Annotated in this window: 111 protein-coding genes, 5 tRNA genes and 1 riboswitch (2 of these 117 running past the window's edge); of the genes, 9 read left to right on the forward strand and 107 right to left on the reverse strand. The window is 44.5% G+C overall.

All coding sequences use genetic code 11. The features are described 5' to 3' along the window. The 23 genes from nusA to B3N34_RS05080 all read right to left on the reverse strand — a co-directional run. Positions 1 to 48 carry the beginning of a transcription termination factor NusA gene (nusA, locus tag B3N34_RS04970; RefSeq protein ID WP_213697907.1) on the reverse strand. 1071 nt of this gene lie to the left of the window's left edge, so only the first 48 of its 1119 coding nucleotides appear in the window; the start codon lies at positions 46 to 48; its stop codon lies off the left edge, out of view. A gap of 26 nt (positions 49 to 74) precedes the next feature. After that, positions 75 to 560, reverse strand: coding sequence for a ribosome maturation factor RimP (gene rimP / locus B3N34_RS04975; RefSeq protein WP_286975456.1), 486 nt, complete (start codon positions 558 to 560; stop codon positions 75 to 77). 187 nt (positions 561 to 747) lie between these two features. Further along, on the reverse strand, positions 748 to 1026 hold the full coding sequence (locus B3N34_RS04980) for an HU family DNA-binding protein (protein WP_009201063.1): 279 nt from the start codon (positions 1024 to 1026) through the stop codon (positions 748 to 750). Between the two features lie 69 nt (positions 1027 to 1095). Continuing rightward, a complete protein-coding gene (der, locus tag B3N34_RS04985) occupies positions 1096 to 2427 on the reverse strand; it encodes a ribosome biogenesis GTPase Der (RefSeq protein ID WP_286975460.1) in 1332 nt (443 codons plus the stop codon). A 24-nt stretch (positions 2428 to 2451) separates the two neighbouring features. Further along, positions 2452 to 4251 (reverse strand): prephenate dehydrogenase, encoded by a 1800-nt coding sequence (locus B3N34_RS04990; RefSeq protein WP_286975463.1) that lies wholly within the window; start codon positions 4249 to 4251, stop codon positions 2452 to 2454. Positions 4252 to 4253: 2 nt separating this feature from the next. After that, a complete protein-coding gene (coaBC, locus tag B3N34_RS04995; protein ID WP_009201066.1) occupies positions 4254 to 5468 on the reverse strand; it encodes a bifunctional phosphopantothenoylcysteine decarboxylase/phosphopantothenate--cysteine ligase CoaBC in 1215 nt (404 codons plus the stop codon). Positions 5469 to 5480: 12 nt separating this feature from the next. Beyond that, entirely contained in the window at positions 5481 to 5702 is a 222-nt protein-coding gene (gene rpoZ, locus B3N34_RS05000) for a DNA-directed RNA polymerase subunit omega (RefSeq protein WP_009201067.1), read from the reverse strand. After that, complete coding sequence (gene gmk / locus B3N34_RS05005) at positions 5699 to 6304, reverse strand: guanylate kinase (RefSeq protein WP_286975467.1); 606 nt, start codon at positions 6302 to 6304, stop codon at positions 5699 to 5701. The genes rpoZ and gmk overlap by 4 nt, the downstream gene beginning before the upstream one ends. Next, entirely contained in the window at positions 6291 to 6548 is a 258-nt protein-coding gene (locus tag B3N34_RS05010) for a DUF370 domain-containing protein (RefSeq protein ID WP_009201069.1), read from the reverse strand. Before B3N34_RS05010 ends, gmk begins: the two co-directional genes overlap by 14 nt. Before the next feature lie 13 nt (positions 6549 to 6561). Then, positions 6562 to 7446, reverse strand: a complete 885-nt coding sequence (locus B3N34_RS05015) for a YicC/YloC family endoribonuclease (protein ID WP_286975468.1) — start codon at positions 7444 to 7446, stop codon at positions 6562 to 6564. A gap of 47 nt (positions 7447 to 7493) precedes the next feature. Next, positions 7494 to 8639, reverse strand: a complete 1146-nt coding sequence (gene hflX, locus B3N34_RS05020; protein ID WP_286975470.1) for a GTPase HflX — start codon at positions 8637 to 8639, stop codon at positions 7494 to 7496. Continuing rightward, positions 8629 to 9273, reverse strand: coding sequence for a lysophospholipid acyltransferase family protein (locus B3N34_RS05025; RefSeq protein ID WP_040347989.1), 645 nt, complete (start codon positions 9271 to 9273; stop codon positions 8629 to 8631). The genes hflX and B3N34_RS05025 overlap by 11 nt, the downstream gene beginning before the upstream one ends. Then, positions 9263 to 9955 (reverse strand): (d)CMP kinase, encoded by a 693-nt coding sequence (gene cmk / locus B3N34_RS05030; RefSeq protein WP_213697901.1) that lies wholly within the window; start codon positions 9953 to 9955, stop codon positions 9263 to 9265. The genes B3N34_RS05025 and cmk overlap by 11 nt, the downstream gene beginning before the upstream one ends. Further along, a complete protein-coding gene (locus tag B3N34_RS05035; RefSeq protein WP_273002889.1) occupies positions 9952 to 10842 on the reverse strand; it encodes an HDOD domain-containing protein in 891 nt (296 codons plus the stop codon). The genes cmk and B3N34_RS05035 overlap by 4 nt, the downstream gene beginning before the upstream one ends. A gap of 31 nt (positions 10843 to 10873) precedes the next feature. After that, positions 10874 to 11623 carry a pseudouridine synthase gene (locus B3N34_RS05040; RefSeq protein WP_009201075.1) on the reverse strand — a complete coding sequence of 250 codons (750 nt, stop codon included), beginning with the start codon at positions 11621 to 11623 and terminating at the stop codon, positions 10874 to 10876. After that, entirely contained in the window at positions 11604 to 12152 is a 549-nt protein-coding gene (scpB, locus tag B3N34_RS05045; RefSeq protein ID WP_273002888.1) for an SMC-Scp complex subunit ScpB, read from the reverse strand. The genes B3N34_RS05040 and scpB overlap by 20 nt, the downstream gene beginning before the upstream one ends. Next, the gene (locus B3N34_RS05050; protein WP_009201077.1) at positions 12124 to 12852 is read right to left on the reverse strand and encodes a segregation and condensation protein A; all 729 of its coding nucleotides are present in this window, start codon (positions 12850 to 12852) and stop codon (positions 12124 to 12126) included. Before B3N34_RS05050 ends, scpB begins: the two co-directional genes overlap by 29 nt. Positions 12853 to 12885: 33 nt before the next feature. Then, entirely contained in the window at positions 12886 to 13875 is a 990-nt protein-coding gene (trpS, locus tag B3N34_RS05055) for a tryptophan--tRNA ligase (protein ID WP_286975478.1), read from the reverse strand. A gap of 75 nt (positions 13876 to 13950) precedes the next feature. After that, positions 13951 to 14745, reverse strand: coding sequence for a Nif3-like dinuclear metal center hexameric protein (locus B3N34_RS05060; RefSeq protein WP_286975480.1), 795 nt, complete (start codon positions 14743 to 14745; stop codon positions 13951 to 13953). Between the two features lie 72 nt (positions 14746 to 14817). Further along, positions 14818 to 14894 (reverse strand) — tRNA-Ile (locus B3N34_RS05065). Between the two features lie 79 nt (positions 14895 to 14973). After that, a complete protein-coding gene (locus B3N34_RS05070; protein WP_040347994.1) occupies positions 14974 to 15156 on the reverse strand; it encodes a ferredoxin in 183 nt (60 codons plus the stop codon). Between the two features lie 62 nt (positions 15157 to 15218). Next, a complete protein-coding gene (locus B3N34_RS05075; protein WP_009201081.1) occupies positions 15219 to 16010 on the reverse strand; it encodes a phosphoribosyltransferase family protein in 792 nt (263 codons plus the stop codon). 6 nt (positions 16011 to 16016) lie between these two features. Next, the gene (locus B3N34_RS05080; RefSeq protein WP_111089606.1) at positions 16017 to 16886 is read right to left on the reverse strand and encodes a 4-(cytidine 5'-diphospho)-2-C-methyl-D-erythritol kinase; all 870 of its coding nucleotides are present in this window, start codon (positions 16884 to 16886) and stop codon (positions 16017 to 16019) included. Positions 16887 to 17232: 346 nt separating this feature from the next. On the opposite strand from B3N34_RS05080, the gene glcT reads away from it, so the two are divergent. Further along, on the forward strand, positions 17233 to 18090 hold the full coding sequence (gene glcT / locus B3N34_RS05085) for a glucose PTS transporter transcription antiterminator GlcT (RefSeq protein WP_273002887.1): 858 nt from the start codon (positions 17233 to 17235) through the stop codon (positions 18088 to 18090). 215 nt (positions 18091 to 18305) lie between these two features. Continuing rightward, positions 18306 to 20396 carry a glucose-specific PTS transporter subunit IIBC gene (gene ptsG, locus B3N34_RS05090; RefSeq protein WP_213697896.1) on the forward strand — a complete coding sequence of 697 codons (2091 nt, stop codon included), beginning with the start codon at positions 18306 to 18308 and terminating at the stop codon, positions 20394 to 20396. Between the two features lie 58 nt (positions 20397 to 20454). On the opposite strand, the gene B3N34_RS05095 is transcribed toward ptsG, so the two are convergent. The 19 genes from B3N34_RS05095 to B3N34_RS05185 form a co-directional block, all read right to left on the reverse strand. Further along, positions 20455 to 20712 (reverse strand): Veg family protein, encoded by a 258-nt coding sequence (locus tag B3N34_RS05095; protein WP_273002886.1) that lies wholly within the window; start codon positions 20710 to 20712, stop codon positions 20455 to 20457. Positions 20713 to 20878: 166 nt separating this feature from the next. Then, positions 20879 to 21328: a YbhB/YbcL family Raf kinase inhibitor-like protein gene (locus B3N34_RS05100; protein WP_273702071.1), complete on the reverse strand. Its 450-nt coding sequence runs from the start codon at positions 21326 to 21328 to the stop codon at positions 20879 to 20881. A gap of 136 nt (positions 21329 to 21464) precedes the next feature. After that, positions 21465 to 22211: an ABC transporter ATP-binding protein gene (locus tag B3N34_RS05105; RefSeq protein ID WP_213697893.1), complete on the reverse strand. Its 747-nt coding sequence runs from the start codon at positions 22209 to 22211 to the stop codon at positions 21465 to 21467. A 3-nt stretch (positions 22212 to 22214) separates the two neighbouring features. Then, positions 22215 to 24023 carry an ABC transporter permease subunit gene (locus B3N34_RS05110; protein WP_273702070.1) on the reverse strand — a complete coding sequence of 603 codons (1809 nt, stop codon included), beginning with the start codon at positions 24021 to 24023 and terminating at the stop codon, positions 22215 to 22217. A 3-nt stretch (positions 24024 to 24026) separates the two neighbouring features. After that, positions 24027 to 24938 (reverse strand): branched-chain amino acid ABC transporter permease, encoded by a 912-nt coding sequence (locus tag B3N34_RS05115; protein WP_213697892.1) that lies wholly within the window; start codon positions 24936 to 24938, stop codon positions 24027 to 24029. Between the two features lie 27 nt (positions 24939 to 24965). Next, positions 24966 to 26120: a branched-chain amino acid ABC transporter substrate-binding protein gene (locus B3N34_RS05120; RefSeq protein WP_286975491.1), complete on the reverse strand. Its 1155-nt coding sequence runs from the start codon at positions 26118 to 26120 to the stop codon at positions 24966 to 24968. A gap of 155 nt (positions 26121 to 26275) precedes the next feature. Further along, positions 26276 to 27484, reverse strand: a complete 1209-nt coding sequence (locus tag B3N34_RS05125; protein WP_286975494.1) for an aspartate kinase — start codon at positions 27482 to 27484, stop codon at positions 26276 to 26278. Positions 27485 to 27507: 23 nt separating this feature from the next. Next, positions 27508 to 28206 (reverse strand): 2,3,4,5-tetrahydropyridine-2,6-dicarboxylate N-acetyltransferase, encoded by a 699-nt coding sequence (dapD, locus tag B3N34_RS05130; protein WP_286975497.1) that lies wholly within the window; start codon positions 28204 to 28206, stop codon positions 27508 to 27510. Next, on the reverse strand, positions 28185 to 28841 hold the full coding sequence (locus tag B3N34_RS05135) for a 4-hydroxy-tetrahydrodipicolinate reductase (protein WP_213697888.1): 657 nt from the start codon (positions 28839 to 28841) through the stop codon (positions 28185 to 28187). Before B3N34_RS05135 ends, dapD begins: the two co-directional genes overlap by 22 nt. Further along, on the reverse strand, positions 28826 to 29725 hold the full coding sequence (gene dapA, locus B3N34_RS05140; RefSeq protein WP_213697887.1) for a 4-hydroxy-tetrahydrodipicolinate synthase: 900 nt from the start codon (positions 29723 to 29725) through the stop codon (positions 28826 to 28828). Before dapA ends, B3N34_RS05135 begins: the two co-directional genes overlap by 16 nt. Before the next feature lie 352 nt (positions 29726 to 30077). Next, on the reverse strand, positions 30078 to 30491 hold the full coding sequence (locus B3N34_RS05145) for a cupin domain-containing protein (protein WP_213697886.1): 414 nt from the start codon (positions 30489 to 30491) through the stop codon (positions 30078 to 30080). After that, positions 30488 to 33283 carry a molybdopterin-dependent aldehyde oxidoreductase gene (locus tag B3N34_RS05150; RefSeq protein WP_273002880.1) on the reverse strand — a complete coding sequence of 932 codons (2796 nt, stop codon included), beginning with the start codon at positions 33281 to 33283 and terminating at the stop codon, positions 30488 to 30490. Before B3N34_RS05150 ends, B3N34_RS05145 begins: the two co-directional genes overlap by 4 nt. A gap of 196 nt (positions 33284 to 33479) precedes the next feature. After that, positions 33480 to 33605, reverse strand: a riboswitch (molybdenum cofactor riboswitch). 286 nt (positions 33606 to 33891) lie between these two features. Next, positions 33892 to 35502: a transposase gene (locus B3N34_RS05155; RefSeq protein ID WP_286975501.1), complete on the reverse strand. Its 1611-nt coding sequence runs from the start codon at positions 35500 to 35502 to the stop codon at positions 33892 to 33894. A 336-nt stretch (positions 35503 to 35838) separates the two neighbouring features. Then, positions 35839 to 37488 (reverse strand): DNA repair protein RecN, encoded by a 1650-nt coding sequence (locus B3N34_RS05160; protein WP_286975502.1) that lies wholly within the window; start codon positions 37486 to 37488, stop codon positions 35839 to 35841. Then, the gene (locus B3N34_RS05165; protein ID WP_286975505.1) at positions 37488 to 38369 is read right to left on the reverse strand and encodes an NAD(+)/NADH kinase; all 882 of its coding nucleotides are present in this window, start codon (positions 38367 to 38369) and stop codon (positions 37488 to 37490) included. The genes B3N34_RS05160 and B3N34_RS05165 overlap by 1 nt, the downstream gene beginning before the upstream one ends. Positions 38370 to 38390: 21 nt before the next feature. Continuing rightward, positions 38391 to 39194, reverse strand: coding sequence for a TlyA family RNA methyltransferase (locus B3N34_RS05170; RefSeq protein ID WP_286975508.1), 804 nt, complete (start codon positions 39192 to 39194; stop codon positions 38391 to 38393). After that, positions 39166 to 41043, reverse strand: a complete 1878-nt coding sequence (gene dxs, locus B3N34_RS05175) for a 1-deoxy-D-xylulose-5-phosphate synthase (RefSeq protein WP_286975510.1) — start codon at positions 41041 to 41043, stop codon at positions 39166 to 39168. Before dxs ends, B3N34_RS05170 begins: the two co-directional genes overlap by 29 nt. Before the next feature lie 3 nt (positions 41044 to 41046). After that, positions 41047 to 41943 carry a polyprenyl synthetase family protein gene (locus tag B3N34_RS05180; RefSeq protein WP_273002875.1) on the reverse strand — a complete coding sequence of 299 codons (897 nt, stop codon included), beginning with the start codon at positions 41941 to 41943 and terminating at the stop codon, positions 41047 to 41049. After that, positions 41940 to 42158 (reverse strand): exodeoxyribonuclease VII small subunit, encoded by a 219-nt coding sequence (locus B3N34_RS05185; RefSeq protein WP_009201106.1) that lies wholly within the window; start codon positions 42156 to 42158, stop codon positions 41940 to 41942. The genes B3N34_RS05180 and B3N34_RS05185 overlap by 4 nt, the downstream gene beginning before the upstream one ends. Before the next feature lie 96 nt (positions 42159 to 42254). Here B3N34_RS05185 and rpmB point away from each other — a divergent pair, with 96 nt between their 5' ends. Continuing rightward, positions 42255 to 42449: a 50S ribosomal protein L28 gene (rpmB, locus tag B3N34_RS05190; RefSeq protein WP_071804931.1), complete on the forward strand. Its 195-nt coding sequence runs from the start codon at positions 42255 to 42257 to the stop codon at positions 42447 to 42449. 20 nt (positions 42450 to 42469) lie between these two features. Here the strand turns inward: rpmB and B3N34_RS05195 are convergent, their stop codons facing one another. The 14 genes from B3N34_RS05195 to B3N34_RS05260 all read right to left on the reverse strand — a co-directional run bounded on the left by B3N34_RS05195 (position 42470) and on the right by B3N34_RS05260 (position 57858). After that, on the reverse strand, positions 42470 to 43189 hold the full coding sequence (locus B3N34_RS05195) for a thiamine diphosphokinase (protein WP_273002874.1): 720 nt from the start codon (positions 43187 to 43189) through the stop codon (positions 42470 to 42472). Continuing rightward, positions 43176 to 45524: a DNA translocase FtsK gene (locus B3N34_RS05200; RefSeq protein WP_286975515.1), complete on the reverse strand. Its 2349-nt coding sequence runs from the start codon at positions 45522 to 45524 to the stop codon at positions 43176 to 43178. Before B3N34_RS05200 ends, B3N34_RS05195 begins: the two co-directional genes overlap by 14 nt. Then, positions 45525 to 46895, reverse strand: a complete 1371-nt coding sequence (locus B3N34_RS05205) for a TldD/PmbA family protein (protein ID WP_286975518.1) — start codon at positions 46893 to 46895, stop codon at positions 45525 to 45527. It lies immediately after the preceding gene. A 2-nt stretch (positions 46896 to 46897) separates the two neighbouring features. Next, the gene (locus tag B3N34_RS05210; protein ID WP_286975521.1) at positions 46898 to 47170 is read right to left on the reverse strand and encodes a DUF4911 domain-containing protein; all 273 of its coding nucleotides are present in this window, start codon (positions 47168 to 47170) and stop codon (positions 46898 to 46900) included. Beyond that, a complete protein-coding gene (rlmB, locus tag B3N34_RS05215; protein WP_286975524.1) occupies positions 47139 to 47915 on the reverse strand; it encodes a 23S rRNA (guanosine(2251)-2'-O)-methyltransferase RlmB in 777 nt (258 codons plus the stop codon). The genes B3N34_RS05210 and rlmB overlap by 32 nt, the downstream gene beginning before the upstream one ends. Beyond that, on the reverse strand, positions 47912 to 50752 hold the full coding sequence (gene uvrA, locus B3N34_RS05220) for an excinuclease ABC subunit UvrA (protein ID WP_286975527.1): 2841 nt from the start codon (positions 50750 to 50752) through the stop codon (positions 47912 to 47914). The genes rlmB and uvrA overlap by 4 nt, the downstream gene beginning before the upstream one ends. After that, positions 50712 to 52736, reverse strand: coding sequence for an excinuclease ABC subunit UvrB (gene uvrB, locus B3N34_RS05225; protein WP_286975531.1), 2025 nt, complete (start codon positions 52734 to 52736; stop codon positions 50712 to 50714). The genes uvrA and uvrB overlap by 41 nt, the downstream gene beginning before the upstream one ends. A gap of 120 nt (positions 52737 to 52856) precedes the next feature. Then, a complete protein-coding gene (gene ftsH / locus B3N34_RS05230) occupies positions 52857 to 54770 on the reverse strand; it encodes an ATP-dependent zinc metalloprotease FtsH (protein WP_273003217.1) in 1914 nt (637 codons plus the stop codon). A gap of 39 nt (positions 54771 to 54809) precedes the next feature. Continuing rightward, positions 54810 to 55346 (reverse strand): hypoxanthine phosphoribosyltransferase, encoded by a 537-nt coding sequence (gene hpt, locus B3N34_RS05235; RefSeq protein WP_273003218.1) that lies wholly within the window; start codon positions 55344 to 55346, stop codon positions 54810 to 54812. A 5-nt stretch (positions 55347 to 55351) separates the two neighbouring features. Next, positions 55352 to 56749 (reverse strand): tRNA lysidine(34) synthetase TilS, encoded by a 1398-nt coding sequence (gene tilS / locus B3N34_RS05240; RefSeq protein ID WP_286975534.1) that lies wholly within the window; start codon positions 56747 to 56749, stop codon positions 55352 to 55354. A gap of 76 nt (positions 56750 to 56825) precedes the next feature. Next, positions 56826 to 56902 (reverse strand) — tRNA-Met (locus tag B3N34_RS05245). Between the two features lie 4 nt (positions 56903 to 56906). Next, positions 56907 to 56983: transfer RNA gene (locus B3N34_RS05250), tRNA-Met, on the reverse strand. Positions 56984 to 57013: 30 nt separating this feature from the next. Next, positions 57014 to 57100, reverse strand: a tRNA-Leu gene (locus tag B3N34_RS05255). Between the two features lie 62 nt (positions 57101 to 57162). Further along, the gene (locus tag B3N34_RS05260) at positions 57163 to 57858 is read right to left on the reverse strand and encodes a lipid-binding SYLF domain-containing protein (RefSeq protein ID WP_273003220.1); all 696 of its coding nucleotides are present in this window, start codon (positions 57856 to 57858) and stop codon (positions 57163 to 57165) included. 307 nt (positions 57859 to 58165) lie between these two features. Between B3N34_RS05260 and B3N34_RS05265 the strand changes: the two genes are divergently transcribed. Together B3N34_RS05265 and B3N34_RS05270 are read left to right on the forward strand one after the other, a co-directional pair. Next, entirely contained in the window at positions 58166 to 59233 is a 1068-nt protein-coding gene (locus B3N34_RS05265; protein ID WP_286975536.1) for a pyridoxal phosphate-dependent aminotransferase, read from the forward strand. A gap of 115 nt (positions 59234 to 59348) precedes the next feature. Continuing rightward, complete coding sequence (locus tag B3N34_RS05270; RefSeq protein ID WP_009201120.1) at positions 59349 to 59660, forward strand: YerC/YecD family TrpR-related protein; 312 nt, start codon at positions 59349 to 59351, stop codon at positions 59658 to 59660. 89 nt (positions 59661 to 59749) lie between these two features. Here B3N34_RS05270 and B3N34_RS05275 read toward each other — a convergent pair whose 3' ends face one another. Genes B3N34_RS05275 through cobO form a run of 6 tightly spaced genes read right to left on the reverse strand, consistent with a single transcriptional unit; the run spans position 59750 to position 68252 of the window. Next, positions 59750 to 60898, reverse strand: a complete 1149-nt coding sequence (locus B3N34_RS05275) for a DUF362 domain-containing protein (protein ID WP_273003222.1) — start codon at positions 60896 to 60898, stop codon at positions 59750 to 59752. Beyond that, positions 60882 to 61649, reverse strand: coding sequence for an endonuclease III domain-containing protein (locus tag B3N34_RS05280; RefSeq protein ID WP_273003223.1), 768 nt, complete (start codon positions 61647 to 61649; stop codon positions 60882 to 60884). Before B3N34_RS05280 ends, B3N34_RS05275 begins: the two co-directional genes overlap by 17 nt. Positions 61650 to 61651: 2 nt before the next feature. Continuing rightward, positions 61652 to 64090, reverse strand: a complete 2439-nt coding sequence (locus tag B3N34_RS05285; RefSeq protein WP_273003224.1) for a Lon protease family protein — start codon at positions 64088 to 64090, stop codon at positions 61652 to 61654. Between the two features lie 4 nt (positions 64091 to 64094). Beyond that, positions 64095 to 65138, reverse strand: a complete 1044-nt coding sequence (mnmA, locus tag B3N34_RS05290; protein WP_286975539.1) for a tRNA 2-thiouridine(34) synthase MnmA — start codon at positions 65136 to 65138, stop codon at positions 64095 to 64097. An 8-nt stretch (positions 65139 to 65146) separates the two neighbouring features. Then, positions 65147 to 67702 carry a calcium-translocating P-type ATPase, PMCA-type gene (locus B3N34_RS05295; protein WP_286975541.1) on the reverse strand — a complete coding sequence of 852 codons (2556 nt, stop codon included), beginning with the start codon at positions 67700 to 67702 and terminating at the stop codon, positions 65147 to 65149. A gap of 19 nt (positions 67703 to 67721) precedes the next feature. Then, positions 67722 to 68252 carry a cob(I)yrinic acid a,c-diamide adenosyltransferase gene (gene cobO, locus B3N34_RS05300; protein ID WP_273003227.1) on the reverse strand — a complete coding sequence of 177 codons (531 nt, stop codon included), beginning with the start codon at positions 68250 to 68252 and terminating at the stop codon, positions 67722 to 67724. A gap of 72 nt (positions 68253 to 68324) precedes the next feature. Here cobO and hypF point away from each other — a divergent pair, with 72 nt between their 5' ends. Next, positions 68325 to 70583: a carbamoyltransferase HypF gene (hypF, locus tag B3N34_RS05305; RefSeq protein WP_286975542.1), complete on the forward strand. Its 2259-nt coding sequence runs from the start codon at positions 68325 to 68327 to the stop codon at positions 70581 to 70583. A gap of 58 nt (positions 70584 to 70641) precedes the next feature. On the opposite strand, the gene B3N34_RS05310 is transcribed toward hypF, so the two are convergent. The 19 genes from B3N34_RS05310 to B3N34_RS05400 form a co-directional block, all read right to left on the reverse strand. Further along, positions 70642 to 70839: a cold-shock protein gene (locus B3N34_RS05310; protein ID WP_213697860.1), complete on the reverse strand. Its 198-nt coding sequence runs from the start codon at positions 70837 to 70839 to the stop codon at positions 70642 to 70644. 161 nt (positions 70840 to 71000) lie between these two features. After that, the gene (guaB, locus tag B3N34_RS05315) at positions 71001 to 72476 is read right to left on the reverse strand and encodes an IMP dehydrogenase (RefSeq protein ID WP_286975545.1); all 1476 of its coding nucleotides are present in this window, start codon (positions 72474 to 72476) and stop codon (positions 71001 to 71003) included. A gap of 21 nt (positions 72477 to 72497) precedes the next feature. Continuing rightward, positions 72498 to 73895: a glutamate--tRNA ligase gene (gene gltX / locus B3N34_RS05320; protein ID WP_286975548.1), complete on the reverse strand. Its 1398-nt coding sequence runs from the start codon at positions 73893 to 73895 to the stop codon at positions 72498 to 72500. A 31-nt stretch (positions 73896 to 73926) separates the two neighbouring features. After that, entirely contained in the window at positions 73927 to 74643 is a 717-nt protein-coding gene (locus tag B3N34_RS05325) for a septal ring lytic transglycosylase RlpA family protein (RefSeq protein ID WP_213697857.1), read from the reverse strand. Then, complete coding sequence (gene ispF, locus B3N34_RS05330; RefSeq protein WP_273003231.1) at positions 74637 to 75815, reverse strand: 2-C-methyl-D-erythritol 2,4-cyclodiphosphate synthase; 1179 nt, start codon at positions 75813 to 75815, stop codon at positions 74637 to 74639. The genes B3N34_RS05325 and ispF overlap by 7 nt, the downstream gene beginning before the upstream one ends. Continuing rightward, positions 75815 to 76939, reverse strand: a complete 1125-nt coding sequence (locus B3N34_RS05335) for a PIN/TRAM domain-containing protein (protein ID WP_213697855.1) — start codon at positions 76937 to 76939, stop codon at positions 75815 to 75817. Before B3N34_RS05335 ends, ispF begins: the two co-directional genes overlap by 1 nt. A gap of 16 nt (positions 76940 to 76955) precedes the next feature. Then, a complete protein-coding gene (gene recR, locus B3N34_RS05340) occupies positions 76956 to 77573 on the reverse strand; it encodes a recombination mediator RecR (RefSeq protein ID WP_057940952.1) in 618 nt (205 codons plus the stop codon). A 23-nt stretch (positions 77574 to 77596) separates the two neighbouring features. After that, positions 77597 to 77899: a YbaB/EbfC family nucleoid-associated protein gene (locus B3N34_RS05345; protein ID WP_273003235.1), complete on the reverse strand. Its 303-nt coding sequence runs from the start codon at positions 77897 to 77899 to the stop codon at positions 77597 to 77599. 8 nt (positions 77900 to 77907) lie between these two features. Continuing rightward, complete coding sequence (locus B3N34_RS05350) at positions 77908 to 78537, reverse strand: V-type ATP synthase subunit D (protein WP_213697852.1); 630 nt, start codon at positions 78535 to 78537, stop codon at positions 77908 to 77910. Further along, a complete protein-coding gene (locus B3N34_RS05355; RefSeq protein ID WP_286975554.1) occupies positions 78534 to 79934 on the reverse strand; it encodes a V-type ATP synthase subunit B in 1401 nt (466 codons plus the stop codon). Before B3N34_RS05355 ends, B3N34_RS05350 begins: the two co-directional genes overlap by 4 nt. Positions 79935 to 79952: 18 nt before the next feature. Continuing rightward, positions 79953 to 81707 carry a V-type ATP synthase subunit A gene (locus B3N34_RS05360; RefSeq protein WP_286975557.1) on the reverse strand — a complete coding sequence of 585 codons (1755 nt, stop codon included), beginning with the start codon at positions 81705 to 81707 and terminating at the stop codon, positions 79953 to 79955. Further along, positions 81694 to 81984, reverse strand: coding sequence for a V-type ATP synthase subunit F (locus B3N34_RS05365; RefSeq protein ID WP_009201140.1), 291 nt, complete (start codon positions 81982 to 81984; stop codon positions 81694 to 81696). The genes B3N34_RS05360 and B3N34_RS05365 overlap by 14 nt, the downstream gene beginning before the upstream one ends. 25 nt (positions 81985 to 82009) lie before the next feature. Then, complete coding sequence (locus B3N34_RS05370; protein WP_213697849.1) at positions 82010 to 83047, reverse strand: V-type ATPase subunit; 1038 nt, start codon at positions 83045 to 83047, stop codon at positions 82010 to 82012. After that, complete coding sequence (locus B3N34_RS05375) at positions 83034 to 83645, reverse strand: V-type ATP synthase subunit E family protein (protein WP_286975561.1); 612 nt, start codon at positions 83643 to 83645, stop codon at positions 83034 to 83036. The genes B3N34_RS05370 and B3N34_RS05375 overlap by 14 nt, the downstream gene beginning before the upstream one ends. Before the next feature lie 18 nt (positions 83646 to 83663). Beyond that, complete coding sequence (locus B3N34_RS05380; RefSeq protein ID WP_009201143.1) at positions 83664 to 83882, reverse strand: ATPase; 219 nt, start codon at positions 83880 to 83882, stop codon at positions 83664 to 83666. Further along, on the reverse strand, positions 83867 to 85792 hold the full coding sequence (locus tag B3N34_RS05385) for a V-type ATP synthase subunit I (protein WP_273002333.1): 1926 nt from the start codon (positions 85790 to 85792) through the stop codon (positions 83867 to 83869). Before B3N34_RS05385 ends, B3N34_RS05380 begins: the two co-directional genes overlap by 16 nt. Beyond that, on the reverse strand, positions 85789 to 86190 hold the full coding sequence (locus tag B3N34_RS05390) for a hypothetical protein (protein WP_213697847.1): 402 nt from the start codon (positions 86188 to 86190) through the stop codon (positions 85789 to 85791). Before B3N34_RS05390 ends, B3N34_RS05385 begins: the two co-directional genes overlap by 4 nt. Next, the gene (locus tag B3N34_RS05395; protein WP_213697846.1) at positions 86180 to 86647 is read right to left on the reverse strand and encodes a CBS domain-containing protein; all 468 of its coding nucleotides are present in this window, start codon (positions 86645 to 86647) and stop codon (positions 86180 to 86182) included. Before B3N34_RS05395 ends, B3N34_RS05390 begins: the two co-directional genes overlap by 11 nt. Then, positions 86647 to 88362, reverse strand: coding sequence for a WecB/TagA/CpsF family glycosyltransferase (locus B3N34_RS05400; protein ID WP_286975566.1), 1716 nt, complete (start codon positions 88360 to 88362; stop codon positions 86647 to 86649). The genes B3N34_RS05395 and B3N34_RS05400 overlap by 1 nt, the downstream gene beginning before the upstream one ends. 66 nt (positions 88363 to 88428) lie before the next feature. On the opposite strand from B3N34_RS05400, the gene B3N34_RS05405 reads away from it, so the two are divergent. Further along, positions 88429 to 89229: a DUF2993 domain-containing protein gene (locus B3N34_RS05405; protein ID WP_273002337.1), complete on the forward strand. Its 801-nt coding sequence runs from the start codon at positions 88429 to 88431 to the stop codon at positions 89227 to 89229. Here B3N34_RS05405 and serS read toward each other — a convergent pair. The 6 genes from serS to B3N34_RS05435 are packed head-to-tail and all read right to left on the reverse strand — an operon-like array spanning position 89204 to position 95497. Beyond that, entirely contained in the window at positions 89204 to 90484 is a 1281-nt protein-coding gene (gene serS / locus B3N34_RS05410) for a serine--tRNA ligase (protein ID WP_273002338.1), read from the reverse strand. The two genes, B3N34_RS05405 and serS, sit on opposite strands and share 26 nt — an antisense overlap. Further along, complete coding sequence (gene ribE / locus B3N34_RS05415) at positions 90477 to 90968, reverse strand: 6,7-dimethyl-8-ribityllumazine synthase (protein ID WP_273002339.1); 492 nt, start codon at positions 90966 to 90968, stop codon at positions 90477 to 90479. Before ribE ends, serS begins: the two co-directional genes overlap by 8 nt. 44 nt (positions 90969 to 91012) lie before the next feature. Then, positions 91013 to 92233, reverse strand: a complete 1221-nt coding sequence (locus B3N34_RS05420; protein ID WP_286975569.1) for a bifunctional 3,4-dihydroxy-2-butanone-4-phosphate synthase/GTP cyclohydrolase II — start codon at positions 92231 to 92233, stop codon at positions 91013 to 91015. A gap of 27 nt (positions 92234 to 92260) precedes the next feature. Then, positions 92261 to 92920 (reverse strand): riboflavin synthase, encoded by a 660-nt coding sequence (locus B3N34_RS05425; protein ID WP_286975571.1) that lies wholly within the window; start codon positions 92918 to 92920, stop codon positions 92261 to 92263. Next, entirely contained in the window at positions 92920 to 94011 is a 1092-nt protein-coding gene (gene ribD / locus B3N34_RS05430; protein WP_286975573.1) for a bifunctional diaminohydroxyphosphoribosylaminopyrimidine deaminase/5-amino-6-(5-phosphoribosylamino)uracil reductase RibD, read from the reverse strand. Before ribD ends, B3N34_RS05425 begins: the two co-directional genes overlap by 1 nt. Next, a complete protein-coding gene (locus B3N34_RS05435) occupies positions 93983 to 95497 on the reverse strand; it encodes an excinuclease ABC subunit UvrC (RefSeq protein WP_286975691.1) in 1515 nt (504 codons plus the stop codon). The genes ribD and B3N34_RS05435 overlap by 29 nt, the downstream gene beginning before the upstream one ends. 96 nt (positions 95498 to 95593) lie before the next feature. Here B3N34_RS05435 and cysS point away from each other — a divergent pair, with 96 nt between their 5' ends. Then, positions 95594 to 97021 (forward strand): cysteine--tRNA ligase, encoded by a 1428-nt coding sequence (cysS, locus tag B3N34_RS05440; protein WP_286975575.1) that lies wholly within the window; start codon positions 95594 to 95596, stop codon positions 97019 to 97021. A gap of 30 nt (positions 97022 to 97051) precedes the next feature. On the opposite strand, the gene B3N34_RS05445 is transcribed toward cysS, so the two are convergent. The 3 genes from B3N34_RS05445 to B3N34_RS05455 form a co-directional block, all read right to left on the reverse strand. Beyond that, entirely contained in the window at positions 97052 to 97738 is a 687-nt protein-coding gene (locus B3N34_RS05445) for a response regulator transcription factor (protein ID WP_286975576.1), read from the reverse strand. Between the two features lie 15 nt (positions 97739 to 97753). Beyond that, positions 97754 to 97851: transfer RNA gene (locus B3N34_RS05450), tRNA-Sec, on the reverse strand. Between the two features lie 21 nt (positions 97852 to 97872). Beyond that, a complete protein-coding gene (locus B3N34_RS05455) occupies positions 97873 to 98358 on the reverse strand; it encodes a sigma-70 family RNA polymerase sigma factor (protein ID WP_273002348.1) in 486 nt (161 codons plus the stop codon). Positions 98359 to 98404: 46 nt separating this feature from the next. Here B3N34_RS05455 and B3N34_RS05460 point away from each other — a divergent pair, with 46 nt between their 5' ends. After that, complete coding sequence (locus B3N34_RS05460; protein WP_286975578.1) at positions 98405 to 99238, forward strand: HesA/MoeB/ThiF family protein; 834 nt, start codon at positions 98405 to 98407, stop codon at positions 99236 to 99238. Here the strand turns inward: B3N34_RS05460 and B3N34_RS05465 are convergent, their stop codons facing one another. From B3N34_RS05465 to B3N34_RS05545, 17 genes are all read right to left on the reverse strand, one after another. After that, the gene (locus tag B3N34_RS05465; protein WP_213697805.1) at positions 99239 to 100078 is read right to left on the reverse strand and encodes a purine-nucleoside phosphorylase; all 840 of its coding nucleotides are present in this window, start codon (positions 100076 to 100078) and stop codon (positions 99239 to 99241) included. 6 nt (positions 100079 to 100084) lie between these two features. Continuing rightward, entirely contained in the window at positions 100085 to 101275 is a 1191-nt protein-coding gene (locus B3N34_RS05470; RefSeq protein ID WP_286975581.1) for a phosphopentomutase, read from the reverse strand. Between the two features lie 21 nt (positions 101276 to 101296). Further along, positions 101297 to 102196, reverse strand: a complete 900-nt coding sequence (locus B3N34_RS05475; RefSeq protein ID WP_286975582.1) for a tyrosine-type recombinase/integrase — start codon at positions 102194 to 102196, stop codon at positions 101297 to 101299. 108 nt (positions 102197 to 102304) lie between these two features. Beyond that, a complete protein-coding gene (locus B3N34_RS05480) occupies positions 102305 to 102844 on the reverse strand; it encodes an NUDIX hydrolase (RefSeq protein ID WP_286975584.1) in 540 nt (179 codons plus the stop codon). Between the two features lie 2 nt (positions 102845 to 102846). After that, entirely contained in the window at positions 102847 to 103413 is a 567-nt protein-coding gene (locus tag B3N34_RS05485) for a 2-oxoacid:acceptor oxidoreductase family protein (RefSeq protein WP_286975585.1), read from the reverse strand. A 14-nt stretch (positions 103414 to 103427) separates the two neighbouring features. After that, entirely contained in the window at positions 103428 to 104171 is a 744-nt protein-coding gene (locus B3N34_RS05490) for a thiamine pyrophosphate-dependent enzyme (RefSeq protein ID WP_213697800.1), read from the reverse strand. Positions 104172 to 104187: 16 nt separating this feature from the next. Then, positions 104188 to 105249 carry a 3-methyl-2-oxobutanoate dehydrogenase subunit VorB gene (gene vorB / locus B3N34_RS05495; RefSeq protein WP_286975587.1) on the reverse strand — a complete coding sequence of 354 codons (1062 nt, stop codon included), beginning with the start codon at positions 105247 to 105249 and terminating at the stop codon, positions 104188 to 104190. 19 nt (positions 105250 to 105268) lie between these two features. Beyond that, positions 105269 to 105484, reverse strand: a complete 216-nt coding sequence (locus B3N34_RS05500; RefSeq protein ID WP_009201166.1) for a 4Fe-4S dicluster domain-containing protein — start codon at positions 105482 to 105484, stop codon at positions 105269 to 105271. After that, positions 105485 to 106207: a hypothetical protein gene (locus B3N34_RS05505; protein ID WP_286975588.1), complete on the reverse strand. Its 723-nt coding sequence runs from the start codon at positions 106205 to 106207 to the stop codon at positions 105485 to 105487. Next, positions 106201 to 107133: a methionyl-tRNA formyltransferase gene (gene fmt, locus B3N34_RS05510; RefSeq protein WP_286975693.1), complete on the reverse strand. Its 933-nt coding sequence runs from the start codon at positions 107131 to 107133 to the stop codon at positions 106201 to 106203. Before fmt ends, B3N34_RS05505 begins: the two co-directional genes overlap by 7 nt. A 2-nt stretch (positions 107134 to 107135) precedes the next feature. Beyond that, a complete protein-coding gene (gene def / locus B3N34_RS05515) occupies positions 107136 to 107633 on the reverse strand; it encodes a peptide deformylase (RefSeq protein WP_286975590.1) in 498 nt (165 codons plus the stop codon). Positions 107634 to 107763: 130 nt separating this feature from the next. Beyond that, entirely contained in the window at positions 107764 to 109299 is a 1536-nt protein-coding gene (locus tag B3N34_RS05520; protein WP_286975592.1) for a S1 RNA-binding domain-containing protein, read from the reverse strand. 19 nt (positions 109300 to 109318) lie between these two features. Then, entirely contained in the window at positions 109319 to 110152 is an 834-nt protein-coding gene (ispH, locus tag B3N34_RS05525; RefSeq protein ID WP_286975595.1) for a 4-hydroxy-3-methylbut-2-enyl diphosphate reductase, read from the reverse strand. A 6-nt stretch (positions 110153 to 110158) separates the two neighbouring features. Beyond that, entirely contained in the window at positions 110159 to 111118 is a 960-nt protein-coding gene (miaA, locus tag B3N34_RS05530; protein WP_286975597.1) for a tRNA (adenosine(37)-N6)-dimethylallyltransferase MiaA, read from the reverse strand. Positions 111119 to 111135: 17 nt separating this feature from the next. Then, on the reverse strand, positions 111136 to 111570 hold the full coding sequence (gene ruvX, locus B3N34_RS05535) for a Holliday junction resolvase RuvX (protein ID WP_286975600.1): 435 nt from the start codon (positions 111568 to 111570) through the stop codon (positions 111136 to 111138). Positions 111571 to 111575: 5 nt separating this feature from the next. Next, positions 111576 to 114218 carry an alanine--tRNA ligase gene (gene alaS / locus B3N34_RS05540; RefSeq protein ID WP_286975603.1) on the reverse strand — a complete coding sequence of 881 codons (2643 nt, stop codon included), beginning with the start codon at positions 114216 to 114218 and terminating at the stop codon, positions 111576 to 111578. A gap of 65 nt (positions 114219 to 114283) precedes the next feature. Beyond that, positions 114284 to 115343: the 3' portion of an amidohydrolase gene (locus tag B3N34_RS05545; RefSeq protein WP_286975606.1), read on the reverse strand. The gene runs 275 nt beyond the window's last position; the window shows 1060 of its 1335 coding nt (coding positions 276-1335); the start codon falls outside the window, past its right edge; the stop codon is at positions 114284 to 114286.

Raw genomic sequence — 115343 nt, forward strand, 5'->3', positions numbered from 1 at the left:
AGTTTCTATTTGTTTTAAAGCTCTCATGAAATCTCGTCCCAACTCCATCTCAACCATCTCCCTCTTTAATACGATTACTCGCCGTCATCAATTTCTGGCACTAATCTTGCCTTTGATATGTTCTGAAAGGGAATTAATATTTCCGTTCCGTCATCCAGCCCTAATTTGATATCGTTATTACTTAATATTTCGATAATTTTTCCTTTAAAATTTCTGCGCGATCCAACGGGATCATGAGTTTTTATACGCACTGTTTTGCCAACGTAATTTTTGAAGTCTTTTATATAAAATAGAGGGGCGTCCAGTCCGGGAGAACTTACTTCCAGATAGTACCTCCCCCCGAAGATTTCTTCTCTGGAATCCAAAAATTTATCGACTTTTCTCGACACAGTTTCGCAATCTTTAACGTTTATTCCTCCAGGTGTATTGATATAAATCCTTAAAATCATTCTTCCCTGTTCGTGGACCAATTCCATTCCCACAAAGTCATATCCCAATCCTTCTATTATTTCCCTTATTTCGTTTTCTATTGACATCAATTCGTCATTTTTACGTTGCATTGCCCTTATTCCTCCAAAAGTCAATTAACGAGGCGTTTTTGCTTTAAAAAAAGAAGAGTGGGATTTGCCCACTCTCCAAAAGATATGCCCCAAAGCCCGTTGTGTATTGAATTTTATCATCGACAGAATTTATTTTCAAGCACTACACGTAACACACAGGCTTTAAAAGGCTGCCAAATAAGGATAACTACTTGGCGACGGCGTCTTTCAGCATCTTCCCTGCTCTAAAAGCGGGAACTGTTTTCTCGGGGATCTCTATGATCTCCTCCGGATTTTGTGGGTTGCGGCCCTTTCTTGCAGCTCTATTGCGCACCTCGAAGGTACCAAAACCCATGATTTGAACCTCTTCCCCTTTAGACAGGGCATCCACTACAGATTTGATAAAGGCATCGACTGCGACAGCTGCGTCTTTCTTGCTCATTCCCGTAGCTTTCGCCACTTCACTAACGATGTCGCTTTTTGTCATTTCCTACACCCCCTTTGATTTATAAAAAATACATCTCGACAATAATTATCAACGCTTTAATTGCTGTGGTCAAGCGAGTTTTCGCCTGTTTTTCCAAAAAACCCTGATTGGGACTCCTCTAAAATCGCCGACCTTTACAAGTTCGTTTATAACTTTTCGTTCAAATGGTTTATCGACCAGGTTTTTATCGTTTACGAAAAAGAGAAAAGACGGCGGTGCCGTTCCAACTTGTGTCACGTAAAATATGTTTAAAAACCTCCCCTTTCCATCCGAGGGAAGCCTTTGGAAAGATATTATATCTCGAATTATATTATTTAAGTTTGAAGTGGAAATCCTGGTCTGCCAACGAGCGTAAACCTCTCCGCAGACATTAAAAATTTTAAAAAGATTTCTTTTTGATAGAGCTGATATAGTGACTATAGGGGCGTCATTTATAAAATACAGCTGATCTTTAACATCTTTTATGATGTTATCCCCCAGTTTTGGCTGCCCCTCTGGCAACAGATCCCATTTATTGATCGCAACAACAATCCCTTTGCCCTTTTCCAGGGCGATGCCGGCTATGCGCTTATCCTGATCAGTGACTAGTTCCGTTACATCCAAAACGAGCAAAACCACATCGGATCTGTCGATTGCACGTTCCGCCCTAAGGAGAGAATAGAACTCTATATCGTCTTTGAGCCTGCTTTTCTTTCGCAATCCTGCGGTATCGATGAGCAGATATTTTTTCCCTTCAAAAGTAATTTCCGTATCAATAGGGTCTCTTGTAGTTCCCGGTAAATTACTGACAATAGCTCTCTCTTCCCCGATCAGAGAATTGAAGATACTGGATTTTCCAACGTTAGGCCTTCCTACTATTGATATTTTTATTGTTTCGCCGTCCTCTTGAAAAGAGTCTTCGCTATCTATATACACAACAACTTTATCAAGCAAATCCGGTATGTTTCTGTTGTGTTCTGCGCTTACTCCAATCACGTCCTCAAAACCCAAGGTGAAAGCTTCGTACAGGAGAGGTTCATGCATGGGTTCGTCTATCTTGTTGACGGCCACAATCACCCTGCGATTACTTCGCCGAAGGATCTCGGCTATCCTGAAATCAAGGGGCAATATTCCCTCTCTACCATCCACAACAAAGATGATAACGCTGGCTTCTTCTATAGCTCGGTCTATTTGCTTTCCCACCATATCAAAAAGCGGTTCATCTTCGTTCGGAAACCCTCCCGTATCTACAAGATAAAAACTCTTCCCTGCCCATTCTACTTGGGCGTAGAGCCTGTCCCTAGTTACACCGGGAATATCGTCAACTATCGCCATACGCTTCTGTATGAGCCTGTTGAAGAGTGTAGATTTGCCTACGTTAGCTCTTCCGATTATCGCAACTACATTGACATTCCTGTCCATTTTTACTCACCGCTTTTGTCCTTATTAGTCTCTCCAAATTCTTATCTTTGGGAATCCGATTTTAGAACGCGAGATATGGAAGTATGGTTCCAACAGCTCTCTAAGAACTCTTGCATCTTTCGCTTTGACCCATATTATCCCTTCATCAGCTATTGGCTTATACACGGCAAATCCGGATTTGTCAAGTAATAGAAAGATATCTTCGATTACTTTTATCGGAGCAGATATTTCGATCAACAGGGCGAAGGGGGGGAAATTAAGCTCGTACCTCTCTTTGAGTTCATCCTCCCAAAAAAAGTTCCACCCATCTTTCAGTCCCCTTTGCCAACCATGATATGGCCTTCTGGATTGAATTATAATTTCTCTGCTTTTGGGATTAATACCTCTGAAGCGTGATTCCCACATCATGCTGAATGCCATAAATCGAGCGTTATAATTTGGCCGCCACGTTTCGGCATCGGCATCGATCCATCCTATTAAACCTACATTGCAATCATCGCAAAGAGAAAGAGCCAACCTAGAGCCAACAACAAGACCGCCTTTTCCTATTTCTTGCAACATTGCAGTTTTACGTTTTTTTCCGCTTTTCTCCTTGTACCACATGTAAACCGATGTTACGTCCCCAGCCAAAGCTTGAGCTATTCCATGAAGCGCCTCCAGACCCGGGCGTTTACCAGTCAAAAGCCTGGACATGCAGGATGGACATATCGTAGGCATTTCATATGTTTTTCCGCAAAAGGGACATATCACAATATTTTCGCTGACCCTGCAAATACTGCCGCAATGACTACACACAAAGGTCCAGCCGCACTCCTCGCAGGATATCTCTCCGGCATAGCCTTTGCGGTCCAAAATCCACATCGCAACTTCTCCGCGGTTTACGACTTCTAAGGATGATTTTAAAAGAGACGAGCTAATGGGAAGTCCTTGAGAAATCCCCGGAAGAATAATTTTATTCGCAGTCTTTATATTAACGAAACGAATCTGTTCTTTAACGTTTTTGCTTAATTTTGGCTTTTTTAGGAAATACAATCGGGATGATGGCAGCCTGCCTCCCAAGATTAGCTTCGCCTTCCACATTTGAGCTCTTTTGGCTGCTACATGGCGTAAGGATATATTAGGATATCGGGCTAAATTGTAGGAAAAGCTGGCCTCTTCCTCCACTACAACGAACTTAATTGGGGATAATGGAGCGAAGAGCAACCCCACTGACCCTACCAAGAAAGACACTTCTCCCCGCCTAGCCTTCAGCCACGCTTCAAAGGCTTTTTTGCCCCCGCTGGATGGCCATAACAGGCCTTGCTTTTTAATGTCTTCCGGAAGGTCATTCCAAAAAGTTCTGGCCACCGATTCCTCAGGAAAGAAGACGAGACCGCTTTTGCCTTCGCCGATTATTTCCCTGTAGCGTCCATATCTTTCATTATCGTATACCTCGTAAACGCAATGTTCGCTATCGCCGTCTTTCGGCGGGTTAAAAACAAGGGGAGGAATATTGTTCACTTTACTGCCCTCGATGATGGGAGTAGGGCACATTAATTTTAATATCTCACCTTGGCTGCATAGATATTGTCGGGATGTCCACTCGCTTAAGCTCCACAGCTCTTGCCCCAAAAGAGGCACATCGTCCAATATCTCAATTACCTCTTTTACCTCGTAAACAATCTTATTTTCGATATTTTCTTTTATCGCTGAAAGAAATCCCAATCTCTTGCTGTCTCGCGGACCCATAGGGACCAGAACTCTGCTGCCAATTTTCGCGGGTGCCGATATTCTGTAAGTTAATGGATGCCACCAAACTCCAGGCACAAGGACATCGGCATACATTTCTATGATAAAAACTCCGCCTCAACGATATCCCATAGGCCCCATGCAACCTCTTCCTTTGAACCTTCTAGCCTCGAGGTGCGTCCTGTCTTGCATATGACCGTTACGGAATTGGTATCCGATTCGAATCCGCTTCCCCTGGCCGTGATATCATTGGCGACTATCATGTCCATATTTTTTTTGTTGAGCTTTGAAAGGGCGTTTTCTACTACTTCCGTCGATTCGGCTGCAAATCCAACCAGAATTTGCCCTTGTCTCTTTCTTTTTCCCACTTCCGCCGCAATATCGGGGTTTTCTTCTAAGATTACCTCGAGGCGGCCCCTGCCCTCTCGTTTAAGCTTTTGATCTAAAGTATGAGCAAATCTATAGTCACCTACAGCTGCCGCCTTTACTACTATATCCGCGCCATCACTCTCTTTTAATACGGCATCGTACATCTCCTGGGCAGTGGTAACGTCTATTGTTCTTACACCAAAAGGAGGCTCGATATATGTAGGGCCTTTTATCAACGTGACATCGGCACCCCTATACCATGCCGTCCTTGCTACAGCGTAACCCATCTTACCGGAGCTTGGATTGCTGATAAACCTGACGGGGTCCATGAACTCCCTGGTAGGCCCTGAGGTCACAATTATCTTTTTGCCAATTAAATCTCTCTTAGGGGACAATACCCTCCACAAAATCTCGAGTATGACTTCTTTTTTTGGGAGCCTCCCTTTGCCCTCATATCCACAAGCCAAGAACCCTTCTTCAGGCGGTATCACGATGTAGCCAAGTTCACCTGACATCTTAACATGACGCTGAGTTGCGGGATGTTCCCACATATGAATGTTCATGGCAGGAAAAATTACTACCGGTGCTCTCGTTGCAAGCATGGTAGCCCCTAAAAGGGTTTCTGCTTCTCCGAAGGCAGCCCTCCTGATTACATTAGCTGTTGCCGGCGCAATGACGAAGACTTCCGCCCAATCGGCCAAAGAAATGTGGGGTATTTCCCACCCACGTTGGTCGCTTAAGAAGTCCTCCTCCATCCAGGTTTTTTTGCCCGTCAATGTGGAGAGGGACAAGGGCGTCACAAAAGAAGACGCAGATCGAGTCATTATTACCTCGATATCGTTATTATACTTCTTTAACGTACTAACAACATCGGGGATCTTGTATGCAGATATACCCCCCGAAATACCCAAGAGAACCTTTCTGTTGGTCTTCCATTTGAGCATGATTTTCCCCTTTTAAATTATTTGGTTATTTTTTGTTTTTACGACAAACGCGACCTTACCCTCTTTAATTTCTTCTATGGCCGTATTTATTGGCTTATCTCCATCTCCGCCAAAGAGACGCTTCGAAGCGTCCTCGCTAAGAGCTCTGGCCCTTTTTGCAATCAGCATAGTTAAAACATATTTATTCGGTATATTGTATTTTCTCATGATCTGATTTACATCGACATATATCATTTCTTACAGCCTCCTTTCCTGTAGTTCATTATTAACCTGACAAGCTCTTCTGCAGCACGATTTACATCATCGTTTATTATCGCATGGTCGTATACGCCTGCCAACTTCATCTCCCACGCTGCGTTATTTAATCTGGTGCGCAGAGATTCCTCGTTCTCTGTGCCACGGGATATAAGTCTTTCCCTTAAAACCTCCTCTGACGGGGGCAGTATAAATATTAATACTGCTTCGGGGAATACCTTTTTCACATTTAGAGCTCCCTGGACATCTATCTCGAGGATGACATCTTTTCCCTCTTCCAGGTTCTTCAATACCTCTTTTTTAGGAGTTCCATAGTAATTCCCGTGGACAAAGGCCCACTCCAAAAAATCTCCCGACCTTTTTCTCTTTTCAAATTCCTCGCCCTCGACGAAATAATAATCTACGCCGTCTTGCTCCCCCTCCCTTGGTTGACGCGTCGTGCACGATATGGAATAGACCAAATCGGAGAGCCTTTTAAAAAGTTCCCTTCGTATGGTACCTTTTCCTGCCCCGCTGGGCCCGGAAATTACGAAGAGATACCCTTTTTCCCTTTTGTGATTTATATTGCTATAGTTCGTCATTTTGTGCAATTCCCTCGAAGCGATGAGCTATTGTCTCGGGCTGTATGGCCGAGAGTATCACATGATTGCTGTCAGTTAATATGACTGCCCTTGTTTTCCGGCCTTGAGTGGCGTCTATAAGCTGTCCCCGTTCCCTTGCCTCGTCTTTGAGCCTTTTAACGGGCGAGGAATCGGGATGAATTATTGCGATTATCCTGTTAGCTACGACTACGTTTCCAAATCCTATGTGAACTAATTTATACATGTAAGATCGACCCTCATTCAACGTTTTGGATTTGCTCTCTCATTTGCTCTAACAAGCACTTGCTTTCAACGACATGCCAGCGAATTCCGGCGTTTTTCACTTTAGAAGCTATTGTATTGATCTCCCTCAACATCTCCTGCAACAAAAAGCTAAGTTTTTTGCCCTCCGAAACATTCGATTTAAGCGTTTCGCGGAACTTTTCAATGTGAGACTTGCTTCTCGTGATTTCTTCTTTTATGTCCCACTTATCTGCTAAGTGTGCTACGGCTTCAAAATGGGATGGGTCGTCCTCTAAAGCAATGTTTGAAACTAATAAATTTATTTTACTCTTTAGTTCCGTAAGCTCCTCTTCGAATGCAACGTCCCACTCACCAGCTATCTCATTTACCAGCTTTTCATATTTATCAAGAGATTCATTTACAAAAGAGGATATGTGTTCACCCTCGCTCTTTCTCATTTCGTTCCAATCAGACAAAGCTTTATCCAGCAAGGCTATCGCGTCCTTATTTATTTGTTCGTAAAGATCCAACATTCTTCCTTCGGGTTGTTCTAGGACGCCGGGCAAATCGAGGAGGAGTTCGAGCTGTATTTCTTCCAAGAGCTTTAACTTACCGTGGATTGACATTAATTCCTCGAAATAATTCCGGAGAACCTTGCCGTTAATGCTTGCCATTTTTAGTTCTGGGGCAAAGGTTGAATATAGGGTAACGGTAATCTTCCCCCTTACAAAACGATTTTTAAGTTCCTCTCTTAAAGAGTTCTCCAACATGGAAAGCTCCTTTGGGCAACGAACAATTATATCTTTGTACCTGGAGTTGACGCTACAAACATCTATACGCAATGTACCCCAATCGAAGGTATCATAGGCACCGCCCACCCCTGTCATGCTTATCAGCAAAGAGGCTCCCTCCATTCAATGTGCATTGTCATTATATAAGCATTTAATCATGCTAACTTATAGGTATCTGTAAACAACTTTACATCGGAATCAATGCGAGACAAAGAAGATTCTATTCTTTTTAAAAGCGTCGATATGTTTATATTTTTAAGTACACTTACAGGCACTGCCTCAAATCCCGAAGGCAAGGACAGCCGCTCAAGTAATGATTGTAACTGATCTTTTTCTATCATATCAATCTTATTCACTACAATGATCCTCGGTATGGAGGCTGCCCCTATTTGTTTTAAGGTCTCCTCTACGACGGTTAAGGATTCCAATGGATCTTTGTCAAGGGGATCTATGACGACCAATAGTAAGTTTGCTTCATTTACTTCTTCTAGTGTCGCTCGAAAGGCGGCAACCAACTCTACCGGCAGTTTGCGAATGAAGCCGACAGTATCGGCAAAAAGGACATGCTTGCCGCCGGGAAGTTTTACTCTCCTTACCTTGGGATCTAAAGTAGCAAAAAGCTTATCTGCGCAGTATATTTCATCGTCGTGACTCAATGCTCTAAGAAGGGTGGATTTGCCGCTGTTCGTATAACCTACAATGGCAACTGTAGAAATATTGCTCCTTTTTCGCCGCTTTCTGGAGTTGCACCGTCTTTTGCGCACCTGTTCGAGCTTGCGCTGAAGCGATACGACTTTCCGTTCCAGCTTACGACGATGTCTTTCGAACTCTGTTTCACCTGGGCCTCTTGTGCCAATACCTCCCCCTGTTTGAGACATTTGTTTACCCAGACCTTTTAATAGTGGAATTTCATATTTACACATAGCCAGTTCCACTTGAAGTTTGGCCTCAGCGGAATGCGCTCTTGATTCAAATATTTTCATAATGACAAAGGGCCTGTCCCACACTTCAACGCCCAAGAGAGAGCGCAAGTTGTGCAATTGCGTGGACAATAAAGAGTCGTTGCACACAACGATATTAACCCCGAGAAGGTTTATCAACTCCCTTGCTTCTAAAACCTTCCCCTTTCCCAAAAAAGTTGCAGGATCGGGAGATATCCGCTTTTGATCGATCCTACCCACGACTTTTATGTTTAAATTGGCAAGAAGCAGTGCCAGTTCATCGGCAAGTATATCGGGGTCTTCGTCGCTTCTTTGTCTATCTAAGCAAAGAAGCAGGGCCTTATTATATCTATTTTCCAAGTTCGTACATCATCTCCTCCATCTGTTTTTCCAACTGTACGAGCAAATGGAATCGTTTCTGCTTGTCCTTCATATCCGTTGGCAAATCCAAGGGGTCGATTAGCTTTCCAAACAGGACCTCTATCTTCTTTGGTTTTGGGAAGGAGGTACCTCGAGGCATTGCCTCGAATGATCCTTTAACGTATACTGGTAAAATAGGAGCATTTGAGTGTAAGGCCAACATGGCCGCTCCACCCTCAAGGGGTTGAAGCTTTCCGTCGAATGACCTGCTTCCTTCGGGAAATATCAATACATCTTCTCCGCTGAGCAAAATGTCTAGCATGGTCCTCAATACGACCCCGGCTTTAAGCTCATCTTGCCTTGAAACGGGAATTGCTCCCAGATGCCTTATGATAAAGCTTAAGAAAGGCACTTTAAACAGCTCTTCCTTTGCCAGGTAACTCAACTTCCTTGGATAGGCCACACCCACGATTACCGGATCCAAATTGCTATTGTGATTCGAAGCTACGATAACAGCCCTCCCCTCGGGGAGAAGGGGCGCGTTATTGATGCTGAGTCTATTGTATAAAGCCAAAAACACTCTACACAGACATTTAGAGAAGGCATAAAAAAGGGGGCTGCGTTTAACAGTCACACTCTTTCACCTTTAAAACGCACTCTTTTATCAGTTTTTTAACAGCTTCTACGACCTCTTCCAGTGTCAAGTCGCTTGTATCCAATATTATCGCGTCCTCTGCTGGCAACAGAGGGGATAACTTCCTTTTGCTGTCCAACTCGTCCCTTTGAATAATTTGATAATATACATCATCGTAGGATATTTCTACCCCTCGTTCTGCCAGTTCTTTCCATCGCCTTGCCGCTCGCGTCCTTGCATTGGCCTTCAGGAAGATCTTTAGATCAGCATTGGGGAAGACAACCGTTCCCATATCTCTTCCTTCAGCTATCAAATTCTGTCTATCCCCTAGCTCCCTTTGAATAGAAAGAAGCCGGCGCCTGACTACCGGCAAGGAAGAATAAAAAGAGACAATTTCATCCACTTTAGGAGAGCGTATTTCCCCTGTAACGTCTGCACCGTTCACGAAAATACGCTGTTGATCGTCAATTTGAATTGTCAGTTTCTCGAGCTCCACTTCAATTTTTGCAACATCATTCGAAGAGATACACTTTTGAGATAAATAGAGAGACACAGCTCTGTATATTGCCCCGGAATCAAGATAGGCGAACCCCAATTCTTCGGCAACCCTTCGAGCGACGCTGCTTTTTCCTGAACCCGCAGGACCATCTATGGTTATTATTATCGTTTTACCGCTCTTCATATGATCTCCTCTGATCTTATTTCTTCGTCCAATTGGTATAGTATGTTAACTGCCTCAGACATCAGAAGCTCAATTTCGTCCTTTAATTGCAGCCTTTCTAACGATTTTTCCGACATATAATGCTGGAGACCGTCCGCACCCAGTCCAAATCCCAACATAAGACATATAGAATTGGAGGTATGTACGACATCGACAACAGGCCTATAGGAGGCCTTCTCGTCCGGCAAATCATCTGGTGTATGGTGATATCGAGCGGCCAAAGCGTATACTTCCGGCAAAGCCCATTGATCTATTATTATTTCGCCTATTTCGGCGTGATCGAATCCTAAAACTTCCCTCTCTGCTTGAGTAAAGGGGACGGCCTCTTCTTCTACCATCTTGCTTATTATCGAATATCCGTATCTGACATATTCGTTGAGAACTATTTTCCCTATGTCGTGCAACAATCCGGCAAGGTACAATTCCTCCAGATCCAATCCGCCTACCTTCTCACCAATATAGCGGGAAAGGTATGCCACACCCAACGAATGACGCCACAACTCTCCTTTATCGAGGGCATATCCCTTTTGCGATCCCGACATATAGGGATAAATACTTGCTGCCAAAACTATGCTTCTAAGGGTTTTATATCCCAATATGGCAACAGCTTCGGTTACACTGGTAATTGTCCTTGGAATCCCGTAATAGGCAGAATTGGCCAGACGTAAGACACGAACGACCAACCCCTGATCCTTTGAGAGAGTGTTGGCCACGTCGGAAGCACTGCTTCTTTCGTCATCTAACTTCTTGAGTGTTAAAAGCACAAACTGAGGCAGGGATGGAATATCTTTTACCTTTTTGAGTATGCGTTTTTTTACTATTTCCCTCGGACTTCCATCTGTTGGCATATCCTGTCCCCCATATCTTAACTGGATTGATTTAAACTACGCCCCCATTGCAAATCATTTTTAATAATTTATCTTTACTGAACTTCAAAAAACAACCTTCATCTAATGTTTTAAGTTCCAGGCGGCCTATCTTTATCCTGACCAATTCGACGACCTTATATCCGAGACATTCGGCCATTCTCCTAATTTCACGCTTCTTGCCTTCGTAAATCTCTATTACGCACCATTTATCCGAGAGTATTTTAACATCTTTTGGTTTTATTAATCTATCGTCGAGATAAACTCCCTTACGCCATTTTTCCAAATCGCCTGAAGTCATAGGCTTATTAAGCATGACACGATATGTCTTGGTTATGCCGTTCCGAGGATGTATTATATCTTGGGCGAAATCACCGTCGTTCGTTAATATCAATAGTCCACTGCTGTTTTTATCCAACCTTCCAACAGGAAAAAGGCGGTGCCCTATCAAATCTTTGGGAAGAAGGTCAATCACCGTAGTATATCTTGAATCCACAACGGCACAAACGCAATTGCGAGGCTTATTCATAACCAAATAGAGATTCTTTAAAGGAGCTACGATTTTCCCATCTACTTCCACATTATAACTTGTATTGACCATGATCCAGGGACCTGCAGCGATCTCGCCGTCCACTTTAACCCTTCCGCTTACGATTAGAGCCTCTGTCTTTCTCCTGGAACCCAAGCCACACATGGCAAGGTACTTATTTAACCTTATCAGTTTATCATAATGTAAATTCGCATCAGCTGTAATTTCCTTCATTTTTCAATTCCTCTTCAGTGGGCAATTCGCTAAGGGAATTGATCCCAAAGGCCTCCAAAAATTCCTGAGTTGTTCTGTATAGCAAGGGAGATCCTGTCCCCTTTTTGCGGCCTGCCACTTTGATCAATCCCGTTGATAACAGGGTCTCCAGAACTTTATCGCTTCTCACGCCCCTTATTTCTTCTATCTCGGTCCTGGTGATAGGTTGTTTATAAGCAATTATCGCAAGCGTCTCCATTGCGGCTTTGCTCAAACGAAGCTTATAACCATAAGAGTTGTTATACTCCTCTATCACATCTTTCAGATCGCCGGCCGTTGCCATCTGCCATCCCCCGGCCACATTTATAAGGGTAAGACCGTGGTGAGATTTGTAATGTTCTTTGATGTTGTTTAATCTTTCCTCGACAATTTTAACGTCGACTCCAAGTGCATTGGAAATGTCTGCAGATTTCACCGGTTCCGACGATACAAATAAAATAGCTTCCACTTTTCTTGCAAGCTCATCCATTGCATTCCTTGAGTCGGACATGTATATCTCCAAAATGCTGTCTTTGTTTTAAGTAAATAATACCAATACGGGCAAGTTCTAGCAATGCTATGATAGTGCTTACAACAAAGCTTTTATCCCTTTCTCCTTTAAGCAACTCATTCAGCGTCAATTCCTTATATTCGAGCAAAGAGTTTTTGATGTCCTCCATCCTGGCCTCAATTGAATACCCTTGATTTTCTTCTATAGATATAGAGATGATGTCTTCCTCGGGCGAATTTATCCTAAAATTGAAGTTATTAATCAATCCCCACCAAAGAGAGGCCAAAAAATAAAGGTCACCGACTTCATAAAAAGGTCTCGTTTCTCCTAGCTGTCTCGTAAAATATTTGGAGCGCCGGTAATGTAAAACCTCTAAATAAATTGCCGCCAACTGGAAATGATGAAGTTTTTCGTTGGGTTCATCTTGATCATCCGATGTGGCATCCTCTTCCTCCTCGCATTCGAATACAGGGCGAGGAAAGATGGCGCGAACTTTGGACAAAACTAAAGCGGCTGCCTGTGCCAAAAAATCAGCTACATCGCTTAAAGAAAAGTTTTCCGAACGAAGCAAATATGCAGCGTAAATTTTTATGACCTCGCTTACACTGACGTTTGAAGCTTCAACTTCTCTACTTTCAAGTAAACGAATCAAGTTGTTTATAGTATCGCTAAAATTATTATAATCTACTCCGGCAGCCACTTTGTCCTCCTTTTGTGGGGATCGCTTTATCTCCTACAGGATGAAGCCTACGGCACTTTTTACTTCTTCGATGGTCTTATCTGCCACATTCGAAGCTCTCTCGGCTCCCTCCCGCAAAATATCCATCATCTCAAGCCCATGTTCTTCATAATATTTTCTTCTCTTCTGAATTGGTCCGAGTTTGAACCTGATCCATTCCATCAATACCTTTTTGCAATCTATGCAGCCAATCCCTGCAGATCGACATCCATGGGCAAGCTCTCTTTTTTTCTCCTCATCCTGGGTGAATATTTTGTGCAAATGCCATACAGGGCATTTCTCTGGCTCTCCGGGATCCGACCTTCTCATCCGAGCGGGGTCTGTCATCATAGTTCTGACTTTGTCCCACATCTCGTTTAGATCCTCTGAAATGAAAAGGGCATTATTGTAAGACTTGCTCATCTTTCTGCCATCAATGCCTGGGACTCGGGGCGTTGGGGTGAGCAATATCTCCGGCTCTGGGAATACCTCTTCAAAAGTACTATTGAATTTTCGCGCTAACTCTTTGGCAATTTCTAGATGTATTGATTGATCTTCGCCCACAGGGACTTTTGTTGCTTTGTATAACAATATATCGGCCGCCATTAACACCGGATATCCAAGAAATCCATAGGTTTGAAGGTCTTTGTCGGCAATGTTTTCGAGTTGTTCTTTATATATGGGGTTTCTTTCAAGCCTTCCAAGGGGAGCGATCATCGATAGAGCAAGATGAAGCTCGGCATGGCCGCTAACATGGGACTGTTGAAAGATCACCGCCTTTTCTGGATCTAAGCCGATGGCAAGCCAATCCAGGAGAATTTCCCGGCAATAATCTTTAATTTTTGAGCTGTTCATGTATTCCGACATCAAGGCATGCCAATCGACGATACAGTAATAGCACTCAAATTCGTCCTGAAGCTTCAACCAATTGGACAGGGCTCCCGCTAGATGGCCAAGATGCAATTTTCCGGTCGGACGCATGCCGCTAAACACGCATTCTTTCATTGTATGTATCACCCCATTATCAATATATTTCTCATGCCAATTTTATAAATATATTACAAAGGCATCGTCTGTATTTTATTCTATATAGATAATCTTTGGGTCATCGTAAGCTTTAATCTCCGTCAGATCATATACCCTTATTTCCGGAAGTTGCTTTAATTTCTCCATAAACTTTGACAATCCGCCTCGCTCCATCTGTCCGTGATCGACGATTGCCAGGGTTAAATATCTCTGGGCCTCGGCTATTTGATGGTACTTCATATCAGCAGTTATATAAATATCAGCTCCTACATTAAAAGCATTCACCCAAAATTCGCCGCCCGATCCGCCACAGAGGGCGACTTTTTTAAACCTTTCCCCTTGCCCGTAAAAGGCTATCCAGGAAACATTCCAAGCCCTGGACATCAGCTCTGCCAATTCATCTTTTGAAACTTCGGCTTCAAAATGTCCCCATGCCCCCAGTCCAAAGGCGTTTTCTTGGAAATAGATCAATGGCTTATAGTCATGAATTTTAAGGGATTCAGTTAGTGTAACATTTATGCCATTATATGACATATCGAGATTTGTATGAGCTGAAATTACATTCATTCCATAATGTGCAGATTTGTAAAATAGAGAGGCGCTGTAGTTTGAAACATCCCACTTCTTCATTGGAGAAATGATGGGGGGATGGTGGGTAACAATTACATTGACGCCCAAATCGCGAGCTTTATCTATGACCTCCTGCGTCAAATCCAAAGCAAGTGCCAGGCCATCGACCTTGCAAGACAGATCACCTATTACTAATCCCGAGTTATCCCACTCTTCCTGCACATTGAAAGGAGCTATCTCGTCTATGGCTGCCAAAATGTCCTCAACGACATAGGGCATAAAAACATCTCCTTGCATAGGTGGTTGTAATTAACAGAAAAAGCCACCTCTTCGGTGGCTTTTGTTGGCTTTTGGTGGGCCCACCTGGACTCGAACCAGGAACCTTCCGGTTATGAGCCGGTGGCTCTGACCTGTTGAGCTATGGGCCCAAACCCTTAAGCATTTATGATTATAACTACGAGTTTCGTTTAGGGCAAGTAGTAGGTCGTATTTTTTATCGAAATTTACCTACTTTTCAACGGTTATGCAGCTGACAGGACAGCTTTCTGCTGCTTCCATGGCACATTCAGCACCGCTGGGCTTCACCACCTTGGCTTTGCCTAGTTCTTCGTCCAGCTCGAAGACCTCTGGACACACCTGGGAACAAACACCGCATCCAATACAGAGTTCCTGATCCAGTTCCACCTTCATGTAATTCCACCCCCTTTGGCACATACTATAGCAGTATTTTCGTTCTAATCAAATATTTTCGATCACAAAACTCTCACTAACGGTTTCCCCAAATTTTTTTCCAGGACTAATAGCGCCTTATATTCTGTTATTGCTTTATTTTCAGGCAAAGCCGACACAATAAATATCCCTTTTCCCACCACAGCGGCATCAAACTCTCTTGTCATCATAATCATGCCCGCTATCGTGCTGCCTCCACGCATGAAATCGTCGATGACCAAAACTTTGGAACCTTTCTTTAAATTGCGAGTGCCCATGTACATGGTACGAACATCACCTGTGCCTGAAGGAAAGTGAAGCGCCACGGCCGGACCATCGCTTGGTCTGTTTCTGAATCGACAAACAGCCAGGGGAAGACCCAAAGCTTGGGCAACGAATAAAGCTATGGGTATGCCCTTGACCTCAGAAGTCATCACTACATCGGCACCTGAATCGACGAACATGGAAGCCAAGGCCCAACCTAACCACTGTGCATAATAGGGATTAAATATGATATCACTATAGTATATTAATCCTCCAGGCAGAAATCTCTCTTCTCTGGAAAGTTCTAAAGCAATCTCTTCGAGGAATTTTACTTTGTCCCTTTCGTTGAAGGAGGGGATTAAATATGCCCCTCCTCCTCTCCCTCTATCGATGATAATTCTGCTGCATCCTTCATCGTTCATTGCATTTGAGATGATCTCAACATCATCGCTCAACACGGTCTTTGATACCTCAAATTCTTTAGCAATATCGCTTAGAGAAAAGGATTGAGACGGATGTTTTGCCAACCTCCAAACGATCCTTGCAATGCGTTCCGGCCTGGAAATTTTCATGTCAGATCACTCCAGCACAAAGGTTTTACAATCACATTCGAGCTTTGAGCTTACCAATTCCTGCGCTTTGATAGCCTCGTGCTTGTCTGTGAAAAGACAAAAAACGGATGAACCGCTCCCGCTTAAACCCCAAGCCAGGCTATTATTGAAAGTTGAATTGCATAGATCGAAAAATCCGTCGTAAAAGTCGCTTTTTTTTCTCAAAACCGTTACAAAGTCATTTGGCAAAAACCCGATCCTTCTTCTCTTTTCAAGGTCAGCATAGAGGTTTAAAGCTTCGTATATTGCAAATGAGACGGGCACTATCTCGGCTTCGCCCCTTTTCCTGCTTTCATCGAGCTCTCTGTATGCTTCAGCGGTGGAAATTTTTATATTCGGTATGGCAAGCAATGCATATATCCCTGTGAGGGGGTCCAAAAGTTTCAACCTTTCCCCAACGCCAGTAGCCAATGCCGTCTTCGTCTTCGAAAGAAAGAAGGGGATATCGGCACCAAGTGCAGCAAGTTCTGCAGGATCTAGAAATAAATCGTAAATTGTCGAAGCCCATTCTAATATGGCAGCTCCGTTCCCGCTTCCGGCACCTATGCCGCTTCCAACGGGTAAAACTTTCCAGATGTTGCATTCTATTGGAGGCAACCTTACAGATTTAGACCTCAAAAATTCGATTGCCCTTGAAATAATATTCGTCCCGGATATTCCAATATTATAGGAATTTACAATATCATCCCGATTTGTTCCATTTAACCTTCTAATAGCCAACCATTCGATTGGCCCAAGCTTATGGAATAACGTAGAGATTTCATGATAGCCATCATCTCTGGGGACAAACACTCTTAAACTAAGGTTAATTTTTATATAGCTCGGTATATAGATCAATGTACTACCTCCGATCTTTGTGTCGAAAATTGTCCACCCAATTTAAGGCTTATTATAAGCTCTTCGTATGCATTTTAGCCACTCCGATAAAAATAAGTACTTATGTTCGAAATTATATTAGATATGTCCAATGATATCAAAGAGCATACAAAGGTCATTTAGTATATTGACGTTTCACCTACTATACCGCATCATTATTGTTTTTTATCATGCTTGCTCTGTTCCCCCTAGTGGGATAGAATAAATTAAGAAATTGTTTAAAATTATCTGTCAAGTTTTTTATTGCGTTATAGAATATGAATGTCGCTTTAGCTAAATATAATAAATGCAGATGGGTGTGATGGGTATGCTCAAAATTAAAAAAGTGTTAAATAATAATGCCCTTATCGCAGAACACCCCACATATGAAGAGGTTATACTCCTGGGAAAGGGTATAGGTTTCAACAAAAAGGCAGGCGAAAGCATATCTAACGCTGATGCCGAAAAGCTGTTTGTCCTTAAAAACCCTGAGGAACAGGAGCAATACCTTCAAATGCTAAAAGAAATTGATGAAAATTTTATCGGCATCATGAACGATGCTATATCTTTTATTGAAGACAAGCTTGGCACTTCATTAAATGAACACATTCATACCAGCCTTACCGATCATTTACATTTTGCCTTAAAACGCCTAAAAAACGGTGTGGAGATAAAAAATCCTTTCAGATTCGAAATTGAGCTGGCATATCCGCGAGAATACGCAGTTGCTGCGGAATTGACGGAATGGCTTGAGAAAGAACTCAGTGCAAACATTCCCGAAGATGAGGTAGGGTTTATAACGTTGCACATCCATAGCGCCATTTCAAAGGCAAGCATAGCTAATCTAACGAAAAGAACGCAAATCGTCTCCCAATTGATTGCTATTGCGGAGAACTCACTAAAAGTAACTTTAGATAGAAGTGATATAAATTATTCGCGCTTCATCAGACATCTTCATTTTGCTCTCGATCGAATAGAATCGGGAAAATATATGGAAAATGCGGAGTTCTTAAAAGATGTTTTACAGAAAGAATGTGCGCTTTGTTATTCCATTGCCTGGAAAATGATAAAATATATGCAGAAGCAACTAAAGAAAAAAATTCCAGAGGCGGAATCAGTGTATTTGACATTGCATTTACAGAGATTGTACAATATAGCTCAGGCTGGAACCGCTGAAGTGTGTTAAAGCGCATTAGTTTCATTGCAGCCGGAGCTTTCATTGTTTCGTAATAAGTTACAGCGTAAATATGTAAATAAAATAATAGATAACTAATATACTCTTTTTGCGTGTTACTGTGTAAGCACAGGCATGAGCAAAGGAGTGTACGGTAGGTCGGTGCCGTATCTCTTTTGCTCATGCTTTTTTAATGCTCTAATCCATAGGACAGGAGGTTGTGGTAGGTGTTCAAAAAATCATTTGGACAATTGCAAAGAATAGGTCAATCGTTGATGTTGCCAGTGGCTATTTTGCCAGCGGCCGGATTGCTGCTTGCCATAGGTACCAGCATGAAAAGCCCAAACGTCGTAGCTCTCTTGCCTTTTTTGCAGAATAGCGCTTTTGTCGGCTTGGCATCGATGATGCAATCTGCGGGAGGCATAATTTTTGAAAACCTGGCTTTAATCTTTGCTTTGGGAGTCGCCGTAGGATTATCTGGCGGAGCAGGGGCTGCTGCTCTCGCAGCATCAGTAGGCTACCTGGTAATGAACGTCACTATGAGCGTGATGGGTGGAATATCGTTAGATAGCGTCATATCGCAGACAAATCCGGCCTATGCCCTGGTTTTGGGCATTCCCACCCTGCAGACTGGGGTATTCGGAGGTATCGTCGTCGGGGCTTTGGCAGCATGGTGTTATAACAGGTATTACACTATCGAGTTGCCGCCCTTTCTGGGCTTTTTCGCCGGCAAACGTTTTGTTCCTATTGTCACCGCTTTCAGCTCCTTTTTCCTTGGCATCTTAATGTTTTTTCTATGGCCTCACGTACAAGCGGGGATTAACGCCACATCGCAGTATTTAATGGGGTCTGCCTACCCTATTGCAGTGTTCTTCTTCGGGTTTGTAAAACGTTTGTTAATACCCTTCGGCCTTCACCACATCTGGCATGCTCCATTCTGGTTTGAGTTCGGTCAATACACAACCGCGGCAGGAAATATAGTGCGCGGAGACATGAATATTTTCTTTGCCCAGTTGCAAGATGGAGCAAGTTTAACGGCGGGGCATTTCATGGCCGGCGAGTTTCCCGTAATGATGTTCGGCCTTCCGGCAGCGGCCTTAGCCATGTACAGATTGGCAAAACCGGAGAACAAGAAATGGGTCGGCAGCTTAATGGCTTCCGCGGCGCTCACGTCTTTCTTGACGGGAATTACGGAACCCATAGAATTTTCCTTCCTATTTCTGTCTCCTTTGCTCTTTTTATTCCACGCAATTTTAGACGGCATAGCCTTTGTGGCACTCTATTTTTTAGATATCAACATAGGCTATACTTTTTCCGGCGGAGCCATCGACTTTTTCTTATTTGGAGTGGTTCCCGGCCGTGAGCCCTGGTGGCTCGTTATTGCTGTTGGCGCTCTTTACGCGCTCCTCTATTATTCTGTTTTTTCCTTTGCCATCAAAAAATTTGATCTGCCGACTCCCGGACGAGAAAAGTCCGAGGCCAAACTTAACGGGGCTTCTATCTCCCCCACCTCAACTCCAAAAAGGTCAGAAACTTTGCCCTACGACGTCCTGGAGGCCCTAGGCGGTCGAGAAAACTTAACTAAACTCGATGCCTGCATTACCCGATTGCGCGTTTCAGTTAAAGATGTTTCCAAGGTAAACAAAGAAAGCCTACGAGACTTGGGAGCTTCGGGAATTATGCAGGTAGACAAAAACCTTCAAATTATATTTGGGACCAAATCGGAAAAGATAAAAGAACAAATCGCAGACATCCTAAAGGGAGAAAGACCCGATATCTCTACTTCGAAAGACGAACAACTTGGAGAAGGAAGCAGCATTTCGGGCAAAGATATGATAATCGCAATGCCCATGACCGGAAAACTGATACCTATCTCCGAAGTGCCCGATAAGACCTTCTCAGAGAAAATCTTGGGTGACGGCTTCGCCATATTGCCGAAAGACGGCACCGTCGTATCTCCGGCAGACGGAAAAGTGGCTGTCTTCTTTCCCACTAAACATGCCATAGGAATTGTTGCAGACAACGGACTAGAGATGCTTATTCACGTAGGCATCGATACGGTAAAACTCAACGGAGAAGGTTTTGAGGCATTTGTTAAACAGGGAGACGTCGTCAAACGGGGACAGGTCCTCCTTAAAGCAAATCTGGAGTACATCTCTAAAAATGCACCCTCTACGATATCCCCGATAGTATTCACAAATTTAAGCTCCGACGAAAGAATCGAGATAATCGAGGAAAGAGATGTGAAAATCGGGGAAACTGGTTGCGTGCGCATCATAAAGAGACAACCTGTACCTCGGGAAACGGTTAACCTATAAGCAAAGAGGTCCCTTCCAGGGGCCTCTTTTATGTTTGCCTGCAATGCAGATTGTCATGCTATCTAGCCTTGTGGGGCATTCGATCATTGGATGACAGAAATTCCAATTCCACGTCATGCGTTAGGAGATCGGAATAGCGAAAAGAGACAGTGCTGTTTTGGGCCTTTACATACAGAGTAAATATATTAGGATAGGTCTCCATGATAACACCTTCATGTTCCTCTGTCTTTCTCCTGCCCTTGGCCTGTCGATATCTAACGCGATCACCGATGTGGGAAGCCAGTTTTTCGCGTATACCAAGCAACTTCTCAGACACCGGACATCACTCCTTAAATGTCATTTGTACATATTTTACTACATATTTCTATAAAATACAAGCAAAATAAAATCCATACATCAAATTATTAGTACATAAAAAAACCACGGCCCCCAAGTTCGGCATTGGAGGCCGTTGCAAGACCGCCGATCTTCAGAAGTTTCAATTATTTCCTTTCGTACTTTCCAATCAATTCCCCATATGCCAAAATATGTCCTTTGATCGCCTTTTCCACGACAAACTTATGAGCCCCACTTTTAAGGTTGAGGGAAGGTATATCAAGGGCGTATACTTTGAAGTAGTACCGATGTGGTCCATGCCCCTTTGGAGGACAGGGGCCGCCATAGCCCAGCCGACCAAAATCATTTACGCCAGCAACCCCTGGAGATTCGCCCTCTTCTATACCTCTTTTTTGGGGCTCTATATCGAAGAAAATTGCATGAGTAAAAGTTCCGCTAGGCGCATCCGGATCATCTGCTATCAATACTAGGCTTAGCGTGTTTTCCGGCACTCCCTCCCATGCAAGAGGTGGCATAATATCCTTTCCCTCACAGGTATATTTTGAAGGAATAAACTCTTCGTTATTGAAGGCCGGCGACGTCACTCTTATTTGCATTTCACACACCCCCGCCAAATAATCGCCTGTAGAATTTGCCATTAAATTACGCACTGGCCATAAAATTATTATACAACACAAAATATATAGTACTTTTTTCACGTTTTAATAGCCTCTTCCTCGTTATTTTTAATTTTTACTCCTTTTTTGTCACCGCACTCCCGCCTAAATAGGCAGCTTTCACTCTTTCGTCACCGGCAAGTTCACTTGCAGGCCCTTCAATGCTTATCTTTCCCGTCTCGAGAATGTAGGCATAGTCCGATTCGGCTAAGGCCTTTTTCGCGTTTTGTTCCACAAGTAAGATGGAGGTCCCGCTTTCCTCATGGATTTTTCTTATGGCATTAAAAATTTCCTTTACTAGAATCGGGGCTAATCCCAAGGAAGGTTCATCTAACAAAAGTAAAGTCGGCTTCGCTATCAATCCTCTTCCTATGGCAAGCATTTGTTGCTCTCCCCCGGAAAGAGTGCCGGCAAGTTGGTTTTTTCTTTCGGCAAGGACAGGGAAAAGCTCGAAGATCCACTTTTTTGTCTCCTCAACTTCCTCGTCCAACAGCCGCTTTCTCGCTCCATAAGACCCCAGGTTAAGATTTTCTTCAACTGTCAGAGTCGGAAATACCCTTCTGCCCTCGGGAACATGCGAAATTCCTTGGAAGGCAAGATCATGGGCGGAAAGAGAGGCCATTTCTTTCCCTTTATAGAAAATCTTTCCCTCTTTTAAAGGAACTATTTTGGAAATCGATTTGAGCATAGTAGATTTTCCCGCTCCATTGGCCCCTAGGACAGCTATTATCTGGCCTTCATTAAGTTTTATAGATACGCCTTTAAGAGCCGTCACGGCACCGTAGGACACTACCACGTCTTTTAAAACTAGAAGCTCTGACATCACCTACTCCTCCCTGCCAAGATATGCCTCGATGACTCTGGAGTTGTTGTAAATATCCTGTGGTCTTCCCTCTGCTATTTTTATGCCCATGTCCATTGCAACTACCCAATGTGAGATACCCATGACCAAGTTCATGTCATGTTCAATGAGCAAAATAGAGAGATCCATCTCGTCCAAAAGGTTTTCAAGAAATATCATGAGGTCTTCCGTCTCTTTGTCGTTTAGACCCGAGGACGGTTCGTCGAGGATGAGCAACTTTGGCGAAGAGGAAAGAGCTCTGGCCAACTCCAGGAGCTTTTGCTTACCGTAAGGAAGATTTTTGGCAAGTTCGTCGGAAAGGCCGGCAAGCCCTGTCTTATCAAGCCAATACATGGCAGTTTCTATGGCCCACTTTTCTTCCAATATTTGAGATTCCGTTCTCATGATCGAAGAAAATACGTAAGAACTCATTCTATGATGAAGACCGGCCATAATATTTTCAACACATGTAAGACCAGGAAAAAGGCGTATGTTTTGAAATGTTCTCGCAATGCCAAGGCTTGCTACTTTGTGGGGCTTAAATCCCGTAATATCTTTGCCTTCGAAGTATACTTTTCCGGAGACGGGTTTATATATGCCGGTTACGACATTAAACACAGTAGTCTTTCCCGCACCGTTGGGACCTATTATACTAGTTATCTTTCCATGGCCCACAACTAAATCTAAGTCCTTTACAGCAACGAGGCCTCCGAATTTCATGGTAAGTTTGTCGGTTACCAAGATATGTTTTTCAAACGAGCTGGTCTCTCCGTTAAGCGATTGTTTCGCCGTTGTCCGAGTTTGGTCGACGGCAACAGGTCTTATCATTTCTTCGGCTTCTTCTGCCGATCTGACGTTTGGTATCGCAATTTCCCTCTTACGTGGCCAAAGCCCACCGGGTCGAAAAATCATGGCTAAAACCAAAGCGCCTCCAAAAAAGAGCATTCTGTAGTTTGCCACTACCCTGAATATTTCAGGAAACACTGTGATAATACCTGCTCCTAGTATTGAACCGGGAATAGAACCCAACCCCCCCAACATGACTATGCAAAATAGCATGGAGGATTCCATAAAAGTAAAAGTGTCAGGAGAAACAATCATTAATTTGCTAGCGTAGATGTTGCCTGCAACCCCTGCCAGGGCAGCCCCCAAGACAAAGGAGAGCAGTTTGAAGTGCCTGACATCTATACCGCTCATTTCAGCAGCTATTTCATCTTCCCTAAGGTAGTTCCAGGCCCTCCCTATGCGAGAACGTTGCAACCTGACCAAGCCTAAAATTACTATAGCAAGTATGATCCAAACGTAAAAATAAAACCTAATAGATGTATCTATTGCAAACAACCCGAAGGAGGGTCTGCCTATTCCAGTGATCCCATTTGGTCCTCCCGTAAGTCCAAAGGGATTGTTTATCAAAGCCAGCCTGACGATTTCGCCAATTCCTATCGTAACTATACATAAATAGTCTCCCCTCAAGTGTATTATGGGAGAAGTCACAATATAGGCAAAAATACCTGCACATAGGGCACTTAAGGGTATTAACCATACGATTGGTATACCATATAAAGTATTTAAAATAGCAGTAATATAAGCACCAATGGCATAAAAAGCGGCATGACCAAGGTCAAATAATCCCGTTTCCCCCAGTACTATGTTCAAACTCAAACCGAGCAAGGCGTATACCCCAAAGAAAAAGGCGACATCAATCCAATAAAAATTTGAAAAAAAGGGAAATGCCAAAAAAAGGGCGATGACCATCCCTAATATCAATTGAGATCTCTTATGTCTTTTATTCATCTGTTACACCTTTTCCGCAACTTTTTCGCCTATCAATCCGGTAGGCCTGAAGATCAATATCAATATGAGTATTAAAAAGGTAAACACATCTTTCCACGCGCTTGATATGTAGGCTGCTCCAAACATCTCTACCAAACCAAGGAGCAATCCGCCAAGCATTGCCGCCGGTATATTACCTATCCCTCCCAAAATAGTTGCAGTGAAGGCTTTAAGACCGTAGTTCCACCCCATGACGAAAGAGATCTGGCGATAGTACATGCCGTTCATCACTCCTGCCATGCCACCCAAGGCAGGGCCCAGAAAGAATATAAATAGAGTGATCTTCCCCACATCAATGCCCAACATGGTTGCCATCTCCTTGTCCAAAGCTGTAGCCCTAATGGCGGCACCAAAGGTTGTTTTTTGGACGACGTAATATAAAATCAGCATCAATACAAAGGATAGGATTAATATGAACAGTTGCATTGACGTAATATGAAACCACCCCAAAGAGATGGTATAGGTGGGAACGACGGAAGCGGGATAAGCTTGATACCTGGGCCCCCATACAGCCATTATCAAATTTTCAAGGAATATGGAAACACCCAAAGCCGAGACAACTAGCGGCAATCTTCCCGATTTTTGAACAGGCCTGTAGGCCACTCTCTCCATCAATACGCCTACACAACCTACGGCGAAAAAAGCAAAAAGCAGGGCCGCAGCCATGCCTCCCCACAAACCAAACCTCTGGCTTACGGCCCCGGCACTCCAAACCAAAAGAGTATAGCCCAAGTAACTCCCTAAGGCGAATAAATCACCGTGGGCAAAGTTTATTAATTTCATCACTCCATATACCATGGAATATCCAAGCGCGATGAGGGCATAAAATGAACCTATAGTCAGTCCGTTAAGTAACTGTTCCAGGATTATCGACAAGACGAGCCCCTTCTTTCCTGATCAGTTTTATGGTTGATAAACCACCATGTCTCCCTCTCCGGTCACCACATACATCTTATAAATTATCCCCTTTCTATCCCCGCGTTCCGTGAAGGCAATACTTCCGGTTATCCCCTCGCAGCCTTCCATACCGGTTCTCAGTACCTCCAACATTGCCTCGGTATCGGTCGAACCTGCCTTATCAATCGCCCAGGTAAGGGCAATAAGGGCATCAGCAGCGTATACAGGCCACGGACTAGTCGGTACGGTGTTATGCCTTTGTCTGTAAAGTTCCAGGAACCGCTTTGCTTTTGGAGTATCCAAATCTGTAGGCATGGGTTCTTGCGTCATCAGGCAACCTTTTGCGTATTCTATGCCCGCTATTTTAACAAAATCTTCATTAATGGCTGCGTTTCCTCCGACGAAGGGACACTTTATTCCCAATTCTCGTCCCTGACGCACCAGCAGGCCGGCCTCGGGAAAGTATCCGGTAAAATACCATACATCGGGATTAGTCTCGCGGAGTTTCGTTAATATGGGCGTAAAATCTTTTTCGCCTGGTGTTATGGCATCATAGAAAACGAGTTCGGCTACTCCGGCATCCAGGTATTCTTGAAGAGCCTTCCTAGCTTCTTCGGCAACTCCCAAGGCAAAGGTCGTATTGTCATGCATGATGGCTATACGACGCGCCTTCATCGTCCCTACTGCATATTCGCTAAAGAACTGACCCTGAGTGTCATCACGTCCGCAGGTTCTGAAGAAGTATTTACGTTCTTTGGCCATTGTCAGCTTAACGGCAGTGCTTCCATAACCTATATCGATCATCTTGCTTGCCTCGTAAATATCGGCAGCCGGTTCGTTCACGGAAGAACCGTAAGTACCGATAACCGCTGCAACCCGTTGGGAAACTAACCTTTGAGCCGCCAATGCGCTGTCTCTGGGATTAGAAGCATCATCGGCTACCACAATCTCAATCTTCCGCCCTCCGAGGATACCCCCCTGCTCTTGGATCATCTGAAGGGCTACTTCAACTGAATTTTTGGCCATTTCTCCTTCGTATGCCCACTGACCCGTTATAGGCGCTTGTAACCCTATCTTTATGGGCTTCTCCTCGGCTGCAACAGCTCCCGCAGAAAGCACGAACAAAAAAACTATAAACAGACAAAACCACGCCTTTTTCATTTTCCCCTCTCCTCCTTTTGGTTGTGTTCTTTATTATATTACTATGGATTTTGATTTGTTTACAAGCGAGTTGTAGTAATTATACAACATACTCTTCGCCAAACAAAAGACATGAACTCAAAACCAATTAGAGGAAAGGGGTTCAGGTGCAGTTTTTATGCTAAACTAAATTCTCTGGCGACTGCTCTAACAGCTTTCTCTGCATCATATTTGGGAACCAATGTGGATATTTTGATCTCGGATGTGCTGGTGCCAAGCAATTTTACGCCTTCTTTATTAAGGGCCGCAAAGAATCTTGCCGCAACACCGGGTGCTGACTCCATGCCTACGCCTACCGCCGTTATCTTTGCAACTTCGTCATCTTCTATGAGCCTATGTTCGCCGTATTGAGATAAGACCTCTTCAACTACCTCCCTGACCCTTTCGCTTGCCCCCTCAACGACAGTAAACGTCAGATAGGTGTATCCGTTGTCCTTCACTATGGAGATCATGTCCAAGTTGATATTATTTGAAGCTAATGATTCAAATAGATGAACTTGAGCCCTTTGTCCACCCGACATCGGGCTGATCGTGAACTTGCGTTGGTTTTTGTCCATCGTCACTCCCATTACTACAGGTTGTTCCAGCCATTCCGGCAAAGCATTCACCACGTAAGTCCCCCTCTCTTCTGAAAATGTTGAAGCACAGTATAGTGCCACGTTAAACTTCTTGGCTATCTCTACGGCCCTGGAATGAACGACCTTTGCCCCCATGGATGCGAGCTCCATGAGCTCGTCGTACGTTATATATTCGTGCTTTTTAGCAGAAGGAATAATCTTGGGATCGCAGGCAAAGACTCCGGCTACGTCGCTGTAAATCTCGCATTTAGTGTTCAGCTTCGCTGCTATTGCAACGGCAGACGTGTCTGAACCACCCCGTCCCAGCGTCGTGATGTCCTTCAAATTGGTTATTCCCTGAAAACCGGTGACGACGATAACGTCGTTGGTATGAAATTCATCGAGCAACCTTTCGGCGTTTATGTCGATTATGCGAGCGTTGTTGAAATCGGATGTGGTGATCATCTCGAGCTGAAAGGCGTTGAAGGACACAGAGGGCACGCCGATGTCATTGAGCGCGATGGAAAGTAAAGCCGCTGTAACCTGTTCGCCGGTAGAAAGTAACATGTCCAGCTCGCGTGGCTTAGGTGAGTCGCTAACACTTTTTGCCAAGGCGATCAGTTCGTCAGTGGTCTTTCCCATGGCCGAGACCACCACGCATACCTTCTCTTCCGACTCGACTGTCTTTTTTATCTTCTCTGCGATCTTTTTGATCTTTTCAGGCGTCGCAACCGATGAACCTCCGTATTTTTGTACGATCAAGGACATATCCCTCCATTAATTTGTCGTTGCTATAGATTTCTCAATTCTTCGACGATTTTGCTCTTTTGGGCGACGTTTTCGTCCACTATCTTCACAACCCTCGCCGGGGCACCAATAACCACGGCATTTTCCGGTACATCTTTTGTAACAATGGAGCCTGCGCCCACTATGGCACCGCTTCCTATTTTTACTCCCTCCAAGACTACGGCGTTGGCGCCGATTAAAACTTTGTCTCCAATGATGACGGGAGTAGCGCTTGGTGGCTCTATAACGCCAGCTATAACAGCACCTGCTCCTATGTGGCAGTTGGATCCGATGATTGCCCTTCCGCCGATCACTGCATTCATATCTATCATTGTGCCCGCTCCGATGACCGCTCCTATGTTTATCACTGCGCCCATCATGATCACCGCACCTTTGCCTATATCGACCATGTCCCTTATTACCGCCCCAGGTTCTATGCGGGCATCGTATTTCGTGAGATCAGCCAGCGGGACGGCAGAATTTCGTGCCCTCATCTCGATGTGATAACCCCTAATGCGTCCTTTATTGCTTTCAATTACCTCTTCGATCTCTTTATAATCTCCTAACAGGACACCGAAATCGAGACCACCCACGAATTTCACGTTTTTTATTTCAAGGCCCTTCAGATCTCCGGATACGAAAGCAATCGAGGGCGTCGTCTTTTGAGATTGGCTTATCAGCTTTATGATTTCTTCAGGCTGCATTGAAGCACCTCCTCGAAGCTGTAAAGCCCGGGTTTTGCGGTGGCTGCAAACTCCGCTGCCATTAAAGCGCCGTAGGCAAAGACGCTTCGCGATATCGCCCTATGGTTAAAGGAGAGCACCTCGCCCTCGTTTGAAAAGATTACATTATGATCTCCCGGTACACCGCCGATCCTAAGAGAATGCATGAGACAAGGCCTTCCGGTGGCATTTTGAAGCATGATTGCCGTTCCCGAGGGAGCGTCCTTTTTCTTGTTATGATGTATCTCGACGATCTCCAGATCCCAATCCTCGAAGAATTTTGAGTAATTCGCAAGGATTATTTTTAAGGCGTTGATGCCGATGGAGAAGTTATAGCTTTGCACCACAGGTACTTGCCTTGCAAGTTCCCTTAACATTTCAAAGTCACTGTCTTGGAGGCCAGTGGTTCCTATCACCAAAGCTGCCCCATGTTCTCTGCAAAGCCGGACCGTCTCTGGAAGGCAGCTTGGATTTGAGAAATCTATTATGACGTCGGGTTTGCCACCATCGCTCCAGCTTCCTTCGTAGTTAACGGTCAGACACAATGTGTGATCGACAAATGCCTTCTGAATTTCCTGTCCCATCCTGCCGGTCGACCCAACTAGGCCATAACGCATTGCAGTATCCTCCCTTCTGTCATAGCCCTGTCAACTTCCGCCATCGCCTTCTGCGATGCGGGAACTAGAGGAAGGCGCAGCTCGTTTTTGCACAAGCCCAACTTGCTGGCGGCATATTTCACGGGAATTGGATTCGTCTCGCAGAAAAGACCCTTCATTAAGGGGAAAAGCTGCAGATGAAGACGGCGCGCTTCCTCTGCGTTTCCCTGCAGTGCGTAGCGCATCATGTCAGAAGTTTCCTTTGGCGCTACGTTGGAAAGGACTGAGATTACACCGTCTCCTCCAGCGTTTACCAGATGAAAGGCCTGATCGTCGTTACCGGAAAGCACAGCGAAGTCCCCTCTTGCCTTTTTCACCATTCTTATCAGCGAATCGACTTGCGCCTGACTGCCTGATGCCTCCTTTATCCCCACTATGTTTGAAATCTCGGTCAGCCTTAAAACTGTCTCGGGCAGTATGTTGACGCCCGTCCTGCCAGGAACGTTATAGATGATTATTTGACCGCTTCCCAGACGTGAGGCAATTGTTCGGTAATGTTGATAGAGCCCTTCCTGAGGCGGTTTGTTGTAGTAAGGCGTTACGATCAATACTGCATCAGCTCCTAAGGAAAGCGCTGCAAGTGATGTCTCTGCCGTTGTTTGTGTACAATTTGAACCCGTGCCGATCACAACAGGGATCTTACCTCCCACTTTATTGATGCAAAAACGTATGATCTCATTTTTCTCCGAGCTTGAGATCGTAGCTGCCTCTCCAGTGGTTCCAAGCACCACCAGAAAATCTACGCCGTTTCTTACCTGAAAATCAAGTAACTTTTCGAGGCTATCAAAATCTACCTTTCCTTCATTAAAAGGCGTTATCAATGCGGTGCCAGTTCCCCTAAACATGTCTATCCCTCCTATATTTGGATATAAAAAAGCTCGTCCCAAAAAACTGGGACGAGCCATAATACCCGCGGTACCACCCATCTTGAACACCTCTGCTATATGGACAAAGATGTTCCTCTCTTTAGCCCTTTAACGGAGGCAACCCGGGCATGTACTTCGGCCACATAACGCCTTTCCATGCCAGCTACCGCAAGCTTTGGGCCTTACGGTGCATCAAGAGCGCCTCTCAGCTCGTTAAACGCTCCTCTCTGTTGATGCCTGAACCCTCCAGCCTCTTGCGTCATCGCCGTTACCATATTAAAAAATGAGTTGCATGAATCTTACAAGGATATTTTTAATTTGTCAATGGGTCTTACTCGCTTTTTGCACGTTCCAATCTTGTCCTTGCCCGCTTGCCGTCAGGATCTCCAAACCACGGCACTATGCAGAGGAACCTAAAGGGTTTGTCCGAGGCGTTTCCGTAGGAATGAGAAACGTTAGGTGGCACGAAAGCCCAGGACTTTTCGGGCAGGTCCCACGTCACTCCTTCTATGATGACCTGACCGTGTCCTTCCAGGGTGATCAGGTAGTGCGGCCATTCGTGTTGGTGTTCGGAGATCATCCTGTTTGGCGGAAGGGTAAAGAAACGGACGACGTAATCGTCGAAGAAGCGTCCGGGGCCGAAGACTATTCGTTTCACCACCCCTTCCCCGAGTGAAAAGGCCTTAAGCTCAAGGAGGTCTTCCAGCTTTCCCGCCAAAGGCTCTCTTAAATCTTCATCCGTCATTTTCTAGCCTCCTCCAAAGCTTTTAGTATCCTATCCGGAGTTGCAGGAATCGTCTTAAGCCTGATGCCGCAGGCGTTGTGTATCGCATTTATTATAGCTGCATGAGGTGCCGAAAGGGGAACCTCTCCAGTGCCGGAAGCGCCAAAGGGACCGAACTCCCTGGGAGATTCCATGTGTATCAGGCGGATATTGTCGGGTATATCCTTGATGTAAGGAAACCCGCAAGCTAATAGGTTGTTGTGCTTTTTTACGTCCTCGAAGTTTTCCTTCAATGCAAACCCTATGCCCTGAGCGATGCCTCCGTAAAGTTGTCCCTCTACAACGGCGTAGTTATTGATCTTTCCCACGTCACATGCCAGCGTCATGCGATCGACGGTCGTCTCTCCTGTCGTTACGTCCACGGATACCTCTGCTAAAAAGAGGCCGAACATGTGATTGGCAAAGGGATAGCCCTGTCCCGTCTCGTCGTCCATGCCCGTGCAGTGTTGAACCTCACCATTTACGTTTCGCAAGGTAGCTTTATAGTAGCCCTCGTAGTAAGTGGGTATGCCTTCGGCGATCATCTCGTCGTAAGTCCTGTACGTGCCGTCGGGCTTTCGCATGGCGTCAAGCAGTTTTCGGCAGCTGTCCATGATGGCCATCCCGACCATGACTTGAGAACGACTTGCAGCCGCTGCCCCACTGTTGGGCGCTTTGGCAGTATCGTTACAGACAAGCTTTATTTGATCAGGCCTTAAGCCCAATGGCTTTAGCGCCTCGTGTGCCGTGCCGACACAACCCATGTCTGCTCCCTGTCCGTGATCTTCCCATGTGTTGTAAAGTATGACTCCGTCTTTGGTAAGCTCGATGTGGCTGTTTGCCTCATCGGGGCCGTCGTCGTTTGAGTTGTAAATCCCTATGGCAACGCCCACGCCATGCTTTATCTTATCGGTTGACAGGGCGGCAGCTCGCTTTTTAGCCTCTTCGTAAAGTGGCCGTATATGGGTGACCATTGCCTGAAGCGGATAAACTTCCGGCCTTTGACCGCTCGGTAAGGTATCGCCAGGCTGGATTAAGTTCTTCTCGCGGAAATCCAAGGGGTCCATGCCGACCTTTTCAGCCAACATGTCTATGGCAAGCTCTCCTCCAAAGTAGGTTTGAGGTCCGCCGTAACATCTAAAAGCCGTGCACCATTTGTGGTTGGTAAATACGGTGTAACCGCATCCGCGGATATTGTTTACTCTATATGGGGCAAGCATGAACTGTCCGCCCTTGTTGGTTAAGTCTTGGCTGGATTCGGAATATGGTCCATGGTCTACGTACCAGGTATGCTCTAAGCCTATCAGCTTGCCATTTTCGTCAGCTCCAACGCGAATCCTCATCAAGAAGGGCGACCTCTTGGGCGTGCGAACGATGTGTTCTTTCATATCGAGCCTCATGTAAACGGGCCTTCCCGTGGCAATTACACAGGCGCCAATTAAGTGTTCGTTCGTGGGGCCGACCTTGTAGCCGAACGTGGCACCCATGTTATTTTGTATGACGCGTATCTTTGAAGGCGGTAATCCTAAACCGCGGGCAATCATGAGTTGATGGCGGTACACGCAGATGCTTTTAGTCTGAAGCGTAAGACGGCCTTCTTCGTCGAAATAGCCAAATCCGCAATCGGTCTCTATCGTCAAATGAGGTTGCCTCGAACTGTAAAATTCGTCTTCAACTACGTAGGGAGCTTTGTCCAAGTCTTCCTTTGGATCGTTGCCCTTCTTTATGGGCCTCTTGTTGAACACGTTTGGTATTCCGTCTATATCGGGTATATCCTCATGCACCTTTACTGCCCCTGGTACCATGGCGTCTTTGACGTTTAAAAGCGCTGGGAGCTCTTCGATTTCTACCTTCACGGCATCTGCAGCGGCCCTTGCGTGCTCTTCCGTGTCGGCACACACTATGGCGACTGCCTCTCCCCACTGGCGGATCTTGTCTCCTTCCTCTACGAGGATTCGACGTTCCCATCCGTTGGTCGTGGCGGTCTTAGATCCCACCTGACCCCTTATTCTGTTCGTGCCCTTATTTGCGTAGATGTCCGCTGCCGTCACGATCTTATATACACCGGGCATCTTTTCTGCCTCGAGGAAATCTATCTTTTTGACTATGGCATGATGGGTCTCAGGACATACGCAGGCAGCAAAAAGCGTCTCGTCAGGTAACTTTAGCGCTACGTCGTCGCCGAAGTCCCACGTGCCGGTTGCCTTATATACCGCGCTTGGCCTCGGGTAATGGCTTCCCCATATTTTTCCGTCTCGAGTCAGTTCCGAGAAATCCGTCATCTCCTCTTCGCCGCGCAAGACTTTAGCGGCAAGCATGACGGCATCTACGATCTGAACGTAACCGGTGCATCTGCAGGCATTTCGGTTCTTCTGGAACCAATCTCGTACCTCTTCGCGGGTAGGATTTGGGTTTTCGTCGAGCAAGGCCTTGGAGCTCATGATAAATCCTGGCGTGCAAAAACCGCACTGTATAGCTCCCGTCTTTACGTAAGCCCACTGAAGTGCGTGAAGCTTGCCGGGCCTTCCTAAGCCTTCAATGGTGAGAATTTCAGCGTCTTCTGGTACCTTATCCCATCTTACGATGCAGGAACGCACGAGCTTGCCGTTCATTATGACCTCGCATGCTCCGCATTGTCCCGATCCGCATCCGAGTTTTGTTCCCGTTAGCCCGAGTTGTTTTCGAATTATGTTGACCAGCATTGCGTCAGGTGAGGCAACTACGTGGTGAGGACATCCGTTGACCTTGATGCTTTTCCTTAAATACTGTTTCATGGTTTCCCTCCTCGTTTTTTCGAACGCCCTAAAGCTCAAATATGGCAAACTTCGACCCGGGTAACCTCCTTTCTTTAAGTTTTTAATTTGCCATACCAGCCTTAAAGCGTCCATCTAACGCTAAAGGAGGTTAAAAAAAGCTGCCTCGCTTAAAGGAGGCAGCTTTTTGCTAAAGATAACTTACGGCAGGCGTAAGCTTTCTTTAACACATCCTCCTTTCCAAACATGGGAGGCATCCTCGTTTCCAAAGATACCCATTGGCCAGAAACCATGGAGCCCATGAAGGGTCTTTAGGTTAAATGGCTCGGAGTTATTTGTATATTTTATACACGCAATCGTAACATCAATAAACGTTTTATTCAAGATAGTTTATTAACCCAAATCCACAGTCTATGATATCTTGCAGTGATTCCTGTTAATTTCTGGTCGATTTTTTTAAAAGTTGCCCGGCATTTGTGAGCTGCCATGTTATACATCTCATGTTTTGTGTATATTTCAGGATTTTCTGGCCCTGAACTTGCACTTGTCCACATGGCCATCAGTAATGCAACAGATTTTGTGCATTAATTCTATAGGCTTTATTGAATATGAAGGTGCCATCAGGCTGTTCATGTCGGAAAACTGCAAAATCTCAATAACCTCCATTGAGCCTCCATTATTATTCTTGACACGGGGTTATTCCTGTTGAGCCTTACTATCCACTGCCCTGCATGGTGTACTACTCGTCCGGCTATATTGTAGAATCCGAAACGCATTCCCTTGGGCTTTCTTCTGGAAAACTCGGCGGGCAGAATGTGACTCTTGAGTATGTTCTGCAGGTTCAGTGCGAGAACGCTTATCCACCACCAGGCGGCATTTGCTCCGAACATCTCGGAGGGTACGTGCCCTCCTCCCAACTGGTTCTTCAGTACGTCGTGAACCTGTTCACTGCTGCCGCAGCGCTTGCGCTGCCAGAGGACTACCTTGTCAGCTTCCGTGTCCATTATGTTGGTGGCTATGCCGAAGAGCTTGTACCTGAAGCCGTTCATGGTCTCTATATGAAGCTTTTTTATGTTGGGGGTTTCCTCGAATTCAAGCTGTTCCCCATTGCTCTTGATATCTTTCTTATCCTTGCTGTCCTTAAAAGGAAGTTGCTTCTGATTGCTCAGCTTCTCACGGATCGCTATGTATCGAAACTCGCTGCCATCTTTGTTCCTGGCTTCGACGTCAGATGGGACGTAGGAAACAACGGCGCACTCCTGACCGGTGTATTCGAGTTCTACTGCGCCGTTTCTTCTTACTTCCTTCATGATGGGTACCCAGCGATCCTCCGGGGCACGGCAGGATACCTCCATGAATTCTTTTCCCACGTCACAGCTTATTGCGAACTTTATGACATCGAAACGGCGTCCCACTGCGTCGTCAGGGTCGGCGCAGTATTTCATGAGCTCCAGCTGGTACCCTGCGGTATCGCTTCTGAGATATACTTCCTTTACTCCTTCAGGAAGCTGGGATATGGACTCTTTGAAGACCCGCAGCTGTTCATATCCTGCAAGTACGTTGCCATCCCTGAACTCTGTGTGGATGACAAGGTCCCTCTCCGCGTAATAGGTGTTGAGTGCCTGGTAGGAACGCTCCTTCTTGAAGTTAAAAAGGGCCTCCCTGTTCTCTGTCGGGATCAGGGTGGCATCCTGGTCGAGGGTAGCTACTTTCTCTGGCGACCGTTCCTGGAGCCAGGAAAGCATGTATGTCATTACGCCCTTAAATCCTGATAGATGTTCGTTGGATGCGGGTATAAAAGATCTTCCCATGCCACGTTTCACGCTCTCTGCCGGATACTCGAAACAGCCAAGGTAGTCTCGAACGGCTGTGACCGAGGGCAAACAGCGTTTTCGCTCCTTTCTCCACCGGTTAGAGGCGCTCTTGCTGCCTTTCCTGTCGCTTTTGGCATTCGCAGACTGGAGCAACGTCTGCAACTTCCTAAAGCCAGGGTCGCCTTCAAGCATCTTCAGGTCTTCCACGCTCTCGCCTCCGGCTATGTTGAGAAGTATTAATGACAGTATCTGCTCTGCATCGGTGTAGCCCTGGGTGCGTCGGGCTCCTATCTCTTCGTTGATAACCCGGTCCAGTCCCATTCTGTAAAAAAGCTCGGTTACGAGTGGAAGAGAGGCCCATGCCGTTACGAGTCTGTCAGTTTTGTCGATTTCATAGTGGAAAGCCTGTCTGTTCTGGTGTAACATATAAATCACCCCGTTGGTTTAGGTTTTGTTGATTCCACAACTACCTTAACACCTCTCCACGAGAGGAGCCAGCGGGGGTTTTTGTTTTTTAGGCTGTGGAACTAGGATTAACCAAAAAAGAAATTTTTACCTTTTACAATAACGATAAATGCAACTTTGTTGCAAAACATGGCCGATTATGAAAGTTTTGCAAGATGCATGAGCAGCTTGAAAATATAATACGAAAAGGAGTCTTACAGGAGTTAAGTGTCATTGAAAGAATTGGTATCTTTCATATTATTTTAACTTCAATTACTACAATCGTTAAATAGGCAAAAATATACAAATTTTATAATATTATTCATCGCGAAGCCTAAGCAATCTTTCTGCGTGGACTACAGCTTCTTTTATTTCGCTAGTACCCGACAACATTCTCGCAATTTCCTGCACCCTTTCCTCTTCGTTTAACTCTTTGACGTAAGATTCCTCCCCCTCCTTTGTTACCCGAAAATGCTGGTCCGCAAGGGATGCAATGGTAGCCTCATGGGTTATGAGTATAATCTGACATTTAGTCGAAAGCTCCTTAAGCTTAAGGCCGGCCAACAGTGCAGCCTTGCCTCCCAACCCGGCTTCCACTTCATCGACTATCAGCAATTTGGGCAGGGTTTCCTCCGGTAATGCCATTTGCAGTGCCAACAAAATTCGACTCAATTCCCCTCCTGAGGCTATTTTGGAAATAGGTGACGGCACATTGCCATTTGCCTCTATCATAAAACTGATCGATTCCGCTCCGCTGGATCGAACCTTCTTCAATTCCTCAACTTTGATCGTAAGCACAGTAGTCTCCATTCCAAGATCCTTTAAATGAGAATTGACGGCTTCTTCCAATTCCCTCGCTATTTTAATTCGAGAAGCGCGTAGATCAAGCGCGTGCTGGCTCACATCTTTTTTTAATTTGCTTAGCTCGTCTTTTAGTCTTTCCAGTTCTACGAGGCTTTCGGATAACCAGGATATTTCCTTTTGGGCGGTATTGTAATATTCTACAAGCTCTTCAATAGATGAGGCTTTAGCAATACGTTTGCACTTTCTAAGCTTTCCGAGTTTTGTCTCCAATTCTTCTTCTTTGTGCTGCAACTCTTCGATTGTTGGAGTGTTTTCGAGAACTTCTTGTATCTGATGAGTCAATTGTTGCAGGTTTATTAAAAGATTTTGAACAGTGCGATCTATTTCTTCCGAATTCAAGATTGCTTTAAGCCTCCCTGAAATACTTTCCACCTCGCCCTCCAAACCGCCTGAGGCAATACCGCCTTCTATAGCAATTAATATCCTTTCCAGCTCTTGCCTTCGACTTATCTCGTCTCTTATCATCCTCAGTTCATCTTCCCATTCGTATTCGCTGGAAAGCGAGGGATTCAACGACTTCAATAAATTGGTTAGCTCATCTGCACCGTTATATCTTTCCTCGACTGACTTACGCCTCTGGGTGAGCTCCTGAATACGTCTTTCCATTTCTACGGCCCTGTGGAATACCGTCGCCATATCCATCTTCTTTTGTTTCAATTCTAAGCCACCGTAACTATCGAGCAAGTCAAGCTGGCTGTTTTCGTCCAACAGATCCAATTGTGAAAATTGACTTTGAATATGAATAAAATGCACCATTGACCTGGAAAGGATGTTAAGCGGCACGACATGTCCCTGAATGTAGGATTTGCTTCGCCCCTCAGATGTAACCACACGCCTTACTACCCAGATTCCCTCCTGAGGCTGAAGTTCCTCAGGCAATGAGGGAATATGATCAGCCTGAAAGGCTCCCTCCACCTCGCCGTTATCTTCCCCTACTCGTAAATAATTAGCCTGTGCCCTTTTTCCTGCCAATAATTCAAGGGCCCTCACTAAGCTGCTCTTCCCCGACCCGCTTTCGCCAGTGATGGCTATAAAGTTGCCCCTGAGCCTCAAAGATGCTGTAGTTATACCGCCTATGTTCTTGACATGAAGTTCTTCGAGCACTACCAATCCTCCTCGCCCTGACGCACGCTCACGTTGCCCCACTGCAATTTCTCCCTTAAAAGGTCGAAGTAATTATCTTCTTTGAGCTCGATCGTTGAAACGCACTTATCTCGGGCAATTGATATGTCTATCCTATCCTTAACCATTAGCTCGTAACCCAGTTGTCCGTCTTGAGTGAGATATATCTCCTTCTGATCGCTTTTGGGTATAAGAGATATTGTGTCCTCCGAACCCAGCACTAAAGGTCGGGCATATAGCGTATGAGGGCATATGGGAACCATGACCATCGCATTTACATGGGGAGGTAAAATAGGTCCGCCAGCTGAGAGAGCGTAAGCTGTAGATCCTGTGGGAGTCGATACGATAATTCCATCCGCAGGAAGCAGGCTCAAAAAGTAATCGTTTACTCTCGACTCGACTTCGATCAACCTGGCAAGCGGTCCCTTGGTTATGACTAAGTCATTGAGGGCGTACAATACGTGGACAAGGCTTCCCTTTCGCGTCACGCTGCCCTTAAGAGCCTGACGCTTCTGTATCCTGTATGCCCCGGATAAGATCTTTTCGATTTCTTCTTCAGCATTATCTGGATTGCCCGTCACCAAAAAACCCAGACGCCCGACGTTAATACCGTACAATGGAATGTCGTAATCCATCACCATACGAGAAGCCCTGAGAAAAGTCCCATCTCCGCCGATAACAACGCCAAATTTCACCGGGTTGGCTTCAATGTTCCAATCGAATTCGGGCAATCCAAGCATGGCAGACTCGTGGGATGGAGCCACAAAGCCGATCGTCCTTTTTTTACCCCATCCTATCAACCTGTATGCCAGGTTAAGTGCCGTTGACTTTCTAGTATTCACAATTAAAAGAATTTGATCCATAAAATTTACCTCATTTCGACGTCAATTAAGTTCGTCATGGGCAGCAAGGACAGCTTCATTAAAGTTCAAAGGGCTTTGCTGTATTTTTCTGGGAGTCAAATGTAATAGAAATTCAATGTTTCCCTTTGGACCCTTTATTGGAGAATGCGTCAGCCCCGATGCATTAAAAGCGACATTTCGTTCTATCCACAAAATAAGATCGCGTAAAACTTCTTCGTGAACCTTTGGGTCTGTTACAACTCCGCCTTTACCAATCCTATCCCTTCCTGCTTCGAATTGCGGCTTCACCAAGGCTATTATATCTCCACTTTTTGACAGCAGGTCGACCAAGACGGGAAGTATTAACTTCAACGATATGAAGGAAACATCGACGGTAATTAAGTCGGCGTCTTCGTCAAAATCTTCTCTTCGCAAATATCTAGCGTTCGTCTTTTCCCTCACCACAACACGCTCGTCCTGCCTCAAAGACCAAGCCAACTGGCCGTAACCTACATCAACTGCATATACCTTTTTTGCGCCCCTCTCGAGCAATACATGCGTAAAACCTCCTGTGGAAGCGCCAATATCAATACAAACCAAACCTCCAGGATTCACGCCAAAAACGTCTAACGCCTTGAGTAACTTATGAGCTCCCCTGCTTACCCAACTATCCTGTCGTACTATTTCAATATCGCAATCTATGTCGACGAAGGTGCCAGCCTTTGAAACAAGCTCGCCATTCGCCTTAACCCTTCCCGCTAGAATCAATGCCGCTGCTTTATTTCTCGTATCAACAAGCCCTCGATAGACGAGCAGTTTATCCAATCGCTCTTTCGAAGTGCTCACTAACCCTTTTCACCACCTCATCGCTGCTTAATCCAACATAACGAAGCTGTTCATCTCTTGCCCCTTGAGGAACATAAATGTCAGGAATTGCAATATGAATCCAATCCAGGCCTTTATTTACGTCAAAGGCAAACTTGCTCAATTGTTCGCCTACGCCCCCTATACTGTAGGTCTCCTCGGCAATTACGACACAAGAATGGGCAGAAAACAACCTCTCAAGCGTCTCTAAATCCAATGGCTTTATAAATCTCAAGTCAACCACAGTAGGATTGATGTGTAATAAATTATTGATTTTATCGCAAGATTCCAGAAGAATAGGTATAGTACCTCCATAGCCAATCAACAGGATCTCTTCCCCCTGTCTCAAGATTTCAGACTTGAGCCATTCGGAGGGTTGATCCTCATCTCTTCTACCTAGAGAAAATGGGGCCTCTCCCTTTGGATACCTTATTATAGCCGGCAAAGCACTATGCTCAATCAAATTGGCGAATATATATTCCAAATCTATTACATCCCGGGGCGACGCAATGGTCAGTCCCGGGACCGATTTATACCAAGAGATATCGAGCAGCCCATGATGTGTTTCGCCATCCTCACCAACAAGCCCGGACCTATCTAAGGCAACAAGAACAGGCAACCTTTGCATAGCTATATCGTGATATAGTTGATCTGCCGCCCTCTGCAAAAAGGTAGAATAAATGAAGACGACCGGTCGCAATCCTCCCGCTGCCAAGCCGGCAGCGTAGGTAAGCAAATGCTCTTCTGCAATACCTACGTCAAAAAATCTTCCGGGGAATTTCTTTTTAAATCCCGTCAAATTGCAACCTTCCTCCATTGCAGCGGTAAGACAAATAATTCTGTCATCCTTTTCCGCAAGTTTCTCAACACATTGAGCTGAAGCCTTGCTCCAGGATAAAGAGTTGGCCGAGGAATTCGGCTTTTTCGCAGACACTCCATGATATTTGGTTGGGTTTTCTTCGGCCGGAACGTAACCTTTGCCCTTTTGAGTTATAACGTGTATTAAGACTGATTCATCAAAGGCTTTGGCCAGTTTGAATACCTCTTCAAGCTCTTCTATGTTGTGTCCGTTGAAAGGTCCCCAATAGTTAATGCCTAAAGCTTCAAATATGTTGATCGGCTGAAACATTGTCTTTACCTGGTATTTCATCTTTTTTAACGCCTCTGAGACTAGAGCACTACCCAAGGGCAATCCCTCGCAAAGCGACTTTATAGCATCCTTTGCCCTTCTATACGAAGGATTAGTGCTCAAGTGGCTAAGGTGTTTAGCTAAACCGCCAATTGGAACATTAATGGACATTTTATTGTCATTTAAGATTATTATCACTTTTGTCTTAAGTTCATCGATCTGGTTTAACGCCTCAAAGGACATGCCATTCGATATGGAAGAATCTCCTACTACAGCAATTACTTCATGTTTTTGGCGCAAAAGATCACGAGACTTGGCATATCCCATCGCGGCTGAAATGGACGTACCTGCATGGCCGGTGTTAAAGTGATCACAGGAGCTTTCCTCTCTTTTGGGAAATCCGCTAATTCCTTCCCATTGCCTCAGCGTGTTAAATCGATCCTTACGTCCCGTCAATATCTTATAGGTATAACATTGATGGCCAACATCAAAGACAATCTTGTCCTCCAATGGGTCGTAAACTGATAGCAGCGCAACGGTTAATTCGACAGTCCCCAGAGATGAGGCTAGATGTCCTCCGTTTTCCGTAGCCACATCTATAATCATTTGTCTTATTTCGTTGCAAAGCCGGCTCTTTTCTGTATGCTTCAAATGGCGAAGGTCCCTGTAGTCTTTGATTTTACCTAAATAATTCAATGACAAGGCTTATTTAGACCTCCTCGCAATATATTCCGCAATATCTAGAAAAACTTCGAAATCAGGTCCTAATGGAAGAATCGAGTCTATTGCTTTTTTCGTTTCTTCCATGGCCAACTCCTTCGCTCTTTCCAAACCGTGAAGGGCAACAAACGTTAGCTTGCCCTCCTTAGCGTCCTTTCCTGGCGTTTTTCCAAGCTCTGAAATGCTTCCCGTTACATCGAGTATATCATCAATGATCTGAAAGGAAATGCCGAGATGTGTCCCATAATTATATAAACATGACATTGTTTTTTCACCGGCTCCGACGAGTGCAGCCGAAGCGGTGATGGAAGCACGAAGCAAGGTAGCCGTTTTAAGCTCGCACATTTTCCACAAAAACTCCCCTTCTCCTTCGTGGCCTTCCTGTGTTATGTCGAGAGCCTGCCCTCCACATATCCCACAGGGTCCAATGGCATGGGAGAAAATTTTAAGGGCGTTAAGTATGTTCGATTGGGTAAAGCCAAGTCTCGGCAGTTCTTGCAAGCATAGTTCAAAGCCGTAAGCCAACAACGAATCTCCTGCCAAAACGGCCATTGCTTCGCCATATACTTTATGGTTCGTTAGTTTTCCACGTCTATAGTCATCATTATCCATGCAGGGAAGATCATCGTGAATTAAAGACGCAGTATGTGCCATCTCTATGGCGGCCGCTAAAGGCAACACTCCATCGGGGTCAATGCCAAGTTTTTCGGCGGTTATTTGACACAGGACAGGCCTTATCCTCTTCCCTCCATTCAAAAGCGAATAGGCAATACATTGACACAAGACATCCGGAATCTCGTCATTGTTGAGTATATTCTCCAAATAGGCATCTATTTTTTCTTTTTTCGACTCAAAGATTTGTTTTAGTTCAACATTACTCAATTTTCGCCCTCCTCTCGAGGTTCCCAAGGGGTCTCATCACCTTCTTCGCTTACGAGCATTATTTTTTGCTCCGCCTCGGCAAGATAGGCCTGACAACTTCTCACCAAGGCAACTCCCCGCTCAAATATACTCATAGCCTCCTCAAGAGGAAGCGCCTCCTTTTCCAGTCGTTGTATTATCTTTTCTAACTCTTCGATATCTTTTGAAAACGACATTTTCACTCCCCCAAACTGGACTTTTCATTTGATTTTTCGCTCTCATACATGTTAAAATACCCTCGCCGTTTTATATTGCAAAGGAGGTAACTTAACATGTCTCGTGTATGTGATTGTTGTGGACGAGGTCCGATAACCGGGAATAAGGTTAGTCATTCCAATCGCAAAACCAGGCGTCGTTGGCTGGTAAATTTGCAGGTCGTTAACGTTGATCTCGGTGGTGGTATCAAGAAGCGGATGAAAGTCTGTACTCGTTGTTTGCGCTCCGGTTTGGTCAAGCGGGCAATTTAAAAGCCCGCTTTTTATAATATTCATTTTGGGCCCAGACATATATATACTCCAACGCAACCGCTATCGACCTTTAAATCAACTTCTCGTTCATCGCTTACTAACTCGTTACTGACGGCAAATGGTTCATCGAGCCTCAACGTAGCATTATCCAGTTCCCATTTAACTTTTTTTATGCTAACCCCGTGAGAACTCGGGGTTAAAGACAAAAGGGAGATAGCAAGAGGCTTATTGTTAAAATGCAATTTCAATTCCTCACCGCCCCTTAACAGTATAAAGGATTCCTCTTCGTCAAGGAAACCAGCAGCATCCACCCCCCGTTTTTTTGCCCATTGCAAGCTAAAGATATTGCTCAAAGAGTGGTCCAATCTGCCGCCTAGTCCCGCCGTAACAAAGACAGATACCGACCTTCCGTAACTTCTGCTAATTTGCATTAGGGCAAGCTGTAAGTCGGTGTAATCTTTGTCTTTCGGATACCTGTAGACTTTTGCTCCAGCCTCCTTAGCCCATGCCCAATCCTCCAAAGGAGAGCTGTCTCCGTCGCCGACAATCGCTTTAGGTATGACATTAAGTTTTCTGCAATAGGTAACTCCTCTATCGGCTACCCAAACGTCAAAACATCTCGCCGTAGCTTCCAGCCATGCGTCACTTGGAGGCTTTCCGCCTGCTATCAGCAAAACCTTGCAGTCACAAAAGGAGGGAGTTCTTAGCATCGAAAAGGATTCGACTTCAATCAATTCCACTGCTTTCACCACCCAACGCTTCGGCCAAAACCTGCCTTGCCTTACCTTCATCGAGAAGTATTTCCCTAGGTTTAGATCCCTCCTGAGGACCAACTATGCCCAATTGTTCCATGGTATCGATAATACGTGCTGCCCTTGTAAATCCAATTCTAAGTTGACGTTGAAGCCTGCTGGCAGAGGCTATACCAGTCGCCAAGACAACTTCAACGGCCTCTTCGAGCAAGGGATCGTCCAAATAGGCAGCCTCATGGCTCGTTTGCCCCTCCTCCGATATGTTGATATATTCTGGCTCCCCAAAGATGTTAACGGTGTATTGTATAAAGCGATTTATAGTGTCCTCATCCACCCATGGAGCTTGAATTCTGACTGGTTTTGCGTACTTTGGAGACAGAAAAAGCATGTCGCCCTTTCCAAGGAGCTTCTCAGCGCCTCCTACATCGAGGATTGTTCTTGAATCGGCCTGGGATGGCAATGCGAAGGCCACTCGAGCTGGAATATTTGCCTTAATCAAACCGGTCACTACATTGACCGATGGTCGTTGCGTAGCCAAAATAAGGTGAATCCCCGTTGCCCTTGCCATCTGAGCTAACCTGCAAATATAATCTTCTACTTCTTTAGGCGAAGTCATCATTAAGTCTGCCAATTCGTCTACTACAATCACGATATTGTAGAGCCTATCCTTCGGCAAAACCTTCTCGTTATAAGACACGATATTTCTTACTCGTGCTTTTGCAAAGAGATCGTATCTCCGCTCCATTTCGTTAATAGCCCAAGCCAGGGCAGCCACTGCCTCCTTTGTCTCCACTATTGGCGATGCCAAGACATGAGGAAGCTTTTCGTAAAAGGTCATCTCTACTCTTTTGGGATCTATGAGAAGCAGTTTAACTTCATCTGGACGCCTCTCGAAGCACATTCCTATCAAACAAGAGGAAATAAAAACGCTCTTACCCGATCCGGTTGTTCCCGCCACGAGCAAATGAGGAAGGCTCTCAAGCCCAACCACCATGGGAGTGCCGTCTACGTTCAAGCCAAGCGGTAAAGGCAATTCATATTTTGAATGCGTGAAGTTAGGAGACTCTATGACCTCTCTCAAATGTACGGCCCTTCGCTTAGGGTTCGGTATCTCTATGCCAACATAAGGCTGTCCCAGTATCGGAGCTTCCACCCTGAGACTGGGAACTGCTAAAGCCAATGCCAGATCGTTCGACAAAGCCGCTATCCTGCTGACTTTTATTCCAGGTGCTATTTGTATACGAAATTGAATTACCGTAGGCCCCTGTACTATATCCGCTAACTCCGCTTCTATTCCAAATTCGGCCAAAGTATCGACTATCTTAGCCCCGTATCGCTCCAATATGGGCTTGATATCGGCAGTTATGTCGTTGTCAACGGCTGCCCCCAATATATCCAAAGGTGGAGGAAACTTTCCAGGCTCCACATCGGGAGGTAACACAAAACCGTCTTCAGCGTCGTCAAGTTCAAACACACTTAAGCCATCTTCGCTAATTTCGGAAACAATATCATCTACCTTTTCCCCGATTACAGACGATAGAGGAAGCCCAATATCGGCAGCTCCTTCGCTTACCTCTTTGATATGATCGCGAAAATCGATCGCATCATGGGACTGAAACTCATAATCGATGGATTTGGATTTGTCACGTCTGCTCCTCTTTCCGAATAAAGATAGATAAAAATCTTTTAGTTTACAGTAAAGCCTTGAAAAAGGTAATTTCAAGGCTGAAATGAAATCCGTGAAATTTCCCTTTCCATGAAGAAAAAAGAGCGTGATTGCCAACATCAATCCAAAAAGAGAAATACCAAGAGGTCCAACGCTTTGAAGCGATATTGATGCAATAAAATAACCCCAAGTTCCGCAAAAGGTTATATCAAAAGTGTTTGGATTATTTAGGTATATCAAACCGAGGAATAGCTCGAGAATCAAAAAGGACAAAAACACTATACCAGTTTGAGCTAATAGGGCCGAAACCTTTCGTTTAGCCAAGAGCACAATACATATATAACTTAAATAAAACAGCGGAATTAATGAGGCAAGACCACATTTTCCAGTTAGAAACTCCTTTGATCGCTCGCCGATAAAGCCTGTCCATGGAGTAAATATGCTTGTAATTAGGTAAATAGTAACGAAAAGAAGAAGGATCAAAAGAAATTCGAACATCTTGGTTGCTCTTTGCATCCTAACACGGCATCTCTCTTCGTTAAAAAAGTCAACAAAGGCTGCTTTCAGGGTATGAGTCAATCCGCCTACCCGCTCTTTAATTCCTCTTTTATTCGTTTTTGACCTGCCTTTTGTCTTTCTCGAATAGCGGTCTGACATTTAAATATCGCTTCCTCCTACGACTAGCTCCTTTATGAGAACGGTTGGCTGACCATCCGTCACTGGAACGGATTGGCCGTTTTTTCCACAAAAGCCGACATCAAGTTCTAGATCGCTTCCAACGGCCAAAATATCTTTCAACACTTGAGGTCCGTTCCCAACCAGGATAGCACCTTTTACCGGAACGGTTATCTTCCCATCCTCGATGAGGTATGCCTCTTCCACATTAAAGACAAAATCACCGGTTGTGGGATCCGTCTCACCGCCACCCATCTTTTGAGCGTAAAGCCCGAAAGAAACTCGCGAAATGATTTCCCCCTTTTCCATATTTCCCGGCAAGAGAAAGGTATTTGACATCCTGGTTATGGGATAAGAAGTATAGGATTCCCTTCTTCCATTGCCAGTCAGGGAAAGTCCCCACATTTTATTACAAAATATATCTGCCATATACGCCTTTAATATTCCATCTTCGATCAAGATAGTCCTTTGGGCAGGCGTACCCTCATCGTCAAATTTATACGACCCAAAAGCACCTTCGATAGTGGCATCATCTATTAATGTAACGGCTGGATTGGCAACCACTTCACCAATCCTATCCTTAAAAACGGAGCGATTTTTATAGACTATATCGCCTTCCAAAGCATGGCCACAAGCCTCATGAATCATCGTCCCCCCTGCCTCTCCTGATAGTACCACAGGTACCTTCCCTGCTGGACAAGGAGAACATTCTGGACCAAGCAAGGCCCTTTTGGCAGCTTTTAAAGCTGTTGACATTGTATCCGTTCTTTCTAAAAACTGTGCAAAAGGAAGGCTGAATCCTCTTGACTCGTACCCTGAAAAGAGCTTGCCGTCCTTTTCCACGACGATGTGGGTAGAAAAGCGAGATGAATACCTGGTATCTCTAACTAAATCTCCCCGACTGTTAATGATAGTTATTTCTTTTTCAGAGGTGCTCAGCCTTAAGGTTACCTTTTTTATATATTTACTTTCTTTTACGAGATTATGATGTATTTCCCTTAACATAGCGCTATCAATTTGCGCATTCGTAAGCTGTTCCTGTTTTACAAGGGGTTCCGGCGCAGGCATGGGTAAAGGGCAATTGATATTTATCGTTTTAATGACATCATCAACTAGCTTTACTGCCACATCGGACGTAATACCGTGAACGTGACCATAGTGAGTCATTCCATCGCTTAGGAGACGAAATCCGCTTCCTCCGGCGCTTCCTGATGTTATCTCTTCAGTTCTGCCATCTTCAACAGATATGCTATGACCAAAAGAACTCTGGATATAAAGATCGCAAAAAATATCTTTTTTGCGTCCCAAGGAAATTAGTGCTTCGACAAGAGCATTAACAGACAAAGGGATCACCCCTATTCAATTCTTATACTTCCCCCTGCGACCTTGAAATCATCTATTTCGCGTCTAAGCAACGATATCAACTCATAAACCTCTTCTTCCATATCGCCTGCATAATAAAACCAGACATGCCCATCGGGAGCTTCTTCTTTTCTAACATACCCTAAGTTATCATAACCGTCGACAACAGCACTCAAATAGAAAATATCGGATTCGTTTACGCGCAGCAAAAGTTTACATAGAGCCGATTTGTATTTAACCATCCCTACCTTCTTCGCCTTTGACAACGCTTTTCATCCATTCATACATGCCTATGCTTGCCGCTACTGCAGCATTTAAGGACCCCGTCTTCCCAAACATAGGTATAGATCTTATATCATCGCAAGCCCTCGCAACGATCGGAGAAATGCCAGACTCTTCCGAACCAACCACCAGGGTGAGCTTGCCTCTGATCGAAGGCTCATCCCAGAGGTATCTGTCAGCTCTCTGGTCCAACCCCACTACCCACATCCCGTTTTCCTGCAGCCTCTTTATAGCACTTACCAAGTTGCTAACAGAAACCATCATAACACGCATACTCGCGCCGGCACTACTTTTATGCACCGCACTGCTTGGATAAGCACTGTTGCGCTTTGGGAAAATCACGCCCAAAGCCCCAAAGACTTCTGCGCTCCTGATTATAGCTCCAAGGTTGTTAGGATCTTTTATTTTATCTGCAACTACAACAAGGGGGTTATCCTTTTTTTCTGTTATTCTGTCTATCAATTGATTGATATCACCCAAATTTCCTTGGGAAATATAGGCTAATACCCCTTGATGAGAGGCCCCTCCCGATACTCTGTCGAGAGTTTTATTATCTACCTTCAGAACAGGAATGCCATTCTTGCGTGCCCTATCGTAAATGTCATCAACAAGCTTTTTGTTAATTCCTTCTGATATCAATATCTTATGACAACGATGCGGCGATTCCTCCAACAGAGCTATCACAGTATGGCGCCCGTAACATATATCTTCGATGCCGGAGTCTCTCATGATACTAAATACCTTCCCCCTCTAATATCTCCCAAAAAGGAAGATAAATATTTGCCTGTATAGCTACGTTCGTTCTCGGCTAACTCTTCAGGCGTCCCCACAGCAACCACGTAGCCACCGCCATCTCCGCCTTCCGGTCCCAAATCAACTATGTAGTCACAGGAGGCAATAAAATCTAAATTGTGCTCTATCACCACAACCGTGTTACCTTGATCGACCAATCTATGCAAAAGTAAGAGCAACTTTTTTACATCGCTATAATGTAACCCTGTTGTCGGTTCATCCAAAAGATATAGGGTGGAGCCCTTGAATTGCTTGGCAAGCTCTGTGGCGAGCTTAACCCTTTGAGCTTCGCCTCCGCTCAAGGTAGGTGCCGGTTGACCGAGACGTATATAACCCAATCCGGCCTCTTTTATGACGGAAAGTTTCTTTTCGATCTTCGGAATATCCTTAAAGAACTCGCAGGCTTCATCTACCGTCATATCGAGAACGTCAGTTATGTTTTTGCCTTTAAACTTTACTTCTAGGGTTTCCCTGTTGTAACGTTTCCCCTTACATACTTCACATGTCACGTAAGCATCGGGCATAAAGAGCATGGGAACGCGCACTACTCCTTCTCCCTTACAGGCTTCGCATCTGCCGCCTTTGACGTTAAAACTAAATCTCCCCATAGAATAACCTCTCAGCTTGGCTTCCGGAAGCATGGAGTAAAATTCCCTTATATGAGTGAAGGCGCCAGTGTACGTTGCAGGATTAGACCTTGGCGTCCGACCAATAGGGCTTTGGTCAATGAGAACAACATTTTGAACTTGAGAGTACCCTTCGATAGTTCTATGTTTGCCCACTCTTGCTCTAAAATCGCTATCTATAAGTTTTTTGATGCCTTTAAATATTATTTCATAAAGCAAAGTACTTTTGCCTGAGCCAGAAACTCCGCTTATACAGACCAGGCCGCCCAGTGGAATCGAAACATCAATAGATTTTAAGTTATTCTCTTCGGCTCCGTATATCTTTATATATCCTTTTGGCTTCCGTCTGCTGTTGCCGGGAGGGAAGACAACGCCAGAGCTTTCTCCACGCAGGTAGCGGGCAGAGAGACAGCAGGAATTTTTAATCTCATCGCCAGAACCTTCAAATACAATCTCTCCCCCTCTCTCTCCTGCCTCCGGGCCCATCTCTATGATATGATCTGCAGCCATCATTACTTCTCTGTCATGTTCAACGACAATAATGCTATTGCCCAGATCTTTTATCGATTCCAACGTTTTTAGTAACCTGCTTGTATCTCTAGAGTGAAGTCCGATAGTCGGCTCGTCCAATACATAGAGGACTCCGGTCAACTTCGAACCTATCTGAGTAGCAAGGTGAATTCGCTGGCTTTCCCCGCCGCTTAATGTATCGGCCCTTCTATTTAACGTCAAATAGCCAACTCCTACATCAACGAGAAAGGAAAGTCTCTTAAGTAGTTCCTCGACGACAGGACGTACAACTTTTTCCCATTTGCTCTCCTCTGATCTTATTTTGTTGACTACATTGACTAAATTAGCGACCTGCATTTCTACCATGTCACCAATTGTATAACCCGCTATCTTGACCGCCAAAGCTTCCGGTCGCAATCGCTTTCCACCACAGCTTTCGCATATATCTTCCGTCCTGAATTTGGAAAGTTCCTCTTTGACGTTATCCGACTCAGTCTCTCTCCAGCGCCGTTCTAACCAAGGAATTAAACCTTCATATCGCCCCATATAAGTAAATTCTTCGCCATGTTCTCTATATGTCATTGGAGCTCTATCGTTTGAACCGTTTATTACCGTCTCTACGACATATTTAGGCAATGACTTAAAGGGGAGGTCTAAGTTCCATTCCTTCTTTTTTGCTATAGCCTCCAAGCGCCTTAACATGTAATGATTTTTGCCCCAAGGTATAATGGCACCTTCTAATACCTTTCTTTCAGGATCTATTGCAAATTCTTTAGAAAAGTACTCATAACTTCCGATTCCCGAACAAGAGGGGCATGCGCCATAGGGACTATTGAAGGAAAAAAGCCTGGGCTCTATTTCCGGGATAGATATTCCGCAATCGGGGCAAACGAATTTATTAGTTAACAGTTCCTCCTCTATTTCGTCTATTAAAAAAAGAACAAACCCCTCGGCCAATTCGAAGGATTTTTCAACAGCCTCGCTTAAGCGATCTCTTCTGCTTTCATGGGCTCTTATACGATCCAAAACAACTTCTATATTGTGTGGTCTGTTTTTATCCAGAGCTATTTCCTCTTCAAGCCAAAAAACCTGACCATCAACCCTTACTCTTACATAACCTGCTTGTCGTAATTTCAAAAGGAGATTTTTGTGTTCTCCTTTTTTCCCCTTGACCACTGGAGCAAGTATCGTAAGCCTTCTATCCTTCCATTTATTCAAGACCAAGTCTACTATTTCGTCCACAGTATAGCGATGCACTTCGTGACCGCATATGTGACAATATGGCACTCCTGCTCTGCCATACAAAAGTCTCAAATAATCGTAAATCTCGGTAACTGTTCCAACTGTAGAACGTGGATTGTGAGATATTCCCTTTTGTTCTATCGATATAGCCGGCGATAAACCGGATATGTCATCTACGTCAGGTTTATCTTGCATACCTAAAAACTGCCTCGCGAAGGCCGACAGAGATTCGACATACCTGCGTTGGCCCTCTGCATATATGGTATCAAATGCCAGCGACGATTTACCCGATCCCGATGGCCCTGTTATCACGACCATTTTGTTTTTGGGGATCTTTACATTTATATTTTTTAAATTATGCTGTCTTGCTCCTTTTACGATTATGTACTGTTCCACGCGTAATTCTTCCTCCCTTGATATCGCTGATCAAATCTCGCAATCTCGCAGCCTCTTCGAAGTTAAGTTTTGCAACAGCATCCCACATCATGCGCTCCAGCTCTTCGAGAGACACTTCGCTGGGTCTTGGAACTGACCCGTCATCTCCTTCGCCCTCTCTCTTTTCCAAGAGCTCTTCCGGCAAAAGATGTACAATGGGTTTAACGATGCTCTTCGGCTCAATACCATGTTCGATGTTAAAGGCTTCCTGTATTTTTCTTCGACGTTCTGTCTCGCTTACTGCAACCTTAATGCTTTCCGTCATTTCGTCGGCATAGAGAACTACCGTACCTGCCGCATGTCTTGCCGCCCTTCCGATCATCTGAATAATGGAGCGAGAAGAACGCAAGAAACCTTCTCTGTCTGCATCGAGTATGGCCACCAAGCTTACCTCAGGAAGATCAAGGCCCTCTCTCAATAAATTTACTCCCACCAAAATGTCAATGGTGCCAATCCTGAGATCACGAAGAAGCTCGGCCCTTTCAAAGGTATCGAATTCAGAATGGATGTATTTCACTTTATATCCCAATCCAGCAAGATATTCCGCCAAATCCTCAGCTGATCGCTTTGTCAAAGTATTGACCAATACTCTCTTGTTTTCTCTAAGACATCCTTTAAGCCGATAGAGCAAATCGTCAAGTTGATTTTTTGCAGGAACTACCTCTACTTTGGGATCTAAAATCCCTGTGGGCCTAACAAGAAGCTCAACTACCTGTTCCGATGTCGATAATTCATAATCCCCGGGGGTTGCCGACACGAAAATTACTTTTTTCATATATTCTTCGAACTCCTCCCACCGGAGTGGTCTGTTGTCGAGACAGGAAGGCAACCTGAAGCCATGTTCCACCAGCGTCTTCTTTCTTGAAATATCGCCATTGTACATTCCTCTGATTTGAGGAACGGTTATATGAGATTCATCTATTACCATGACAAAATCGTCAGGAAAGAAATCCAGAAGGGTTCCCGGCGGTTCCCCCGGATTTCTGCCATCTAGATGTCTTGAATAGTTCTCTATACCTGAACAATAACCTACTTCGGACAACATTTGCATATCATAACGAGTCCGAGTCGACAAACGCTGCGCCTCCAATAGTTTACCCTCAGATTGAAGCTCCGCTACACGGAGATCCAATTCTTCTTCAATTGCTTTTAACGCCTTTTTAATTGAATCATGGGTTGTAACGTAGTGTTGGGCGGGAAATACGGCAGCGGAATCCTTTCCGACAATTGTCTTACCCCATAAGGGGTCAATCTCCTCTATTCTCTCTATTTCGTCATCGAAAAAGAAAACACGTAACGCTGTATCGCTATAAGCTGGATAAACTTCGACTACATCGCCTCGTCCACGGAATGTCCCAGGCTCTAACGTCGTATCGTTACGCTCGTAATAGTTGTCGAGCAATCTCTTGAAGAAGTCCTTTCGGTTAATATTATCGCCGACAGAAAATCTAAAGATTGCTTCTTCGTAGGACTTTCGCCTACCCAAACCGTATATACAGGACACACTTGCGACTACAATAACATCTCTTCTTTCCAGCAAAGCCTTGGTTGTAGCCAACCTCAATTTTTCGATCCTTTCGTTTATAGAAGCGTCCTTTTCTATATAGATGTCCTGCGATGGTAAATATGCCTCGGGTTGGTAGTAATCATAATAGCTAACGAAATAATGGACTTCGTTATTAGGAAAGAAATCTTTAAATTCACTGTATAGCTGTGCAGCTAGCGTTTTGTTGTGAGCTATTACCAAGACCGGCCTTTGGATCTTCTCGATCACATTCGCTATAGTGAAGGTTTTTCCACTCCCCGTAACTCCAAGGAGAGTTTGATACCTCATGCCCTGCTTCAAGCCTGAGGCCAATTTTTCTATGGCGAGAGGCTGGTCCCCAGCCGGTTTCCAGGGAGCTACTAGCTCAAATTTTTTTTGGCCTTCTCCTTGGTACTTCATTTTTACAAAAACCACCTCATGTATATTATCAAGAAAAAGCATGACGCGCAGGATTATCTACGCGCCATTATCTAGTATATCTAAAGCATCCTATCCACAGTCAGTGATGTCCAATTATACCTATGCCGGATCTATCCTAGGTTCAAGCTGAAGTGACGTTTTTTTCTCAACAGCCTGTGCCGCGGCAACTGACTCGGCATCAGCATCCCCCTCAGAACGATCCGTCACTTCATCAAGTTTTTCGTTGATTAAGCTATCTAATTCTTCGCCCTCCAAAACTTCTTTTTCCAGTAAAACCGCAGCAATTTTTTCAAGTACCGAGTCATGTTTAACCAAAAGATCTCTAACTAACTCATAACAGTCGTCAATGATACGCCTGACTTCTTGGTCTATAGCGTATGCGATCTCTTCGCTGTAATTCCTATCTTCGACTATATCTCTTCCAAGAAATATCTCGTGTTGTTTTCGTCCCAATCTAACCGGACCCAATCGTTCGCTCATTCCGAACTCGGTGACCATTTTCCTGGCTATTTGGGTAGCGCGCTCTAAATCGTTCTGGGATCCCGTAGTGATATCGTCGCTCTTGAGCTCCTCGGTAACTCTTCCGCCTAATAAAACACATATTTGATTCAATAGCTCTTTTTTGGATATGAGAAAGCGATCTTCTTCGGGCAGCTGCATAGTATAGCCCAAGGCCTGATGCCCCCTGGGTATTATGGAGACTTTATGCACGGGATCGCAATCGGGCAAAAGCTTGGCCACAAGAGCATGACCCGACTCGTGTAATGCTATGACTCTTTTTTCCTTCGGGCTTATAACCCTGCTCCTGCGTTCCGGCCCAGCTATTACTCTGTCTATGGCCTCTTCAAACTCCTCCATCGTTATTTGCTTCTTATTGCGCCTTGCAGCCAATAAAGCTGATTCGTTAACCAGGTTAGCTAGATCGGCACCAACAAATCCTGGAGTCCTTTTTGCTATAATTTCCAAATTTACATTGGGATCCACTTTTTTGTCTCGTAAATGAACCTTAAGTATGGCCAGTCTTCCATTGAAATCAGGCCTGTCGACGACGATCTGACGATCAAACCGCCCGGGTCGAAGAAGTGCAGGGTCCAATATATCGGGTCTGTTGGTCGCTGCTATTACGATTATTCCCGTCGACGCATCGAACCCGTCGAGCTCTACGAGCAATTGGTTTAAGGTTTGCTCTCTCTCATCGTGCCCTCCTCCAAGCCCAGCTCCTCTATGCCTTCCGACGGCATCTATTTCGTCTATAAAGATAATGCAGGGCTGATATTTCCTGGCCTGCTCAAAAAGGTCCCGAACCCTGGCAGCTCCGACGCCGACGAACATCTCCACGAAGTCCGAACCGCTGATGCTGAAGAAGGGTACATCTGCCTCCCCTGCTACAGCTCTAGCCAATAAGGTCTTGCCCGTACCGGGATGCCCTAGCAGAAGAACTCCTCTGGGTACCCTAGCACCCAGGGCAGAAAATTTTCTTGGATTTCGCAAGAACTCTATAACCTCATGCAACTCTTCCTTGGCTTCGTCGCAACCCGCAACGTCATCGAAGGTTACCTTAGGACGATTATCCAAGAACATCTTTGCCTTGCTTTTAGCGAAGGACATGACTTTGCTTCCCCCGCCTTGCATGTGATAGAGAATGAAAATCCATGCACCTATCAAAAGAAGGGTTGGGAATAGGGAAGAGACCATCCCAGACCACCAAGGAGCCGCTTGTGGTGGTTTGACTTCCACATTAACACCCCTTGCCGCTATCTCCTTCGCTAAATCTCCCACTCCAACGGCATAGGTATTAAACACTCTACCATCCTTTAATTTACCCGTAATGCTGGATCCATCTATGGCAACCTCCGTAACGTTGCCCTTATCAACTTGTTCAAGGAACTCTGAATAAGATAGTGGCGCAACATCACGAGTTTGCTGCATTGGAGTGATGAACATGTTGACCAGACTAACTACGAGCACTATCAATATCAAATACAACCCTAAGTTTTTCATCATTCTATTCAATCTATTACCACCTCTTTACCCTAAAACAGGCTTTCCGCCTCATATAGAGGGCCTTACAACATATATTGACGGCAAATTTCTCCACAATCCCGCATAATCCAAGCCATATCCTACTACAAATTCATCGGGAATTGTAAATCCGCAATAATCGATATTTACCTCTGACTGATGCCTCTCCGGCTTATCCAAGAGAACGCATACCTTCAGGCCTCTCGGTTCCCTTTCCATCATGAGTCTTGACAAATAAGAGAGCGTCAATCCCGTGTCCATGATATCTTCTACAATCAAAACCTCGCATCCCTTGATATCGGTATCTATATCCTTGATAATTCTCACGATTCCGCTTGTCTTTGTAGAGGCACCATACGACGATACCGCTAAAAAGTCAATTTTCACCTTTACTGAGCTGTCTATATTTCGAACTAGATCTGAGAGAAATATAACTGCTCCTTTGAGAACGCCAATAATTATCAACTCTTTGCCTGCATAATCTTTCGATATTTGCCGACCCAATTCCATTACCCTTTTTTTAATTTCTTCTTCGCTAATTAGAATTTCGCTCAACTCATACGACATAAATGCTACATCCTTTCGTCTTTCTGGTAATGTGCTTTTATCTGAACGGCTCTCGATGAAGGCCATATTACATTTTTGCCCTTGCCTTCGCCGTATATCGGTACCCACCACATTTTACAACTTAAAATGAATATTGGCCATCCTCGTTTGGCCCACCAAGACATAAATTCCAGGTTCCAATCAAAAGTTTTGCGAGCCTTAATAGCAGACATAACCCTAATAACAGCGCTCTCTTGATTGTCAATTATAAGGCGACACTGATGAGTGCCAAATTTGCTTTGAGTGAACTTGCCCTCTAAAAGCTCCCAAGAAATTTCCCAACCATTCCAAGAAAATGTTCCGCTCGGCCTCGATTCCAAATCTATTGGGACATCGATTAATCTATCATTAACATCCCAGTCAAGCCAAGCAATGAAATTTTTATCTCCACAAACCTCAACTTTGCCCTCCCACTGAAACCTCCAATTTATCTTATCTTTAATGAGCTTGAGCAACAATTCAGTTCTGTCGCTTGAAAGAGTGGTTAAATGCATATCTCTTTGTTGTTTGCGAAGACATTCTGCTATTTGTAAAGCAGGAAGATTCAAAGACCGCAGGGCCTTCCTGTCCCAAAGAGCCTTCGTGTAAGGAAGAGGTTTTATCCCAACGAGGCCGTTAATTTTAGCGGCCTCGTTCTCGAGCAAATTGGCCGTTTCGAAAGCTTGCCTGGAAAGAAAGGCGATATGTTTTCTGATCTTTGGGTTATACTCCCTTTCGAGCAGAGGGATCAGCTGTAATCTTATCTTGTTTCTAGCGTAATTGGTATCTACATTGGTAGAATCCTCTCTCCAGTTGACACTAAGTCCCTCGAGGAGATCGATTATTTCCCTTCTGGTAAAATCTATCAAAGGTCTTGCTATATAACCGCGCTTTTCCGGAATACCTTGCAGACCTCTCAATCCGGTACCTCTTATTACGTTAAATAGAACTGTTTCGACAAGATCGTCGTTATGATGGCCCACGGCAATGCATGCAGCTTTATTTTCGCTCCTAATTTTTTCAAGAAATTCATAACGAAGTCTACGCGCGGCTTCTTCGATGCCTTCTCCTTTTTGACGCAACTGAGGTACTGGGACGCTTTCCATAAAAAAGGGGCATTGAAAACTGAAGGCCAAATCGCGCACGAATACAGCATCCTCGATCGATTCCCTACCCCTTATTCCATGTTCAAAGTGAGCTACGATAACCTTACCTCGCCATAGATTAACGAGCATCCAGAGGAGTGCCACCGAGTCCGGCCCTCCCGATATGCCGGCAACTATCGAATCAGCGATGTTCCACCATCCTTGTCGTTCTCCTGCAGCCTTGAATTTAGGATAGTACCAACTCATAATCCATTTAGGAATGTCTTTCGATAAATACACCTTTATAATCACCTGTGGGTCAAAAAGATATAACATGGGCGGGGTAACAGCCCCGCCCATGTAGAACGCAAAATTTTGGTGGCGGTGAGTGGATTTGAACCACTGACCCTACGGGTATGAACCGCATGCTCTCGCCAACTGAGCTACACCGCCAAATTGGTTGCGGGGGCAGGATTTGAACCTGCGACCTTCGGGTTATGAGCCCGACGAGCTACCGGTCTGCTCCACCCCGCGATATCACTCACTCTTACCCCGGACGCCAGATGGTGCCGGGCGCGGGACTTGAACCCGCACGGACCTTGCGTCCCCGGGATTTTAAGTCCCGTGCGTCTACCATTCCGCCAGCCCGGCTGGCAAGAAACATTATAGGAATATGCGGAGCAGTAGTCAAGGGGAGGTTTCGTCAGTTTTTATTATTTCTTTGCCATCGCTATCAATTTGTTTAATTCTTTGACTAGTGGCTGTACATCGCTCTTCGTAGCCCTCTTTTTCAAAATCTCCTCAGGTGTCAACTTTTTGCCCCAGTATGCTATGTTGGCATTCTCGTCCGTATCAACGGATCCTCCGCTCAAGGAAACCCCTGCAAAAGCTCCCTTGGCGATCGAATAACTGTAAATTGAATTCGTTGCGGCGCCAGCTCTGCGACCAGCGGGACCAGCTGCCACGGAAACATCCGCACCCAGGTTAACATGTTCTTTTTTTAAAGCTTCCAGTCCGGCATCGTCCATTATAACTAATATCAAGCCCGTCGATTGAACCCCTATCTGAAGTCCTACGGATATGCCGCCAACACTTAAAAACGAAGGTCCGTACCATTGATTCGTATTCGGATCCCTCCTTAACATCAATCCCTCGCCGAATTCAGCTCCAAATACAAACCCAGCCTTTGTAACGTTAGGGAATATTGCAATACCTTTGCAGTCTTTAAGCAAGTCCGTCAATCCTTCTACATCGCTTTGCCTTCCCATTTCCTGCAGCAGTTCGGTCGATAAAGTTATCATCTGTTCGGGCGTCTTGGCCCAAGCACCAGAGCCCGCAAAAACTATGGAAAGCACTGACAACAAAACAACTGCAACAATTTTGAAGTTTTTATATTTGACTTCTACCATCACCTTACCTCCCTTTTAATTTTATTTATTTTTATTATACTACACGACAGCATCTTTATTTTCATGGTAACTACCTATCCGCATACCCGTCATATATCTGAGTTAAACAATCATATTTGCAAGTATTAATATAATGTTGTTTGATTTAAATGATAGCGATATACTAGAAATATATTATATATTAACCTTCCTAAAAAATACCCGTGAGTTGGTGCCAAAGCACTTGACTAGAATCGCATGATCATGATAAACTTTGTATTGGCTGCGTCATGTGTTTATTATAATAAATCGTTAGGAGGATTACGTAATGTTACGTGATCATGAATACACATTAGATAAAGAATTGAGACTAGATAAGAACGAAAATCCCTTTGAACTTCCTCCCTCTCCCAGGGAAGAGATGCGACAGATAATCTCTAAAATCGACCTAAATCGCTACCCCGATCCCCTTGCAAACAAATTGCGAAGCAAATTAAGCATGAAGCTAAATTTCCCCCAGGAAAGAATCGTCATTGGCAATGGAGGCGACGAAATACTTTCCATGTTGTTTATGGCCTATGTTAAGCCTGGCGATAAAGTACTTACTGCATATCCTTGCTTTTCAGAGTACAATCGCCTTTGTAAAATATTTGGAGCCGAGCAACATGTAGTTCCCATTAATTTTAACGACAAACATATCACCCTGGATGTGGAGCAAATTTTAGATGCTATAGCAAGAATATCTCCAAAACTAATACTGCTCGATAACCCACACAACCCGACAGGGACGTTCATAGATCCCGCACTTCTGATAAACATCGCAAAAATGTCACCCTGTCCCTTCGTGTTGGATGAAGCATACGTAGAATTCGCCTCCAGATCTTCTCTTGATGTTTTGAAGAAAAATTTTCCCTCCAATTTATGCATCTTAAGGACGCTGTCTAAGGCATGGGGACTGGCGGGATTAAGGGTTGGTTACTCCCTTTGTTCGAATGAAATTGCCAAGACATTGAATAAAATAAAAAGTCCTTTTAACGTTAACGTCATTTCACAGGAGATTGCCTGTATAATGCTAGATTACGACGAGTGGATGAAAAGCAGAGTTTACAGCATAAGATTTTTGCGCGACAAATTTATAGAAGAAGTTAATGAAATAGACTCCTTCTATGCATATCCCAGTCAGAGCAACTTTGTTCTTATACGGTCAGAGCTCGACAGGGACTATATAAAGGCTTTCCTGCGGGATAAAGGAATAAGGATAAATCTCCTGGACTTAGATATCGACAGCTTTACTTGGATGCGCGTTTCTATTGGAAAAGAGGAGGAATTGAATTATGTAATTCAAGCATTTCGTTCCATTGTACGACAACCAAATGCTGAATTTGTTATAGCTTAGATAATTCCCCCCTTGACAAATGCACGTTTAAAACTGTAGTATTTAATTCAGCAATGATAAGTCACACAGTAAAGTGTGAATCATCATGATATACGATAAAAAGGGGGGATAAAAGATGGCAGACAAATGGAAAGATCGGTTAACCGATCAACTCTGCAAAGCATTTTTGGCCTTGAAAAACGTCGATGAAATTTACAATTTCCTAGAGGATGCAGCAACAATTGGAGAAATCAGAGCCCTCGCCCAGAGGCTTGAAGTAGCTCGTTTGCTCGAAGAGGGATACACCTATCCTCAAATAGCACAACAGACAGGGGCGAGCACAGCCACCATAAGCCGTGTAAAGAAATTTCTGGAATATGGTGCCGATGGATACAAGTTGGTACTGGAGAGGCTCAAAAACTTCGAGGGCGATACGAGACCAGAATAGTTTGAAACTATATGATCTTGTGCGATAACAAATAAAGGGGACANNTGTCCCCTTTATTTGTTATCGCGTCTTCCACCGAGAAGCGCTACCTACATCCTAAGAAACTTCATCAACATATTTTCATGGACTTCCATGGCTCCGGTAGGACACATCTCGTGACAACACAGACACTTAACACACATTGCTCTGTCTATGCGAGGAAGGGGGTCCATTCTGATAGCTTTCCGAGGACAGACATCGGCGCAAATCCCGCACTTTACGCATTTCTCTTCCTGGAGGCGGGGAGATAATGCAACCCATCTATGCGTCCAACCTCTAAGCCATGTGGGCAAAAGCCTCAGAGACGAACTGCTTTTAATGAACCCCTTTGATTCAATCTCATCAGGTTCCACACCTATAATTTCTATTTCATCGACGGAAGATGGTCCAATTCCCCTTTTTGCCGCGATGTTCAGCAATGGTATGTTTAAGGGATTCTTATATCCCATAACCTTTGCCGCCACGAAATCCAAGGCAAGGGCGTTTTTAGATGCCATAATAAGGCCAACAAATTTGGGATGTCCGTGGGTAGGGCCGTTTCCCTCCATAGCATATATGGCATCTAATACGTTCAATTCAGGTGGCCTTGTTAAATATAGATCCACTATAGCGTTGCATAATTGATTTATAGACATGGAAAAGTGAGCTCTTTTCCTGGTGCTGGTATCAGCTATCCCAAAACAATTCTTCACGCATGCAGTAATCTCCGTTTCGGCATGTGTTTTCAGTTTGGCAACATTGATCACGAAAGGCGCCTCAAAATAGCGTTTCGAAACGGTAAGCTCTTTTAGTACCACGTTTTCGTCCCGTTTGAGAACGACAAATCCGCCATCGGACAATATAGTAGCAATAGCGTTATCGTCGATTTCAACGGCACTTGTCATTCCTGTCAGCCTTAAAAGTTCCTCTTTCCTGTCGGCATAGAGATGTCCCGGCGAGTCTGCAACTGCAATTTCCCCCAAATGCCCCTTTTTTCTGGCCACTTTAATCAGAGCCTGAACGATGGAAGGATGAGTCGTTATGGCTAAATCAGGTTTTTTGGGAGCGAGGAGGTTTACCTTTAAAAGCAGTTTTTCGAACAAAAATCGTGAGGGGATCCATTCCTCAATAGCATCCAATGTGAAATTTAAGGCCTCACACACCTCATCGAGTTCATAGGACGAAGCTCGTCGAAGAGCTACTTTATATTTTTTTGTCACCTTTTTTCTCCTCCAAGACAAAAAGGCATAAATTTCGAGCATTTAACGGACATATCGTGCACTTAGGTCTTCTTGAGACGCAGATATTTCTTCCGTGAGATATGATGTCCAAATGGGCCGACCAGTATAAATCCGCAGGTATAACCGATCCCATTATCTTCTGTGTCTCTTCAGGTGTGCTTTTAGGGCTTACCCAACCTATTCTTTTACAAAGTCGGTTGACATGTGTATCCACAGGAAAAGCCGGTATCCCAAGATCGAAGAGAAGGACACATGCAACGGTCTTCGGCCCCACGCCCGGAAGAGAGCTTAAAAAATTTATTATTTCTTCTTTTTTCATGCCCTTCAATGGCTTTAAAGAACAGCTTCCAAATCGCTCGGTTATAAGGCCTAGCACGCTTTTTATCCTCGACGCTTTTATATTAGATAAACCTGCCGGTTTGATGACCTCAGCAAGCTCGGTTTCTGCTGTCACTAACACATCCTCCCATCGAGGATAGCGTGACCTTAAAAGCTCGTATGCACGATCTCTATTCTTGTCGTTCGTATTCTGGGACAATATGGTTAATATCAATCCATCCAGGGGTTCGTCACTCGTCGTTTTAGCGGGCCGCAAGTGAGACCAAAGGCCCGCTAAAACATCGATCGCGTTAAGAACCCACTCTCTTAAAGACAGCTCTGTAAGATTGCGCTCTATTAACATTCGATCAGTACCGCCAGAACTATTTACGGCTCCTTGTAATTTCGTCATTCTTAATTGTTCTCGTTGTTTTCTTCCCTTTCCGTCTTTTGAAGGGCTTTTTTAAGCTTTGCAGCTTCTTCCATAAAAAATCTAAGTCTTTCTTTGGCCTTGCCGTGAACAGTTTCGTCGGGATATTTGCCCGACTCATCCGGAACGCCCGCAGGAACACCTGTCACAATTTCCAAACCCTCATCAACGGTATCAATTGCCCATATGTGGAATTTTCCCTCTTCTACAGCTTCTAACACTTCGTGATCCAACATCAGGTGTATCAAATTTTGTTTCGGAATCATAACACCCTGTTCGCCCGTCAATCCCCGCAACTTGCAATACCTAAAAAATCCTTCGATCTTTTCGTTAACTCCTCCAATAGGCTGAATGCTGCCAAATTGATCTACCGAACCCGTCACTGCAATGCCTTGTTTTAAGGGATAGCCCGAAAGGGACGACAGAAGACAATATAGCTCCGTAGAGGAAGCGCTATCCCCTTCGATTTCTTCGTAGGTCTGCTCAAAGGCAATCCTGGCAGTCAGGGTAAGCGGCATATCTTGGGCATATTTCTTGCCCAAATAACTGGAGAGAATTAACAGACCCTTATTGTGGATCGGGCCCGTCAATTTTACCTCTCTTTCGATATTGACGACGCCCTCATGCCCCATATAAATGTTTGAGGTTATTCTAACGGGATGACCAAAGGAATGTTCTCTCATATCTATCACGGTAAGACCGTTGATTTGCCCTACTCTCTCGCCATCGACTTCAACGCGAAGGATTCCATCCTCAAAGGCCCTGAACATACGGTCCTCTATTAAGCTGACACGATAGCGCATTTCTTTGATAGCTTTCTTGACATCCGAAGCTTCTACTAACTCTTTACCTTCGGCCCTAGCCCAAGCGGTCGCTTCAACCAAAACTTCCGTTATTTTATTCATCTGTGTGGTCATACGTTGTTTGTGATCCGCCAAACGAGATGCATATTCTATGACTTCACCCACTGCTTCTCTATCATAGGGAAGCAGGTTTTCCTGCTGCGTATATTCCGCTATAAATACGGCCATATCATATTCGGTATTCTCGTTTCTCGGCATATCTACATCGAAATCAGCTTTTATCTTAAAGAGCTCCGAAAACTCTTTGTCATACAAGCTCAATAAATAATATATCAAACGAGTGCCTACAATTACTACCTTTATGTTCAATGGAATAGGTTCCGGCCTTAGGGAGGATACGGGCAAAAAGCCTAATTGTTCTCCCAAGTTTTCGATCGTAAGCTTCTCATCCTTGAGGGCACGTTTTAAAGCATCATATGACAAATATTGCCTTAACAGCTCTTCGGCCTCCAGAACCAGATATCCGCCGTTAGCCCTATGAATCGCACCTGCAACTATCTTTCTGAAATCAGTATAAAGATAACCCTGTCTGCTCTCATATTCCACCTTGCCCATCAGGTTGTAGTAGGTCGGATTGGACTCTCTAATTACAGGAGCGCCATCTTCGGGATCATTGCTGACAAAAACATTAACCATGTATTTACCGAAATCAACTTCAATGTTTTCATCCCTGGCCGCCGCAACAAAAATGTTGAAGTTTTTTATAACGTCCTCTTCCATCGAGGCGATCCATTTCAAAAGTTTCTGGGATTTTCCGTATCTTTCCCTTAATTCGCTGAGAAAAGGACTTATAGCGCTTCGCGAAATATTTCTCTCTAATTCCTTAATCCTGTCCTTAAGGTTTTTTTCTAAGTCCCTTATCTTTCTTAGGGTCTCAAGGGTGTGCTGCGAAATCTTCTCAGATATTTCCTGAAGCCTTTTCTGTTCCTCCTCGGGGAGTGCTTCAAATTCCTCCTGTTGCATTTCCCTTTGAACTACCTTTCCATCCTCTTCGACTTTAACTAAGGGGATATTCACGAAACCCTGAGGAGTACGTTTTATAAGGAATCCGTTTTGTTGCGCTATATTTCGCAAACGATCCATTAATTCATTGACCTGTTCTTGAAATTCTTTTACCAATTGCGCCTTTGCATCCTCGTATTGGCTATCTTCAAAGGCTTTGCTCAAGGTTGACTTAAGCTCCTCTATCACTTCGGTCATGGTCTGAGCAAACCGCTTGCCCTGCCCTGCCGGCATATTGATGGCAATTGGGGAGCTTGGGTTTTCAAAATTGTGCATGTAAAGCCAGTCATCCGGCGCAGGTAACTTTTTTGCTTTGGCTTCTATCTGTCGCATAGCGTAGGTCATTCGTCCACTGCCCGGGTTGCCAACTACAAAAATATTAAACCCTTTTTTATTGAGCGATAGTCCAAAAGAAACCGCCTTTGCAGCACGCTCCTGCCCTATTAACCTTTTATCGCTAACCAATTCAGCGGTGGTTGAAAAAGAAAATTTCTCCATGGAAACCCTGGAGCGCAGCAATTCTTTCGGTACTCTTTTTTCTTCTAAAATTGATGACATTTATCTATACCTCCTTTGCTTCACTACAGCCGGCTATAATACCTCCACCAACTACAACGTCTCCGTCATAAAGGACGAGCGACTGCCCTGGCGCTACTCCCCAAAAAGGACTCTCCAAAGCCTTAACTGTAAACCCTTCTTCCCCACTATCCATCAATGCAACCGGTTTTGGCGTAGTTTTGTATCTGTGCTGAGCACTATATACTTTTCCAATTTCGAGCCCTTCCAGCCAATGGGGAGAGTAACATTTTACAAATCGTCTTTGCAAATCCTCTTTTCTTCCAACTATTAGGGCGTTTTCTGAAGCGTTAATTTCCGACACATACCATGGACCGTTTGGCAAGCCAAGACCCTCTCGCTGTCCGACGGTATAATATCCGACCCCTTTATGGCTGCCTAAAAACCCCCCTTGCAAAGATAAAATTGGCCCCTCTTTAACATCGATTCTCGAAGATAAAAAACCCCTTAAAGTTTCGTCACGCCTCAAAAAACATAAATCTGCGCTTTCTTCGACATCATCGAAGATATTCCCAAAAATCTCTCTGGCTTTCTTTTTCACTTCGGCCTTCGTCAGATCACCCAGCGGAAAGATTACACTGCTCAACCAATTTTTAGGGAGGCGGTAGAGCATGTAGCTTTGCTCTTTTTTGGGATCTCTGCCTCGGACGAGATGATAATTCGAATCATTTTTATAAATTTTAGCATAGTGTCCCGTAGCTATGAAATCGACATTATAGCAGTTGCGCAAATCGAACAATGTTTTAAATTTAACATTTGGATTGCAAAATACACAGGGATTAGGAGTTTTCCCATTGGAGTAAGATGTGATTAAGGGCACTATTACTTCACTGTTAAATTTCTCTCTTATATCAATTACATAAAAGGGCACTTTTAACAGTTCGCAAACTCTACGCGCCCTATCGACATCTTCTTCGTGACCATCGGACATCACTAAAAAACAGCCAACTACTTCATGCCCCTGTTTCACCAGCAAGGATAAAGCAAAGGAGCTGTCTATTCCACCGCTTATGGCAGTAATTATCCTCAATTTCCATGTCACACACCTTTTATCAATTTATATATTTGTAATACAAATGTAGGAATTAAAGCACCTATTAATACAATACCCCATTCACCTGCAGACAAAGGAACTATCTTCAATACTCTTTGAAATATAGGAATATAGGTTATGGCGACTTGAAGTAACATAGACGCCAGCACACCTAAAAAGAGATAAGGGTTTTTCAGCAGATCCGCTGGGTTTCTCAGTATACTTGATTCTCTAACGCTGAAGACGAAGAACAATTGAGTTAAAACTAAACTGTGAAAGCTGATCTCAGTAGCCTTCAAGCTAGAAAAGCCCAAATATTTTAGAGAATACAATGTGATGCCGAGAACGCCAAGAAACATTACAGACCCGAAAAAGCCTATCTTAATTTGGTGCGCCCTCGTGAGGATATCTTCGTCCTTTCTTTTAGGAAGCCTTTTCATCGTGTCTGCCTCGGGCGGATCCAAGGACAAAGCCAATGCCGGAATTACGTCTGTCACAAGATTTATCCATAATATCTGCAAAGGCAACAGTAAAGCAGGAAGCTTTAACAATATCCCGCCGAACACGACAAGCACTTCGCTTAAATTGCAGCAAAGCAGATAAATAACAGCTTTCCTTATATTGTCGAAAATTCTTCGACCCTCAGCTACCGCATTGACGATGGTAGCGAACCGATCGTCCTCGAGAATGATATCGGCGGCCTCTTTGCTTACTTCAGTGCCTTGAATGCCCATAGCTATGCCAACATCGGCTTGTTTTAAGGCTACTGCGTCGTTCACTCCGTCGCCGGTCATCGCTACTACTTCGCCTGCTTTTTGAAGACCCTTTACGATCTTAGATTTATGTTCCGGAAATACTCTAGCTATCACTGCTACCTCTCTCGCTCTCCTTGCGATCTCTTCTTCGTCCATCTCAGATATTTGTCTGCCATCAAGTGCTTCCAGGCCATGATCGTCCATAATGCCCACTTCTTTTGCTATGGCAACAGCTGTGGTAACGTGATCTCCAGTAACCATGATTACATGGATGCCTGCATCCCTACAGGAGGCGACGGCTTCTTTGACCTCTTCTCTGGGCGGATCCATTATCCCCACCACGCCCAAAAAGGCCAATTCATCAAGTGAACGTCCGAAGGCAAAGGCAAGGGTCCGCATCCCCATCTTGGCCAGCCTCTCCACATCATCCTTCCATTTGTCCCTAAGCGTGGAAGAAAGGGGCTTCAATGCATCATTTTCGTATATAAAACTACAATCCTGCAGCAAGCGTTCCGGAGCCCCCTTGACTGCAATACCATTGTCGTGGTATGTCGCCATCCTCATGACGGAAGAATCAAAGGGGTCTTCCTTTAGTCGTGGATATTCTCGCCTTATTTCGTTGGGATCAAACCCATTATCATAAGCCCATTTTAGCAAAGCCACTTCCATGGGGTCGCCAATTTGATTTTCGTGATTTATTGAAGCATTGTTACATAATACGGCCACTCTAAATAGAAGTTCTCTCGCTTTATCGCTTGCGATGAGCGATTCTCGAACCGTCATCTTGTTAAGAGTAATCGTTCCGGTTTTATCTGTACATATAACTGAAGTGCTTCCCAAGGTCTCTACGGAAGCAAGGTTTCGAACGAGGGCATTAAGCTTAGCCATACGATGGACGCCCAGGGCGAGAGTCATCGTCGCCACGAAGGGAAGACCCTCGGGAATAGCAGCAACTGCAAGGGCAATACCTATCTGAAACATAGCCAATAGCTCATTACCCTCGAGCACTCCTATGGCTACTATAAGAAATATGATAGCAAGTACGAGTTTAATGAGAAATTTGGTGAATTTGGCAAGGCGAGCTTCCAGGGGTATCTCTCTCTTTTCGACTTTTTGCAGCATAGTACTTATACGTCCGAGTTCCGTATGAAGACCGGTAGCGCATACCAACATTTTGCCATTACCTCTTACCACGGCCGTTCCCGTGTAAAGACAATTAATCCTATCCGGAAGCAATGTATCTTTGGGCAAAGTGTCAGTAGTTTTATCAACAGGTACGGATTCTCCCGTTAAAGTAGATTCGTCGACGGCCAATGAGAAAGCTTCTATTAATCTTCCATCGGCGGGAACGACATCGCCGGCTTCCAGCAAGACTACATCACCTGGGACCAGCTCTTGTGAAGGTAGCAACCCTATCTCCCCGTCGCGAATAACCTTAACTTGCCTTACAATCATCGATTTTAAAGCCTGAAGGGCCTGCTCGGCTCGATATTCAGTCAAAAAACCTATTACAGCATTGATCAATATGACTACAAGTATAGCCCCTGCATCCAGCCTTTCTCCCATAATGATACTGATACAAGCAGCTAAAGCTAAGACGTAAACCATCGGACTTTTGAACTGCCTCAAAAGAAACTTCCACCAGGGAACCTTCTCCTCCTCAGCCAATTCGTTGGGTCCAAAAATTTGAAGCCGTCTGGCGGCTTCATCTTGTGACAAGCCTCTTGCATCCGATAAGTTAAGTTTTGCGAAAAGTTCCTCCTCCGAAATGCAGTGAAAGTTTTTCAACTGACTGGCGCTATTCAACAAAGGCCCTCCCTCTTTATTAATATTCTATGCCCTTTCTGGCCAACATATTTTTTTGATAGGGATGTTTTATCTCCACCATCTCAGTAACTAAATCGGCTACTTCTATTATTTCCTTTGGTGCATATCTACCCGTCAAGACCACTTCAATTGAGGCAAGTTTCGCGCTGATTAAGTTTAGCACATCCGAAACCTTCAGCAAATCAAAATAGACTGCAACATTTATCTCGTCCAACACTACCAAATCGTATTTTGGATCGGTCAGACATCTCTCAGCTATCCCTAATCCCCGCCTGGCTTCTCTTAAATCGACTTCGGTATGTTCGCCCTTTTTAAAACATCTATCGCTACCGGTTCGAAAGAGCTCCACACCCGGAAGATAGCTCAATCCCTTAATTTCTCCGTAGAATGGCCATCCCTTCATAAACTGAACCATGGCCACCTTTCCTTCATGACCCACGCAACGCACTATTAAACCCATGGCTGAAGTGGTCTTTCCCTTACCGTTTCCTGTATAAACATGAATTAAACCCCTTTCAAACAAAGACAAGAATATCGCCTCCATTGAAACAAATTTACGATAGGATTACAATGCCTTTTGCAAGGAGGTATGTCAATAGATATGAAAAAAATTTTTCTCGTTAAAGGTGTCGTGCAGGGCGTTGGTTTCAGGCCCTTTTGCTCAAAATTAGCCAAGGAGCTAAAGTTGGGAGGAAGCGTTCAAAATAACTCTTCGGGCGTCTTAATAGAACTGCACGGCGACAGAAAAAGTATAGAATTATACGCAGAAAAGCTCGTGGATGAGGCTCCGCCTCTTGCAATGATTCAGTCAGTAGAGTCGATATACGAGGATGAAACCTCGACAGATCCTGAGGATTTCATAATAAGAGAAAGCGAAAAACAGGATATTCAGAAGGTCCTTATACCTCCGGATATAGCCACTTGTGAAGATTGCCTAAAGGAAATGAGAGATCCTAATGACAAAAGATATAGATATCCCTTTATAAATTGCACGAATTGCGGTCCGAGGTACACAATAATAAAAGAGCTTCCCTACGACAGAACAAAAACTACCATGGCATGCTTTCCAATGTGCGACGAATGTCGCAAAGAGTACTCCGATGTCTCGAACAGGCGTTATCACGCACAACCAAATGCATGCCCCAATTGTGGGCCAACTCTGTGGCTTTGCGATGCCAAAGGAGAAAAAATGGCCATAAACAACGATGCCGTTTTATTAGCGAGCAAATACCTGAGGGAAGGCAAGATATTGGCAATAAAAGGAATAGGCGGATATCATTTGGCCTGCGATCCCAGAAACGACAGAGCTGTTAAAGAACTTAGAATTCGCAAAAAAAGGCCTGACAAACCCTTTGCTTTAATGGCAAGAGATCTCGAAGCTGCAAAAAGTATAGTGCTAATAAACGAAAAAGCGATGAAATTACTGCTTTCTCCTCGAAGGCCAATTGTCGTATGTCCAAAAGGCAAAGACGACAATCTATCCAGATATGTAGCTCCAAATATAGATACCTATGGAATAATGTTGCCCTACACTCCAATTCATCATTTGCTCTTGGAGGAACAGGACCTTCTCATAATGACGAGTGCCAACATCTCCGACGAACCCTTAGTTGCAGGAAATAGAGAAGCTTTGGAAAAGCTTGGTCCGATAGCCGATTATTTTCTGATGCACAACAGAGATATTTACGTGAAAATCGACGATTCTGTAATCGCCATGGCTGGAATGACCCCGATTTTTACCAGGAGAGCACGTGGATATGTTCCCCAGCCTTATACTTCAAAAAAAGCGCTTCCACCTATATTTGGTGCCGGCGGCGAGATGAAATCGACCTTCTCTGTGACACATGATCATTACATATTCACAAGCCAATATCTCGGAGATTTAAAGGACATCTCAAGTATTGCTTTATATGAACATGTAATGGACATGTTCTTGTCTCTATACGAAATATCTCCTTCATATTTAGTATACGATAAACACCCACTATACCTGTCGACTCGAATAGCAAGTAATAAGCTGTCAAGCCTAAAATGTAAACTGTCCGTGCAGCATCATCATGCCCACCTGGCAGCCTGTCTTTGGGACAACGATTTCTCGGGAGAGGCAATAGGATTGATGCTTGACGGCACAGGCTTTGGTGATGACGAAAGTATATGGGGTGGCGAGATTTTGATCGGCAGTGCAAAATCTTTCTCCAGGGCAGGACATCTTTTGCAGGCTCCCCTTCCCGGAGGCGACAAGGCAGTTTTAGAGCCCTGGCGTTTTGCCCTTTCTTTGATGCTACAAACTTTTGAAAAAATGGAAGCCCTCCAAATTGCTCTCCAGCTTTGGCCAAAGGAACAGGACAAAATAAAGCTCATTGCTCAAAACGCTGATAAATATGTCAAAACTTCTTCTGCAGGGAGGCTCTTCGACGCTGCAGCCTCTATATTGGGCCTACGAAATAAAGTATCTTATGATGCTCAGGCCGCAATCGAGCTCGAGGCTATAGCAAAGGGAAAGGAATGCGCCCCCTTCGATACAATAGAAAAAGGAGATGCATTGCTTATTGACTGGCGTCCCGCAATTCGCTGGTTGATAGAAGGTATGAATAAAAAAAATAAAGCCCAGCTTGCAGCCGGGTTTCACGACGGACTCTCCAAGGTTTTAGTAAATGTCAGTACGAAACTTGCTGCGCAATCGGGAATACGACATGTAGCACTATCGGGAGGAGTCTGGCAAAACAGGAGGCTTTTAAACGTAACTTGTGCTCTGCTAAAAGAAGCAGGGTTAATACCCTTAATCCACAAGAGAACTTCGCCTAACGATGAATGCATATCGCTTGGCCAGGTCGCCGTTGGGCTTGCTCATTGGCAGTAAAAAACAGAGGGCGACAACCGTCGCCCTCTGTTTTTGCCTCGGATTTGAATGGGAATTCTTAAACGCGTTTTACATGCGCTGCTTGAGGTCCCTTAGCTCCATCAACAACTTCAAACTCTACCTTGTCACCCTCCTCAAGGGTTTTGAAACCCTTCATATCGATAGCTGAATAATGCACAAAGACGTCTTTACCATCCTCCGACGTAATGAAACCATAGCCCTTAGTTGCATTAAACCACTTGACAGTCCCTAACATTCTTTGCTCCTCCCAATTACAAAAATCAACCGCACTCAACGATGCGATGTTGTCATTAACTATAACAACATTTTACAGTTCCGTCAATAAAAAGTTACCCTTCAAAGCTAATAACTGATGTTTCAAATACCAAGATTTTCTTTTTCATTAAAGTAGTCACTCTACTCCATCCAATAATTGGGAGCTTCCTTGGTTACCACTACATCGTGGGGGTGACTTTCCTTAACCGATGCAGCTGTAATTCTGATGAATCTCGCCTTCTCCTGTAAGGACTTTATATCAGGAGCCCCAACATAACCCATTCCTGCTTTTAATCCGCCGACCAGCTGGTATATGAGCGCTGATAACGGACCTTTATAAGGCACTAAGCCTTCTATCCCCTCGGGAACCAGCTTTTCATCAGCCACTCCTTCCTGAAAATATCTGTCCCTGCTTTTTCCTTCTTTCATAGCTGCTAGGGAACCCATACCTCTATAACTTTTGAAAGACCTGCCGCGATAAATTACCTCTTCGCCGGGACTTTCCTCTGTCCCGGCGAATAGCGAGCCTATCATTACCACATCAGCTCCGGCAGCAATGGCTTTAGTGATATCACCAGAATATCTTACACCTCCGTCGGCTATTACTTTAACACCTTTGGGCTTTGCTATTTTCGAGGCATTCATAATTGCGGCTATTTGAGGTACACCTATTCCCGCTACAACACGAGTCGTGCAAATAGAACCAGGTCCCACTCCAACCTTGACTCCATCTGCACCTGCTTCTATCAAGGCCTGCGTTCCCTCAGAAGTGGCGACGTTTCCCCCTATGACGGGCAGGTCGTCATATCTTTCCTTAAGCTTGCGAATCGTTTCGAGAACAAGCTTCGAGTGTCCATGGGCAGTATCTACAACTATTGCATCTACTCCTGCAGCAACCAGCTGCTCGGCCCTGGCTATTGCCTCGGGGCCGACGCCTATGGCAGCTGCTACACGCAATCTGCCCTTCGTGTCTTTAGACGCATTAGGAAATTCCTTTACCTTGATTATATCCTTTATAGTTATGAGTCCCTTCAGATGACCTTCGCCGTCGACAATGGGTAATTTTTCCACCTTATGCTTCATTAAGATAGCCTTGGCATCTTCCAGCGTGGTCCCGATATGTGACACTATTAAATTTTCCTTGGTCATCACGTCCTTGATGGGCTGATCGTAATCTGTAATAAAGCGCAGATCCCTATTGGTGATTATTCCAACGAGCTTCATTTCGGCATCGACGATTGGCACGCCGGAAATATGGTAGTGTTCCATTAAAGCAACGGCGTCACGAAGGGTATCTTCCGGGTGCAAATAAAAAGGGTCAACTATTACGCCCGACTCGGAACGCTTAACCTTGTCGACCTCCTCAGCCTGGGCATCAGGCATCATGTTTCGATGTATTACGCCAATGCCACCCTCTCTCGCTATCGCAATGGCTAAACGGCCATCGGTCACTGTATCCATGGCGGCACTACATATGGGGATGTTAAGCCCAATCCGAGAAGTAAAGAAGCTTTTTACGCAAACTTGGGAAGGTATCACCTCGCTGTAGCTTGGTTCAAGTAAAACATCATCGAAGGTAAAGCCTTCGTATTCGACAAATCTTTCAGAAAGATCCATCGTTATAATCCTCCTTTAATTTTAATCTACTAATCTTGATATGACTTCCTCTTTGCCCAAGACTTCCATGATTAGCGGCAGAGGGGGGCCCGAAATTCTACCTGTAACGAAAATTCGCAACGGATGAAAAAATTCCCTGGCTTTCAAACCAAGCCTTTTCTGAAAAGCCCTGAGCTTATCCTCGATTTTAGCTTTATTCCAGTCATCTAATTTAGAAAGTTCCGCTTTTAAATCCCTCATCCAGGGAGGAACTGCTTCATGAACTTGAGGCCTGTGAAACAACCAATTTAGGCTTTCTAACAGCTCTACAATAGTGGCTTGACCCGATAAAGCTTCAGGGAGCAGCATAGCCAGCTCCTCGGTAGTAATCCTAACGGGCAAGCCGCCCTCACTGGTCATTTTTACGATTACATCTGCCAGCCATTTCAAATCCTTTCTTTTGATGGCTTCACTCCCCCACCATCTCAATCTTTCCTCGTCATGTATTGGAGAAGATCTCGATATTGAGGAAAGTTCAAATCGCTTAGCCATTTCGTTAAGATCAAACAGAAAATCCTCGCCTTCAACCGCCCAACTTAATGTTGCTAAATAAGCCCTCACCGCTTCCGGGAGATAGCCCCTTTGCCTAAGATCGTCGATACTTTCGGCCCCCTCCCTTTTGCTCAATTTCCTGCCTTCTCTGGAGAGTATCATTGGAATGTGAGCAAAGGATGGAGGTTGCCACGAAAGGGCCTTAAACAGGAGCAGTTGTCTTGTTGTATTCGGAAGGTGCTCGTCACCCCTAATTACATGGGTTATCTCCATAAAATGGTCGTCTACCACTGCAGCAAAAAGATAGGTGGGAATTCCATCGGAACGCATCACGATGAAATCTCCAACTTCGCTATAAGACAAAGCATAAGTACCGTGAACTTCGTCATGAAATTCTATCCTTCCATCCCTCTGCGGGACCTTGAAACGCCATGAGGGAACCCTTCCCTCCCTTTCTAGTATCTTTCGATCCTCTTCGGTAAGATTTCTGCATTTTCCGGAATATCTCGGGGGCATGCCCCTGGATAGCTGCTCTTTTCTTTCTGCTTCAAGCTCTTCTGGCGTACAATAACAGGGATATACGTAATCGGTTTCTTTAAGTTTTTTTAAAATTTCCAGGTATAAAGACAACCTTTCGCTCTGCCTGTATGGGAGGTGGGCTCCCCCCACATCCGGACCTTCGTCCCATTCCAATCCCAACCACTTTAAATCTCTTTTTATTGATTCTTCAAATTCAGGCGAAGAGCGGTCTCTGTCTGTATCTTCGATACGAAGCACGAATTTTCCATTCCATTTTTTGGCCCAAAGCCAATTAAATAGAGCTGTCCTTGCACCACCTATATGTAAATTCCCGGTAGGCGATGGGGCAAAACGTGTTCTGACGCTCATTACGCGAATGCTCCTTTCTGTTCTTTGGTTATTACTCCGGCAAGTGAAGAACCTCCATTCTTAATTTAGCAACACCTCTACGGGTTATGCCCAACAGTTCAGCGGCAAGCCTGGACACATCTATTATGCCGCTTTTAGCGCAACGATCGTTAATTCTAACAATTATACTCTTGTTGTTCTTCGGGTTATGAAGTTTCACTATGCTATTGAAGGGAAGATCATTTGAGGCAGCAGTCAGCTTCCAGTTATAAAAAATCTCTCCGCTGGCTGTTTTGTTTCCTTCCCACTTTGGGCCTCCATACCATGTAACCGTAACATAATCTTTATTTATAGCTGTATCGTGCAAACCGTAAAGAGCTTCGTAAACGTTTGACAGCCAGATCCCTACTAACAACTGCGGGGTGCTATTGTGATATTCAGCGATATCGGGAGTTACGGCAAAGATGTCTTTCCCGTTTTTGGAAGATATGACAAAAACATCCTCCTCGAGCTTGTTTATTTTAAAGTACAGACCTTTATTGTTTCTTTCAAAGAGTTTTTGGAGCTTTTCGTTGGACGAATATATCATATCAGCCATTTCTGCGGGCGCAGATGCAACTAACTTTCCATTAACGTATAATTTAACGGAGGTCCCCGCATTACTGACCCATGTATAGGGCTTTAGGGCAATGGCTCTTTTTGGCAACAGGAGGGAGCACAAAATGAGCAAGGCCAATAAAAAAGACCTTTTATTCAACACCTTTACCACTCCATCGCCCCCCTCATCGCAGCTACGGCATGACAACGCATGCAACGAGCTGTTCCTACGGCGCCCACTCCTTCACCGGACTTTATCTTCAAATTTACAATATCGTAGCGCCTATAGGTCAAAACCGACAAAGCCCTTTCGAGATTGGTTTTAAAAGTATCGACATAACATCCGAGTTTAGGCAGCTGTGCTTCCAATGTCACATCCAGAGAAATCAGGATCCAAGCTTTTTCGAACAATAGGTGTGCTATTTCCTCGAGAATTAGAAGGCTATTAGCGTTTTTGTACCGCTCATCGGAAGAAGGGTATAGACTCCCCAAATCCGGCTCTCCGGCAGCTCCCAACAAAGCATCGGCCACTGCATGAGAAATTACATCGCCGTCGGAGTGGCCATCCAACCCCAGAGGAGCACTGGGAATGAATTCCCCTGCAAGAATGAGTTTTCTCCAGGGGCGTAAAGGATGAATATCAAAGCCGTGGCCAACCTTAAGGGGGCTCATGCCCTCAACAATGTTATGACAAAGCTTGAAATCGCTTTCGTAAGTTATCTTCACGTTGCTCGGCTCGCCTTCGACAAAATTAATGTGACGTCCTGTCTTTATCCATGCTTCTGCTTCGTCAAATACGCCATCTCCTACCATCTCCATGACCGAGATCAACTCCCTTCTTGGAAAAGCCTGAGGTGTCTGTGTACACCAGAGGTTCTCCCTAGAGACTGGCACGATTTCTCCTCCTTCGGAAACCCTCTTTAACGAATCCCTCACGGGAATTAAGGGAATAACACCGGCTTCAGGAGATAGGGCCGATATAACTTTTTTGACCAAATTTGACGAAGCTAGGGGACGAGCTGCATCGTGAACGAGAACGTAATCGCCGTCGGAAGCTTTGACGCCTAAAATTGAAGACATGGCCCTTGTATCGCCGCCATTTATGGCCTTAAAAGGCATCTTATGAGCTTGTAAAACCTCTACATGAGAAGAAAAATCGTAGTCCTTTGGAAAAACTACGACCACTTCACAAATGAGGTTCATGTCGTAAAGTTTTCTCGCCAGCTTAACCCCCCATGCCCAGAGAGGAATGCCTCCTAAAAGCCTAAATTGCTTAAAAGGGGTGTTCATCCTGGCGCCTTTTCCGGCAGCCAGAATCACGAAAGAGCAATTTTTCAAATTCATCAGCCCGTCACTCGTCTCACTCTGCCGAATATCATTCTCCCGGCAGAGGTTTGTAATAATGACGTTATAACTACCTCAACCCTTTTTCCAATGTATTTTTCTCCATCTTCTACTACCAACATCGTCCCGTCGGTGAGATAAGCCACTCCCTGATTGGGTTCTTTTCCTTCTTTAATAACATCTACCTCAAGAGTTTCACCTGGTATCAAAACCGGTTTAAGCGCATTGGCCAGATCGTTAACATTTAAAACGTCAAGTCCCTGTATGCTTGCAATTTTGTTCAAATTATAATCCGTAGTAATTATCTTTGCCTTCAATTTTTTGGCCAGCTCGATCAAACCCTCATCAACAGTATCAACTTTCAGCTCTTTTAAAGGCTGTTCTAATATTTCGAGCTTGAAGTTGGGCAATTTTTGGAGTTCCTCAACAACTTCCATTCCCCTTCTCCCCTTTGCCCTCCTTAACGGATCCGTCGAATCTGCAATTGCTTGGAGTTCCAACAAAACAAACCCGGGAATGCACATAACGCCTTCTATAAATCCGACTCTTGCTATATCTAATATTCTGCCATCTATTAACGCGCTCGTATCAAGCAATTTAATGCTGTCATGGTTAAACTCATCGCGCATTTTTTTGCCCTTTAAATGAAGCCTGTCCCTTAGAAGTTCAAAGGACGACCACATGCTGATGATTTCATCTTTTCTTTTTAAAAAGAGGATCAAACCCACATAACCTAATACTACATTCAAGAGAATTGCCAAATAAAATCCCAAATTCGGGATTGAAGATAGGGGCATGGCCAATAGATTTGCTACAATCAAACCTATAATTAAGCCTAAAATTGCAACGAACAAATCCTGCCATGCGAAAGTCTGCAAAGATCTTTCGAATATGATGCCAATTCGGGCAATTCCGCGAACGAACAGGGGGGCAAGCAAATAGCCCAGAAGGGCGGGAATCATTATAACAAAGCCCCACATCGCCATGTCCCATATCAACGCACTTGTTGGCCACCAGGAACTGGATGATAGATATTGTGCCAGTTGATATCCTGCTATGACGCCCAATATGCTGAGAATAGTTCTAGCTATTATGTTGACAAGTCGTCCCATGCCTTCTTGCATATAAACGTACCTCCTCTTACTGTCTGCCTTCGCCTCTTTTGATGTATGTCCTTGCTTCAAGGGCGGCGTGCAGGGTCGTTCTATCAGCGAAACTTACACTACCACCGACAGGTAGGCCATACGATAATCTGCTAACTGTTACGGGCAGGGGCTCCATGATCTTAGATATCAAATTCATGGTTAACTCTCCTTCGACCTTGGGACTAAAGGCTAATATGACCTCCTTAACCTCTTCTTCAGAAACCCTTTTCACCAAGCGCTCTAAAACTTGAGGGGCTATTTCCTCATCGTCTAAAGGAGAATATAGCGATCCCAATACGAAGTAAAGTCCGTTATATATGCCCGCCTGTTCGATTGTAATGAGATCCTCGACCGATTCTACGATACATATGGTCGACTTATCCCTGAAGGGATCACAACATATAGAACATGGATCCTCATCGGTTATATTGCCACACCTGCTGCAGGGATGGAGCAAGGAATTGCATTTTGCAATACACTCAGCCAATGATTCGGAAAAGCTTTTGGGCTGCTGTAATAAAAATAGCACCATCCTCCTCGCGCTTTTCTCGCCAATTCCGGGAAATCTCTCAAATAGACGTATTAAATCCTCCAATGCCTTTGCCAAAGCCAATTAGGTCACCCGCTTCACAAAAACTACATGAGCCCCGGCATGCCAAAACCTGCGCCAAACTTGCTGAGCCTTTCGTTAGCCAACTCCTTGCTCTTTCGTTGAGCGTCATTGATGGCCGCCAATATCAAATCTTCCAGCATCTCTACGTCTTCGGGATCGACGACATCCGGTTCGATGGATATGGAAAGGAAATCGCCCTGTCCGTTGCACTTTACCTTTACCACTCCTCCTCCGCTTTCGCCTTCGACAACTTCCTTCGCGAGTTCCTCTTGAATCTTCATCATCTGCGCTTGCATTTTCTGGGCTTGTTTCATAATTTTGTCCATATTCACAACTAATTACCTCCTTTAAGTTCTCTTTTTTTCATCCAACTTTTCGTGACAAAGCGTTCTTGTCTTTCTCTTTCATTTAAGTAAAAAATTATCTGCCGCCTTTCCGCTTCAAGCTGTGGTATAAGGTTTTGTTCCATAGTGTTTATCTTCAAAAGCGTTTTTTTCAACTCCCTCTCAAGCGATCTCAATTTTACATGTAAATTTATATACTCCCAAAGCAGTTCTTTGGCCTCCGCCAGATCTTGTATCAGTAAATCCACATAAAGGGAAAATAACATGGGATCGTAAAGTTGTGAAGTTGCCGGGAACCCGCCACTGGGAAAAAATGAAGGGTATTTGCATCCCATCGCTTGATTAATGCTCCTATCAACCTTATTTAAGGGTATGCTTATTCCAAGGAGCGATATGGAAGCCTCTCCATCGTGCAATCTGGCCAATGCATAGGAAGAATATATTTTTGCACAACTTTTTAAAAATGTCTCCCTTACCTCTCTGAATTTCTTCCTGTCGCTTTCAATCATTTGCAAAAGGGCATCCCTTTTTTTCTCGAGGATCTCCTTCCCTTTTTTCATTGATGAAATTGTTCGTTTAAGCTCTAACAATTGATCCCTGGTCGGCGGCCTTCGGCTCATGCCTTTGTTCCCCTTTTAAGCATTACTTCATCTATGAGATTTACAGGCAATCGATGAAGTTCGTCTTTGGGCAAAGTCAGGAGACAATTCCATGCATGTTCCAATGTTTCATCCAGGCTTCGACGTCTCTCCCCCTGATTTACGAATTCAGATTCAAATTTCTCTCCGAAACTTAAATACGACATCTCCGTAGGCGTGAGTCCCTCTTCGCCAATAATGGTTTTCAGTCTGACAAGATCCTTAAAACGCCCATATGCTGCATAGAGCTGGTCGGATAGGGCGCGATGTTCCGGAACGGTCGAGCCCTCCCCTATACCCTTGTTCATTAACCTGCTCAAACTAGATAATACATCTATGGGAGGATATATCCCTTTGCCGTGAAGTTCTCTGTCCATGACGATTTGCCCTTCGGTTATATATCCTGTCAAATCCGGTACGGGGTGGGTCAAATCATCATCTGGCATTGTAACGATAGGTATTTGTGTAATGCTGCCTTTGATGCCTGATATACAACCTGCTCGCTCGTAAATGCTTGCTAAATCAGAATACATATAAGAAGGAAATCCCCTACGTCCCGGTATTTCTTCTCGTGCTGAACTTATCTCCCTTAGGGCTTCACAATAATGTAACATATCGGTCAGAACTACAAGGACATCGTATCCCTTCTCAAAAGCAAAATACTCTGCCACTGTCAAGGCCATTCTTGGGGTTAATATCCTCTCTATTGAAGGGTCTCCCGCCAGATTAAAGAAAAAAACGCCTCTATATATTGCACCGCTCTCACGAAAGGCTTCCCTAAAATAAGATGCTTCCCTTTGCGTTATACCCAAAGCAGCAAATACTACCATAAATGGCGACGAATCCGCAGAGGTCGCAGGCGTTCGAGCGTACTTTACTATCTGGGCCGCTAATTTATCGGCCGGTAATCCGCTCCCCGTAAAAATGGGAAGTTTTTGCCCTTTAACTAAGGTGTTCATCAAATCAATTGTCGATATCCCGGTCTCAATAAATTCATGGGGGCTTTTGCGACGCCAAGGATTTATCGCATTGCCCTGGATAGGGGCCCATTTTTCGATACATGATATAGGACCTTCTCCATCTATAGGCATTGCTCTGCCGTTCAATATGCGCCCCTGAAGAGCTATACCTAAAGGAATCTTTACGACATCCCTTTCTAGCCATACTACCGTATTATTTGGTGCTAGCCCCATCGTTTCACCAAAGACCTGGATGACGCATAGGTCATCGACAATTTGCAGTATTTGACCGTAATCTTCTCCAAAGTTGGACTCTATCTTTACTATTTCCCCTATACCGCCTCTCGCAACCTTGCTCACAAAAAGAAGGGGCCCTGCTATCTTTTCAACGGTCTTGTAACCTTCTTTTAAAAGCTTCATCGTCACTACACCCTTCATCTATATAAGATCTGATAATTCCTCTTTCAGCTTTTTAATATATGAAGTCAAGCTGTTTTCGTAATCTTCAGTATTTTGAGATCTTAATTTCATTAAGTCCGCAACAAAAGCAAATTGAGAATCTATCTGTTCGAACAACACCCCGCTATTAAGAGCCCCTCTTATCTGTTCATCTAACAACTTTAAAGTGTTTAACATAACAAGCTGTCTGCCAGAATCACAATAGGCGTCGTTCGGATCAAAGGCGTTCTGCTGCAGATAGAATATGTTTATCAGCTCCGACAATTTAAGTATCCACTTTTCTTCCTCGGTAAGCCCGTCTCTGCCCACGATCTGAACCATCTCCTGCAAAGACTTGCCGTCATGTAATATGTTGAAAACAAATTCTCGCAAGGGAACCCAATCTTCGGATATTTCCCTTGTAAAATAACGATCTAGGTTCTCGTGATATAAAGAGTAACTTTGAGCCCAATTGATGGATGGAAAATGCCTTTTTGTAGCCAGCCCCTTATCCAGAGCCCAGAAACACCCTGAAAGGCGTAACCCCGATTGCGTAACGGGCTCGGAAAAATCGCCTCCCGGGGGTGATATAGCGTTTATGACGGATATTGAACCGTTGCGCTGAGGGCTGCCAAGGGGCACCACATTTCCGGCACGTTCATAGTAACGGGCCAACCTAGAGGCTAAATAGGCGGGATATCCCTCTTCTCCCGGCATTTCTTCAAGTCGGCCTGAAATTTCTCTCAACGCTTCAGCCCACCTGCTGATGGAATCCGCGATAATTGCCACATTGTACCCCATATCGCGATAATATTCGGCGATTGTCATTCCCAGGTATATACTTGCCTCCCTTGCGGCAACAGGCATGTTGGACGTATTTGCAATCAGTATCATTCTGTCCATCAGGGGTATTCCCCTGCGTACATCCGTTAACGAAGGGAACTCCTCGAGAACTTCCGTCATCTCGTTACCGCGTTCCCCACAGCCAATGTAAATCACTATGTCCGCATTGGCCCACCTTGCTATGGATTGTTGTGTAACTGTTTTACCCGTCCCAAATCCACCAGGAATCACAGCTGTTCCCCCCAAAGCGAGAGGAAAAAAAACGTCCAATATGCGAGTCCCCGTCAACAACGGCTTGTCTAAATCGAGTTTTCTGCCGACCTTTCGGGGTGTTCTTATATTCCACCGCTGAAACATCTTAACTGTCGTTTCACCGATTTTACATATTACATCGTCCACAACATACTCGCCCTTCGGTGCCATCCAACTGATCGTGTTGTCTTTGCCCCTAAAATCCAAGGGGGCCATTATAAAATGTTTGATGCCCTTTTCTTCAACTTCTCCCAATATATCCCCTGGTCCAACGTCATCTCCCCTCTGCAGGCGGGGTATAAAATACCACTTTTCGCTGTCGTCTACGGCATCGATATGCGTGCCTCTGGATATATAGGGCGACTTTTTGCCAAGCCTTTCAAGAGGGCGTCCTATGCCGTCTAATACCTGTCCCAATAACCCGGGGGCTAACTTCATAGATAACAACTCTCCGGTAAATATCGTATGGTCGCCAATTTGAAGGCCCGTAGTATCCTCATATACTTGAATATCAGCGACATCCCTTCTGACGCGTACCACTTCGCCAAGCAACCTTTCGCTGCCTACATACACAACTTCATATATGGAGGTATTGGCAAAACACGTAGATGTGACGACTGAACCGGAAATTCCCTTAATATATCCCCTATTGTCCTGCAACTAGGCTCTCCCCTTCTCGTAATAACGTTGGAAATTTTACCCATGCAGGAGCAACTGAGCGTTCTGCTAAGATTCGAAGCCTTAGTGGCATTCTGGCAAACCAATCTTCCTCCACGACGATCACAGCTACATTCTCCGACATGAGTTCTCTCCATATCAAATACACATCATTGGGATTCTCGCATATTACGGATCTGAAACCGAATAATCTCCATAGATCAGTAAAGATCTCCTTGCCTAAGGCGATTACTTCGAATTCATCGGTTATATCTTTCATAATAATAAAATTCCTCCCAAAAAGATCACTTTACAGGGATTAGCCGGCCTATGATTTCATCTGGATGTAAACCAAAGGCAATTCCTATGGCAATCATGTTTAAGTTGCTCCACTCCGCCAAAGCTTTTGCAATATATCCAAAAGGAACTTCGAAACCGAGAGGATCCCTGCGAAAAAGCGATACTTGCCATATCCAAAATTCCTTTTGGAGATGCCATTGAAATTCGTGAAACGTCATAAAAGCCCCTTTGCTTATTGCCCTTCGCCATGGAGTACCCTGTACGGCTTCAGTTATAACTTTAGCCTTTGACAAAACTTTATCGTCAATCCACGATCCTCCTGGCAAATATCCTACGCGAGTTTCTTTCGTCTGCATTCCGGCTCTTTCATGGATCCAAAGATTTAAGTTCCAAAGATCAACTAGCCTTCCCAAAAATTCTTTAGCTATTGCACCGTTCTTATTTTGATATTTAGAAATAACGTCCTGATGGTATTTCAGATAATTTAATAGCAGTACTCTTTCGGCATTAACTAAATTTCCCGTGCTCTGCAAAGTTACCAAAGCCTCATCTAATATCATCCCATAGGGATCACCATACAAATAAATCCATTTTCTGGCTGAACTAATGTCATCTGCCTCCCAAACGTTCTTAAAAAAATCCCTTGAAAGATTCCCATATAAATGCCATAGGTATTCCTCCGACTGACCGCTCCTATCGCTAGCAAATCGTCTTAAAATTATGCGAAAGTTATGAAGATCTCCCCTGCTTAATATTACAGACATCAATTCATGAGGTTCCCCTTCTGCTTTTAAATGAGCTGATCTTAAACGCTTTGTTATCTCGAACATTATTGCAAGCTCGATCTTGCGCAAGGGCGAAAAAAGCGAAGAAAGTATCTGGGAACGGTAACTTTCGCTGTAACGGCCCTCTAAAAATTCCGATTCCAAAGCCTTAAAGTCGCCTCGAGCTAGGGCGCACAGCTCATCCCATTTATAAAATCTGGCCGCCCTCGCTCTGAGGGCGGCACATAAGTAGCTATAATTTTCGCTATGCCCTCTCAATCTCCTCCAGAAGAGGAGACATGATCTCCCCAATCCTTTGTCGGACGAGGGGTGTGAGTTTCCCAAATCGACTTTTGATTGTATTTTCGACAATTCTTTCACCTTTTTCGTCGACCACTATGGGCCCTCCCCAAAAGTCGGAGTTGCCAGCGAATACAATGCTGTAGAATTTCGACAAACCTTTAGCTATCCCCTCTTCCTCTCTAGAGAGTTGAACCGTAATCTTATCGTCTGATATTGCTTCAACCGCTTCGTCGATGAGGGCTTTTAGCATCTTGGCGTAATGTGATTGTTCTTTTCTGGCATCTTCCGTCCTTTGTTTGACCCTCTCTTCGATGGAACAAAAAAGTGCGTTTGCTTCTCTGTTTATTATATCCTTTCCCAACTTAATTGCCTTAAGCCGAAAGAGGGTCAAACGCTCCTGTACTATCTTTGAATGAAGCTTTTCGATCTCACCCATTTCCCTTTCAAGTTTCAACATTTTAGAGGCAGCTATATCGGCCAATTCTTCCTCTATCCGTCGCTTATAGTCCTTTATGCGTTCATCATATTCCCATTTTAGGTTTTCCTTAAATTTATTGAGTTCGTTTAAATCCATGGACGGCCTCTTCGGTTCTTATCCTAATTGCAATATCAGCATTATAGCTACAACAAAACCTAATATTACCATAGTTTCAGGAATGGCCTCAAGTATTATCATTATGGCAGACGTTTCGGGCTTCTCCGCAACTGTCGCAGCGCCGGCACTTCCTATTTTCGCCTGAGCGTAAGCTGTAGCTAAGGCCGGAATCCCTACTGCCAACGCGGCAGCCAGCCCTATTAAGGCTTTCTCCAAGCGGTTCCCCTCCTTCGTTTAATAGGTCTATACTGCTTACCTTTGCCTTCGTAAAATTTACCAAAAAACTCGACATAATGTAAACGGGCCGAGTGCAATACCGATCCAGCTATAGCTATTATTAAATTAAGCAAGTGTATCAGGACGGCCAATAAAATTCCAAAAAAAGTCACTCCCAACACATCCACGAACTTTGTCGCTACCATAGCCAATATGGCAGAAGATAAACCTATAGCCGCAATTCTTATATAACTTAATACGTTACCCACAGAACCAATGGTTTCCACAAATCCCGACAGATTTCCTCCTTTAATCAATAATGCAAGGCCGGTCACCAGAAGTGCAACGACAAAAGGTACCAGGTTGAGCTCAATTAAATTAAAGTAACCGACTACAAACAATACGATCCCCAGCAGCGTAAACAACGTTCCCAATCGCTCATATGTATGATGTCTGTTCTTGTATTTGACTCCTTCATATGCCCCCAAGGCCAAACCTAAGATAACGTGCGCAACACCCAAAGAAACGGTAAAAACCATGACAGGAATGATGCCATGCGTTCTCTCAACCCATAGAGGTTCCATATGAAATAACCTGTGGCCAAGATCACCAAAAAATTCCCCATATAGGAATCCCCATATGATGCTCATTACCGATATGTTTATAAGTATCTGCGAAACGCCTTTAAGGATCGGATTTTTCCACCTGAATGCCTTTAAGCTAAACAAGCCGATAAGGAGAAAAATCAAGCCATAGCCAATATCGCCAATCATACAACCGGCAAAAAGAGGAAAAAATATGGCTATAAAGGCAGTAGGATCCGTACTTTTATAGCCGGGCATGGGCATTAATTTAAGAAACAGTTCAAATGGTTTGGCCCATCTTGGATTGTCCAGTAAAATGGGCACTTTAGGCCATTCACGCGGCTCGGGTGATCTCCATGTAATTAAAACTCTCTCTCCAAACCTATTTTTCAGCGATGATTTTACCTTCTCGAACTCCGACGACGGTATCCATCCCGTCAAGGTAAAAATTTCCCCTTCGCTCGATAGTCTATTTTCTAAAATTAAAGACTCCAACCTGTCATCAATTAATATATATAAAGCCGCTAAACGGGGACCCCACTCTTCTTTCGTCGAATCCAGCGTCTTCTTCGCTCGCTCCAACCTCTCCGGCAACCACTTAAGTTCCATTTGGGCCGCCATAGGGGATTCTATTGCAGACTCACCCACAATTGTCTTGGGCATAGTGTAGGAAATACATCCGAATTCGTCCATAATTTCATGAACAGCAGAGATTTTATCCTGATTCACACTAAGGGCCATTATAGAGATGTTTTCTCCCTGGGAAAGCAACTTGTGGTTAAAATAAGGCCTTTCCACAACAGGAGTCGCGGAACGAATTTTCCTTTCAAGCTTTTTCAGTAACCCGCTTATCTTGCCAGTTTCTACCAGCCAAAAGGATATTGCTTTCCCTCTTTTTTTCTCCTCAGTAAAAAAGTTATAGAAATGGTTAGCTATATAATGAACCTGCTTAAGGGCAAAAATTGATTCCTCAAATGCCCTAATCTCGTGAGCCATTTCAGATAGGCGCCCCTTAAATTCCACTAGACTTTTTTCTATTTCGTCTAAGGCTGCCATATCATCTAGATGAACAGCATTCCCTATAGATTCCACGAGATCCTGGGGCAGGCTACTCCAATCGTTCCAACCAAGATCTTCTAAAAGGCCCAATATGCCAGCCCGCAAAAATTTCATCTTTTCGACCATTGGTTCATCGGCTATTTGCCTGTATTCGACGGCCTCTTCGATTTCCACGTGAAAAACCCCAAGGTCACGAATATGCTCTATCAAATCTTTGCTGTCCCTTTGCAGGCCTATTATCTTGAGATGGATCATTTCTGCTATCAAATTTCATTCATACCCCTTTTCCAATCCTCAATATTGCCTTCCTCTCCGCTTCCCCTGTCAAGGTTTGGCCATAAATCCTGCGATATTTCCGATATAATGGCATCTATTAGGCCGGGCTTATCTATTTTACCCGTCATATCCTTTGCCAAATCCTGATATTTTGTTTCCAGCTCGCGAGCCTGAAGCAAAAGAGCCTCCTCTTCTTTTTTGAGCTTTTGTCTGAAGAGCTCCATCCTCTTATCATACATTTCCTGAATTTTCTTTAAGGTTTCCTCTCTGGTTTTGTTCGCTTCGGCTATCCTCTGCTTATATTCAATTTCCAGTAAATTTTTGAAGGACTCCAACTCTTCAGCTAAATCACCGTGGATTCCGTCCTTTTCCCCATCCTTACTGTTCACCCAAAACCCCTCCCTCCATGAGAAACTCGCAGAAAGCACTTCTGTCTATTATCCCAATATATTTCCCATCCTTTGCCACAGGAAGCCTCTTGATCCTTTTTCGAATCATCAAATCCGCAACGCTCATCAAACTCGCAGAAGGGTCTACACTTATGACTTCTCTTGTCATGAATTCTTCGACTCTTCTCAGGCCGATATCATGTATCTTGTCAAAAAGGGATAATTCCCCATTATTGCTTAAAAATGTCGATGAGGTAATGGATTCAAGATAGGTTGGGAGGGCCGCTTTCAAGATGTCGCTTTCGGAGATAAAGCCAACCAAATACCAATTCCCTTCTATAACTGGCACGCCTGTAACTTTATGAATATAAAACATTTTCACGGCATCTATAACCAAATCGTCTTTCGACAAAACCGTTAGATCTTTTTGCATCACCTCTTGAGCTTTTATGGCCATTAATCCATCCTCCTATTGCATAACCCCAACTTTGTCAAAAATACCAATACCACGAACAGGGGCAATCTCATTATGCGCTTTAGCCTCCACGGTTCCTGTATCGTCCGGTACAACCACTCTAAGCCCAATCTTTGCCAGGCAACAGGAGCTCTCTTTAAACGTCCCGAGATCACGTCAAAACTTCCGCCCACCCCTATTGCAATTACACCCTTTAAATGCTTCAAGTTTCGATAGATCCATATTTCCTGCTTGGGCACCCCAAGGCCGACGAAAAGTATCTTGGCCCCGCTTTCGTTGATCAATTTACAAATATCAGAATCCCTCTCCTCAGAAAAGTAGCCATGATGAAAACCTGCTATTTTTAGGTTTGGGTAGCTTTCATTGAGGCGCGCCGAGGCCTTTTCGACCACATCTTTGCTGCCCCCCAGTAAGAATATGGACATACCCCTGTTTTCTGCCATTTCACACAAATCGTTCATAAAATCGATGCCGGCTATTCGTTGCTGTATTCTCACGCCCAATAACCTAAATGCCCAGACTAACCCCATTCCATCCGGCAAAGACAAATCGGCGGATTTTACAGCTTCTCTAAGCTCATAATCGTGTCTCGATCTTTCGGCAACTAAAGCATTGGGGGTAACGATCATGTAACTTTTATCATCTTCTTGACTTGCCCAGAATATCACTTTATTTAAGACATAATCCAAAGAGACGTTATCGACGAATATACCCCATAAAGATGGTCTGCGCTGATCCTTGGGTGCAGCATTTTTTGCGACATAAATCAGAAATGCCACTATTCCTGCCGCAAGAACGGTCATTGATATTTTCAACCCCCATGGCGATGGGACAAGCTGAAACAAAGCCACCGAGGTTCCTATGGTCATACAAAAAGCCGCGACCAACCTCACAGCCTGAGGGTGATCTATGCCTCGAGACACTAATTTTTCATAAAGAGAGACATTTCTCCAGCGGGCACTATCGGCAAAAGCCTTTCCAACAAAACCGAGAGAGGCTTCCATTAGCGGCAATGCAAATAGCGACAGAGGCAGCAAAATAGTCGCAAAAGTAACGCCCTTGCTAACCCCTATGAGGGATGTACCGGCAATAAGGGTAGACCAAAAATACACCAACGGATAGCCTAACCTCCGATAAGTATGGCCAATCCTACTCCAAAATATAAGACAGAGCGATATCCCGGCAAAGGAAATCCACATAGAATCTTTTAAGCCTTGGTCCAAAAAGAAACTGACACCCCATAAAAGCACCCACGTTATAGCCATCAGGTGCCCTGATAATCCCGATATTTCATCGACCTCTGACAAAAAAGTCTGGCACAATAGCAACCAAGTCGCCGTAGCAATTATTGCCACACCTGAAGACAGATAGAAAAAATTTTCATTGCCCAAAGTTATGAATTGTATTCGCGGCCCCTCAAGGGCAAATGCTATAGCTAAGGCAATCTTCAAAAAAGGCCAAAACGGTGAAGAATACAACCTTTCCGCAGTAGCCACAACTGCGAAAATAATCCCAAAAGCCATTATAATGGAGGAGGTTTTTGTCCCAATTACAAGGGACAATAAAGACATGCTGGCAATCATAAGCATATCTCTTGTATAATCCCATTGGTCAGTCGTCAATCGTCTTTTTGTGATTTTTTCAAAGATCAAGCAAGCCAAAGCCGTAACTGCGATCAAGAGATAATCTGTGTCCATCTGAGATACACTCCTCCTTCGACTGGTTTGTTTATTAATTTTATCATGAAAGGGTCGGTGTATAGAATGAAGTTAAAGAAAAAAACAATTTCTTCAATATTTAGAAGTTTTTTAAAGATTTGTCTAGCCTGCTCGATAATAACCCTTATTTTGCCCTTCAATCGAGCCTACGGTTCATCGGTAGAAAAACTTGCGACGGCCTTCACTAAAGAACTTACTCCAGAGCAAGCTATTATAATCGTCGACAACCCACCGACGGATGACGGATATGTGGGTCATTTGTATGTAAACTTAAAGGGGGCAGTTTTAGAAGGTTTAAGGATCGATGAAATATCACTCGAAGCAAAGGACGTATACTTTAACCCTCCAGCAAAATGGGATGAAAAACTGCGCCCCCAAAAAGTAGCAGAAGTATCATTTGAAGCCCGATTGCTTGAGGACGACATAAATAAAGCTTTAAAAGAATACGAACTAAAGGACAAAAAATGGAGCAACTTCAAGTTCGATTTGAGAGATGGCCAGATTGTCGCCATTGCTGTCTACGAGCAACCCCTGCTTCTTTTTAAACTCAACGTGCTGGTCAAGCTATCGGGTAAACTGGAAGTAGTCGATAAAGATAAGATATATTTGGTAGATTACAAACTTTACGCTGACGGCTTCCGACTTCCCGAACAGGCGACACGCGATCTCGTTGAAAATGTACAACCACTTCTTGACTTCAGTGAGTTTATGTTTCCCGTTAAACTGGACTCTGTCTATAATGACGAAGAAGCCCTATTTATACGCACTAAAGGAAAACCTGAACCATTTGACAATGCCCACCAATGGACTTACTCCTTAGCTAGCGAAAGTGCCGTATCTCGGTAAGTCCTTTCATATAAGGTACCAATGCATCGGGGATTTTGATCGATCCATCGGCCTGCTGATAATTTTCCATTATCGCTATGAGACACCTGCCAACGGCTATGCCTGAGCCATTTAAGGTGTGAACGAAGCGTGTTCCCTTCGCACCCCGAGGTTTATAACGCGTATTCATGCGTCTGGCTTGAAAGTCTTCGCAATTACTGCAAGAACTGATTTCCCTGTATGTATTTTGAGAGGGCAACCATACCTCCAGGTCATAGGTCTTGCTGGCAGCAAATCCCATATCGCCGGTACACAAACATACGACGCGATAGGGAAGTCCTAGTCTTTTCAACACCTCTTCTGCATTTTGAGTGAGCTTCTCCAATTCATCGTAACTCGTCTCCGGCGTGCATATTTTTACAAGCTCTACTTTATCAAATTGATGTTGTCGAAGCATGCCCCTCACATCCCGACCGTGACTGCCTGCTTCTCTTCTAAAACAAGGCGTGTATGCAGTATAATAAAGGGGCAATACGTCTTCATCCAAGATTTCTTCGGCGTGCATATTGGTAAGGGGGACTTCGGCTGTAGGAATCAGCCATAAGTCATCGCTGTCGCAATGGTACAGATCATTGGCAAACTTTGGCAATTGTCCCGTTCCCGTCATGGTTTTCGAGTTCACGAGGAAAGGGGGTTCAAATTCCAAGTAGCCATGTTCGCGCGTGTGCAAGTCCAACATGAAATTTATAAGCGCCCTAGCCAGACGCGCTCCATATCCTTTCAATACTGTAAACCTGCTTCCCGCCAACTTTATGCCGGCCTCAAAATCCATCAAACCCATCTTTTCGCCCAGTTCCCAGTGAGGTTTGGGCTCAAAGTCAAACTTTGGCAGTTCACCCACAGAACGCACTACAACATTATCTTCATCCGATTTGCCGACAGGAACGGATTCATGAGGCTTATTAGGGATCTGGAGCAATAAATCTCTAAGATTTTCTTCGATATCCTGAACTTCTTTGTCCAGGACTTTGATGTCTTCGTTGATATTTCTTATTTCTTCCATCAAGTCAGAGGGGTCTTCGCCCTTAGATTTTAATTTAGCGACCTCTTTGGATCCTTCGTTCCTTTTTGCTTTTAAACCCTCTACCTCAATTAACTTCTGTCTGCGCAAAGAATCCAGATCTAAAAGTTCATCAAGAGGATATTCGTAGCCTCTGTTTTGGAGCATCCTCCTTGCCTCATCCGGATTTTCTCTGATCCATTTGATATCAAGCAATTTGAGTACCACCTTTCTGATTACGTATCTGAGAGAGCAAATTGACCATTTCTAAAGCCGCCAAAGCAGCTTCTGCGCCCTTATTCCCGGCCTTGCTGCCTGCCCTGAGCAAGGCTTGCTCCAGATTGTCGCAGGTGAGCACGCCAAAAACAACTGGTATTCGTTGTTCCAGTGCAATCTTTGCCAAGCCCTTCGAGACCTCTGAGGCCACGTAATCGAAATGAGGAGTATCTCCTCGAATAATTGCCCCTAAAGGGACAACTGCGTCGTAGTCGCCCGATAGGGCCAGTTCCTCGGCTATCAAGGGCAACTCCCAAGCACCGGGAACCCAATATAAATCGACATCCTGCGGTCTGACACCGTGCCTGAATAAAATATCCTTGGCCCCTTCGATTAATTTATTTGTTATCAACTCATTAAATCGAGAGGCCACCAATGCTACCCTTTGGCCTTCTCCTATAAGATTGCCCTGAAGAACACGCATGACATCATCCTCCTAAGTTATTGTTATAGATCTCGGTCTTCTATTCAATCAAATAGATGCCCCAGTTTTTCTTTTTTAGTCTTTAGATAATTTAAGTTATAGGAGTTTGGCTCTACCTCGATAGGTACCCTCTCGATAACCTCCAAGCCATATCCCTCTAAACCAATAACTTTTTTGGGATTATTAGTCATTAGGCGCAGCTTTCTTACCCCTAAATCGAAAAGTATCTGTGCGCCAACGCCATAGTCCCTTAAATCGGGGCTCACTCCAAGCTTAATATTGGCCTCAACAGTATCCAATCCCTTTTCCTGAAGTTCATATGCCTTCAGCTTTTTATATAACCCTATTCCCCTGCCCTCTTGTCGCATATAAAGCACAATACCTTTTCCTTCCTGTTCTATCATCTGCATTGCCCTATGAAGTTGTGGCCCACAATCGCACCTCAAGGATCCAAAAACATCTCCCGTAAGACATTCGGAATGAACTCGCACCAACACTTCATCGTCTTCCTTTATATATCCTTTAACAAGAGCTATATGCAACCTGTCAGGATCATCGTCCAATATCCATCTATAGGCATGGGCAACGAATTTACCATACTCGGTGGGAAGATCCACAGTAGAAACCCTCTCAACGAGCTTCTCCCGTAAGTGTCTATAGCGTATTAAACTCTTTATAGTCGTTATTTTGAGCCCGAATTTTTTGGCAAATTCAATTAACTGGGGCAACCTTGCCATGGTGCCGTCATCGTTCATTATCTCGCATATTACCCCAACCGGCTCTAAACCTGCAAGTCTTGCCAAGTCCACCGCAGCTTCAGTGTGGCCAGCTCTTTTTAATACTCCACCCCTTCTGGCTATAAGGGGAAACATATGGCCGGGACGGCGAAAATCCGAGCTTTTAGCGCATGGATCCGCCAGGAGTTGGGCAGTGACAGCTCTATCTTCAGCGGATATCCCCGTCGTTGTACCATTTTTCGCATCGACGGAAACGGTAAAAGCTGTGCCGTGAGGGTCCGTGCTGTGCGTAACCATGGGCTCTAAATCCAATTGTCTTGCCCTTTCCTCCGTCAGGGGAACGCATACCAACCCCCTTCCGTATTTGGTCATAAAATTGATGGACTCCGACGTAACCTTCGAGGCCGCCATGAGCAAATCCCCTTCGTTCTCTCTGTCCTCGTCGTCTACAACAATTATCATCTTACCCTCTTTGATAAGATCGATGGCTTCTTCCGGTGAAGCGAAAACCTCATCTGACAGGGCCATTTTTTCCATTCCCCCTTCCATTTTCCATTAACTCCAACCGTAACGAGCTAATTTTTCCCATGTTAAATCATTTTTTTGTCTTTCTCCGCTACCGCTAAGCGGACCCCTTAAAAACCGTTCTATATATTTGCCTATTATATCCGTTTCAAGATTCACCATATCCCCTACCTTGAGATCGCCAAGGGTCGTAAGCTTTAGCGTGCTTGGAATGACACCAACAGTAAATAAATTTTCTTCAACATCTATAACCGTCAAACTAACTCCATCGACGGCAATGGATCCCTTTGGGAGAATATAACGAATCAGAGAAGGGTCGGCTTTAACTCTCAACACGATAGTCTCCGTCTTCCTCGATATCCCGCTTACAAAACCAACACCTTCCACATGACCCAGCACTATATGACCACCCAGGCGATCACCTACTTTTAAAGCCCTCTCTAAGTTTACTTTATCAAAGGGCTTTAACATGCCCAACTTGGTTACAGTAACTGTTTCTCCCATCATTTCAGCTACAAAACAGGAGCGTTCTCTTTTGACGACGCTTAAACATGCACCCGAGACAGAAACGGATTCGTTTAGGGCAAGTTCCCCTGAAATCTCTGGAGCTTCAATAGTCAAGTTCGTTACATCGCCACGCCTATCCAGGGACAACACTATGCCAATTGTTTCGACTAAGCCCGTAAACATTACATATCGACCTCCAAAAAGAGATCATCGTCCAGTTTCTTCATACCCCGTATCCTTCCAATGGGAATTTCGGACATCGATATTAAGGATAATCCCGAAAAGGCGCCCTTCCCTCGGCCCATTATCTTGGGAGCGTAGAAAAGAGCCATCTCATCGAACAACCTAGCATCAAAAAAAGAAGATAGCACATTTGGCCCACCCTCGACCAGCAAATAGTGCACGTCCATAGAGGGCAACTTGTAGACCATTTCCTTTATATCCAGGAACCCTCGGGAATCGGTAGGAATCTGCATTACCCCTGCCCCTCTCGAAATTATCTCCTCCACCTTCTGAGGGGAGGAGCCTTTGGATGTCACCACTAAAACATCGCCCTCTTTAAACACCTTGGCGTTGATAGGAATTCTTAAATGTGTATCCAAGATGATCTTAAGGGGGTGTTCTCCGTCTACATATCTTACGGTCAACTCCGGGTCATCTTTCAATATTGTCCCTATTCCTACGAGGACGGCATCCGCTTCGGCACGAAGCAAGTGAGATCGTTTGAGAGAGCTTGGCCCAGTTATCCAACGGCTGCTTCCGTCCGAAAGAGCTACATCGCCATCCAAACTCATTGCAGCTTTCAAGGTAATCCATGGCCTACCCTCTTCAAATACTTTTAAAAAACCTCTGTTCAGCCATCTCGCCTCATCGCTGAGCATGCCGGAGACAACCTCCACACCATGCGAACGAAGATATTCAACCCCTCTTCCCCTGACCTTGGGAAAGGGGTCTTCCGTTGAAATGAACACCCTTTTTATTCCCTTTTCAACTATCAAAGGAGCGCAGGGAGGGGTGCGACCATAATGTATACACGGTTCTAAATTTACGTAAAGCGTTGCCCCTCTGGACATATCCTTGGCCATTGACAAGGCCATGACCTCAGCATGTGGAGATCCGGGGCATCTATGAAAACCCATGCCAACAATTTTATCGTCCTTGACAACTACACAACCGACCCTCGGATTTGGGCTTGTCCTGCCTGTCCCCCTTCTGGCCAAGCTGAGCACAATACGCATATAATATTCATGTTGTCTTTTTTCCGATGCTTTCATTATCATTATCACCTTTTAAATACATAAGAATATGCCTTGCCAACCTTGGTCCGATATTGTCTACCCTTTCCAATTCCTCCGGAGTTTTAGAAGCTATGTGAGATACGCTGCCAAAAGCAGCGAGAAGAGCTGCCGCTCTTCTTTTTCCCACTCCGGGAATGTCTTCCAGGGCCGAACGACTATAGCGTTTACTGAATTTGTTGTTGTGCGACGAAAGGGCAAACCTGTGAGCCTCATCTCTGATCCTTCTGAGAAGATTCAACCCCGGGTCATCCAAAGGGAGCTTCAGAGGACTCCTGGTGTTGGGCAAATAAAGCTCTTCTTCCTCTTTGGCCAAAGCAACTGCATAAATGTTCTCTATTCCCAGTTCGTTTAAAGCCTTCAAAGCAAAAGAAAGCTGTAGCGCGCCACCATCTACCAATAGAAGTTGGGGCAAAGGCATGTTTTTCTCTATGAGCGACGAATATCGCCTTCGGACTATTTCCTCAATTGAACGAAAATCATCTATTCCCTCCACCGTTTTAATGACATAACGACGATATAAAGAAGGATTTGGCATACCCTGTTCGAAAACCACAAAGACTCCATAGGTCTCCCTTCCAGACAAATGGGAAATGTCGCATCCTTCTATTCTCCAAAGGGGGGAGCCTATACCCAAGATTTCCTGCAGCCTTTCGAGGGCTTTCCAAATCTCTTTATCCAAAGGATCTCGAAGGGCAAAAGAGATCTGTTGTCTGCTTAAACGCCAAAGGGCCCTTATTGCATCTCTATAGAAGGCCGCCTTCTCAAAAGCAAGAGATTCCACGGCTTCATTCATTTTCTTTCTGAGGCTTTCAACCAGTGCACTTGTTTGCCCCCTCAAGAAGAGTATTACATCATCGACCAATTCCTGATATTCCCTTTGAGTGCAAAGACCCGCACATGGTCCAAGGCATTTACCCATGTTGTACCTGAGACAGGGTCGACTTTGGACGGGAGCTTCCTTCAAATTCAAACTGCAGTTTCTCAAAGGAAAATAACGCTCCATAAGTCTCAAGACCTGTCTAAGTTCCTTTACTCTTGTATAGGGGCCGAAGTAAGTGGAGCCATCATCGGTCTTATGTCTGGTTATCTCCACTTTGGGGTAGGGATCCCTGGTAATTTTTATATAGGGATAACGTTCTCCCATTTTAAGTTCTATATTGAAAAAAGGTTGATAATGCTTTATCAAACGGGCTTCAACAATTAGGGCTTCTGCCTCCGTTTCCGTCCTTATGAAGGATATGTCTCTGATTAGCTCCACGAGCTTTCTCAATCTTGGGGAGGCAAACCCATTATGTCGAAAATATGACGAAACTCTTTTTTTCAGGGACTTAGCCTTCCCAACATACAATATCTTGTCTTCTTCGCCGTGAAATATATAAACCCCCGGCCTGTTCGGAAGGTTTCTTACCTTTTCAGATAAATAAGTTGGCACGCTTTGTTCGACTTCTTTTTTTCTGGGCATCTTATATTTTTCCATCTACCTCCGGGCTTCCTAATTCTTTGTTCTTATTATAGGATTATTATTGGGATTTTGTCATATAAGAAGGGAGAGAGCAACATGGGTTTAGTATTATATAACGACCTTACGCGACGTAAGGAGGAGTTCGCTCCTGTAAGTCCGGGCAAAATCGGCTTTTACGTTTGTGGCCCAACCGTTTACGATTACATACACATCGGTAACGCAAGACCATTTGTCGTCTTCGATGCGCTGAGACGATACATGGAATACAAGGGTTTCGAGGTCATTTTTGTGCAAAACTTCACGGATATAGATGACAAGATGATCAATAAAGCTAATCAACTCGGAATAACCGTCAAAGAACTAGCCGAACAATTCATAGAGGCCTATTTCGAGGACATTATACCATTGGGAGTAAGGCAAGCTACAATACACCCAAAAGCTACAGAGCACATTGACGACATCATTCGGCTCATATCACGCATTATAGAAAATGGGCATGCTTATATCATAGACGGTAACGTTTACTTCGATGTCAAAAGCTATCCCAATTATGGAAAGTTGTCCGGTCAAAGCTTGGAAGAACTCCAGGCAGGGGCAAGAATTGAAGTTGACGAAAGAAAAAGACACCCTCTTGATTTTGTCCTATGGAAGGCCAAAAAGGAAGGCGAGCCCTGGTGGGACAGTCCTTGGGGTCACGGAAGACCGGGATGGCACATAGAATGCAGTGCCATGGCTATGAAATATTTAGGTGATACCATTGATATTCACGGAGGAGGAAGTGATCTAATCTTTCCGCATCACGAAAACGAAATTGCCCAAGCAGAGGCGGCAACGGGTAAACAGTTTGTTAGATTCTGGATACACAATGGTTATCTATTGATAAACAAAGAAAAGATGTCCAAATCTCTAGGCAACATTCTCACCGTACGCGAGATTAGGAAGAACTTCCAACCCTTGGCCGTAAGGCTTTTCATATTGGCTGCCCACTACAGAAGTCCCCTCGATTTCTCGGAGGACTCTCTCATTCAGGCCACAAAAAGCCTGCAGCGACTTCGCAATTGTTATTCCGATCTCTTGTTTTATATGGAGCGAAGCCAAGAAAAAAATACTCCCGATACGTGGCTCGAGGATGTCGTAAATAATGGTTACAAGAGGTTTTGCAACGCCCTGGACGATGATTTCAATACGGCCGGAGCGTTGGGAGCGGTCTTTGAAGTCGTCAGAGATCTGAATAATTATTTGAAGGAAAATGAGACACTAGATAAACAGGCCTTGATCAAGTCCAAGGATTTTTTTGAAACCGTTGAGAACATATTAGGAGTTATTGGAATAAATACGATAGGAGAAGAGTTTGCCGGAACATTATCGAGCAGTGAGATCGAAGGGCTCATAAAAGAAAGGGAGGCGGCGAGAAAAAAACGGGATTTCGCAAGGGCAGATGCGATACGGAACGAACTGGCCTCTAAAGGGATAATATTGGAAGACACTCCTCTAGGTACGCGTTGGAAAAAGAAAGAACAATGATAGAGAGGTTTGCACCCTCAAATATTACAATTACTGCGTTTTGCCGAGGGTTTCGTAAAATTGGTCGGGGCTGTATTGAGCAAGCCCCGCCTTCCACGCAAAAACGGCGGCCTGCGTTCTGTCGGAAAAATCGAGTTTCTTCAGAATGCGACTGACGTGGTTTTTAACGGTTTTTTCGGACAAAAACATTATCTTAGCGATGTTCTGGTTTGAAAAGCCCTGGGATAACCAATAGAGGACTTCCATCTCCCGTGGAGTAAGGTGATCAAGTTGAGCTGTATCTTTCTCGATTAGCGAGACAGGTTTTTTGTATGTCTCAAATCTTGGATCATTATAAGGATCGGCCTTGGCCACGTTACGAATTGCCGACAAAAGATCCTCTGCATTGGAAGATTTCAGTATACACCCATATATGCATGACTTCCTCAGATTCTGCAATCTATCGTGATAATTATTCTCTTTGGAAGTCAACAAAACACACCTGAAGGGCGCAAACTCTTTGGAGAGTTCGGGGATGGGTCCAATGCTACCTTTATCCAGAAGCTCATCGTCATACACAATGACATCTGGGCGCAGGGAACTAATAACATCCCGCATCTCTTCAGCACGGCATATCTCTCCCACCACCGAAATATCCATTTCCAACTCCAATACACGCTTTATGCATTCACGATATAATCTATGCCTGTTTGCGATGACTACTTTAATAGTCTGCATTAGGTTAATCCTCCTTGGCGGAGGCGCGTGGGAATCGAACCCACCCGGGCCAGCCCTCACTGACCCACACCAGATTTGAAGTCTGGGGGCCGCACCAGCGACCAACCGCCTCCTCGATCCCTTAAATCTTATAGTCATTCCCCTTCCTTGTCCAGTTTCATTAAAAGCCTTGCTTTCTTCCTGACCCTTGTTATGGCATTCTCCATCTTTTTGTACGGCCATGACAAAAGATTCGCAGCGTCTGCGATGTTGCCGCTGATTAGGAGGGCCCTTAAAGCCTCCCTCTCCATTGACGTCAACAAATCGAACAGATCTTTCAAAAATTCCTTTTGTTTCAACTTCTCATCCACGTCCAAATCGTCCGATACTTCCGCTGCTGCGTCCAAAGAAACGTAATCCTTCGTCTTGTTTTTTCTCAAGTAGGATATCATGGCATTACGGACGCAGGTTCTTGCAAATGCGGGAAAATGCCCTCTATTTTCATCATATTTTCTAATAGCGTGATATAATCCTATATAACCTTCTTGAACCAAATCTTCTTTCAAATGTGGGTCGCCGTTAGACAGCATAGAAGCCATCTTCAACACTAGAGGCATATAATTGACAAATATTTTGTTCAACCCAATAATGCTCCTTTCATTTCATTGCCGATAGGAGGTCTGATATATGATGACGGATATTATAGAAAAACTGAAGGCCGAAAGCTACAGAAAGAACGATAACGTCGTTATTCCTTTTGAATCTATAAAAATTATATCGGAGGAATACAAGACGCCCGTCAAATCGATAGAAATAGAGCTTCTCGAAAACGGCTTAATTCCCGAACGTTACGAGAGAAACATTGGCACTTACGGAATATCCGGACAACTCATTTTATTGAAGAGCAAAATCCTTATAGTAGGCTGTGGCGGCTTAGGTGGGTGGAACATAGAAATATTGGCACGAGCAGGCATTGGATATCTCCGATTGGTAGATGGCGATCGTTTCGAACCACACAACCTAAATAGGCAAATCATTGCAACCGAAAATGATCTATATAAACCCAAAGCTCTTGTTGCTGCCAAAAGGGTTAAAAATATAAACTCCGGGATTGAAGCGGAAGCCTGTTCGTGCATGCTCGACGAAAGTACGGCCCAAGGGTTGGTGGATGGAATGGATCTAGCTATAGACGCTTTGGACAACAACCGCTCCAGATTCCATCTTTTCCAAGTCTGCAAAGAAAAAGGAATACCTGTCGTTCACGGTGCCATAGGAGGATTTGTGGGACAACTGAAGGTGGTCATGCCTGGAGAGTCGCATCCCTTGGAAGCTTTAGGTAACGACGCTCCAGACAAAGGAATAGAGGTAAAACTCGGCAACCCTCCCCAAACACCAGCCTTAATAGCTACTTTGCAAGCCAACGAAGCTATTAAGCTACTTTTAAAAAAAGAGGAGTTATTGACGGATCATCTGTTGTGGATCGACCTCGAGCACAACGAATGGATGCGTTTGAAATTATGATTACTCTTTGCATGCCTTCCCGCTACAGTAATTGCAAAGACCACGTAAAAGGATCTTTAATTTTTTAGATGCTTTTTTCATTTCTTCCAACACTTCTTCATGGGTTAACGGTTTGGCCTCCATCCCTGCAGCATAATTCGCAACGCATGAAATGGCACATACTCTCATGCCCATCTGCCTCGCCACCATGGCTTCCGGAACGGTAGACATGCCCACCACATCTGCTCCCATTATTCGTGCCATTCTGATCTCAGCAGGAGTCTCAAAAGAAGGCCCGCTGAAGGCTATGTATACACCCCGTTTTAACGATATGCCGTTATCGGACGCTATTTTTTCGCAAAGCTTCATTAATTCTTCATCGTAAAGAAAGGTCATATCCGGAAACCGCGGCTCAAAACCATCTAAATCTTTTCTTCTCAAAGGATTGACGCCCATGAAGTTTATGTGATCATATGTCAACACCAGATCGCCCGGAGACAGCCCGTAATTGATTCCTCCGGAGGCGTTGGTCAATATTAGAGTTTTCACACCAAGCATGCCGCAAACGCGTACAGGAAAAGTCACTTCATCCATGGAATAGCCTTCGTAATAGTGCACCCTCCCATTCATCGTTACGACGTAATTTTTACCTATATTTCCGCAGACCAGCTGCCCGGCGTGGCCGGGAACAGTGGATTCGGGCCAAAAGGGAATGTCTTTGTAGGGTATTACTATCGAACTTTCAATTTCTTCGACGAAATCGCCAAGACCGGAACCCAAGACTATAGCCATCTCTGGAGTTTTTGGAATATTTTCCTGCAGAAAATTCACTGCTTCAACTATTTTTTCCCTGTATGTCAAGAATGCTCACTCCTCATTATGTAATATCGAGCGCTTTAAGATCTCAGGAGCCAAAGATATGCCATCCAATTCCCTACCATCAACTCCATAAATATCCGCCAAAGTCTTCCCAAGACAACAAAATCCGTTGCAGGTCCCGAAGTTTCCTGGGCGAACCATGTCCCCATAGAATAGCAATGGAACATATTCTCTACTATGGTCAGTGCTTTTCGTGAGCGGATCATTACCATGATCGGCAGAGATAATTAATAAGTCAGTCGGTCGCATGCCCTCTATAAATGTCACGAGCCAATCGTCGAACTTGAGCAAAGCTTTAGCATAACCGGGAGGATCATTGCGATGACCGTATTTCATGTCGAAGTCAATTAAATTGCAAAATAGCAACCCGTTAAAGTCTCTATCTTGGTACTCCTTGAGGTATTCCATACATTCATCGTTATTAGAGCAGTGAATTGGCTTCGTGATGCCGCGATTGGCGAAAATGTCGTCGAGCTTGCCTAAAGTTATAACGTCATAACCGCTCATCGACAGCTTGTCAAGAAGCGTGTCCTTAGGCGGGGGGAGCGAAAAATCCCTTCTACGCGGTGTTCTGTAAAACTTCCCAGGAGTTCCTGCAAAGGGCCTAGCTATAACGCGAGCCACGCCATTTGGACCATGCAGTAAATTACGCGCTATCCTACACCATTCGTATAAGGTTTCAACGGGTACTACATCTTCATGCGCAGCAATCTGAAAGACGCTATCCGCAGACGTATAGACTATGGGGTAACCGGTCTTCAGATGTTCCGGACCGAGATCTTCTATAATTACCGTTCCCGAAGCGGGATAATTGCCCAAGATGTCTCTACCGATTGCTTTTTTAAAGCTTTCTATTACTTCGTTTGGAAAACCTTTTGGGAAAGTTGGAAAGGGTTTGGTTAAAATAATTCCTGACAGTTCCCAATGCCCCGTCGTCGTATCTTTGCCAGCCGAAAGCTCGCGCAGCCTTCCAACAGCTGCCAAAGGAGGCCACATGGCGGCCGTTCCTGGCAAATCGACAATTAAGGGCAACCCCAATTTACCGAGGTTAACCAAATTAATGCCTCCCATAGCTAAAGCCACATGATAGGCAGTATTGCTGCCTTCATCACCGTAACAATTCGCGTCAGGAGACTCTCCTATGCCGTACCCGTCTAGAATTATTATAAAAGTCCTCAATGGAAAACCTCCAATCATGGGTTAAGCTCTGGGATGGCATTTATCGTATATGTCGCGTAGCTCCAAATCAAGATGAGTATATCGTTCCGTAGTTGATATTGAAGCATGGCCTAAAAGTTCCTGTAGTGTTCTTAGATCCAGTCCCCGCCTCAACATATGAGTAGCCAGCGAATGACGCAACACGTGGGGATGAAGCCTTACGGACGGTATTCCTGCTGTCTTTCCTCTTCGCCGAATAATCCTCCACAGGTCCTCTCTATGCAGTTTTCTTCCCGTCCTTGTCAAAAATAACCAACGTTCTTCTCTCCTGTTGAGAAGTGGCCGTATGGCATCGACATAATGTCTCAACTTTTCTTTCACGGAACCAAGTAAAGGAACTACCCTTTCCTTATCGCCTTTTCCTATCACTCTAAGGGTTCCGGCACGCCAGTCTATATCTTCAAGGGCTAGAGAACAAACCTCTGAGGCTCTTAATCCACAACCGTAAGCCAATTCAAACAAAGCTTCATCTCGCCCCCCAAGAACAGATCCGTCTCTGCAGGAGGAAATCAGGCGCTCTATTTCTCCTTCGCTCAAAATTCGAGGCAACTTTTGCTCCTTAGAGGGCAATGATGGCAACCACTGTTCGCCGTCAACCCACCCTTCTATGGTCAGATAGCGATTCCAAGATCGTATAGCCGCGGCATATCGCTGCAGGGAAGCTTTGGATTTTCCTTCCGATGCCATCGCCTTTAAAAAACGTGACATATATTCGTGCCTGGGAGGGATTGGATCCAGATTTTGATTGCTGCAAAACTTGATCCATTTGGCTATATCGGTCATGTAAGCTTCTATGGTGTTTTCGCTATAACCCCTTTCCAGGCGTAGGTAGCCTGCAAAGTCGCGGACCAGCTTATGACTTTCTTCAGGCACCTCTATCATCTCCCTTTAAAATAAACCTACGCCCCCTATGTTCAAAGGGCGTAGGTTTATTTTACATTAAAATTGAGCCTAAAAGCTCTTTTCTCCGGGATAAGGGATTGCAAATAATCATTGATCCCTGCGACGATTCAGATACCACATTAACGCTGCAAAAGTTTTTGCGTCCTCAATTTTTTTGTCTTCGATAAGGCGTTGGCACTCTTTAGGAGCAACTATCACCTTTTCTATTATTTCATCTTCATCGCCATCTAACTTAGAAGGAAATATTTCCGTTGCATAGAAAAGATGAATTATCTCGTTCGCAAAACCGGGAGAAGAGTAAAAACTAGCGATGTGTTCTATATTTCTCGCATCGTATCCAACCTCTTCCCTAAGTTCGCGCTTTGCCGTCTCCGCTGGCGATTCTCCTTCTTCCATTATCCCGGCAGGTACTTCCAGCAACTCTCTTCCTGTCGCATATCTGAATTGGCGAACTAACACAATTTCGCCTTTGTCATTAACAGCCAGAATTGCCACCGCCGGAGCATGTTTGACCACTTCTCTTCTGGTTACGTGGCCATTGGACAACCTTACTTCATCGACGCTTAATTTTACTATCTTTCCACTATAAACTTCCCTAGAAGATATACATTGCTCGTCTTTATCCATGATTAAGAATTGGCCTGGGCTACGTGTTGCTTACCAACTTCCTGCCCCTTTTCAAAAGCTTTCATGTTGATCTCAAGAAGATGGGCCTTTTTCGCACCCAATATTTCTTTTACAGCTTCTTTAAGGGCATCCACTGAAGCTATATCGGCAGCTTCCGCCAAAGCCCCCAGAACTACGATGTTTGCTACCTTCTCGTTGCCCAATTCCATAGCGATGCTGTTCGCCTTCACTTTCACTATATTTATATCATCCCGCGGATCATCGTAAGTGACGAGATCTTCATTGTAAATTAAAATCCCTCCCTTTCTTAAGTTTCCCACGAACTTCGCAAGGGAAGGCTGATTCATGATGATCAGGACATCAGGAGAAGACACCAGGGGAGAAGCTACCTCACCATCGCTTACGATGACACTGCAATTAGCCGTACCACCACGCATTTCCGGTCCATAAGAGGGAATCCACATCACATTATTGCCCTCGTTTAAGGCCGCATGAGCAACTATTTGACCTAGAAGCATTACCCCTTGGCCACCAAATCCTGCTGCAATCATTTCTCTATAAAAGCTCATCCGATTCACCTACCTTAATTAGGGAGCTTAAACTCGCCCAAGGGATAGTAAGGGATCATATTCTCCTCTAGCCATTTCAAGGCTTCTGTGGGCCGCATACCCCAGTTGGTCGGGCATGTAGAAAGGACTTCCACTAAAGAAAAGCCCTTACCGTCGATCTGGGTTTGGAAGGCTTTTTTAATGGCTTCCTTTGCCTTTATTACGTACTTTGGCCTTGCCACGGTAACGCGAGCTATATAGCCCGGAGCCTCCAATGTTGCGAGCATTTCTGCCACTCTTATAGGATAACCATTTGCCTTTGGATCCCTTCCGAAGGGACAAGTGGTAGTTCTTTGCTTAAGAAGTGTCGTTGGGGCCATTTGGCCACCAGTCATGCCATATATTGCATTATTGATAAAGATAACAGTTATATTTTCGCCTCTATTGGCAGCATGTACTATCTCAGCCGCACCTATAGAAGCAAGATCCCCATCTCCTTGATAGGTGAAAACCGTCAAATCCGGCCTTACTCTCTTGCAGCCTGTGGCAACTGCAGGAGCTCTTCCATGGGCCGCCTCATACATATCTGTATTGATGTAATTATACAGCAACACAGCACAGCCAACTGGTGCTACGCCAGCTGTCTTCTCCTGGATTCCAAGCTCATCTATAACTTCGGCTACTAAGCGATGAACGATGCCATGAGTGCATCCCGGACAGTAGTGTGTTGAAACATCGGTCATTGATTTAGGGCGCTCAAATATCTTCACTTCAGCCATCTCTGTCCCCCCTATATTAACCTAGCAGTTTCTTAGCGGCTTCTTCGATCTCTTCGACCGATGGTGCCATTCCGCCGCACCTTCCGTAAAAGCTAACCGGAACCTTGCCCTGCACACCCAGCTTCACGTCCTCTATCATTTGGCCACAGCTCATCTCAACGACCAAAACGTGTTTGACTCCATCGGGAAGATCGTTAAATGGTTTGTAAGGGAAGGGATACAGGCTTTGCGGTCTTATTAAACCAACTTTCATGCCCTGATCCCTCAATTTCTTTATCGAGGACTTGGCAATTCTTGCAGTGGTCCCATATGCAGCAATTACTACATCGGCATCTTCTACGCCAACAGACTCGTATCGCACTTCTTTCTCTTCCATCCTGCGATATTTTTCTTGAAGTTTTTGATTGTGTTTCTCAAGCATCTCGGGGTCTAAGGATAAGCTCTTTATTAAAGCTCTCTTGCCTCTTTCGGCCATATATCCTATTGCCCATTCCTTCGGATCGGGAATATCGTAATTCAGTTTTACCTTTTTAAATTCTATTGCCTCCATCATCTGCCCCATGAACCCGTCGGCCAATATCATGACCGGATTGCGGTAATATTCTGCTAAATCGAAAGCCATCATTATAAATTCCGTGGCTTCCTGTAAAGTTCCCGGAGCAAGGGTCAATAATCTGTAATCACCATGGCCACCGCCCTTGGTCGCCTGAAAGTAATCTGATTGAGCGGGCAAGATACCGCCTAAACCCGGCCCCCCGCGCATCACATTTATGATGACACAGGGTAACTCCGCAGCTGTAATGTAGCTTATCCCTTCGCTCATCAAAGAAATCCCGGGGCTCGATGAGGAGATTAAGGTCCTAAAACCAGTTCCCGCTGCCCCAAAGATCATATTAATTCCGGCAACTTCGCTCTCCGCTTGAAGGTATACCCCACCAACTTCAGGCAATCTCTTCGACATGTATTCCGGTATTTCGTTCTGCGGCGTTATCGGATATCCGAAGAAATATTTACATCCCGCTTGCACGGCGGCTTCGGCAAAAGCTTCGTTGCCTTTCATTAAAACTCGATTGGACACTGATCACACCCCCACTTATTTAAGATTCTACGCGGTATACCTCGATTGCTACATCAGGACACATCATTGCGCACATTTTGCATGCAACACATCCTTCTTTGAACTGCTCTGCGGGCCTGTAGCCCTTACTGTTAATGCGATCGGAAATTTTGAGCACCTTGTTCGGACAGGCTTCGACACAAAGACCACAGCTCTTGCACTTTTCCTCCAAAACCTCAACTCGCCCTTTAGGCATTTAAACCTCACTCCTTTCCCAAGGCATTAGAATTTTTCGGGTTAAAGGCCAAATAACTGAATCTCTAACCCTTTCTGCAACTTCGTCATAATTCGAGGTCGTGGTGCTAAGATAATACAGAGGTATTTGGTCCCTCATGGAATAATTTCTTACCACCTCATACCCCGAAACTACATTTTCAACTGCTGTATCGTTTCCCAAATGGGGATTACAAATAACGCCGTCAATCGATAAACCGGAAACATTTTCGATGTTCTGTTTTAACTTTTCTATTTCCTCTTCGGTAGAACTCATAGGTCTAAAGGGATTGACGACATACAAAACCGTGTGGTCCTGTTGTTTTATCTCGGGAAGAAGTTGTGTAAGGGCTAGAGCGCCCTTTTCATCTCCACCTATATCCAACAAAACCCTTCCGTTGTCCATAATGGCATTATGAACTTCGGCACTAACAAGGGGTAAATCGCTCCATTTCGTTTCTCCCGGCGGAGTGATGACTTTATAACCCTCTTTCTGTAAAGTCGAGGCTATATCTCTTAGGCAAAAGTAAGGATTTGTGATATCGACGTCAACTATGGTAATTTCTTCCCCTTTTGCTTTGAATGCGCTGGCCAGATTTAGCAAAAACTCCGTCTTTCCCGAGCCTAACCTCCCGGTTACAGCAATTATTTTACCCCATCTATATTTCTTTAAAGCTTCATGCCTGATATTATCCCAAATTAACAAGTCAAAACATCCCCCTCACGCAATCGCAAACCATTTAAAAAGGAGCGTCCATTAACGACCTTTTTACCCTCTCGTTGCACTTCAAGGAGCAAAACAGCACCCTTTCCACATGCCACTGCGGGAAAACCGTCAACAATCTTAAATATTGTTCCAACAGGAGCAAAGACTTCATCGTTGTTGATCAGTTTTGTTCTCCAAACCTTAAGCCTTTTGTCGTTTATAAGCGTATATGCTCCCGGTTCCGGATTAAGCGCTCTGACCTTATTATGGATCTTCAAAGCCTCTTCGTTAAAATCGAAAAGGGCCTCTTCATTAGTTATTTTTGGGGCGTATGTCGCTTCCGATTCGTCCTGTTCTCTAAATTCGTAAATTCCTTTTGGAAGGGCGTCTAATGTATTTATAAGAAGTTCTATACCTCTGCAACGAAGTTTTTCGCCTAAAGTTCCGGCAGTGTCGTCTAAATCAATGTATACTTTATTTTGAGCTAAAATAGGACCGGCATCAAATGAATCAGTTAGCCTAAATACCGTGACCCCTGTGATTTGTTGTCCATCCATTATCGCTCTTTGAATTGGAGCAGCTCCCCGGTATTTGGGCAAAAGGGAAGGGTGTAAATTTATACAGCCAAACTTAGGTGTAGACAGAAAGGGTTCTTTGATCTTCTGTCCAAAATCAATTATAACTATTAACTCGGGAGAATTTAACATCAATTTATCCTTAATAATTACGTCGTCATTGATATTCTCGCTTCGCCTTACCTCTATATCCAACCAATGCGCCATCTCTTCAACATCATTCGGTTTTCGTCTTAAGCCTCTGCCTGAAGGCCTTGGCCCACTCGTTATAACCAATTCAGGATTGTATGATAGCTTCGCCAATTCCCTTAAGCACTGCGCCCCCCAAGATCCTGATCCCATATACCACATCTTCAATGTGTTACACCCTTTTTTAGCCTTTTGAATTTTTTTTGTATCATATTTCTCTTTACGGGCGACACCATATCGATTATGAGCCTTCCGTGCAAATGATCAATCTCGTGGCAAAAGGCTCGAGCCAGCAAGCCAGAAGCTTCGATCGCATATTTTTCGCCATTTTCATCGAAGGCTTCGATTTTGACTATTTCCGGCCTTTCGATATCTTCGAAGACCTCTGGGAAGCTGAGGCATCCCTCCCGCCCTGTTTGTTCTCCCCTCTTTTCTAAAATAACGGGGTTGACGAGAGTGTATTTCTTGCCTTCATAATCCACCACTGCAACCATTAAATTGATCCCGACTTGAGGGGCAGCTAAACCCAATCCGTCATTTGCATACATAGTTTCATACATATCTTCTATCAATTTTTTTAAATCGTCATTAAAAGCTGTGACGATTTTATTTGTGGAACGCAATATCGGGTTTGGATACTTTATTACTTCCAAAATAGCCACCGTTAGATTGCCCCTTTCCCGAACAAAGAGGCGCTAAAAAAACGCGCCTCTTTGTTACCGTTAGTACCAACTTGATTTCCTTTATTATAGCATACACAATTATATCATGCACACATTGAGAATGGAAGAGCTAAACTTTAAATTGATCCCTCAGAACATCCCCTATAGTAACGATTGCGCCATCTTCTTCGGTTTGTTGTACGTTATTGTTCTTGTTTTCCGTTACCCTGCTCTTCCCCTCGGCTCTTTCCTCCCGCTGTACCTGTTCTTTTTCTTCCTCCTCCAGCGCCTTAATGCTTAATCTAATCCGCTTCTCATTGGGATCTATCTCCAATATCCTGGCTTTTACCTCGTCGCCTTTTTTTAGGACTTTTGAAACGTCATCTATATGGCGTCTCGATATCTGAGATATGTGTATAAGCCCTTCTACTCCACTTTCTATCTCGACAAAGGCACCGAAATCGACAATTTTTACAACCCTAACAGTGACATCCTGTCCCTGCTGATAGCGCTCCATGATGGTGCTCCAAGGGTCATGAAGCTGCTTATAACCTAGGCTGATTCTTTTTTGATCTAAATCGATATCCAATACCTGCACTTCTATGTCCTGTCCCTTTTTCAAAACTTCCCTGGGATGATCTATATGCCCCCAAGAAATATCGCTAATGTGAATCAAACCTTCGACTCCGGGTTTAATCTCTACAAAGGCACCGAAATCTACGGTATTCGTTATTCGGCCGTGGATCTTGTCGCCTGGTGTTACGCTTTCGCCTATGACTTCCCAGGGATCCGGTTCAGTTTGTTTGATGCTCAATGAAATTTTTTCCTGCTCGGGATCGATATGCAAAACTTTTACCTTCACCTTGCTGCCCTTCTTGACGACATCGCGCGGTTTTACGTTTTTGCTCCAGGAAAGTTCGCTTATGTGTACCAATCCCTCTACGGGGCCCAAATCGACAAATGCCCCAAAGGAGGTGATGCTCGTCACAACACCTTCCAGAACATCTCCTTCTTCGAGGTTTTCAAAGAATTCTTTTTTCTTTTGGGCCAATTCCTCTTCGAGGAGCAATCTCCTGGAAAAGATCAGCCTTCTCTTCCTTCGATCCTTCTCTAATAATTTTACCTCGATTTCTTGGTTTACAAATTTAGATGGATTTACCAACTTGCCCTCTTCAGCCAGATGGGATATGGGCACGAAACCTTCAAGGCCATAGGCATTTACTATAAGCCCTCCTTTTACCTTCCGCAGTCCCATTACAGCAATTGTTTCCCTCTGCTTCAATGCGTTTTCCAGCGCTTCCCATCTTTCATCAAAAAGCAAACGCCACCTGCTTAAGAGAACTTGAGATTCCTCTCCTTGTACTACCTTGGTGACCTCTGCACGCACTTCATCGCCAATACGTGGCTCAGCGTTATCATCCACCAATATGCTATGCGTCCATTCACGCTTAGGCAAAAAACCCTCGCATTTAAAACCTATGTCGACCAGCCATCCGTCGCCGCTTTTGTCAATTATGACCCCTTCGACAACCTTGCCTCTGTGGATGTTCTCAGGTCCGTGCTGCGTAATGAGATCTTCCATTGTTTCCTGTGATTCTTGCGCGGAAGGGCCTGCCATTTCCGATTCGATATGTTCTTGCCCTTCTCGCCTTTCTTCCTCAACCATTACCAACCATCCTCCTTGACTACCTACGTGATAATAAACTAATTACTTCTTTTATTAGCCAATCTGGAGTAGAAGCTCCAGCAGCTATTCCAATTATATGCTTGCCATAAAGCCAAGATTCGTCTATCTCCTGGGGGTTAGCTATCCAAAGAACGTCGCACCCCTCCCTCTTGGCAACTTCGACAAGCTTCGCCGTATTAGTGCTGTTATGCCCGCCAATAACGATAACTCCCTCCGTATCGGCTGCCAATTTTCTTACAGCTTCCTGTCTATGCAAGGTAGCCTTGCAAATAGTATTGTAAACACGCAATTCCCTAGCCTTGGGCACTAGGGCGCTAACTACAGAGAGTAACGCCCCTTCTTCTTGTGTAGTTTGAGAAACCACGCCTATTTTATCTTTATTGGGAAAAGTTGCAACATCCTTAGATGAATTTATCACACTAGCATAAGCAGATACACAACCTTTGATACTTTGAACTTCAGGATGGTTTGGATCTCCAACGATTACAACTTCATAGCCCTCTTCGGACAGAAGACGCGCCTTCTCTTGAGCATTTTTTACCGATGGGCATGTACCATCTATAATTGTGCATCCTTTATATTTTGCCTGCTTAAGAACTTCTGGAGTGGTGCCATGAGCTCTTATGAAAACTATCGACTGAGATGGCAATTCTTCTACGCTCTCCACCAACCTAAGGCCCAAGGATTTCAACCTTTTAACTTCTTCCTCGTTATGAATTGGGCTGCCCAGGGCATAGATGTTTCCGTACTTCTTCAACGCTTTTTCGAGCTCGTCTATCGCCCTCTTCACTCCAAAACAGAAGCCCAATGGTTTACCTATTATCAATCTCATTCAAATTCACACAACTCCCAAATGTCTTTTAATTCTCCCTTTCAAATCTTCGAGAACCTCTCCTTCGTTCTCTTCCTTTAGATCATACCATAAAGCGGGTTTAAATTTCCTAAACCAAGTCATCTGTCTTCTATAAAAGGCTTTCGTGGCTTTTATGTAGTACGATAGTGCTTCTTCCAAGCTATAGACTCCCCGTATATACTTAATAACCTCCCTATATCCGAATCCTTGCATAGAATGGAAGCGTTCGTCAAATCCGTTCTTCAGCAGCCATTTTACCTCCTCGATTAGTCCACTTTGAAATTGCTTTTCCGCCCTTAACTCTATATTTTTGTAAGCTAATTCTCTAGGGCTAATTATACCAAGATAGAGGACATCGTAAGGTTTTTTTATTTTCTTTCCATGTTTATGCCACCATGAGGCAGGCTTGCCTGTCGTATGAAATATTTCAAGGCCTCGTATAATTCTCACCAAGTCGTTGGGGTGTACTTTTAAAGCCAGATCGGGGTCAACTGTCGCTAATTTATTGTACATGTGTTTTTTCCCTTTAATTTCCGCCTCTTGAAGCAAATTTTTCCTGATCTCAGGATCGCTTTCGATGGAAACCGTTAAAATTTCTCCAAGGAGAGCGCTGTAGTAAAAAGGCGTTCCTCCAACAAGTAACGGTATCTTTTTTCTTGCGATAATTCTATCGATAGCCTTGGCTGCCTCTTCGACAAAACGGGCTGCCGTAAAAGTCTCATCGGGATCGGCAACGTCTATAATATGATGTACTATGCACAATCTGTCCTCTCTTGATGCCTTATCGGTACCAATGTCCATATATCTATATACCTGCCTAGAATCGACGGAAATTATCTCGCCCGAGATAGCAGGCGCAAGCTTAAGGGAAATGGCCGTTTTTCCGACAGCGGTAGGACCTATGATGGCGACCAGCTTAATTCTGCCTCTGTTATGAAGGTGCATTTTTTCCTCCTGATGTTTCATCGACTTGGGATATCCTTCGTTAAATTACTATAATCCAAATAACTTTGAAGCAGCACCGTTGCAGCAATCATGTCCACTTTGTTTCTTTTTTTCTTGCCCGACATCCCGCTATCGCGCAAATAATTCTGCGCTAAAGTTGTGGTAAATCGCTCATCCCACAAAATAAAGGTTATATCGGGAAATTTATCCTTCAATTTATCGGTCAACTCACTGATAGCATCAGCTTCCCTGTCTTTTTTTCCGTTTGTACGAATGGGAAGCCCTATAACTACCTTTTTCACATTATGTTTTCTTATAAGCATGGCTAAATCTTCAAGCCAGCTGCCCTGGGCATTCAAAAAGCCAACCCCTTGGGCAAATATGCCAAGGGGGTCGCTGATTGCAATTCCTATACGCACGCTCCCTATATCTAAAGCCAAAATGTGCTCCAATCGACTTATACCCCCAATAATTCGGTTAAAATCCTAGGTACGGCATTTAGGGCATCTTCCAGTTTCTCGACTTCCTTTCCTCCGGCCTGGGCGACATTAGGTCTCCCTCCTCCTCCACCGCCAACTATTTTCGCAACCCTATTGATAAATTTACCGGCATGTATACCATCTCTTACAGCATCCTCGTCTGCCATGGCGACAAGAACTACCTTCCCCTCAAAAGAGCTGCCTAAAACCAGTAAAACCTTTTTGAGCCCCTTCTTGAGATGGTCTCCAACTTGGCGCAATATATCGGCATCCAAATCCTCGAATTTGCCTGTCAACACGGTAAAACCATTTACTATTTGGCGCTGAGACAGTATTTTATCACATTGCGACAAAGCAAGTTTCAAATTAGACCTTTGCAATTCTGTTCTTAAATTTTTAATTTCCTGAAATACATCGGTAAACTTCTCCTTTAAAGATCCTGATTCGACACCGGAAATTAAGGTCAATTCTTCTACAAGATCAAACAACTCTTGATAATGACTTACGGCTGCCATCCCTGCCAGGGCTGTAATTCGTCTCAAACCCGATCCTATGCTTTCTTCTTTGACTATTTTTATCAAGCCAATGTCGCCTGTAGCATTAACGTGCAATCCGCCGCAAAGTTCAGCACAATAACCTGGTATCTGAATGACGCGAACTCTATCCCCGTATTTTTCATCGAAAAATGCCTTTGCACCTATTTTCTTAGCTTCTTCCATTGACGTCTCGAAGATGTTCAACTTGATGTTGGCCTGTATAACCTCATTAGCAATTTGTTCTATTTTTATTATGTCGTCGCGAGATATTGCATCAAAATGGTTAAAATCGAACCGTAAGTAATTGGGAGAAACGTAAGAGCCTGCTTGACGAATGTGGGGGCCTAAGACACGCGTTAAGCCTTCGTGAATAATATGGGTAGAGGTATGGTGGCGCCTAATGGCATTTCTTCGGGAAAGGTCAACCTTGGCTTTCGCTTCATCATCGGCTGAAACATATCCCGTCTTAACCCTGACACGATGAGCTATAAGCACATCGTGATAGTAATATGTATCAAGCACCTCCAATTTACCCGTGGACGTTTCTATCCATCCTTTATCTCCCACCTGTCCGCCCTTTTCGGCATAAAAAGGGGTTTCAGCCAACAAGATTTCTACCTCTTCCCCTTCATGAGCTTCCTCTACCTCCAGAGAATCCTTTAATATGGCCAAAACTTTCGATTCAGCTTTATCGCTCTCATATCCTACGAATTTCGTCGGACCAAATTTAGCCAAAAGGGCAGTATGAACTTCTTTATTCGCCATCGATGCAAGCTGTTTGCTCGCAGTTCTTGCCATTTCCCTCTGACGCTCCATGTATCTCTCAAATTCTTCTCTATCGACTTCAATGCCTTGCTCTTGACATATCTCTTCGGTCAATTCAAGGGGAAAACCATATGTGTCGTATAAAGTAAAAGCTGTTTCTCCCGATAGTACTGAGCTACCGGATCTTACTACCCTTGATATCTCCTCTTCAAGCAAAGCGCTCCCCTGATCTAAGGTCCTGCTAAACCTTTTCTCCTCCAGATTAATAACAGATTCTATGGTGGATCTATATTCCACTAATTCTTTATAGTGATCGGCCATGATCTCGAGCAATTCGGGCATCAGTTCAATCAAAAAAGGCCTATCGAGGCCGAGCACTCTTCCATAACGCGAGGCCCTTCTGAGCAACCTTCTAAGGACATATCCTCTACCCTCATTAGAGGGGAGTACGCCATCGGCTATCATGAATGCCAATGCCCTTAAATGATCGGCAATTACCCGCATGGCCGTATCGAAGCGTTTATCTGCGGCATATTCGACGCCTGACAAGCGCGATACCTTTTCAATTAAAGGCAGGAACAGATCGGTCTCGAAATCAGATCTGGCCCCCTGAACAATAGATGCCAGACGCTCCAATCCCATTCCCGTGTCAATGTTTTTCTTTGGCAAAGGTGTAAGGTTGCCTTCTTCGTCCCTGTTATATTGCATAAACACCAAATTCCACACTTCAAGATACCTATCACAATCGCACCCTACAAAACATTCGGGCTTTCCGCAAGAAAACGCCGGGCCTTGGTCGTATATCAGCTCCGAGCAGGGGCCGCAAGGACCTATCGGGCCGGCAGCCCAAAAATTGTCCTTCTCTCCCATGCGCACAATTTTACTCTCAGGGAGGCCAACAACTTTATTCCAAATTTCGAAGGCTTCGTCGTCGTCCAAATAAATAGTCGCATACATTCTCTCCGGATCGAAACCAATTACTTCCGTTAAAAATTCCCATGCCCATGGAATAGCTCGTTCCTTGAAGTAGTCCCCAAAGCTGAAATTTCCCAACATCTCGAAAAACGTATGATGCCTCGAGGTCCTTCCTACATTTTCTATGTCGTTGGTCCTCAAACATTTCTGTGATGTGGTGGCTCTCAGAACTTCAGGTTTCTTCAACCCCAAAAAATAGGGCTTAAAGGGAACCATGCCCGCTATGGTAAACAGCAAGGTTGGATCATCTGGAATAAGGCTGAAACTTGGAAACCTTTTATGTTCTTTTTGCTCGAAATATGATAGAAATAGCTCTCGTAATTCCTTTCCGCTTCGCTTTATCACGATAAAATGAAGCCTCCCTTCTTTACAAGCACAAGACTTGATCTTGAATTATAATTCATTGACTGCTAATTGTTCAACAAATCCTTTCTGGCCACTTTAGAATCATGGATGACCCTTTCGTAGTCTACAGTCGTGTATTCGCCATTCCTATACACCCATTTGCCGTTCACAACTGTTCCCCACACATCCCTTGAGGTTCCCGCAAAAACAATAAAACCGGCGAGGTTTTGTAAATCCCAACCAACGTAATGGGGTTTGTCGAGATCGACTAAAATAAAATCTGCCTTCCAATCTTCCCTTATCACACCCGCCTTCGAAAAGCCCAAAGCCTTATAGCCGTTAACAGTAGCAATTTGGATTGCCTCTTTTGACCTTACCAATGTAGGGTCTTTGTGCAACCCCTTCTGGATAAGAGATGCCGTCCGCATCTCAAGCCAAGGATCCAATCTGTTGTTGCTGGCAGCACCGTCACTTCCTAATGCCACATTTACCCTTTTTTGGATCATCTGGGATAGGGGGGCAAATCCGCTTCCAAGTTTCATATTGCTGCTTGGATTATGGACAATGGTTATGTTATCCTTCGCAATCTCAGATAACCTGTCTGCGGGGAACCATACTCCATGAGCCAAAACTAAGGATGCGACATCGGCAAGTCCCGTCTCATATAAAAGGCCGATCGGATCCTGTTTTAATTCGTTTATAATATAATTTCTCTCCCACTCCGTCTCAAGCCAATGAGTATGTATCCCTGCATGTAATCCTCTGGCAATTTCCGCTATTCTTGCCAACTTCTTGGGCGAAACGGTATAAGGTGCGTGGGGACCGAGCTGAACGGTTATCATTTCATTTTTGCCATGCCAATTATCGTAAAGCTTAATACCCTCCTTAAGCTTCAACGAAAAGAGAGGATCTTTGCCGATTAAACCCTGGCAAAGTCCACATCTCACACCTATTTCCAGGGCCGCATTTGCAACTTCGTCCATGTGAAAATACATGTCACCAAAGCAAGTAACTCCGGCACTTATCATTTCTATAATTCCCAGTTGGGTGCCTATTCGTATGTGATTGGACTTGAGCTTTCCCTCGACAGGCCATATGTGTTTTTCTAACCAATCTTTCAAGGGA

It is taken from the genome of Acetomicrobium sp. UBA5826 (assembly GCF_002433005.1).
Lineage (GTDB): Bacteria > Synergistota > Synergistia > Synergistales > Acetomicrobiaceae > Acetomicrobium.

What these genes read in the sequence shown, in the direction of transcription:
- ribE (WP_273002339.1), bottom strand. Translation starts at nt 90,968, where the DNA reads ATGCGTGTTCTTCAGGGCAATCTTATAGGAGAAGGCCAAAGGGTAGCA.
- B3N34_RS05145 (WP_213697886.1), bottom strand. Translation starts at nt 30,491, where the DNA reads ATGACGGATGAAGATTTAAGAGAGCCTTTGGCGGGAAAGCTGGAAGAC.
- B3N34_RS05280 (WP_273003223.1), bottom strand. Translation starts at nt 61,649, where the DNA reads ATGACGAAATTACAAGGAGCCGTAAATAGTTCTGGCGGTACTGATCGA.
- B3N34_RS05475 (WP_286975582.1), bottom strand. Translation starts at nt 102,196, where the DNA reads ATGATAGAGGTGCCTGAAGAAAGTCATAAGCTGGTCCGCGACTTTGCA.
- B3N34_RS05485 (WP_286975585.1), bottom strand. Translation starts at nt 103,413, where the DNA reads ATGAGCTTTTATAGAGAAATGATTGCAGCAGGATTTGGTGGCCAAGGG.
- miaA (WP_286975597.1), bottom strand. Translation starts at nt 111,118, where the DNA reads ATGCACCTTCATAACAGAGGCAGAATTAAGCTGGTCGCCATCATAGGT.
- scpB (WP_273002888.1), bottom strand. Translation starts at nt 12,152, where the DNA reads ATGTCCGACTCAAGGAATGCAATGGATGAGCTTGCAAGAAAAGTGGAA.
- B3N34_RS05395 (WP_213697846.1), bottom strand. Translation starts at nt 86,647, where the DNA reads ATGGCCATAAAAGCTCAAGAGGTGATGCAAAAAGATCTAACGGTTTTG.
- B3N34_RS05070 (WP_040347994.1), bottom strand. Translation starts at nt 15,156, where the DNA reads ATGAAGGTGGAACTGGATCAGGAACTCTGTATTGGATGCGGTGTTTGT.
- B3N34_RS05125 (WP_286975494.1), bottom strand. Translation starts at nt 27,484, where the DNA reads ATGTCCTTGATCGTACAAAAATACGGAGGTTCATCGGTTGCGACGCCT.
- B3N34_RS05345 (WP_273003235.1), bottom strand. Translation starts at nt 77,899, where the DNA reads ATGGACAAAATTATGAAACAAGCCCAGAAAATGCAAGCGCAGATGATG.
- B3N34_RS05365 (WP_009201140.1), bottom strand. Translation starts at nt 81,984, where the DNA reads ATGAAAGATATAACCGATGAATTCGAAGTAATCGCCTTAGGCAAGGAG.
- rpoZ (WP_009201067.1), bottom strand. Translation starts at nt 5,702, where the DNA reads ATGATATATGTCGATGTAAATCAGATCATGAGAAAATACAATATACCG.
- B3N34_RS05480 (WP_286975584.1), bottom strand. Translation starts at nt 102,844, where the DNA reads ATGGATAAAGACGAGCAATGTATATCTTCTAGGGAAGTTTATAGTGGA.
- B3N34_RS05010 (WP_009201069.1), bottom strand. Translation starts at nt 6,548, where the DNA reads ATGTATAAATTAGTTCACATAGGATTTGGAAACGTAGTCGTAGCTAAC.
- gltX (WP_286975548.1), bottom strand. Translation starts at nt 73,895, where the DNA reads ATGAGCGTCAGAACACGTTTTGCCCCATCGCCTACCGGGAATTTACAT.
- B3N34_RS05375 (WP_286975561.1), bottom strand. Translation starts at nt 83,645, where the DNA reads ATGGATTTAAACGAACTCAATAAATTTAAGGAAAACCTAAAATGGGAA.
- B3N34_RS05425 (WP_286975571.1), bottom strand. Translation starts at nt 92,920, where the DNA reads ATGTTTACGGGCTTAGTCGAAACAATTGGCATAGTGTTGTCCCTGGAT.
- ribD (WP_286975573.1), bottom strand. Translation starts at nt 94,011, where the DNA reads ATGAAAGCATCGGAAAAAAGACAACATGAATATTATATGCGTATTGTG.
- rpmB (WP_071804931.1), top strand. Translation starts at nt 42,255, where the DNA reads ATGTCTCGTGTATGTGATTGTTGTGGACGAGGTCCGATAACCGGGAAT.
- B3N34_RS05335 (WP_213697855.1), bottom strand. Translation starts at nt 76,939, where the DNA reads ATGCAAGAAGGCATGGGACGACTTGTCAACATAATAGCTAGAACTATT.
- B3N34_RS05165 (WP_286975505.1), bottom strand. Translation starts at nt 38,369, where the DNA reads ATGGATCAAATTCTTTTAATTGTGAATACTAGAAAGTCAACGGCACTT.
- B3N34_RS05460 (WP_286975578.1), top strand. Translation starts at nt 98,405, where the DNA reads ATGATGACGGATATTATAGAAAAACTGAAGGCCGAAAGCTACAGAAAG.
- gmk (WP_286975467.1), bottom strand. Translation starts at nt 6,304, where the DNA reads ATGACGAACTATAGCAATATAAATCACAAAAGGGAAAAAGGGTATCTC.
- B3N34_RS05200 (WP_286975515.1), bottom strand. Translation starts at nt 45,524, where the DNA reads ATGTCAGACCGCTATTCGAGAAAGACAAAAGGCAGGTCAAAAACGAAT.
- B3N34_RS05500 (WP_009201166.1), bottom strand. Translation starts at nt 105,484, where the DNA reads ATGCCTAAAGGGCGAGTTGAGGTTTTGGAGGAAAAGTGCAAGAGCTGT.
- B3N34_RS05420 (WP_286975569.1), bottom strand. Translation starts at nt 92,233, where the DNA reads ATGGCCCTGTCAGATGAGGTTTTCGCTTCACCGGAAGAAGCCATCGAT.
- glcT (WP_273002887.1), top strand. Translation starts at nt 17,233, where the DNA reads ATGCTCAAAATTAAAAAAGTGTTAAATAATAATGCCCTTATCGCAGAA.
- B3N34_RS05060 (WP_286975480.1), bottom strand. Translation starts at nt 14,745, where the DNA reads ATGCCCTATGTCGTTGAGGACATTTTGGCAGCCATAGACGAGATAGCT.
- rimP (WP_286975456.1), bottom strand. Translation starts at nt 560, where the DNA reads ATGCAACGTAAAAATGACGAATTGATGTCAATAGAAAACGAAATAAGG.
- B3N34_RS05355 (WP_286975554.1), bottom strand. Translation starts at nt 79,934, where the DNA reads ATGAAGCTTTTAAAAGAAGGTTACAAGACCGTTGAAAAGATAGCAGGG.
- B3N34_RS04990 (WP_286975463.1), bottom strand. Translation starts at nt 4,251, where the DNA reads ATGTATGCCGATGTCCTTGTGCCTGGAGTTTGGTGGCATCCATTAACT.
- guaB (WP_286975545.1), bottom strand. Translation starts at nt 72,476, where the DNA reads ATGGATCTTTCTGAAAGATTTGTCGAATACGAAGGCTTTACCTTCGAT.
- hpt (WP_273003218.1), bottom strand. Translation starts at nt 55,346, where the DNA reads ATGTCGTATGAGTTGAGCGAAATTCTAATTAGCGAAGAAGAAATTAAA.
- der (WP_286975460.1), bottom strand. Translation starts at nt 2,427, where the DNA reads ATGGACAGGAATGTCAATGTAGTTGCGATAATCGGAAGAGCTAACGTA.
- B3N34_RS05445 (WP_286975576.1), bottom strand. Translation starts at nt 97,738, where the DNA reads ATGCAGACTATTAAAGTAGTCATCGCAAACAGGCATAGATTATATCGT.
- B3N34_RS05260 (WP_273003220.1), bottom strand. Translation starts at nt 57,858, where the DNA reads ATGGTAGAAGTCAAATATAAAAACTTCAAAATTGTTGCAGTTGTTTTG.
- ispH (WP_286975595.1), bottom strand. Translation starts at nt 110,152, where the DNA reads ATGAGATTGATAATAGGTAAACCATTGGGCTTCTGTTTTGGAGTGAAG.
- rlmB (WP_286975524.1), bottom strand. Translation starts at nt 47,915, where the DNA reads ATGAGAGACTCCGGCATCGAAGATATATGTTACGGGCGCCATACTGTG.
- B3N34_RS05435 (WP_286975691.1), bottom strand. Translation starts at nt 95,497, where the DNA reads ATGCCCAGAAAAAAAGAAGTCGAACAAAGCGTGCCAACTTATTTATCT.
- dapA (WP_213697887.1), bottom strand. Translation starts at nt 29,725, where the DNA reads ATGTTTAGGGGAACTGGCACCGCATTGATAACGCCTTTTAATGAAGGA.
- B3N34_RS05405 (WP_273002337.1), top strand. Translation starts at nt 88,429, where the DNA reads ATGAAGTTAAAGAAAAAAACAATTTCTTCAATATTTAGAAGTTTTTTA.
- B3N34_RS05400 (WP_286975566.1), bottom strand. Translation starts at nt 88,362, where the DNA reads ATGGACACAGATTATCTCTTGATCGCAGTTACGGCTTTGGCTTGCTTG.
- B3N34_RS05350 (WP_213697852.1), bottom strand. Translation starts at nt 78,537, where the DNA reads ATGAGCCGAAGGCCGCCGACCAGGGATCAATTGTTAGAGCTTAAACGA.
- cysS (WP_286975575.1), top strand. Translation starts at nt 95,594, where the DNA reads ATGGGTTTAGTATTATATAACGACCTTACGCGACGTAAGGAGGAGTTC.
- B3N34_RS05100 (WP_273702071.1), bottom strand. Translation starts at nt 21,328, where the DNA reads ATGCAAATAAGAGTGACGTCGCCGGCCTTCAATAACGAAGAGTTTATT.
- B3N34_RS05150 (WP_273002880.1), bottom strand. Translation starts at nt 33,283, where the DNA reads ATGAAACAGTATTTAAGGAAAAGCATCAAGGTCAACGGATGTCCTCAC.
- B3N34_RS05185 (WP_009201106.1), bottom strand. Translation starts at nt 42,158, where the DNA reads ATGTCGTTTTCAAAAGATATCGAAGAGTTAGAAAAGATAATACAACGA.
- B3N34_RS05105 (WP_213697893.1), bottom strand. Translation starts at nt 22,211, where the DNA reads ATGTCAGAGCTTCTAGTTTTAAAAGACGTGGTAGTGTCCTACGGTGCC.
- B3N34_RS05075 (WP_009201081.1), bottom strand. Translation starts at nt 16,010, where the DNA reads ATGAAAATTTCCAGGCCGGAACGCATTGCAAGGATCGTTTGGAGGTTG.
- B3N34_RS05265 (WP_286975536.1), top strand. Translation starts at nt 58,166, where the DNA reads ATGTTACGTGATCATGAATACACATTAGATAAAGAATTGAGACTAGAT.
- B3N34_RS05155 (WP_286975501.1), bottom strand. Translation starts at nt 35,502, where the DNA reads ATGTTACACCAGAACAGACAGGCTTTCCACTATGAAATCGACAAAACT.
- B3N34_RS04980 (WP_009201063.1), bottom strand. Translation starts at nt 1,026, where the DNA reads ATGACAAAAAGCGACATCGTTAGTGAAGTGGCGAAAGCTACGGGAATG.
- trpS (WP_286975478.1), bottom strand. Translation starts at nt 13,875, where the DNA reads ATGAAAGAATGCGTGTTTAGCGGCATGCGTCCGACCGGAAAATTGCAT.
- B3N34_RS05310 (WP_213697860.1), bottom strand. Translation starts at nt 70,839, where the DNA reads ATGTTAGGGACTGTCAAGTGGTTTAATGCAACTAAGGGCTATGGTTTC.
- uvrB (WP_286975531.1), bottom strand. Translation starts at nt 52,736, where the DNA reads ATGAAGTACCAAGGAGAAGGCCAAAAAAAATTTGAGCTAGTAGCTCCC.
- B3N34_RS05270 (WP_009201120.1), top strand. Translation starts at nt 59,349, where the DNA reads ATGGCAGACAAATGGAAAGATCGGTTAACCGATCAACTCTGCAAAGCA.
- B3N34_RS05110 (WP_273702070.1), bottom strand. Translation starts at nt 24,023, where the DNA reads ATGAATAAAAGACATAAGAGATCTCAATTGATATTAGGGATGGTCATC.
- hypF (WP_286975542.1), top strand. Translation starts at nt 68,325, where the DNA reads ATGAAAAAAATTTTTCTCGTTAAAGGTGTCGTGCAGGGCGTTGGTTTC.
- B3N34_RS05490 (WP_213697800.1), bottom strand. Translation starts at nt 104,171, where the DNA reads ATGGCTGAAGTGAAGATATTTGAGCGCCCTAAATCAATGACCGATGTT.
- dapD (WP_286975497.1), bottom strand. Translation starts at nt 28,206, where the DNA reads ATGCAGCCTGAAGAAATCATAAAGCTGATAAGCCAATCTCAAAAGACG.
- B3N34_RS05285 (WP_273003224.1), bottom strand. Translation starts at nt 64,090, where the DNA reads ATGTCATCAATTTTAGAAGAAAAAAGAGTACCGAAAGAATTGCTGCGC.
- B3N34_RS05035 (WP_273002889.1), bottom strand. Translation starts at nt 10,842, where the DNA reads ATGCCAACAGATGGAAGTCCGAGGGAAATAGTAAAAAAACGCATACTC.
- coaBC (WP_009201066.1), bottom strand. Translation starts at nt 5,468, where the DNA reads ATGCTCAAATGGAAGACCAACAGAAAGGTTCTCTTGGGTATTTCGGGG.
- ispF (WP_273003231.1), bottom strand. Translation starts at nt 75,815, where the DNA reads ATGAATTTGAAAAATTGCTCTTTCGTGATTCTGGCTGCCGGAAAAGGC.
- B3N34_RS05120 (WP_286975491.1), bottom strand. Translation starts at nt 26,120, where the DNA reads ATGAAAAAGGCGTGGTTTTGTCTGTTTATAGTTTTTTTGTTCGTGCTT.
- B3N34_RS05135 (WP_213697888.1), bottom strand. Translation starts at nt 28,841, where the DNA reads ATGCGTTATGGCCTAGTTGGGTCGACCGGCAGGATGGGACAGGAAATT.
- B3N34_RS05520 (WP_286975592.1), bottom strand. Translation starts at nt 109,299, where the DNA reads ATGGTTGAGGAAGAAAGGCGAGAAGGGCAAGAACATATCGAATCGGAA.
- fmt (WP_286975693.1), bottom strand. Translation starts at nt 107,133, where the DNA reads ATGTGGTATATGGGATCAGGATCTTGGGGGGCGCAGTGCTTAAGGGAA.
- B3N34_RS05040 (WP_009201075.1), bottom strand. Translation starts at nt 11,623, where the DNA reads ATGAAGGAAATTACAGCTGATGCGAATTTACATTATGATAAACTGATA.
- cmk (WP_213697901.1), bottom strand. Translation starts at nt 9,955, where the DNA reads ATGAAGAGCGGTAAAACGATAATAATAACCATAGATGGTCCTGCGGGT.